This window comes from Planosporangium spinosum (genome assembly GCF_049999945.1).
In the GTDB taxonomy this organism is placed as follows: domain Bacteria; phylum Actinomycetota; class Actinomycetes; order Mycobacteriales; family Micromonosporaceae; genus Planosporangium; species Planosporangium spinosum.
This window is the reverse complement of record NZ_JBLYUB010000010.1, coordinates 53,769-169,111: the sequence shown is the minus strand read 5'-3', so window position 1 is coordinate 169,111 and position 115,343 is coordinate 53,769. Positions and strand designations below refer to the sequence as shown.

The 115,343-nt window shown below is 71.8% G+C and carries 105 protein-coding genes and 1 tRNA gene (2 of these 106 cut by a window edge); 39 read left to right on the top strand and 67 right to left on the bottom strand.

Annotation, left to right across the window (positions count from 1 at the left end; translation table 11 throughout):
• Positions 1 to 110, bottom strand: the 5' portion of a protein-coding gene (locus ACNTMW_RS16035; protein WP_426634390.1) for a hypothetical protein. 64 nt of this gene lie to the left of the window's left edge; the window shows 110 of its 174 coding nt (coding positions 1–110); it begins with the start codon at positions 108 to 110; the stop codon falls past the left edge of the window.
• A gap of 174 nt (positions 111 to 284) precedes the next feature.
• On the opposite strand from ACNTMW_RS16035, the gene ACNTMW_RS16030 reads away from it, so the two are divergent.
• From ACNTMW_RS16030 to ACNTMW_RS16020, 3 genes are all read left to right on the top strand, one after another.
• Positions 285 to 515 (top strand): GntR family transcriptional regulator, encoded by a 231-nt coding sequence (locus ACNTMW_RS16030; RefSeq protein WP_426634388.1) that lies wholly within the window; start codon positions 285 to 287, stop codon positions 513 to 515.
• A 136-nt stretch (positions 516 to 651) separates the two neighbouring features.
• Positions 652 to 1,998: a uracil-xanthine permease family protein gene (locus ACNTMW_RS16025; protein ID WP_426634386.1), complete on the top strand. Its 1,347-nt coding sequence runs from the start codon at positions 652 to 654 to the stop codon at positions 1,996 to 1,998.
• An 85-nt stretch (positions 1,999 to 2,083) separates the two neighbouring features.
• Positions 2,084 to 2,707, top strand: coding sequence for a Maf family protein (locus ACNTMW_RS16020; protein WP_426634385.1), 624 nt, complete (start codon positions 2,084 to 2,086; stop codon positions 2,705 to 2,707).
• A 97-nt stretch (positions 2,708 to 2,804) separates the two neighbouring features.
• Here ACNTMW_RS16020 and ACNTMW_RS16015 read toward each other — a convergent pair whose 3' ends face one another.
• The 9 genes from ACNTMW_RS16015 to ACNTMW_RS15975 form a co-directional block, all read right to left on the bottom strand.
• The gene (locus ACNTMW_RS16015; protein ID WP_426634383.1) at positions 2,805 to 3,809 is read right to left on the bottom strand and encodes a hypothetical protein; all 1,005 of its coding nucleotides are present in this window, start codon (positions 3,807 to 3,809) and stop codon (positions 2,805 to 2,807) included.
• Positions 3,810 to 3,948: 139 nt separating this feature from the next.
• Positions 3,949 to 4,188, bottom strand: coding sequence for a hypothetical protein (locus ACNTMW_RS16010; RefSeq protein ID WP_426634382.1), 240 nt, complete (start codon positions 4,186 to 4,188; stop codon positions 3,949 to 3,951).
• 142 nt (positions 4,189 to 4,330) lie between these two features.
• Positions 4,331 to 5,350: a hypothetical protein gene (locus ACNTMW_RS16005; RefSeq protein ID WP_426634380.1), complete on the bottom strand. Its 1,020-nt coding sequence runs from the start codon at positions 5,348 to 5,350 to the stop codon at positions 4,331 to 4,333.
• A gap of 139 nt (positions 5,351 to 5,489) precedes the next feature.
• Entirely contained in the window at positions 5,490 to 6,410 is a 921-nt protein-coding gene (locus ACNTMW_RS16000; protein WP_426634379.1) for a C39 family peptidase, read from the bottom strand.
• Between the two features lie 139 nt (positions 6,411 to 6,549).
• Complete coding sequence (locus tag ACNTMW_RS15995) at positions 6,550 to 7,152, bottom strand: hypothetical protein (RefSeq protein WP_426634377.1); 603 nt, start codon at positions 7,150 to 7,152, stop codon at positions 6,550 to 6,552.
• A gap of 159 nt (positions 7,153 to 7,311) precedes the next feature.
• On the bottom strand, positions 7,312 to 8,493 hold the full coding sequence (locus ACNTMW_RS15990; protein ID WP_426634376.1) for an MFS transporter: 1,182 nt from the start codon (positions 8,491 to 8,493) through the stop codon (positions 7,312 to 7,314).
• A gap of 138 nt (positions 8,494 to 8,631) precedes the next feature.
• Positions 8,632 to 9,384, bottom strand: coding sequence for an ABC transporter permease (locus tag ACNTMW_RS15985; RefSeq protein ID WP_426634374.1), 753 nt, complete (start codon positions 9,382 to 9,384; stop codon positions 8,632 to 8,634).
• 5 nt (positions 9,385 to 9,389) lie between these two features.
• Entirely contained in the window at positions 9,390 to 10,343 is a 954-nt protein-coding gene (locus ACNTMW_RS15980) for an ATP-binding cassette domain-containing protein (protein ID WP_426634456.1), read from the bottom strand.
• Positions 10,344 to 10,509: 166 nt separating this feature from the next.
• Positions 10,510 to 11,154 (bottom strand): PadR family transcriptional regulator, encoded by a 645-nt coding sequence (locus ACNTMW_RS15975; protein ID WP_426634372.1) that lies wholly within the window; start codon positions 11,152 to 11,154, stop codon positions 10,510 to 10,512.
• Positions 11,155 to 11,373: 219 nt separating this feature from the next.
• Between ACNTMW_RS15975 and ACNTMW_RS15970 the strand changes: the two genes are divergently transcribed.
• The gene (locus tag ACNTMW_RS15970; protein ID WP_426634370.1) at positions 11,374 to 13,128 is read left to right on the top strand and encodes an acetyl/propionyl/methylcrotonyl-CoA carboxylase subunit alpha; all 1,755 of its coding nucleotides are present in this window, start codon (positions 11,374 to 11,376) and stop codon (positions 13,126 to 13,128) included.
• Between the two features lie 259 nt (positions 13,129 to 13,387).
• On the opposite strand, the gene ACNTMW_RS15965 is transcribed toward ACNTMW_RS15970, so the two are convergent.
• From ACNTMW_RS15965 to thrS, 5 genes are all read right to left on the bottom strand, one after another.
• Complete coding sequence (locus ACNTMW_RS15965; RefSeq protein WP_426634369.1) at positions 13,388 to 13,744, bottom strand: YbjQ family protein; 357 nt, start codon at positions 13,742 to 13,744, stop codon at positions 13,388 to 13,390.
• 275 nt (positions 13,745 to 14,019) lie between these two features.
• Positions 14,020 to 14,808, bottom strand: a complete 789-nt coding sequence (locus ACNTMW_RS15960) for a DUF3618 domain-containing protein (protein WP_426634368.1) — start codon at positions 14,806 to 14,808, stop codon at positions 14,020 to 14,022.
• Positions 14,784 to 15,299: a phage holin family protein gene (locus ACNTMW_RS15955; RefSeq protein ID WP_426634366.1), complete on the bottom strand. Its 516-nt coding sequence runs from the start codon at positions 15,297 to 15,299 to the stop codon at positions 14,784 to 14,786. The genes ACNTMW_RS15960 and ACNTMW_RS15955 overlap by 25 nt, the downstream gene beginning before the upstream one ends.
• A complete protein-coding gene (locus tag ACNTMW_RS15950; protein ID WP_426634364.1) occupies positions 15,296 to 16,153 on the bottom strand; it encodes a hypothetical protein in 858 nt (285 codons plus the stop codon). Before ACNTMW_RS15950 ends, ACNTMW_RS15955 begins: the two co-directional genes overlap by 4 nt.
• 94 nt (positions 16,154 to 16,247) lie before the next feature.
• Positions 16,248 to 17,471: a threonine--tRNA ligase gene (gene thrS, locus ACNTMW_RS15945; RefSeq protein WP_426634361.1), complete on the bottom strand. Its 1,224-nt coding sequence runs from the start codon at positions 17,469 to 17,471 to the stop codon at positions 16,248 to 16,250.
• Between the two features lie 420 nt (positions 17,472 to 17,891).
• Here thrS and ACNTMW_RS15940 point away from each other — a divergent pair, with 420 nt between their 5' ends.
• Genes ACNTMW_RS15940 through ACNTMW_RS15930 form a run of 3 tightly spaced genes read left to right on the top strand, consistent with a single transcriptional unit; the run spans position 17,892 to position 19,876 of the window.
• Positions 17,892 to 18,524, top strand: a complete 633-nt coding sequence (locus ACNTMW_RS15940; RefSeq protein ID WP_426634359.1) for a pyridoxamine 5'-phosphate oxidase family protein — start codon at positions 17,892 to 17,894, stop codon at positions 18,522 to 18,524.
• 30 nt (positions 18,525 to 18,554) lie between these two features.
• Complete coding sequence (locus ACNTMW_RS15935) at positions 18,555 to 19,367, top strand: Fpg/Nei family DNA glycosylase (protein ID WP_426634358.1); 813 nt, start codon at positions 18,555 to 18,557, stop codon at positions 19,365 to 19,367.
• Positions 19,364 to 19,876, top strand: a complete 513-nt coding sequence (locus tag ACNTMW_RS15930; protein WP_426634356.1) for a 2'-5' RNA ligase family protein — start codon at positions 19,364 to 19,366, stop codon at positions 19,874 to 19,876. The genes ACNTMW_RS15935 and ACNTMW_RS15930 overlap by 4 nt, the downstream gene beginning before the upstream one ends.
• Positions 19,877 to 19,974: 98 nt before the next feature.
• On the opposite strand, the gene ACNTMW_RS15925 is transcribed toward ACNTMW_RS15930, so the two are convergent.
• Complete coding sequence (locus ACNTMW_RS15925) at positions 19,975 to 21,378, bottom strand: NAD(P)H-quinone dehydrogenase (protein WP_426634355.1); 1,404 nt, start codon at positions 21,376 to 21,378, stop codon at positions 19,975 to 19,977.
• Between the two features lie 144 nt (positions 21,379 to 21,522).
• Here ACNTMW_RS15925 and ACNTMW_RS15920 point away from each other — a divergent pair, with 144 nt between their 5' ends.
• A complete protein-coding gene (locus tag ACNTMW_RS15920) occupies positions 21,523 to 21,981 on the top strand; it encodes a gamma-glutamylcyclotransferase family protein (protein WP_426634354.1) in 459 nt (152 codons plus the stop codon).
• A 57-nt stretch (positions 21,982 to 22,038) separates the two neighbouring features.
• Here ACNTMW_RS15920 and ACNTMW_RS15915 read toward each other — a convergent pair whose 3' ends face one another.
• From ACNTMW_RS15915 to ACNTMW_RS15905, 3 genes are all read right to left on the bottom strand, one after another.
• The gene (locus ACNTMW_RS15915; protein ID WP_426634353.1) at positions 22,039 to 22,860 is read right to left on the bottom strand and encodes an SCO6745 family protein; all 822 of its coding nucleotides are present in this window, start codon (positions 22,858 to 22,860) and stop codon (positions 22,039 to 22,041) included.
• 38 nt (positions 22,861 to 22,898) lie between these two features.
• Positions 22,899 to 23,987 carry a hypothetical protein gene (locus tag ACNTMW_RS15910; protein ID WP_426634352.1) on the bottom strand — a complete coding sequence of 363 codons (1,089 nt, stop codon included), beginning with the start codon at positions 23,985 to 23,987 and terminating at the stop codon, positions 22,899 to 22,901.
• A 172-nt stretch (positions 23,988 to 24,159) separates the two neighbouring features.
• On the bottom strand, positions 24,160 to 24,807 hold the full coding sequence (locus ACNTMW_RS15905) for an MBL fold metallo-hydrolase (RefSeq protein WP_426634351.1): 648 nt from the start codon (positions 24,805 to 24,807) through the stop codon (positions 24,160 to 24,162).
• A 107-nt stretch (positions 24,808 to 24,914) separates the two neighbouring features.
• Here ACNTMW_RS15905 and ACNTMW_RS15900 point away from each other — a divergent pair, with 107 nt between their 5' ends.
• A complete protein-coding gene (locus ACNTMW_RS15900) occupies positions 24,915 to 26,033 on the top strand; it encodes a DUF4349 domain-containing protein (RefSeq protein WP_426634349.1) in 1,119 nt (372 codons plus the stop codon).
• A 97-nt stretch (positions 26,034 to 26,130) separates the two neighbouring features.
• Here ACNTMW_RS15900 and ACNTMW_RS15895 read toward each other — a convergent pair whose 3' ends face one another.
• A complete protein-coding gene (locus ACNTMW_RS15895) occupies positions 26,131 to 27,582 on the bottom strand; it encodes an amidohydrolase (RefSeq protein ID WP_426634348.1) in 1,452 nt (483 codons plus the stop codon).
• An 854-nt stretch (positions 27,583 to 28,436) separates the two neighbouring features.
• Between ACNTMW_RS15895 and ACNTMW_RS15890 the strand changes: the two genes are divergently transcribed.
• Complete coding sequence (locus tag ACNTMW_RS15890) at positions 28,437 to 29,336, top strand: hypothetical protein (RefSeq protein WP_426634347.1); 900 nt, start codon at positions 28,437 to 28,439, stop codon at positions 29,334 to 29,336.
• A 162-nt stretch (positions 29,337 to 29,498) separates the two neighbouring features.
• Here the strand turns inward: ACNTMW_RS15890 and ACNTMW_RS15885 are convergent, their stop codons facing one another.
• Entirely contained in the window at positions 29,499 to 31,103 is a 1,605-nt protein-coding gene (locus ACNTMW_RS15885; protein ID WP_426634346.1) for an acyl-CoA mutase large subunit family protein, read from the bottom strand.
• Between the two features lie 265 nt (positions 31,104 to 31,368).
• Here ACNTMW_RS15885 and ACNTMW_RS15880 point away from each other — a divergent pair, with 265 nt between their 5' ends.
• From ACNTMW_RS15880 to ACNTMW_RS15865, 4 genes are all read left to right on the top strand, one after another.
• Entirely contained in the window at positions 31,369 to 33,618 is a 2,250-nt protein-coding gene (locus tag ACNTMW_RS15880; protein WP_426634345.1) for a serine/threonine-protein kinase, read from the top strand.
• Positions 33,619 to 33,670: 52 nt separating this feature from the next.
• On the top strand, positions 33,671 to 35,377 hold the full coding sequence (locus ACNTMW_RS15875; RefSeq protein WP_426634344.1) for a phospho-sugar mutase: 1,707 nt from the start codon (positions 33,671 to 33,673) through the stop codon (positions 35,375 to 35,377).
• A complete protein-coding gene (locus tag ACNTMW_RS15870) occupies positions 35,374 to 35,877 on the top strand; it encodes an NUDIX hydrolase (protein ID WP_426634342.1) in 504 nt (167 codons plus the stop codon). The genes ACNTMW_RS15875 and ACNTMW_RS15870 overlap by 4 nt, the downstream gene beginning before the upstream one ends.
• A 68-nt stretch (positions 35,878 to 35,945) precedes the next feature.
• A complete protein-coding gene (locus tag ACNTMW_RS15865; RefSeq protein WP_426634341.1) occupies positions 35,946 to 36,701 on the top strand; it encodes a methylenetetrahydrofolate reductase in 756 nt (251 codons plus the stop codon).
• 35 nt (positions 36,702 to 36,736) lie between these two features.
• Here ACNTMW_RS15865 and upp read toward each other — a convergent pair whose 3' ends face one another.
• Positions 36,737 to 37,369, bottom strand: a complete 633-nt coding sequence (gene upp / locus ACNTMW_RS15860; protein ID WP_426634340.1) for a uracil phosphoribosyltransferase — start codon at positions 37,367 to 37,369, stop codon at positions 36,737 to 36,739.
• Between the two features lie 85 nt (positions 37,370 to 37,454).
• On the opposite strand from upp, the gene deoC reads away from it, so the two are divergent.
• From deoC to ACNTMW_RS15835, 5 genes are all read left to right on the top strand, one after another.
• Positions 37,455 to 38,405 carry a deoxyribose-phosphate aldolase gene (gene deoC / locus ACNTMW_RS15855; protein WP_426634339.1) on the top strand — a complete coding sequence of 317 codons (951 nt, stop codon included), beginning with the start codon at positions 37,455 to 37,457 and terminating at the stop codon, positions 38,403 to 38,405.
• Positions 38,406 to 38,410: 5 nt separating this feature from the next.
• Positions 38,411 to 39,868, top strand: a complete 1,458-nt coding sequence (locus ACNTMW_RS15850; protein WP_426634338.1) for an aldehyde dehydrogenase family protein — start codon at positions 38,411 to 38,413, stop codon at positions 39,866 to 39,868.
• Positions 39,858 to 40,724, top strand: coding sequence for an aldehyde dehydrogenase family protein (locus tag ACNTMW_RS15845; RefSeq protein WP_426634337.1), 867 nt, complete (start codon positions 39,858 to 39,860; stop codon positions 40,722 to 40,724). Before ACNTMW_RS15850 ends, ACNTMW_RS15845 begins: the two co-directional genes overlap by 11 nt.
• 220 nt (positions 40,725 to 40,944) lie before the next feature.
• Complete coding sequence (locus tag ACNTMW_RS15840) at positions 40,945 to 41,874, top strand: DNA primase (protein ID WP_426634336.1); 930 nt, start codon at positions 40,945 to 40,947, stop codon at positions 41,872 to 41,874.
• 243 nt (positions 41,875 to 42,117) lie between these two features.
• On the top strand, positions 42,118 to 44,730 hold the full coding sequence (locus tag ACNTMW_RS15835) for a transposase (RefSeq protein ID WP_426634335.1): 2,613 nt from the start codon (positions 42,118 to 42,120) through the stop codon (positions 44,728 to 44,730).
• 380 nt (positions 44,731 to 45,110) lie between these two features.
• Here ACNTMW_RS15835 and ACNTMW_RS15830 read toward each other — a convergent pair whose 3' ends face one another.
• The 5 genes from ACNTMW_RS15830 to ACNTMW_RS15810 form a co-directional block, all read right to left on the bottom strand.
• A complete protein-coding gene (locus ACNTMW_RS15830) occupies positions 45,111 to 45,701 on the bottom strand; it encodes a GTP-binding protein (RefSeq protein WP_426634334.1) in 591 nt (196 codons plus the stop codon).
• A gap of 1 nt (position 45,702) precedes the next feature.
• The gene (locus tag ACNTMW_RS15825) at positions 45,703 to 46,077 is read right to left on the bottom strand and encodes a DUF742 domain-containing protein (protein WP_426634333.1); all 375 of its coding nucleotides are present in this window, start codon (positions 46,075 to 46,077) and stop codon (positions 45,703 to 45,705) included.
• 70 nt (positions 46,078 to 46,147) lie between these two features.
• Complete coding sequence (locus ACNTMW_RS15820; RefSeq protein WP_426634332.1) at positions 46,148 to 46,552, bottom strand: roadblock/LC7 domain-containing protein; 405 nt, start codon at positions 46,550 to 46,552, stop codon at positions 46,148 to 46,150.
• Positions 46,549 to 50,169: a sensor histidine kinase gene (locus ACNTMW_RS15815; protein WP_426634331.1), complete on the bottom strand. Its 3,621-nt coding sequence runs from the start codon at positions 50,167 to 50,169 to the stop codon at positions 46,549 to 46,551. The genes ACNTMW_RS15820 and ACNTMW_RS15815 overlap by 4 nt, the downstream gene beginning before the upstream one ends.
• A 413-nt stretch (positions 50,170 to 50,582) precedes the next feature.
• The gene (locus ACNTMW_RS15810; protein WP_426634330.1) at positions 50,583 to 51,656 is read right to left on the bottom strand and encodes an adenosine deaminase; all 1,074 of its coding nucleotides are present in this window, start codon (positions 51,654 to 51,656) and stop codon (positions 50,583 to 50,585) included.
• Between the two features lie 28 nt (positions 51,657 to 51,684).
• Between ACNTMW_RS15810 and ACNTMW_RS15805 the strand changes: the two genes are divergently transcribed.
• Positions 51,685 to 52,530 (top strand): putative RNA methyltransferase, encoded by an 846-nt coding sequence (locus ACNTMW_RS15805; protein ID WP_426634329.1) that lies wholly within the window; start codon positions 51,685 to 51,687, stop codon positions 52,528 to 52,530.
• Between the two features lie 10 nt (positions 52,531 to 52,540).
• Here the strand turns inward: ACNTMW_RS15805 and ACNTMW_RS15800 are convergent, their stop codons facing one another.
• From ACNTMW_RS15800 to ACNTMW_RS15745, 12 genes are all read right to left on the bottom strand, one after another.
• Positions 52,541 to 52,900 carry a cupin domain-containing protein gene (locus ACNTMW_RS15800; protein ID WP_426634328.1) on the bottom strand — a complete coding sequence of 120 codons (360 nt, stop codon included), beginning with the start codon at positions 52,898 to 52,900 and terminating at the stop codon, positions 52,541 to 52,543.
• The gene (locus tag ACNTMW_RS15795; protein WP_426634327.1) at positions 52,900 to 54,183 is read right to left on the bottom strand and encodes a thymidine phosphorylase; all 1,284 of its coding nucleotides are present in this window, start codon (positions 54,181 to 54,183) and stop codon (positions 52,900 to 52,902) included. The genes ACNTMW_RS15800 and ACNTMW_RS15795 overlap by 1 nt, the downstream gene beginning before the upstream one ends.
• Before the next feature lie 70 nt (positions 54,184 to 54,253).
• Positions 54,254 to 54,958, bottom strand: coding sequence for a cytidine deaminase (locus tag ACNTMW_RS15790; RefSeq protein ID WP_426634455.1), 705 nt, complete (start codon positions 54,956 to 54,958; stop codon positions 54,254 to 54,256).
• A gap of 18 nt (positions 54,959 to 54,976) precedes the next feature.
• Positions 54,977 to 56,239, bottom strand: a complete 1,263-nt coding sequence (locus tag ACNTMW_RS15785) for an ABC transporter permease (protein ID WP_426634326.1) — start codon at positions 56,237 to 56,239, stop codon at positions 54,977 to 54,979.
• Positions 56,236 to 57,411, bottom strand: coding sequence for an ABC transporter permease (locus ACNTMW_RS15780; RefSeq protein ID WP_426634325.1), 1,176 nt, complete (start codon positions 57,409 to 57,411; stop codon positions 56,236 to 56,238). The genes ACNTMW_RS15785 and ACNTMW_RS15780 overlap by 4 nt, the downstream gene beginning before the upstream one ends.
• On the bottom strand, positions 57,408 to 58,958 hold the full coding sequence (locus ACNTMW_RS15775; protein WP_426634324.1) for an ABC transporter ATP-binding protein: 1,551 nt from the start codon (positions 58,956 to 58,958) through the stop codon (positions 57,408 to 57,410). Before ACNTMW_RS15775 ends, ACNTMW_RS15780 begins: the two co-directional genes overlap by 4 nt.
• A gap of 104 nt (positions 58,959 to 59,062) precedes the next feature.
• A complete protein-coding gene (locus tag ACNTMW_RS15770) occupies positions 59,063 to 60,142 on the bottom strand; it encodes a BMP family lipoprotein (protein ID WP_426634323.1) in 1,080 nt (359 codons plus the stop codon).
• 321 nt (positions 60,143 to 60,463) lie between these two features.
• Positions 60,464 to 60,811, bottom strand: a complete 348-nt coding sequence (locus ACNTMW_RS15765; protein WP_426634322.1) for a hypothetical protein — start codon at positions 60,809 to 60,811, stop codon at positions 60,464 to 60,466.
• A gap of 10 nt (positions 60,812 to 60,821) precedes the next feature.
• Complete coding sequence (locus ACNTMW_RS15760; protein WP_426634320.1) at positions 60,822 to 61,052, bottom strand: SCO4848 family membrane protein; 231 nt, start codon at positions 61,050 to 61,052, stop codon at positions 60,822 to 60,824.
• 94 nt (positions 61,053 to 61,146) lie between these two features.
• Positions 61,147 to 62,067, bottom strand: coding sequence for a sugar ABC transporter permease (locus ACNTMW_RS15755; RefSeq protein WP_426634319.1), 921 nt, complete (start codon positions 62,065 to 62,067; stop codon positions 61,147 to 61,149).
• Positions 62,064 to 63,557 carry an ABC transporter permease subunit gene (locus tag ACNTMW_RS15750; protein WP_426634318.1) on the bottom strand — a complete coding sequence of 498 codons (1,494 nt, stop codon included), beginning with the start codon at positions 63,555 to 63,557 and terminating at the stop codon, positions 62,064 to 62,066. The genes ACNTMW_RS15755 and ACNTMW_RS15750 overlap by 4 nt, the downstream gene beginning before the upstream one ends.
• Before the next feature lie 99 nt (positions 63,558 to 63,656).
• The gene (locus ACNTMW_RS15745) at positions 63,657 to 64,901 is read right to left on the bottom strand and encodes a sugar ABC transporter substrate-binding protein (RefSeq protein WP_426634317.1); all 1,245 of its coding nucleotides are present in this window, start codon (positions 64,899 to 64,901) and stop codon (positions 63,657 to 63,659) included.
• Between the two features lie 118 nt (positions 64,902 to 65,019).
• Here ACNTMW_RS15745 and ACNTMW_RS15740 point away from each other — a divergent pair, with 118 nt between their 5' ends.
• On the top strand, positions 65,020 to 66,093 hold the full coding sequence (locus ACNTMW_RS15740; RefSeq protein WP_426634316.1) for a LacI family DNA-binding transcriptional regulator: 1,074 nt from the start codon (positions 65,020 to 65,022) through the stop codon (positions 66,091 to 66,093).
• Complete coding sequence (locus ACNTMW_RS15735; protein ID WP_426634315.1) at positions 66,090 to 67,622, top strand: glycoside hydrolase family 13 protein; 1,533 nt, start codon at positions 66,090 to 66,092, stop codon at positions 67,620 to 67,622. Before ACNTMW_RS15740 ends, ACNTMW_RS15735 begins: the two co-directional genes overlap by 4 nt.
• A gap of 59 nt (positions 67,623 to 67,681) precedes the next feature.
• Here ACNTMW_RS15735 and ACNTMW_RS15730 read toward each other — a convergent pair whose 3' ends face one another.
• The 5 genes from ACNTMW_RS15730 to ACNTMW_RS15710 all read right to left on the bottom strand — a co-directional run bounded on the left by ACNTMW_RS15730 (position 67,682) and on the right by ACNTMW_RS15710 (position 71,861).
• Positions 67,682 to 68,119: a hypothetical protein gene (locus ACNTMW_RS15730; protein ID WP_426634314.1), complete on the bottom strand. Its 438-nt coding sequence runs from the start codon at positions 68,117 to 68,119 to the stop codon at positions 67,682 to 67,684.
• 79 nt (positions 68,120 to 68,198) lie between these two features.
• Positions 68,199 to 69,176: a YihY/virulence factor BrkB family protein gene (locus ACNTMW_RS15725; protein ID WP_426634313.1), complete on the bottom strand. Its 978-nt coding sequence runs from the start codon at positions 69,174 to 69,176 to the stop codon at positions 68,199 to 68,201.
• Between the two features lie 31 nt (positions 69,177 to 69,207).
• A complete protein-coding gene (locus ACNTMW_RS15720) occupies positions 69,208 to 69,762 on the bottom strand; it encodes a 2'-5' RNA ligase family protein (protein ID WP_426634312.1) in 555 nt (184 codons plus the stop codon).
• 6 nt (positions 69,763 to 69,768) lie between these two features.
• Positions 69,769 to 70,806: a tryptophan--tRNA ligase gene (gene trpS, locus ACNTMW_RS15715; RefSeq protein WP_426634311.1), complete on the bottom strand. Its 1,038-nt coding sequence runs from the start codon at positions 70,804 to 70,806 to the stop codon at positions 69,769 to 69,771.
• Between the two features lie 68 nt (positions 70,807 to 70,874).
• Entirely contained in the window at positions 70,875 to 71,861 is a 987-nt protein-coding gene (locus tag ACNTMW_RS15710; protein WP_426634310.1) for a hemolysin family protein, read from the bottom strand.
• 81 nt (positions 71,862 to 71,942) lie between these two features.
• Between ACNTMW_RS15710 and galE the strand changes: the two genes are divergently transcribed.
• Positions 71,943 to 72,914, top strand: a complete 972-nt coding sequence (gene galE / locus ACNTMW_RS15705) for a UDP-glucose 4-epimerase GalE (RefSeq protein ID WP_426634309.1) — start codon at positions 71,943 to 71,945, stop codon at positions 72,912 to 72,914.
• Positions 72,915 to 73,127: 213 nt separating this feature from the next.
• Complete coding sequence (locus ACNTMW_RS15700) at positions 73,128 to 74,015, top strand: glycerophosphodiester phosphodiesterase (RefSeq protein ID WP_426634308.1); 888 nt, start codon at positions 73,128 to 73,130, stop codon at positions 74,013 to 74,015.
• 17 nt (positions 74,016 to 74,032) lie between these two features.
• Here the strand turns inward: ACNTMW_RS15700 and cysN are convergent, their stop codons facing one another.
• The 8 genes from cysN to ACNTMW_RS15660 all read right to left on the bottom strand — a co-directional run bounded on the left by cysN (position 74,033) and on the right by ACNTMW_RS15660 (position 81,912).
• The gene (gene cysN, locus ACNTMW_RS15695; protein WP_426634306.1) at positions 74,033 to 75,319 is read right to left on the bottom strand and encodes a sulfate adenylyltransferase subunit CysN; all 1,287 of its coding nucleotides are present in this window, start codon (positions 75,317 to 75,319) and stop codon (positions 74,033 to 74,035) included.
• On the bottom strand, positions 75,320 to 76,225 hold the full coding sequence (gene cysD, locus ACNTMW_RS15690; RefSeq protein WP_426634305.1) for a sulfate adenylyltransferase subunit CysD: 906 nt from the start codon (positions 76,223 to 76,225) through the stop codon (positions 75,320 to 75,322).
• A 29-nt stretch (positions 76,226 to 76,254) separates the two neighbouring features.
• Complete coding sequence (locus ACNTMW_RS15685) at positions 76,255 to 77,070, bottom strand: 3'(2'),5'-bisphosphate nucleotidase CysQ (RefSeq protein ID WP_426634454.1); 816 nt, start codon at positions 77,068 to 77,070, stop codon at positions 76,255 to 76,257.
• A gap of 101 nt (positions 77,071 to 77,171) precedes the next feature.
• Entirely contained in the window at positions 77,172 to 77,768 is a 597-nt protein-coding gene (pth, locus tag ACNTMW_RS15680; protein ID WP_426634303.1) for an aminoacyl-tRNA hydrolase, read from the bottom strand.
• Positions 77,769 to 77,862: 94 nt separating this feature from the next.
• Complete coding sequence (locus ACNTMW_RS15675) at positions 77,863 to 78,483, bottom strand: 50S ribosomal protein L25/general stress protein Ctc (RefSeq protein ID WP_426634302.1); 621 nt, start codon at positions 78,481 to 78,483, stop codon at positions 77,863 to 77,865.
• A gap of 367 nt (positions 78,484 to 78,850) precedes the next feature.
• Positions 78,851 to 79,831, bottom strand: a complete 981-nt coding sequence (locus ACNTMW_RS15670) for a ribose-phosphate diphosphokinase (RefSeq protein ID WP_426634301.1) — start codon at positions 79,829 to 79,831, stop codon at positions 78,851 to 78,853.
• A 132-nt stretch (positions 79,832 to 79,963) separates the two neighbouring features.
• On the bottom strand, positions 79,964 to 81,439 hold the full coding sequence (gene glmU, locus ACNTMW_RS15665; RefSeq protein WP_426634300.1) for a bifunctional UDP-N-acetylglucosamine diphosphorylase/glucosamine-1-phosphate N-acetyltransferase GlmU: 1,476 nt from the start codon (positions 81,437 to 81,439) through the stop codon (positions 79,964 to 79,966).
• Positions 81,440 to 81,840: 401 nt separating this feature from the next.
• Positions 81,841 to 81,912, bottom strand: a tRNA-Gln gene (locus tag ACNTMW_RS15660).
• 235 nt (positions 81,913 to 82,147) lie between these two features.
• Between ACNTMW_RS15660 and ACNTMW_RS15655 the strand changes: the two genes are divergently transcribed.
• Complete coding sequence (locus ACNTMW_RS15655) at positions 82,148 to 83,209, top strand: hypothetical protein (RefSeq protein WP_426634299.1); 1,062 nt, start codon at positions 82,148 to 82,150, stop codon at positions 83,207 to 83,209.
• 113 nt (positions 83,210 to 83,322) lie between these two features.
• On the opposite strand, the gene ACNTMW_RS15650 is transcribed toward ACNTMW_RS15655, so the two are convergent.
• Positions 83,323 to 83,811, bottom strand: coding sequence for a MarR family winged helix-turn-helix transcriptional regulator (locus ACNTMW_RS15650; protein ID WP_426634297.1), 489 nt, complete (start codon positions 83,809 to 83,811; stop codon positions 83,323 to 83,325).
• A gap of 111 nt (positions 83,812 to 83,922) precedes the next feature.
• Between ACNTMW_RS15650 and ACNTMW_RS15645 the strand changes: the two genes are divergently transcribed.
• The 5 genes from ACNTMW_RS15645 to ACNTMW_RS15625 all read left to right on the top strand — a co-directional run bounded on the left by ACNTMW_RS15645 (position 83,923) and on the right by ACNTMW_RS15625 (position 89,039).
• The gene (locus tag ACNTMW_RS15645; protein WP_426634296.1) at positions 83,923 to 84,483 is read left to right on the top strand and encodes a YceI family protein; all 561 of its coding nucleotides are present in this window, start codon (positions 83,923 to 83,925) and stop codon (positions 84,481 to 84,483) included.
• A gap of 150 nt (positions 84,484 to 84,633) precedes the next feature.
• Positions 84,634 to 86,427: a serine hydrolase domain-containing protein gene (locus ACNTMW_RS15640; protein WP_426634294.1), complete on the top strand. Its 1,794-nt coding sequence runs from the start codon at positions 84,634 to 84,636 to the stop codon at positions 86,425 to 86,427.
• 129 nt (positions 86,428 to 86,556) lie between these two features.
• Positions 86,557 to 87,153 (top strand): hypothetical protein, encoded by a 597-nt coding sequence (locus ACNTMW_RS15635; protein ID WP_426634293.1) that lies wholly within the window; start codon positions 86,557 to 86,559, stop codon positions 87,151 to 87,153.
• 192 nt (positions 87,154 to 87,345) lie between these two features.
• Positions 87,346 to 88,326 carry an acyl-CoA desaturase gene (locus ACNTMW_RS15630; RefSeq protein WP_426634292.1) on the top strand — a complete coding sequence of 327 codons (981 nt, stop codon included), beginning with the start codon at positions 87,346 to 87,348 and terminating at the stop codon, positions 88,324 to 88,326.
• A 107-nt stretch (positions 88,327 to 88,433) separates the two neighbouring features.
• Positions 88,434 to 89,039: a TetR family transcriptional regulator gene (locus ACNTMW_RS15625; protein WP_426634453.1), complete on the top strand. Its 606-nt coding sequence runs from the start codon at positions 88,434 to 88,436 to the stop codon at positions 89,037 to 89,039.
• Positions 89,040 to 89,091: 52 nt separating this feature from the next.
• Here the strand turns inward: ACNTMW_RS15625 and ACNTMW_RS15620 are convergent, their stop codons facing one another.
• The 6 genes from ACNTMW_RS15620 to ACNTMW_RS15595 all read right to left on the bottom strand — a co-directional run bounded on the left by ACNTMW_RS15620 (position 89,092) and on the right by ACNTMW_RS15595 (position 95,048).
• The gene (locus ACNTMW_RS15620; RefSeq protein ID WP_426634291.1) at positions 89,092 to 89,565 is read right to left on the bottom strand and encodes a DUF4383 domain-containing protein; all 474 of its coding nucleotides are present in this window, start codon (positions 89,563 to 89,565) and stop codon (positions 89,092 to 89,094) included.
• Positions 89,566 to 89,586: 21 nt separating this feature from the next.
• Positions 89,587 to 91,410 (bottom strand): ABC-F family ATP-binding cassette domain-containing protein, encoded by a 1,824-nt coding sequence (locus ACNTMW_RS15615; protein WP_426634290.1) that lies wholly within the window; start codon positions 91,408 to 91,410, stop codon positions 89,587 to 89,589.
• A complete protein-coding gene (locus ACNTMW_RS15610; RefSeq protein ID WP_426634289.1) occupies positions 91,410 to 92,363 on the bottom strand; it encodes a 4-(cytidine 5'-diphospho)-2-C-methyl-D-erythritol kinase in 954 nt (317 codons plus the stop codon). The genes ACNTMW_RS15615 and ACNTMW_RS15610 overlap by 1 nt, the downstream gene beginning before the upstream one ends.
• Positions 92,364 to 92,373: 10 nt before the next feature.
• Positions 92,374 to 93,258 carry a 16S rRNA (adenine(1518)-N(6)/adenine(1519)-N(6))-dimethyltransferase RsmA gene (gene rsmA / locus ACNTMW_RS15605; protein ID WP_426634288.1) on the bottom strand — a complete coding sequence of 295 codons (885 nt, stop codon included), beginning with the start codon at positions 93,256 to 93,258 and terminating at the stop codon, positions 92,374 to 92,376.
• Positions 93,259 to 93,361: 103 nt separating this feature from the next.
• A complete protein-coding gene (locus ACNTMW_RS15600) occupies positions 93,362 to 94,027 on the bottom strand; it encodes a DUF1707 SHOCT-like domain-containing protein (protein WP_426634286.1) in 666 nt (221 codons plus the stop codon).
• 118 nt (positions 94,028 to 94,145) lie between these two features.
• Entirely contained in the window at positions 94,146 to 95,048 is a 903-nt protein-coding gene (locus tag ACNTMW_RS15595) for a TatD family hydrolase (RefSeq protein WP_426634285.1), read from the bottom strand.
• Between the two features lie 115 nt (positions 95,049 to 95,163).
• Here ACNTMW_RS15595 and ACNTMW_RS15590 point away from each other — a divergent pair, with 115 nt between their 5' ends.
• Positions 95,164 to 96,393: a hypothetical protein gene (locus ACNTMW_RS15590; RefSeq protein WP_426634284.1), complete on the top strand. Its 1,230-nt coding sequence runs from the start codon at positions 95,164 to 95,166 to the stop codon at positions 96,391 to 96,393.
• A gap of 9 nt (positions 96,394 to 96,402) precedes the next feature.
• Here ACNTMW_RS15590 and metG read toward each other — a convergent pair whose 3' ends face one another.
• Positions 96,403 to 98,208, bottom strand: a complete 1,806-nt coding sequence (gene metG, locus ACNTMW_RS15585) for a methionine--tRNA ligase (protein ID WP_426634283.1) — start codon at positions 98,206 to 98,208, stop codon at positions 96,403 to 96,405.
• A 112-nt stretch (positions 98,209 to 98,320) separates the two neighbouring features.
• Here metG and ACNTMW_RS15580 point away from each other — a divergent pair, with 112 nt between their 5' ends.
• Positions 98,321 to 99,913, top strand: a complete 1,593-nt coding sequence (locus ACNTMW_RS15580; protein WP_426634282.1) for a hypothetical protein — start codon at positions 98,321 to 98,323, stop codon at positions 99,911 to 99,913.
• A 38-nt stretch (positions 99,914 to 99,951) separates the two neighbouring features.
• On the opposite strand, the gene rsmI is transcribed toward ACNTMW_RS15580, so the two are convergent.
• Complete coding sequence (gene rsmI / locus ACNTMW_RS15575; RefSeq protein ID WP_426634452.1) at positions 99,952 to 100,788, bottom strand: 16S rRNA (cytidine(1402)-2'-O)-methyltransferase; 837 nt, start codon at positions 100,786 to 100,788, stop codon at positions 99,952 to 99,954.
• A 131-nt stretch (positions 100,789 to 100,919) separates the two neighbouring features.
• Here rsmI and ACNTMW_RS15570 point away from each other — a divergent pair, with 131 nt between their 5' ends.
• Positions 100,920 to 102,524: a dolichyl-phosphate-mannose--protein mannosyltransferase gene (locus ACNTMW_RS15570; RefSeq protein WP_426634281.1), complete on the top strand. Its 1,605-nt coding sequence runs from the start codon at positions 100,920 to 100,922 to the stop codon at positions 102,522 to 102,524.
• A gap of 140 nt (positions 102,525 to 102,664) precedes the next feature.
• Here the strand turns inward: ACNTMW_RS15570 and ACNTMW_RS15565 are convergent, their stop codons facing one another.
• Together ACNTMW_RS15565 and ACNTMW_RS15560 are read right to left on the bottom strand one after the other, a co-directional pair.
• A complete protein-coding gene (locus ACNTMW_RS15565) occupies positions 102,665 to 103,099 on the bottom strand; it encodes an organic hydroperoxide resistance protein (RefSeq protein ID WP_426634280.1) in 435 nt (144 codons plus the stop codon).
• Positions 103,100 to 103,110: 11 nt separating this feature from the next.
• On the bottom strand, positions 103,111 to 104,061 hold the full coding sequence (locus tag ACNTMW_RS15560; protein WP_426634279.1) for a quinone oxidoreductase family protein: 951 nt from the start codon (positions 104,059 to 104,061) through the stop codon (positions 103,111 to 103,113).
• A gap of 53 nt (positions 104,062 to 104,114) precedes the next feature.
• Between ACNTMW_RS15560 and ACNTMW_RS15555 the strand changes: the two genes are divergently transcribed.
• Positions 104,115 to 104,966: a TetR/AcrR family transcriptional regulator gene (locus ACNTMW_RS15555; RefSeq protein WP_426634278.1), complete on the top strand. Its 852-nt coding sequence runs from the start codon at positions 104,115 to 104,117 to the stop codon at positions 104,964 to 104,966.
• Complete coding sequence (locus ACNTMW_RS15550; protein ID WP_426634276.1) at positions 104,963 to 105,724, top strand: SDR family NAD(P)-dependent oxidoreductase; 762 nt, start codon at positions 104,963 to 104,965, stop codon at positions 105,722 to 105,724. Before ACNTMW_RS15555 ends, ACNTMW_RS15550 begins: the two co-directional genes overlap by 4 nt.
• Before the next feature lie 401 nt (positions 105,725 to 106,125).
• Here the strand turns inward: ACNTMW_RS15550 and ACNTMW_RS15545 are convergent, their stop codons facing one another.
• On the bottom strand, positions 106,126 to 106,473 hold the full coding sequence (locus tag ACNTMW_RS15545; RefSeq protein ID WP_426634275.1) for an STAS domain-containing protein: 348 nt from the start codon (positions 106,471 to 106,473) through the stop codon (positions 106,126 to 106,128).
• A gap of 718 nt (positions 106,474 to 107,191) precedes the next feature.
• Between ACNTMW_RS15545 and ACNTMW_RS15540 the strand changes: the two genes are divergently transcribed.
• Positions 107,192 to 108,217 carry a pectate lyase family protein gene (locus tag ACNTMW_RS15540; protein ID WP_426634274.1) on the top strand — a complete coding sequence of 342 codons (1,026 nt, stop codon included), beginning with the start codon at positions 107,192 to 107,194 and terminating at the stop codon, positions 108,215 to 108,217.
• Positions 108,218 to 108,274: 57 nt separating this feature from the next.
• On the opposite strand, the gene ACNTMW_RS15535 is transcribed toward ACNTMW_RS15540, so the two are convergent.
• Positions 108,275 to 111,316, bottom strand: a complete 3,042-nt coding sequence (locus ACNTMW_RS15535) for a beta-galactosidase (protein WP_426634272.1) — start codon at positions 111,314 to 111,316, stop codon at positions 108,275 to 108,277.
• Between the two features lie 138 nt (positions 111,317 to 111,454).
• Here ACNTMW_RS15535 and ACNTMW_RS15530 point away from each other — a divergent pair, with 138 nt between their 5' ends.
• From ACNTMW_RS15530 to ACNTMW_RS15520, 3 genes are all read left to right on the top strand, one after another.
• The gene (locus tag ACNTMW_RS15530) at positions 111,455 to 112,117 is read left to right on the top strand and encodes a GOLPH3/VPS74 family protein (protein ID WP_426634271.1); all 663 of its coding nucleotides are present in this window, start codon (positions 111,455 to 111,457) and stop codon (positions 112,115 to 112,117) included.
• A 168-nt stretch (positions 112,118 to 112,285) separates the two neighbouring features.
• Complete coding sequence (locus ACNTMW_RS15525) at positions 112,286 to 112,648, top strand: YciI family protein (RefSeq protein WP_426634270.1); 363 nt, start codon at positions 112,286 to 112,288, stop codon at positions 112,646 to 112,648.
• On the top strand, positions 112,645 to 113,943 hold the full coding sequence (locus ACNTMW_RS15520; RefSeq protein ID WP_426634269.1) for an RNA polymerase sigma factor: 1,299 nt from the start codon (positions 112,645 to 112,647) through the stop codon (positions 113,941 to 113,943). The genes ACNTMW_RS15525 and ACNTMW_RS15520 overlap by 4 nt, the downstream gene beginning before the upstream one ends.
• Here the strand turns inward: ACNTMW_RS15520 and ACNTMW_RS15515 are convergent, their stop codons facing one another.
• Positions 113,944 to 114,594 carry a 2'-5' RNA ligase family protein gene (locus ACNTMW_RS15515; protein ID WP_426634268.1) on the bottom strand — a complete coding sequence of 217 codons (651 nt, stop codon included), beginning with the start codon at positions 114,592 to 114,594 and terminating at the stop codon, positions 113,944 to 113,946.
• Positions 114,595 to 114,607: 13 nt separating this feature from the next.
• On the bottom strand, positions 114,608 to 115,343 hold the 3' portion of the coding sequence (locus ACNTMW_RS15510) for a GntR family transcriptional regulator (RefSeq protein WP_426634267.1). 65 nt of this gene lie beyond the right edge of the window; the window shows 736 of its 801 coding nt (coding positions 66–801); its start codon lies beyond the right edge, outside the window; it ends in the stop codon at positions 114,608 to 114,610.

The following is a 115,343-nucleotide window of genomic DNA, read 5'->3' as shown; positions in this document are numbered from 1 at the left end:
AGAGCATCCCGCAGTGCCTCCTCCCGCTGCTCCGGATCGGTGTACGGACCGACAGGTTCGGTCTCCAGCGCAGTTATGGGCGCGTAGTGCCTCGCCCTCATACTGGTCACGGGTCGGACCTCCTACGTCCGATCAAGAGAGCCGATCGGCGGTCGAGTCGCCGATCGACTCTCGCCTATTTGAGCGATGACGCCATACTAGCGCCTCTCGTATGCCTACGTCAGCTCTCGTATGCTCTCGTACGGCAAGATACGCCCACGTTCGCGATCCTTAGCGTTGTGCGCGTGATCGACCCCGAGTCGCCGATACCGGTCTATCGACAGATCGCCGCGGTCCTGATCGAGCGGATTGAGGCAAGCACACTGCGGCCAAACAAGCCGATACCGTCCGAAACCGCCCTGCAACAAGAGTTCAATGTCAGCCGCGACACCGCCCGCCGCACCGTTGCCTGGCTGCGTGACGAGGGGTGGATCTACACCGTGCCCCAGCGGGGCAGTTACGTCGCCGAACGGTAGGCACACCACCGGTCCACCCGAAAGGCGATGACCATGGCGGAAGTGGATGTTCCCGCCCTTCTGGACGGCCCTACCCTGCGCAAAAGCCGCCGGTAGCAGCCGCTACGCTCCGCCCAGCACAGGGCGGAGGAAGCAAATGATCGACTTGAACTGGCGGCTCCACGGCGACGGGCGGCACACCCGTCCCGGTGAGGTGGTCGCTCCCGACGAGCGGCTGAGCTGGCCGCGCACCATCGGCATCGGCGCACAGCACGTACTCGCGATGTTCGGCGCGACCTTCCTGGTCCCGCTGATCACCCACTTCCCGCCGTCCACGACGCTGTTCTTCTCCGGTATCGGCACGATCCTCTTCCTGCTGATCACCGGAAACCGGCTGCCCAGCTACCTGGGGTCCAGCTTCGCGTTCATCGCCCCGGTCGCCGCGGCCTCGGCCTCGCACGGCATGCCGTCCGCCCTCGGCGGGATAATCGTGGCCGGCGCGCTCTTCGCGATCATCGGCTTCGTCGTACACAAGGCCGGCACCGGCTGGATCGAGTGGCTGATGCCGCCGGTGGTCACCGGCGCGATCGTGGCGCTGATCGGCCTCAACCTGGCCCCGGTCGCCAAGTCGAAGTTCGTCGAACAGCCCGGTACCGCGTTCGTCACGCTCGTCGTGATCCTGCTGGTGACGGTCGTGTTCGCAGGGCTGCTCGGACGGCTGTCGATCCTGGTCGGCGTGGTCGCCGGGTACGTGGCTGCCGCGTTCCAGGGCCAGCTCGACTTCACGGCCGTGCGGCAGGCGGCCTGGGTGGGCCTGCCCGACTTCACCGCGCCGACGTTCAACCTCGGGGTCGTGGCCCTGTTCGTCCCCGTCGTCCTGGTCCTGATCGCCGAGAACGTGGGCCACGTCAAGGCGGTGGCGGCGATGACCGGGCGTCCGCTGGACCACCTCATCGGCCGCGCGTTCGTCGGCGACGGCCTCGCGACCGTGCTGGCCGGCGCCGGCGGCGGATCGGGTACGACCACCTACGCGGAGAACATCGGCGTCATGGCGGCGACCCGGGTGTACTCGACCGCGGCGTACTGGGTCGCGGGCATCGTCGCCTTCCTGCTCGGCCTGTCCCCCAAGTTCGGCGCGCTGATCAACACGATCCCGCCGGGCGTACTGGGCGGCGCGACCGTCGTGCTGTACGGCCTGATCGGCGTGCTCGGCGCCCGGATCTGGGTACAGTCGCGGGTCGACTTCAACAACCCGGCCAACCTGATGACCGCCGCCGTCGCGCTGATCATCGGTATCGCCGACTTCACCTGGAAGATCGGCGACCTGGCCTTCAACGGGATCGCGCTCGGCTCGGTCGCGGCGATCGTCGTCTACCACGTGATGCGCCAGATCGGCATCCGGCGGGGCACCGTTTCGCCGGTCGGCACGCTGCCCGAGCCGGCACCGCAGCCGGTCGCGACCGCCGGCCAGCGCGGGCAGAACCGCCGCAAGCGCCGCCCGTAGACCCCACGCCTTCCGGATCTTGGTAAGTCTGACATCGTATTCAGTTGGCAGACTTACCAAGATCCAAGGGGAAAGCGGGTCCGGCGTGACGACCAGACTGGTACTGGCCTCGGCCAGCCCTGCCCGCCGGCAACTGCTCGCGGCCGCGGGCATCCCGGCCGAGGTCATCGTCAGCGGCGTCGACGAGTCGACGGTACCGGCCGAGCGGCCGGACACCCTGAGCGGCACGCTCGCCCGGCTCAAGGCGGAGGCCGTCGCCGCCCGGCTGCGTGACGACCCCTCCGGCGCCGACGACGCAACCGTCCTGGTGCTCGGCTGCGACTCCGTCCTGTCCTTCGACGGCCGGGTGTTCGGCAAGCCGACCGACCCCGACGACGCGGTCCGCCGGTGGCGGGCCATGCGCGGCCGGTCCGGGGTCCTGTACACCGGCCACTGCCTGATCGACACCCGTACCGGCGCCGACACCGCCGCCGTCGCCTCGACGACGGTCCACTTCGCCGACCTGAGCGACGCCGAGATCGCCGCGTACGTGGCGACCGGCGAGCCGCTGCGGGTCGCCGGCGCGTTCACCATCGACGGGTTCGGCGGCGCGTTCGTCGACCGCATCGAGGGCGATCCGGGTACCGTCATCGGCCTGTCGCTGCCGCTGCTGCGCCGCATGATGTCGGAACTGGGCACGGAGCTCGTCAGCCTCTGGCGGGTGGGCTGACCCGCCCGCCGGTCTAGAGGGAGATTGCACGCGAGCCCGGGGCGACTCTGGGCAGGCGACCTTTCCCCAATGGGGCCGCCCGCCCAGAGGTGACGCTCTACACGGTGGAACCGCTACATGTCGGCAGCGGGGGCAGCGTCTGGGTATAGACCACGATCTCATCGCCGGGACCATTTGCACTCGGGGCGAACCCGACAATCAGCGACGCGCCAGACACGCCGGTACTCCCGTATTGCGGGGTGATCTGGGTGTAGCTGTCGGTGCGCAGATCGCCGGCGAAATAGGCATCCGTGTTCGTCCAGGTCACGAAGTCGCCAATGACGTGCGGCCAGTCGAAGTTGAGGCCGACCCCTTGTTTGAGGGTGAGCAGGTGGCGCGGCTTCGGCCAGGACGTGTTCCACGCGTACAGGTCCTGCCGATCGGTGCTGGCCCATACCAGGGTGTCGTCGGAGGCGCTGATCGTGGCGGGGCCGGTGATGGCCGTCATCTGCGGTGGCAGGGTCACCGGCTGTCCGGTGTCGAGCCCGACGGCGCGTAGCGTGGTCAGCACCCCCGGCGCGTCGGACTCCGGTAACACCAGCCACGAGCCCATCCGAAACGGCGTGGTGAAGTGGCCCTGGTGGATCACCTTCTGCTGACCGCTCGCGGTGTCGTACTCACGGAGTTCCACCACACCGCCGGGGGTCGGCTGAGCCCACAACACCTTGCCCTGGTAACTGACCGGGTAGTTGAATGGCCCCGGCAGACCCTGGCTGTTGTCGGCGATCGCCTTCGGCTGCCCGCCGGCCACCGAGTCCCACACGTACAGTGTCCACGGATCGAAGCTTGTCCGGGAGCGCATCAGGGTGAAGGCGAGGTAGCGTCCGTCGAACGACGCGCCCAGCGCCTGCGACACCTTGTCCGACGCCGGGTAGGACTGGATCGTCGTCCGCCGCCGTCCGCCATCCGTGATCATCGCCAGTTCGTGCTGGCTGCCAGTGGTCTCAGTCTCCACGAAGATCGTCTTGCCGTCCTCGCTGGTCGCCATCACGGCGACGCGTTCGCCGGGTTTGTTGACCTTGTGTGAGCTGAACGCGGCCTGCCAGGCGCCGGGCAGCGGCACCGGGCAGAGGTCCCGGGCCGCCGCCGCGGACGGCGCTGTCGAGGGTTGCGCCGGGCTCGTGTGCGGCTGGGCAGGGTGCGGTACTGGTGAGCACCCGGAGGTGCCCACCAGCACACACGCTGCCAACGCGAGCAGCCGCCTACCAGACGTATCCACGGCCGTCCATGATAGTGACGACCTTGTCGGAGTCGATGCTGGAGTACGAGGGCACCTTGTTCGACCAGCCGATGCTGCTGGCGCCGGCCACTGAGTCCTCGTACCAGGTGGTGGCGCCGTAGCCCTCGTACCCTCGGATCTCGAACCAGTGGAAGATGTCCTTGTCCACGGGGTGCCCCACCAGGTGCGGGTAACCGTGGTACTCGTAGGCGTTCCCGGCCACCGCCCACCACACCGCCGCCGAAGACGGCCTCCACCAGCGCCGAAAAACCAACGGTGCTAGAGGGAGGTTGCACACGAGCCCAGGTGCGACGCTGGGCAGGCGACCCCTTCCCTACGGGGCCGCCCGCCCAGCGTCGGGCGCTCTACGTGGTGGTGGAGCCCCCGCAGGTCGGCAGCGGCGGCAACGTCCGGGTGTCGATCATGACCTGGTCGCCCTCGCCGTTGGCGCTCGGGGCGAACCCGACGTTGAGAGACGTGCCCCATACCTTGGTGTACCCGTATTGCGGGGTGATCTGGGTGTAGCTGCCGGTGCGCAGATCACCGGCGAACTGGGCCTGAATGTCGGTCCAGGTCACCAAGTCGCCGGCGACGTGCGGCCAGTCGAAGTTGAGCCCGGCCCCTGGTTTGAGGGTGAGCAGGTGGCGCGGCTGCGGCCAGGACGTGTTCCACGCGTACAGGTCCTGCCGGTCGGTGCTGGCCCACACCACGGTGTCGTCGGAGGCGCTGATCGTGCCGGGGCCGGTGATGGCCGTCATCTGCGGTGGCAGGGTCACCGGCTGTCCGGTGTCGAGCCCGATAGCGCGTAGCGTCGTCAGTGCCCCTGGCGCGTCGGACTCCGGCCACACCAGCCACGAGCCCATCCGAAACGGCGTGGCGCCGTGCCCCCGACGGACCACCTTCTGCTGGCCGCTCGCCGTGTCGTACTCGCGGATCTCCACCACGTCGCCCGGCACCGCCTGAACCCAGACGATCTTGCCCTGGTAGCCGACCGGGTAATTCAACGGACCCGGCAGACCCTGACCGCCGTCACCGCCGCTGTTGTCAGCGATGATCTTCGGCGACCCACCGGCCACCGAGTCCCACACATACAGCGTCCACGGATCGAAGCTTGCCCGGGAATGCATCAGGGTGAAGGCGAGATACCGTCCGTCGAACGACGCCCCCAACACCTGCGACTTAGCGTCCGACGCAGGGTAGGACTGGATCGTCCGCCGCCGGCCACCATCGGTGATCATCGCCAGTTCGTGCTGGCCGCCCGTCGCCCCGGTCTCCGCGAAGATCGTCTTGCCGTCCTCGCTGGTCGCCAGCACGTCGAAGCGTTCGCCGGGTTTGTTGACCTTGTGTGAGCTGAACGCGGCCTGCCACGCGCCGGGCAGCGGCACCGAACAGAGGTCCCGGGCCGCCGCCGCGGACGGCGCCGTCGAGGGTCCCGCCGGACTCGCGTGCGGCCGGGCAGGGTGCGGTGCTGGTGAGCACCCGAAGGCACCCACCAGCACACACGCTGCCAACGCGAGCAGCCGCCTACCAGACGTATCCACGGCCGCCCATGATAGTGACGATGGAGTCAGAGGGCAGGCTCGAGTACGCGGGCACCTTGTTCGACCAGCTGATGCTGCTGGCGCCGGCCACCGAGTCCTCGTACCAGGTGGTGGCGCCGTAGCCCTCGTACCCACGGATCTCGAACCAGTGGAAGATGTCCTTGTCTACGGGGTGCCCCACCAGGTGGGGGTAACCGTGGTACTCGTAGGCGTCCCCGGCCACTGCCCACCCGCGGTCGATGTTCGACATCAGGCGCGTCTTGTAGCTGCTCTTCTCGCTCGCGCTCGGGCTACCGGACAGATTGACCGCGGCGTAGTAGGCGCCCTGGCTGCCGAGGTAGTTGTTGAGCGAGTTCGCCATCGGGTAGCTACCGTTGTACCAGGCGGTGCCGTCGCTGTTGGTGCCGAGACTGGCTGCGGCGGTGTACTGCGAGATGCCGATACCACGCGCGCCGACGGCTTCCGACAGGGTCGCCGGCCCGCAGTAGTAGTTGTTCACCTGCGCCTGCTGGTTGGCGCTGATAGCCCACCAACTGCAGTCGCCATCCGGGCATGGGTGGTTGGCCATCACCCCGACCGCCATCGGGGTGGCCGGCCCTGCCTCGGCCATCACGTTGTTCTTGGCCCGAGCGGCCTTGTGCGCCATCTTCTTGGCGACGTACGCGTTCGCTTCCCGGTCCTTTTCGGCGATGATGGCCTTCAACTCCGGCGACACCACCGGCCTCGGCTCGGTGTCCCTCGCGGCGCGCGCCGCGGCCAGGTCCTCGCCCGGCAGTGCCCCCGCTGGCTGTGCCCCCGTCGACTGCGTTGCCGGGCCGGCGTACGCCGCGCCCGGCGCCACCAGGGCCGTGCCAACCATCCCCGCGGCCAGCGCAGTCACCAACAGCCTTGTTCCTACCTTCACAAACGCTCCTTTGATCGGCTGAGTTGAACCGCAGATGCCGTGAAACTGGCTGCGCCGCATCCGCGCCAACATCGATGATCATCACGTTAACCGTCGTCGCTCCGGGGAACGCTCAATTGTCGGTTATCTATCAGCAACATCATCGGGCCGGTCGAGCGAGGCCTCGGCGATGGCGAACAGCAGGTTCTCCTTGCCGGTGACCGCACTTGAACACGTTGACCAGCTCCTCGGTGACTTTCCGGTCGGCACGGGCGCCGATCCGGTGCACCGTGGAGATCAGCAGCTCCCCCAGGGTGTCGGTGATCTCCCTCAACCGGGTGTGCAGCAGCGCGGCCAGCAGGGTCAGCGTCAGCAAATCCGGGTGGTCGCGCAGGTGCGACGGGAACTCGACCATCGCGCGGGCCCGCCAGCTGGCGAGCACCCGCGGGGCGACGTGGGCGAACAACTCGCCGGGCAGGCCGATCGCCCGGGCCGCGCGTAGCTTGCGGCTCTCGGTGAGCATCGAATCCAGGCTGACGTTGCGCGGCACCGACTTGATCAGCGCCAGCACCGACTCCTCGCCGGTGTCGTCGTCCGGCGCCTCGACCGCGATCAGTGCCCGCAGCCGGCCGGCGACGTCAACGGGCAACCGGTCCACGATCCGGGCGGTCAGCGCCTGCTCGGCCTGGTGCAGCGCCGAGCGCACGATCCGGTCGATCCGCCCGGCCGCCGGCGGCTCGATCCGCTCGGTACGGAAGCGCACCAGCAGCTCGTCGCGGGCCAGCTCCGGGCGCCGCTCGGCCTCGTCGGCCCCCGCTTGCCCGCGATCAGCTTCCGCTCATCGTCCAGCAGCGTCCAGTGCCCGACCAGCTCACCCAGATCCAATGTCCGGGCCATAACGGGACATCATCACGGCGACCGGCTAGTCGAGGGCCGGTGCCGGCTCCGGCGGGGCCCCGGCCCGGCGGCGCAGCGCCACGATGGCCGTCGCCGATGCCACGAGGAACACCGGTACCAGCAGGAACGCCAGGTGCGGGCCGAGGTGGTCGGCGACCGCGCCGAGCGCGAACGGGGCCACCCCGAACGAGATCCCCACCGCGTACGAGCTGCGCGACGCGGCCAGGTCGGGCTGCCCGGCCGAGTGCTCCACCGCGAGCGCCATGCCCAACGGGTAGTGCAGGGCGTTCCCCAGCCCGGTGACGACGAGCCCGACCAGTGCCGGCCAGGGTGAGGTCGCCGTCCACAGCACGGCGAAGCCCACGCCGGACAGCGCCAGCGCCCCGAGCATCACGGCGGTACCGGACAGCCGCAGTACCAGTTGGCTGCCGACCAGCCGGCCCACGAACATGCCCCCGACCAGGGCCGATACCGCCGCCGTCGCGGCGCCCGGGCTGACGTGCGCGTGGCTGCGCAGCACGTCGGCGACCCACAGGTTCAGGCAGACCTCGACCGAGCCGGTGGCCAGGATGCTCGTCCACACCAGCCAGAACGGCCGGGGCAGCCGGCCCGCCGTGGCGGTCGCCGACGCGAGCGGGCGCGCGGGTATCCGTACCCGGAGGATCGCCGCCGCGGCGGCGATCAGCACGATCCCGGCGACCACGACGGCGAGCCCGGGCCGCCAGCCGTAACCGACCGTGACCGCGGTGCCCACGACGAGCGGGGCGACCAGGCCGGTGGCCGCGGCGAGCGCGTTGGCCTCGCTGATGGCGGCCGAACCACCCGCCCCGTGGTGGTCGGCGAGCGCGGCGGTAACGCCGTTGACGACCATCCCGCCGCTGGTCGACGCGAGGACGGCGCAGGCGAGGGTCGCCGCGAGCGCGTGCGACACCAGCAGCCCGGTCGCCGCCACGGCGACGCCGAGCAGGCCGGTCCAGATCACGGCGGCGCGGCCGAAGCGGCGTACCAGCGGGGGCAGCAGCGCGCCGCTGACCACCCCACCGACGGCGAACGCGACCCCGTGCAGGCTCGCGACGGCCCGGCTGGTGTGCTGCTCGTCGCGCAGCAACGGGACGACCGGGCTGAATCCGTACAGGAAGTACGCCCAGCTGGCGAGCTGGGCGTACGTCAACCAGGTCAGGCGGTCGCGGACCAGGAGTCGGGGCACGACCGGACACGCTAGCCGCATCCGGTCGCGCCCCAAGGTCGACATGGACGTGATCCGTGTCGCTCCCGGTCAGCGCCCCGTGTCGCTCCCGATCAGCGCCCCGTGTCGCTCCCGGTCAGCGACGCCGGTCGCTCCCGGTCAGCGGACGCTGCGGGCGAACGACCGGGCCGCCCAGGCCGCGGAGGCGATCGCCAGGACGGTCACGATGATCAGCGACTTCCACACACTGGCGTCGCCGGGGTGACCGTTGAACAGCGCCCGGGCCCCGTCGACCGCCCAGGAGAACGGGTTCCATTTCGCGATCGCCCGCAGCCAGCCCGGCGCGAACGTCAGCGGCAGCAGGATGCCCGACAGCAGCAGGACGGGCATGCTGACCGCGTTCATCAACGGGGCCAGCGCGTCCTCGCTGCGCAGCTTGAGCGCGAGCGCGTACGACACCGCCGACAGCATCAGCGCGATCAGGGCCAGCAGCGCGAAGGCCAGTACCGCGTCGCCGAAGCGGACCGTCAGGCCGAACGGCAGCGACAGTACGGTGAGCATCGCGGCCTGGACCAGCAGCGTCACGATGTCGCGCAGGGATCGGCCGAGCAGCAGCGACAACCGGCTGACCGGCGTGACCCGCATCCGCTCGATCACACCGGCCCGCAGTTCGGCGATGAGCCCGAAGCCCACGAACAGCGTCCCGAACATCGCCAACTGCACCAGCAGGCCGGGCACGAAGAACTGGTACGCCTTGCCGCTGGGCAGGTTCGGCACGCCCTTGAGCAGCGGGCCGAACAGCAGCAGGAAGTACAGCGGCTGCATCAGGCCGACGATCAGCCAGACCGGGTTGCGCAGCACGAGCGTCATCTGGCGGGTGAACACCATCCAGGTGTCACGGACGAGCTTCATCTTCTTCACGCTCCAGTGGTGGTGTCGCGCAGGGAGCGGCCGGTCTTGGCCAGGAACACGTCGTCGAGGCTCGGTCGGTGCAGCTCGATCGAGCTGAGCGCGATGCTTGCGCCGTCCAGGGTGCGCAGGATCTGCGGGATCGCGGTCGCGCCGGTGTCGACGTACAGGCGCAGGGCCTGGTCGAGGGTCTCCAGCCGGTTGACGTATGGCTCCCCCTCCAGCAGGGCCGCCGCCTTCTCCCCCGAGCCGTTGACGCCGATGGTGACCACGTCACCGGCGATCTCCCGCTTGAGGTCGGTCGACGTACCCTCGGCGACGATCTCACCGTGGTCCATGATCGCGATGCGGTCGCAGAGCGCGTCCGCCTCGTCCAGGTAGTGCGTGGTGATGAAGACGCTCATGCCCTCGTCGCGCAGCCGCCGCACCTCGTCCCACATGTGCGCGCGGCTCTGCGGGTCGAGGCCGGTCGTCGGCTCGTCGAGGAAGACCACGCGCGGCTGGTGGATCACACCGAGGGCGATGTCGACCCGGCGGCGCTGGCCACCGGAGTAGGTCTTGCACGGCCGGTCCGCGAACGCCTCCAACTGGAACGCCTTGATGGCGTGCTCGGCACGGCTGCGGGCCTCCGTCCGGTCGACGCCGTAGAGGCGCGCCTGGTAGACCAGTTCCTCCCGGGCGCTCACCTCGTCCCAGGTGCAGCCACCCTGGGCGACGTACCCGATGCGCCGCCGCACCTCGCCGGGCGCGCGCCGCAGGTCGACACCCGCGATGGTCGCCTCGCCCCCGTCGGGTTCTAGCAGGGTCGCGAGCATGCGCAGCGTGGTCGTCTTGCCGGCGCCGTTGGGGCCGAGGAAGCCGAAGATCTCCCCGTCCTCGACTACGAGGTCGACCCCACGGACCGCCTCCACCGTCGCTTTCCGGCTGCGGAACGACTTCCGCAGCCCTTTCGTCTCGATGATCACTTAGGCCTCCGCCTGTCTCAGGACGAACGCGCCGGCGGGTCCCCCGTGGCGCGACGCCGCGATGGTGTCATAATGACGCCACCATGCGACAGGAGGAAGCTACGTGACACGAATCCGCTAGTCAAGTTTGACTATTACGCACCGACGACGGGGCGGCCCCGCCCTAGGGCGTGCCGGTACCGTCCGCCGGGCCGAACTCCTCGACGATCGCCTCGCGCCAGCGGCGGCCCATCTCCTCGCGGTCGAACTCGCCGGTGTGGCCGCCCTCGCCCGCCTCGATGCGCCCGGCGACCCGGCGGCACCACTCCGCCTCGGCCCGGGCGCGCAGCACGTCCAGCTCCAGGCCCCACTTCACGTGTACCGGCTTTCCGGCGTCCCAGACCGTCTCGTCGCACATGAACGCCTCGAGCTCGTCCGCCCGCGCGTCGAGCACCCGGGCCCGGTTGCGCACCGCGGCGACCGCCTCCCGCCTGGGCAGCGCCGGCAGGAACGCGAAGGCCGCGCTGAACGGGTCGATCGCGTCGCGGTACTCCCACCAGTACTTGCGCAGCAGGTCCTCGAACTCGCGGTCACCGGCCGGGGTGGTCCGGTACGTGGTCCGGGCCGGCCGGGCGCCGACCTGCTCGGTGGCCACCTCGGCGAGCAACCCCTCCTCGGTCAGCTTGCGCAGCGCGTGGTAGATCGAGCCGGGCTGGAGGTTGGCCCACCGGTCCACCTGCCAGCTCATCAACTCCCGGCGGACGTCGTACCCGTGCACCGGCTCCAGCCATCGGACCAGTCCGAGGATCATCATTCGCGTAGTCGACACGTACCAAGCCTAATAGCCAAAGTTGACTAAAAAGTGATGTCACGCGTCCTCGGGTGGCGACGACCGTCACGGATACGGTCGCCACAACGTGACGACGGCCGCATTTCGCCGCCACCCAGCTTGGCTAAACTGCGCGACATAACGGTCGGTCAGGCGCACCCCGCGGTGGGGTTCGGTGCCGCCGTCGGCGTCCGGTCTTCACCATCGGGAGGAACCCAGGTGCGCAAGGTACTGATCGCCAACCGGGGCGAGATCGCGGTCCGCGTCATCCGGGCCTGCAAGGACGCCGGCCTGGCCAGCGTCGCCGTGTACGCCGACTCCGACCGCGACGCGCCGCACGCGCGCCTCGCCGACGAGGCGTACGCCCTGGGCGGTGACACCGCCGCCGACTCGTACCTGCGCATCGACAAGCTGCTCGACGTCGCGGCCAAGGCCGGCGCCGACGCCGTGCACCCCGGCTACGGCTTCCTGTCCGAGAACGCCGACTTCGCGAGCGCGGTCATCGACGCCGGACTGACCTGGATCGGCCCGACCCCGCAGGCGATCCGGGACCTCGGCGACAAGGTCACCGCCCGGCACATCGCGCAGCGCGCCGGGGCCCCACTGGTACCGGGCACCCCGGAGCCGGTCGCCGACGCCGACGAGATCGTCGCGTTCGCGCGGGAGCACGGCCTGCCGGTGGCCATCAAGGCGGCCTTCGGCGGCGGCGGGCGTGGCCTGAAGGTGGCCCGCACGATCGAGGAGATCCCGGAGCTGTTCGCGTCCGCCACCCGCGAGGCGGTCGCCGCGTTCGGCCGGGGCGAGTGCTTCGTCGAGCGCTACCTCGACCGTCCGCGCCACGTGGAGGCACAGGTCCTGGCCGACCAGCACGGCAACGTGATCGTCGTCGGCACCCGGGACTGCTCGTTGCAGCGCCGCCACCAGAAGCTGGTCGAGGAGGCGCCCGCGCCGTTCCTGACCGACGACCAGCGCGCCCGCATCCACAACAGCGCCAAGGCGATCTGCCGCGAGGCCGGCTACCACGGCGCCGGGACGGTCGAGTACCTGGTCGGAGTCGACGGCACCATCTCCTTCCTGGAGGTGAACACCCGGCTGCAGGTCGAGCACCCGGTCACCGAGGAGACCGCCGGCATCGACCTGGTCCGCGAGCAGTTCCGCATCGCCGACGGCGAGAAGCTGCGCTTCGACACGGACCCCACCCCGCGCGGTCACTCGATCGAGTTCCGCATCAACGGCGAGGACCCCGGCCGTAACTTCCTGCCGGCCCCCGGCACGGTCACCACGCTGCAACTGCCCCAGGGCCCCGGCGTCCGGGTGGATGCCGGCATCGAGTCCGGCAGCGTCATCGGCGGCAACTTCGACTCGCTGCTGGCCAAGGTCATCATCACCGGCGAGAACCGGGCCCAGGCCGTCGAGCGGGCCCGCCGGGCACTGGACGAGATGGTGGTCGAGGGCATGGCCACCGCGCTGCCGTTCCACCGGGCGATCGTGCGCGACGAGGCGTTCACCGACGAGCCGTTCCGGGTGCACACCCGCTGGATCGAGACCGAGTTCGACAACCGGATCCCGCCGTTCACCGGCGGCGCGGTCGCCGAGACCGACGCGGAGCCGCGCGAGACGGTCGTCGTCGAGGTGGGCGGCAAGCGACTGGAGGTCTCCCTGCCCGCCGGGTTCGGTGCGGGCGCGCCCGCGGCCGCCGGCACCGCACCGAAGGCCGCACGCAAGCGGGCCGCCGGCCGCAAGCAGGCCGGCGGGGCCAGCGGCGACTCGCTGACCAGCCCGATGCAGGGCACGATCGTCAAGATCGCGGTTGCCGACGGCGACGCCGTGGAAGAGGGCGACCTGATCGTCGTCCTGGAGGCGATGAAGATGGAGCAGCCACTCAACGCGCACAAGGCCGGTGTGGTCACCGGCCTGACCGCCGCGGTGGGCGAGGTCGTGCCGGCCGGCACGGTCATCTGCGAAATCAAGTGACCCGCAGCCGCTGACCGGCGCCCGCGATCGTCGGCGCCCGCGATCGTCGGCGCCCGTGATCGTCGGCGCCCGCGATCACCGGCGCCCCGCGATCACCGGCGTCCCCATGATCGTCACAACTTCCGGGATGTTGTGGTCTCCGCCCCCACCTGAGACCACAACATCCCGGAAGTTGTCGCAAGTGGCGGGCACGGCCCACCTGCGCATGCGCCGACCCGGCCGGTGGCGCCGACCCGGCCGGTGGCGCCGCCCCGGCCGGTCAGCCCGCCTCGGTACCCGTCACCTGCCGGCCGGGGGCACCGACGGTGACCGGCCGCGCGACCACAGCGGTGCCGTAGGCGCACAATTCCACCCAGTTGCCGGTGATGTCGCGGTTGTCGAAACGCATGCCGATGACCGCCGTGGCGCCCCGACTGCGCGCCGCGTTGATCATCTGTGCGATGGCCGAGGCGCGGCTCTGCACGAGCACCCGAGCCATCTCCGCGCCCACACCGCCGTCGAGCGCGGCGAAGCCGGCCACATAGGGATTGCGGGTGCACGCTGTCACGCCGAGCACCTCGCCGAGGACGGCCTGGATCTCGTAGCCGGGCAGGCTCTCCGTCGTAACGACCAACACAAATGGAGGGTAGGCCCGCCGGGTCGCGCCCACTGCCGTTTTGGACCGGCACCGCTTTGGGCGCTAAACGTCAGGTACCTGACTATCGCCTACTACGGTCCCGGCATGGACCACGTCCCCCGCTGACGGCTGACCGCTGACGGCTGACCGCTGACGGCTGACGGCTGACGGCTGACGGCTGACGGCTGACGGCTGACGGCTGACGGCTCCAAGATTTTGGACACGTGGCGGGCCTACCGCACCGCCACGTGTCCAAGATCGCGGAAGGGTATCGGCTACGTAGCGCTGCGCACCTGCTCGGCGGTGTCCTTGGCGGACAGCTTCGTCTGTTCGGCGGCGCCCTTGGCGGACGACTTCGCCTCGTCGACGGTCGTCTGCGCGGCGTTCACCGCCGTCTCCTTCACCTGGTCGACCGCCTCGCGTACCGGGTCGGCCATGTCCTGCTTGAGCTGCTGCGCGGACTCCGTGAGCGGCTCGCGTACCCGATCGACGAGGTCACCGGCGTTGTCGCGGAGCTGCTGTGCGGCCCTCCGCTCGACGTCGGTCTCCGGGATGAGGGAGGCGGCCAGCATCCCCACCCCGAAGGCGATCACACCGGCGGCGATCGGATTGCCCTGCGTACCGCTCGCCACGGCCCGTGGCGCCTGGCGGACCGTCTCCGCCACGCTACCCGCGGCGTCGCTCACCGTGTCGCCCGCCCGGTGCGCCAGGTCACCGACCCGGTCACCGGTGCGGTGCGCCAGGTCACCGACCCGGTCACCGGTGCGGTGCGCCAGGTCACCGGCCTGGTGCGCCGCGTCGGTGGCCTTCGCCCCGGCCCGGTACGCCAGGTGGCTGGCCGTGTCGGTCGCCTGTCCCGCCGTCGCCTGCACCGAGTGGGCCGCTTCGGTGGGCGTACCCATCACCTTGTCGCTCACGCCGCGCACCTTCTCCTTCACGGCGGCCCAGCGCCGCTGGGCCACCCGGCTCGGGCTGGTCCGTTCCGCCAGCCGGTCCACGTCCCGGGCGAGCGCGGCCCGGGTGTACTCGATGTCGTTCCTTATCCGGTCGGGTTCTTCAACCACCGTGCGTCCTCCTTGATCGTCTCGACGGTCTGCCGGGGCATCGGTGAGACGGTGCTCAGCCTGCGTCGGCCGTTCAGGTACAGCACCGCTCCGGCGGCCGCCCAGACGACAGCCACGATCAGTGCCGCCCAGCCGAGATCCATGACGTTGCCCAGCCCGAACATGACGGCCAGCGTGAGGAACAGGGCCACCATGTACCCGGCGACGCCGGCCCCGCCGAGCATCCCGGCGGCCTTGCCGGCCTTGACGGCCTCCTGACGCAGCTCAGCCTTTGCCAGCTCGACCTCCTGCCGGAACAGGCGGGACAGGTCGTCGCTGATGTCGGCGATGAGCTGGCCGATGGACGTTCCCTTGGGCTCGGTGTGCAGGTGCTCGGTGTGCAGGTGCTCGGTGCGCGGGTGCTCGGTGCGCGGGTGCTCGGTGTGTAGGTGCTCGGTGTGCAGCGGCTGGGTGTCCAGCGTCTCGCTCCGACGCGGGTACGGCGCGGTCATCGCAGCCCGTCCTGACTCGAACCGCCGTACCGCGACGCCGGGGCGCCGGTGGCGACCCCGCGCTCGTACTCCGGCGCCTCGACCGGATCCGACACGGGCACCGGGCTACCGGTACCGGCCGCGAGGTACTCGGTCGCGTTCGCGGGGGCCGGCGGTGTGTGGGGGTACCCCGTCATGGCCGCAATATCCGATGTAGACGGACGCTCGACCGCGGTCGGGTACGTGGCGGCGACCGGCGTGGCGGGCTCGGCGGCGCTTGACGGGTAGCCGGCCGTCGGGTACGACGGCTCGGGGCTCATCCGCGGGATGTCGGAGACGAAGGCGTCGCGGCGCGGCGCGCCAGCCGACGACCCGGCCGACGAGCCGGTCGTGCCGCCGAACACGCCCTTGCCGAGCCGGCCGACCAGGAAACCGGTGACCGCCGCCGTGGCAAGGAAGGCACCCGGGCGGCGCCGGGCGAAGTCCGTCACCTCGTCCAGCACGCCCTCCGGGCCACGTTCGGCCAGGTAGTCGGCCATCTGGCGGCTGCCCTGGGCGACCCGCGAGACCACCGCCCGCGCCGGCGAGTCGCCGCCGTCGGCCACCATGCCGTCCAGTTCGTCGGCCATCCGGCGCATCCCGTCGGTGAGCCGGTCGTGCTGGCCGCGAAGCTGCGAACCCATCTGGTCGCGGAGTTCGGCGGCCACGCCACGGGCCTGGGCGGAAACCTCGCCGACCACCTCGCGGGCCTGGTGCCCGGCGGTCTCCGCGACGTTTCCGGCCGCGCGGCCGGCGGCGTCGGTCGCCTCGCCGACCACCTGGCGGACGGCACCGGAGTTGTCGGGGGCACGCGCACCGGTCTGAGTCTCATCCATGCTGACCTCCGTGGATGTCCGGGAAGGGTTCCCCCACTGGCTACCCGTTTCCGCTGCCCGCCACACGGCCGACATCGAGAAATCGACCACCCCGCTACGGCAGCAGGGCGGTCGGCGACCGGACCGCCACCACCCGGGTGACCAGGGCGAGCGCCTCGTCGACGGGTAGCCGATCGCGGCGGGTACCGTCGCGCAGCCGCATCGACACCGAACCCTCGGCTGCCTCCCGGGCGCCGAGGACCGCCACGTACGGCACCTTCCGGCGCACCGACGCCGCGCGTACCCGCGCCGCGACCGTGCCGTCCCGGTCGACCTCGGCGCGCAGCCCCGCCGCGACGCAGCGGTCGACGAGTTCCTCGGCCGCCGCGCACTGCGCCTCCCCCACCGGTACGGCGACCAGGTGCACGGGCGCATACCAGACCGGGAACGCGCCGCCGTGCACCTCGACGAGGTGCGCGAAGAGCCGTTCCAGGCTGCCGACTACGCTGCGGTGCACCAGTACCGGCCGGACCCGCGCGCCACCCGCATCCACATAGGACAGATCGAACCGCGCCGGTTGGTGGAAGTCCACCTGGACGGTCGACAGGGTCACCTCCCGGCCACCCGCGCCCGCGACCTGTACGTCGATCTTCGGTCCGTAGAACGCGGCCTCCCCCGGAGCGTCCTCGTACCGCACGCCCGCCCGCCGCAGCGCCTCGCGCAGCATCGCCTCCGCGCGGGCCCAGCCCGCCGGGTCGTCGACGTACTTTCCCTTGCCACCACCGGCGAGCGAGAGCCGGTACCGCGCGGACGGGATGCCGAGAGCGCCGTACGCCCGCCGGACCATCGCCAGTACCGCGGCCACCTCGTCGACCACCTGTTCCGGGGCGCAGAAGAGGTGCGCGTCGTTGAGCGAGATGGCCCGCACCCGCGACAGTCCACTCAAGACACCGGAGCGCTCGGCCCGGTACATCGGGCCGATCTCGGCCACGCGCAGCGGCAGGTCCCGGTAGGACCGCCCGCGCGCGGCGAACACCATCGCGTGGTGCGGGCACAGGCTCGGTCGCAGGTACAGCTCGTCGGTGCCGTCCGGGATACCGGCGAACATGTCGTCGGCGAAGTTCGCCAGATGCCCGGACCGTTCGTACATCTCCCGCCGGGCCAGCGGCGGCGAGTAAACGTGCCGGTAGCCGGCCCGCCGCTCCTCCTCCCGCAGGTAGGACTCGACGGCGTACCGCGCCGCGGCGCCGTCCGGCAGCCAGATGGGCAGCCCGGCGCCGACCAGCGGCGCCGAGTGGAACAGTTCGAGGTCGCGGCCGAGCCTGCGGTGGTCGTTCACGGTGTCTCCTCTCCCGCCGGGACGCCGGGGGCCGAGGAGCATCCACGACGGCCCCGGGGCTGGCGTCCCGGGGCCGTCGTGGATGGCTTACGTGTCAGCGCATCGGTCGGCTACGCCGGGGAGTGCCCGGCGTGGTCGTGTCGATGGCGCGTCGCATGTCGGCGACCTTAGCCGGGACCGCGGTCGAGCGCAGCGATTAACGAGCCCTGATCGTCGTCGGCATCCGGTGACCAGGCGCCCGGTCGCGGTACACCGTGCACCCCTCGGCGGCCAGTGGCCGCCGCCGACAGGCGGAATCGGAAGCGCCGTCGACAGGCCCGAATGGGGAGCGCCGTCAATCGGCCGGAATCGGGAGCGACGCCGACGTGCCCCAGCAACTACGCTCAGAGCCCGGGCACTATCCGCAACGGGGAGGATGCGATGGTGGACACGGCCGCGTTCGTAGAGATCACGTCGGAGGCCGAGCTGCGGGACCTGCTCGGCGAGCCGATGCCGCGGGCGGTGGCCAAGGAGCGGGTACGGCTGCACGAGCGCGACCGGGAGTGGCTCGCGGCGTCGCCGTTCTGCCTGGTGGCCACCGCCGCCGCCGACGGCACCTGTGACGTCTCCCCCAAGGGCGACCCGCCGGGCTTCACGTACGTCATCGACGACACCACGATCGCCGTCCCCGAGCGCCCCGGCAACCGGCGCGCCGACGGCTTCCTGAACATCCTGTCCAACCCGCACGTCGGCCTGATCTACCTGATCCCCGGCCGTCGCGAGACGCTGCGCATCAACGGCCGCGCCCGGCTGGTGCGCGAGGCGCCGTTCTTCGACGAGATGGTCGTCAAGGGACACCGGCCGCAGCTCGCGATCGTCGTCGAGATCGAGCAGATCTTCTTCCACTGCCAGAAGGCGTTCATGCGCTCGTCGCTGTGGAAGCCCGAGACCTGGAACCCGGACGTCCTGCCGCCGCACGCCCAGCTCGTCAAGAGCGTCCACGACATCCCAGAGACGCTGGAGGAGCTGGAGCGCTACTACGGGGAGCAGTACGCCGAGCGCCTCTACCGCTGACGCCCCGACCGGTCCGGGTACGGTCGACCGATGCCCGAGGGACACACCATCCGCCGCCTCACCGACCGGCACCGGGAGCTGTTCGGCGGGCGGCGCGTCACCGCGTCCAGCCCGCAGGGGCGCTTCGCCGCCGGCGCGGCCCTGATCTCCGGGTCGGTACTGGACGACACCGAGGCGTACGGCAAGCACCTACTGCACCGGTACGCCGGGGACCGGACCCTGCACATCCACCTCGGCCTGTACGGGAAGTTCTCCGACGGACCGGGGACGGCGCCGGCGCCGGTCGGCGAGGTCAGGCTGCGGCTGGCCACCGAGGAGCACTGGCTCGACCTGCGCGGCCCGGCCGCCTGCGAACTACTCACCCCGCCCGAGGTCAAGGCCCTGATCGGGCGGCTGGGCGCGGATCCGCTGCGCGACGACGCCGACCCGGCCGCGGCGTACTCCCGGATCAGGCGCAGCACCAAACCGATCGGCGCGCTGCTGCTCGACCAGTCGATCGTCGCGGGTACCGGCCTGATCTTCGTGACCGAGGCGCTGTTCCGGGCGGGGTTGCCTCCGACCGCGCCGGGACGGTCGGTGTCGCCGGCGGCCTGGGCGGAGATCTGGGCCGACCTGCGGGCGCTGATGCGGGCCGCGGTCGAGGTGGGCAGAATCGACACGGTGCACCCGGTGCACACCCCGGAGGCGATGGGCCGCCCGCCGCGGGTGGACCGGCACGGCGGTGAGGTGTACGTCTACCGACGCACCGGCCAGCCGTGCCTGGTGTGCGGCACGCCGGTACGGACGGCGCCGCTGGCCGGGCGTAACTCGTACTGGTGCCAGACCTGTCAGGGACCGGCGTGACCGCTGCGCTGGAGCTCTACTTCGATGCGACCGCCGAGCGCCGCATCCACGTCCTGTGGAACGCCCTCGCGGCCGCCGAGGTGCCGACGCTGCGCCAGATCAGCGGGCGGCACCGGCCGCACCTGTCCCTGGTCGGTGCCGAACTACTCGACGCCGAGACCGTCGTGCGGGCGCTGCGCGGCCTGCCGGTGGCGCCGCCGTTGCCGCTGTCGTTCCAGTACACCGGGCAGTTCGTCGGCCGGGTGCTGTTCCTCGGCCCGGCGCCGAACGCCGACCTGCTGGCCCACCAGGCGGAGGTGTGGCGGCGGCTGAGCGAGGCGGGCGTCGCACTGTCGGAGCTGTACGCCCCGGGCGTGTGGGTACCGCACGCCACGATGTCGATGCGGGTCCCCCGCCCCGCGCTCGCCGAGGCGATCCGCCGTTGCCTGGAGTTCCTGCCGATCGAGGCGACGATCTCGGCGGCCGCCGTGGTCGACCACAAGCGCGACATCCGCGTCCCGCTCCGCTGACGCCATGATCGTCACAACTTCCGGGAAACTGTGGCCATGGCAGCGGCTGGAGACCACGACTTCCGGGAAGTTGTGACGATCATGGGGACCGGCCGGGGTTACTCGAACTCGTGCTGCATCAACTGGCGGGCCGCCTCGGCGATCGAGCCGGACAGCGACGGGTAGATCGTGATCGTGTGGGCCAACTGGTCGACGGTCAGGTGGTTCTCGACCGCCATCGCGATCGGCAGGATCAGCTCGCTGGCCTTCGGCGCCACCACGACCCCGCCGACCACCAGGCCGGAGGCGGGCCGGCAGAAGACCTTCACGAACCCGTCCTCCAGGCCCATCATCTTGGCCCGGGCGTTGCCGGTCAGCGGCAGCATGACGGTACGGGCCGGCACCTTGCCGCTGTCGATGTCCGCCTGGCTGACCCCGACCGAGGCCAGCTCGGGGTCGGTGAACACGTTGGCGGCGACGGTCTGCAGCTTCAGCGGGGAAACCGCCTCGCCGAGCGCGTGCCACATCGCGATCCGGCCCTGCATGGCGGCGACGCTGGCCAGCGGCAGCACGCCGGTGCAGTCGCCGGCGGCGTAGATGCCGGGCACGTTGGTACGCGACACCCGGTCGACGGCGACGTACCCGCCCGGGCCGATCTCCACTCCGTACTCCGAAAGGCCCAGCCCGGACGTGTTCGGGATCGCGCCGACCGCGATCAGTACGTGGGAGCCCTCCACGGTCCGGCCGTCCTGCATCTCGACGACCACGCCGTCGCCCGCGCGCCGGGCGGCGGACGCGCGGGCCCGGCCCATGATCTTCATGCCCCGGGAGCGGAACACATTCTCGATGACGACGGCGGCGTCCGGGTCCTCGGTCGGCATCACGCGGTCGCGGCTGGACACCAGGGTGACCTCCACGCCAAGCGCGAGGTACGCCGACGCGAACTCGGCGCCGGTCACACCGGAGCCGACGACGACGAGGTGCCGGGGCAGCTCGGTCAGGTCGTACACCTGCCGCCAGTCCAGGATGCGCTCGCCGTCGGGGCGGGCGTCCGGCAGCTCGCGCGGGGTGGCCCCGGTCGCGATCAGGACCGTCGTGGCGTCGACGGTGTACTCCGGGTCACCATTCGCCGGGGTCACGACCACGCGGTGCAGGTGGCCGAGGGTGTCCGCGCCGAGCCGGGCGCTGCCCTGCACGAACCGTACGCCCGCCTTGGTCAGCTTGGCGCAGATGTCGGCCGACTGCGCGGCGGCCAGCCGCTTCACCCGGCCGTTGACCACGGCCGCGTCCACGCTGACGCTGGCGAGACTGGCACCCCGGATACCGAACTCCTCGGTGTCGCGGTAGGCGGTCACGACGTCCGAGCTGGCGATGAACGTCTTCGACGGCACGCAGTCGTGCAACACACAGGCGCCGCCGGCGCCCTCGCGCTCGACGACGGTCACCTCCGCCCCGAGCTGAGCCGCGACCAACGCCGCCTCGTAACCCGCGGGCCCTCCACCGATGATCACAACCCGATTCACAGGCACAAGCCTAGAGCGGCCGCGCCGGAACGGGCGTCGCGGGTCATATCGGCTCCGACACGCTCCGCAGTATGCGGGTCATATCGGCTCCGACACGCTCCGCAGTATTCTGCCAGCGGCCCGCCGGGAGATATGGTCAGCGCCGTGCGTCATTACGCCGCGTACGGCTCAAACCTGGACCCCGCACGGATGCGGGCATACTGCCCCCGTTCACCGATGGTGGGCGTCGGCTGGATCGAAGGCTGGCGACTCACCTTCGCCGGGGACGACGTCCTCGGCTGGGAGGGCGCGGTCACCACGATCGTCGAGTCCCCCGGTGACCGGGTCTTCGTCGCGTTGTACGACGTACACCCCGAGGACGCCCGGCAGCTCGACGAGGTCGAGGGGGTGGCCGCCGGCACGTACCGCAAGATTCACGTCCGGGTGGCCACCCTCGACGGCGACGTGACCGCATGGATCTACGTGTTCACCGGGTACGAGGGCGGCATTCCGACCGCGTGGTACCTGAGTGAGCTGGTGCAGGCGGCGGAGAAGGCCGGCGCACCGGCGGACTACGTCGAACAACTGCGGGCCCGCCCCACCCGCCCCGATCCCCAGCCGTAACGCACCGGAGCCGCACCGCACCCGAGCCGTGGCGCGCTGGGCCCGGCCGTGCCTCGGTCAGCGGAACTCCGGCCCGCGGTTCGCGGCCCAGTCGTACGTGCGGCCGGACCGGATCGGCAGGTGCGGGTGGCGGTCGTTCTGGCGGTCCTTGTGCAGCTGCCTCGCCGCATCCAGCAGGTCGACCAGTTCCTGGCGCTGATCGGGTTCGAGGGCCCGGTACGCCTCGCCGGCGATCCGGTCGGTCAACGCCTCCGCCCAGGCGCGCTTGCGCAGCAGGGGCGCGCACGGAGGGTACGGCGGCAGCCAGCCCAGTGCCGTGGCACCGGACTCGCCGTCCGGCCCGGCCACGATCGCCTCCAGCGGGGTGAGCGCACTCGCCCGGACCGCCTGGATGTGCGCCGCGCCACGGTGTTCATGCAGCAGGTGCAGCAGAACCGCGGCGCGGGCCGCCGGTGCGGTGTCCGGTACCGGCATCGCCCGCCAGGCTGCGAACAGCGGCATACCGGTCGGGTCGGCGTGCACCGCCACCCGCTCGGTCAACTCCACCAGCCGGGACAGCCCGTAGAACGACTCCAGGTTCTCCCGGCCCCACCGGCAGCACTCCGCGATGTGGTAGCCGGCGATCTTCCGCGGCGGCGCGACCCTGCCGGCCGTCTCCCAGCCGTCGCGGACCGCGTCGGCCGCGACGAAGGCCATGGCCGCCGCGGCGGTGTCCGCCCCTACGTCGCCCATCGCCCCCGCGCGCCCGGCCACGTAGAACGCCCAGCCGGTCAGGCCCAACTGGCGGGCCCTGCGCATGGTCCGGGGATCATGGTTGAAGGCGCTGCCGAGTGCGAGTACGGCGTTCTTCGCAGCCGCCGCGGTCTGCTCGGGTGTCACCCGCTCATTGTGCCGGCGTCGTCGCGTTCCGTCAGGCTCTACTCCTCGGTTGCCAGCCTGTCCACCATCGCGCTGGCCTTCTCGACCCGCCGCCGCGCCGCCGTGACGGCCCGGTCGGCCAGCGCCCGCGCCGCTTCGGCCTCCGCCAGTGCGGTACGCGCCGCCAGCAGTTCCCGGTGTGCCGCGGCACGGGCCCGGCGGCGCTCGGCCGCCGCGGCGGCTTCCGCGGCCCGGCGCTCGGCCGCGGCCTCGGCAGCCCGGCGCTCGGCGGCCGCGGCAGCGGCGGCAGCAGCCTCGGCGGCCCGCCGCTCAGTCTCGGCGGCCTTGGCGGCATCCGCGGCCAGGCGTTCAACCGCGGCGACCTCGGCGGCCTTGGCGGCGTCCGCGGCCCGGCGCTCGACGGCGCGGGATCCGGGTGCCCCCATCGGCACCCTGCGGTCGCCCGCGGTGCCGCGATCGCCCGTCGTGCCGCGGCCGCCCGCAGTGCCACGGTCGCCCGCAGTGCCACGGTCGCCCGTCGTGCCGCGGCCGCCCGCGGTGCCACGGGTACCTTTCCCGGCTCCAGTGGTGGAGTCGGACACATCGGGCATCTCGGGCGTGTCGTCCTGGTCGGCGCCCCCGCGTACCAGGCGCAGCCGCGGCCGAGGTGTCTCACCGAACCCGGCGTACGCCACCGTCTTCGTGAGCTGACCCGCCCGTACCTGTTCAGCGACGTCCGGGTCGGCCAACGCAGCCGTCAGCGTGGCCTCGATCTCGGCGGCCGGCAGATTGGCCCGGCGGTACTCGTGGTGGGCGAGTCGGAGCGTCTCCCGAGACAGCCCCGAGACCACCGCCCGCCGCCGGGCGGACAGTTCTCTCAGCTCGTCACCGCGCAGGTCACGCTGCGCGGCGCGCAGGGCCTCCCCCAGTTCGAGCAGTTCCTCGACCAGCTCGGGACGGTGCCGGGCGAGGAGGTTGACCGCCCACGCCCCGACCGTCGGCCGGCGCAGTTCGGCGATCCGGGCGGCAAGGCCACGGTCACCGGCCGCCCGGGCACGCTTCACCGCGTCGTTGCGCGCGGCCACGAAGTCTTCGGGCGGCAGCGCGTACAGGTCGGCCGCGACGACGGCGAGCGGATCGGCATCCACCCACCTATCTTGGCCCAGGGTGGGCCGTTGGCTCCCGCACCGACCCGGTTCGTCCGACCCTCAGACACCGACCCGGTTCGTCCGACCCTCAGACACCGACCCGGTTCGTCCGGCCCTCAGACACCGACCCGGTTCGTCCGACCCTCAGACACCGACCCGGTTCGTCCGGCTCTCAGACGTCGACCCGCTGCCCCGGTTCGAGCCGCCCGTAGTCCGTCTTCGCCAAATTCTTCATGGTCTGCGTGACGATCTTGTGGCCGATGTCGTTGACGATCCCATCGTGCAGCGCGTACGCGCGGCGCGGCGCCACCTCGCGGACGAACTCCACTGCCTCGGACAGCTTCATCCACGGCCCCGCCACCGGCACCAGGACGGTGTCGACCCGGGCATCGGTCGGCACGTCGAACGAGTCGCCCGGGTGGTACACACCGCCGTCACCGCTCGGCGACTCGACGAAGAACCCGACGTTGGCGACCCGGGGCAGTTCCGGGTGGATGATCGCGTGCAGCCCCCCGTACACGCGTACCCGCAGCCCGGCGGCGGTGAACTCGTCCCCGGCGACCACCCCGGTGGCCACCCCGGACAGGTCACCGAGCTTCGCCACGACGTCCGGGTGCGTGTACACCTCGATGCTCGGCCGCTTGCCGAGCGCGTCGGCCAGCATCTCCACGTCCAGGTGGTCGAAGTGCTCATGAGTGATCAGCACCGCGTCGGCGCCGTCGAGGGCCTCCCGCTCCGACAGCGACCCCGGATCGATCACCACGACGGCGCCGTCGTGCTCCAGCCGTACGCAGGAATGGGAGAACTTCGTCAGCCGCATCGTGACCTCCTCGCATCGAAACCGATACCTGTCGCCGGAACCGCTGCGGCGGCCGGACGCGTCGGACGGTCGGCTTCACCGAAGGTGACCCTACCCGGGGAGGAGACATGTCAGTCACACGTCCGTCGAGGCGGCTGGCCGCAGCCACGCTGTCATCGGCATTGGTCCTCGTCGTTGTCGCAGGTTGCGCGGCCGGCGAGAGCAGGAGCACCAGCAACTCGGGGGCCGGCGTCGCCCAGCCCGCCGCGCCGCAGGGAAAGGACGCGGCCGGACAGCAACCGGCCCAGGGCGCGGCCGACCAGGGCGGGCCGGCCGCCCAGCAACCGGCCCAGGGTGGTCCGGCCGGGAAACCGGAGGCCGGCACCCCGGCTCAGGTGACCGTCGACTCCCGGGCACTGATCTTCACCGGTACCGTCACCGTTCAGGTCTCCGACGTCTCCCAGGCGGCCTCCGAGGTGAGCACGCTGGCCACGTCGGCGGGCGGCTTCGTCGGAGGCGACGACCGTAGCAGCGACTCCGACCGCGCCCAGGCGCGGCTGACCCTGCGGGTACCGTCGGCGCGCTTCGCCGGCGTGGTGGACGGTATCAGCAGGCTCGGCCGCAACGGCCGCGACGAGAGCCGGCAACTGTCCACGCAGGACGTCACCGATCAGGTGACGGACCTCGACGCCCGGATCGCGACCGGGCAGGCCAGCGTCAACCGGGTCCGCGACCTGCTCGCCCGGGCCCAGAACATCAGCGAGATCGTGTCCCTGGAGTCCGAGCTGTCGCGCCGGGAGGCCGACCTGGAGTCGTTGAAGTCGCGCAAGCGCAAGCTCGACGACCAGACGACCCTGTCGACCATCACCGCCGTCATCCTCGGACCGCAGACCGGCCGGACGAGCGGGTCGGACGACTCCGGGACCGGGTTCCTGGCCGGCCTGAAGGTCGGCTGGAAGGCATTCACCGGCTCGCTGACGGTGGTGCTCACCGTACTCGGGGCGTTGCTGCCCTGGCTGCTGGGACTGGGACTGCCGGTACTCGCGATCTGGTGGGCAGCACGACGGCTGCGCGGACCACGGACGCCGGCCGAAGCCGCGGCACGCCCGGGCGGCGTCGGGACGGCGCCCCCGGTCCAGCCGGGTACCGCGGCCACCTCGGCGGCCCCGGTGTCGCCAGCGGCACCGCCGGTCGTGGCGTCCAGACCGCGCAGCGGCACCTCCGAGCAGGTCACCGGGTCCGAGTGACGCCGTGGGGGCCGGGCGCACGACGCCCGGCCCCCACGGAACGGCCGGTTCCTGGCCGGCCCACTGTTTGTCGGTTCCTAGAACGCGTTGTCGGTTCCTAGAACGCGCCGGCGGACAGTGCGGCCAGGGCGGTGTGCACCATGATGCGTACGCCGTAGCCGATCGCCCGCTCGTCGACGTCGAACGCCGATTGGTGGATGTCGAACTTGACGTCGGAGCCGGGGATGCCGCATCCGAGGCGGATCATCGCTCCCGGTACCTGTTCGAGGTAGAATGCGAAGTCCTCGCCACCCATGCTGATCTCCGCCTCGACCACGCGGTCCGGGCCGAGTGCGGCGCCGGCGGCACCGGCGACGATGGCGGTGGCGAGCCGGTCGTTGACCACCGGCGGCACCCCGCGGGTGTACGTCACCTCGGCCTCGGCACCGGTACCCGCCACGACGTCGTGGATCAGCTTCGTGATCAGATCCGGCACCTCGCGCCACGCGTCGCGGTTGAGGACCCGGACGGTGGCCCGCGCGTACCCCTCGATGGGGATGGCGTTGGCGGCCTCACCGGCACGCACCGCACCGAAGACCATGGAGACGCCGGCACGCGGGTCGACGCGGCGGTCCAGCAGCGAGGGTACGTCGACGACGACCCGGCCCAGGGCGTGCACCAGATCGGCGGTCAGGTGCGGGCGGGCGGTGTGCCCGCCACGACCGGCGAGCTTCACCTCGACCTTGTCGGCCGCGGCCGTGAACGGGCCGGACCGGACACCGACCAGACCCACCGGTAGTTGCGGGTAGCAGTGCAGCGCGAAGATGCCGGCGACGTCCTTGAGCCCGCCGGCCGCGATCACCTCCGGCGCACCGGACGGCATCTGCTCCTCGGCCGGCTGGAACAGTAGCCGTACCCGGCCGGGCAGCTCGTTGCGCTCCGCGAGCTGCGCAAGGGCCAGGCCGACACCCAGCAGGACGGTCGTGTGGACGTCGTGACCACAGGCGTGGCAGGCGTTGTCGACCGTGGAGCGGTAGGGCACGTCCTTGGTGTCCGGCAGCGGCAGCGCGTCGAGGTCGGCGCGCAGAGCGATCACCCGGTCACCGGAGCCGATGTCACAGATGACCCCGTTGCCCTTGGGCAGCATGCGCGGCGCGAGGCCGGCGGCTTTGAGTTCCCGCGCAACCAGAGCGGCGGTCTCGAACTCCTGACCGGAAAGCTCTGGATGTGCGTGAATGTGCCGTCGTACGGCTACCAGCTCGGCGCCCCGTGAAGCGAGCCAGCGGTCGAGCTGACCGGGCAGCGGGTCGGCGCCGGGAGGCATCTCGGGCCAGGACGACGTCAGCGGGCTACTCGAAGGTAGCGACAACGCACTCGTCACGGTGAGTTCTCGATCTCGGTCTAAAGGATCAGCACGCCCCGTGCGCGCTGTCGACAGCCTAGCCCCGCCATGGTGACGGAGCGCAACATCATTCTCGTAGCGGCCGCGTAGCGCTACGTCACGAAAGCCCTGGTAGGGGCGGTTTGAGGACGCCGGACCCGCGGCATATGCGCTATCGGCCACTGACACGAACCCCACTCCTCCTACAACGTGTGACGGCCAAGCCGGTCACGTTTGAATTCGAAAATTACTCTTCGAGTCGGCACCCCGGCGGCTCATTTACCCAGCCAAGGCGGCGGCCACTTACGGAGCGTAACGACGACGAACGCCAGGCTGGCACGGATTCGGACAGGCCAGTCACACATACGGTCCGCCCCCGCCTCTTCCCTCGACCCGCTCATCGGCGGGTTCGTGGGCCCTGGAGCAAAGCCCCGATCTCTTTGCCCCGGTGTACGGATGCAAACACAGGACAGTTCGGCCTTTCGTCACGGTTTCCCGATATCGAGCCCCTTGGGCGCCTGGTACACGTAGATTACCCCTTTCATCACTCCAAACGCTTACTGCGAGTTCTGCCACTGTGCCGTTGGTCGCTCGATGCAACCCATACGGAGCGTCAATCGGTATATCGCTCGCTGTGATGACACCGGACCGCCAGCGGACCGCGGAACCGGACCGACCACCGCGCCCCCGGGACGCCGCAACGGACCAGCCACCCCCGGGCACCACCCGGCGCGGGTCCTGGCTCTCCGAGACCGGGCTCTGACTCCTCCAAGACCGGGCTCTGACTCCTCCAAGACCGGACTCTGGCTCCTCCAAGACACAGCCCGGCGCCGCCTCGCTCCCCTGGATCGCCGCCTCGCTCCCCTGGATCGCCGCCTCGCTCCCCTGGATCGCCGCCTCGCGCACCGCTGCGCGTCGCGCACCGCTGACGGAGTCATCCGCGCCATCCGTTGCCCACAGGCCGACCCGTCATCCAACGGTGTTATCCACAGCCAATGATCAGGGGTGGCGGTGGCTCTCGCGCTACCCGCACGCTCGACACCGTGCCCCGCGCCCCACGACGTTCCCCCGCCCTCGCCGGCATGATCTTCCTCGGTTCCCAGGCGGTGGCCGACGGCCTGCTCACGCCCGCAGACCTGCGAAGCCGAGCCTGGCAACAGATCCTGCACGGGGTCTACACCGACGCGGCCATCACGGTCACCCACCGGCACCGATGCCTCGCGGTGGCGCGGTTCGCGCTACCGCCCGGTGGCGTGATCGCCGGCCGCTCCGCCGCGTACCTGTACGGCGTGGACCTGGTCGCGGCCCGGGACCCGGTCGACGTGCTCGTCCCGCGCGGATCCGACCTCCGACTGGCCGGCGTGCGCAGCCACGTCGCCTACCTGGATCCCGGCGACGTGCGGCAGCTGGAAACGGTGCCGGTGACCAGCCCAGTGCGAACCTGCTGGGACCTGGCGCAGTGGTGCGGGGACCCCGTCGAACGGGTCGTCTGGATCGACGCGCTGGCCGCCGGTCGCGTCGTCACGCTGCCGGCCCTGGAGGAGTATGCCCGCAACCGTGCCGGCCACCGGGGCTGGCGCCGGCTCCTCGACGTGGTACAGCTGGCCGACCCGGGAGCTGGATCACCTCAGGAGTCGCGGTTGCGGGTCCGACTGGTACGCGCCGGCCTGCCCCGCCCGCGTACCCAGTTCACGATCGTGCACGAGGGGCGTTTCGTCGCCCGCTGCGACCTGGCCTGGCCGGAGTACCGGGTGGCGGTTGAGTACGACGGGATGTGGCACGCCGAGTCGGCGACCCAGATCCATGCCGACCGCCGGCGCCTCAACCGGATGGTCGCGGCAGACTGGGTCGTCCTGCACGTCACCGCCGCACGACTACGGGACGACTTCGCCAGTTTTGTCCGCGAACTGCGGGCAGTGCTCCGTTCGCGTGGCGCCCGATGACGCCCGATGACACCCGGACAGTGCCCCAAGATCCACACAATGTCGGAAACATTGCGGCATCGGCGCGATCCGTAGCAGCAAAGTTCGCGACATTGTGCGGATCTTGGGGCACGCGGACCGGGCACGCGGACGGGGTACGCGGGCGGCGGGCGGGAGACGGGGTCAGAAGCGGTCGCTCGGGCGGTACACGCCCCACACCTCACGCAGGGTGTCGCACACCTCGCCGACCGTGGCCTTCGCCCGCAGTGCCTCCTTCATCGGGTACAGGACGTTGTCCGTGCCCTCGGCGGCCTTGCGTAGTTCGGCAAGCGCACGGTCGACGGCGGCGTTGTCCCGCGACGCCCGCAGCGACGCGAGGCGCGAGGCCTGCGCCTCCCCGATCGTCGGGTCGACCCGCAGCGGCTCGTACGGCTCCTCTTCGTCGACGGTGAACCGGTTGACCCCGACGACGACCCGCGAGCCCGAGTCGATCTCCTGGGCCACCCGGTACGCCGACGACTCGATCTCGCGCTTCTGGAAGCCGGCCTCGATCGCCTCGACGGCCGACCCGAACTCCGCGACCCGCTCCATGAGCGCGACCGCGGCCTCCTCGATCTCCGACGTCATCGCCTCCACGACGTACGAGCCGGCGAACGGGTCGACGGTCGCGGTCAGGTCCGACTCGTACGCGATGACCTGCTGGGTACGCAGCGCCAGGCGGGCGGCCTTCTCGGTGGGCAGCGCGATGGCCTCGTCGTAGGAGTTGGTGTGCAGCGACTGGGTGCCGCCCATGACCGCGCCGAGCGCCTGCACCGCGACCCGGATCAGGTTGACCTCGGGCTGCTGGGCGGTGAGCTGCACACCGGCGGTCTGGGTGTGGAAGCGCAGCATCCACGACTTCGGGTTCTTGGCGCCGAACTCGTCACGCATGATCCTCGCCCAGATCCGCCGGGCGGCGCGGAACTTCGCGACCTCCTCCAGCAGGGTGGTGCGCGCGACGAAGAAGAACGACAGGCGCGGGGCGAAGTCGTCGACGTTGAGCCCCGCCTCGAGTGCGGCCCGCACGTACGCCACCCCGTCGGCCAGGGTGAAGGCGATCTCCTGCACCGGCGACGCACCGGCCTCGGCCATGTGGTAGCCCGAGATGGAGATCGTGTTCCACTTGGGGATCTCGCTGCGGCAGTACGCGAAAGTGTCCGACACCAGCCGCAGCGACGGCTTGGGCGGGAAGATGTACGTGCCGCGGGCGATGTACTCCTTGAGGATGTCGTTCTGGATCGTGCCGTTCAGCGCCGCCCCGGCGACCCCCTGCTCCTCGGCGACCAGCTGGTAGAGCAGCAGCAGTACCGAGGCCGGCGCGTTGATCGTCATCGACGTGGAGACCTTGTCCAGCGGGATGCCGCCGAAGAGCACCCGCATGTCCTCGATCGAGTCGATGGCCACGCCGACCTTGCCGACCTCGCCGTGCGCGATCGACGCGTCGGAGTCGTACCCCATCTGCGTGGGCAGGTCGAACGCGACCGACAGGCCGGTGGTGCCGTGGGAGAGCAACTGGCGGTACCGGGCGTTGGACTCCGCGGCGGTGCCGAAGCCGGCGTACTGGCGCATGGTCCACGGGCGGGAGGTGTACATCGTCGGGTACACGCCGCGGGTGAACGGGTACTCACCGGGCTCGCCGAGCCGCTCGGGCAGGTCGGCAGGGACGTCGCCGGCGCGGTACACCGGCTTGACGGGGAAGCCGGACTCGCTGCGACGACCCTCGGTGGCCGGTGTGTCGGCGCTGCTCATGCCGTCACCTCGCTACGCTCGCTCATACCCGCAGATGGTAAGCGCGCGTTAAGGAACGTGCCGCCTCCCGGGCGGTGAGGGATACCGCACAGTACCGGCCGGCGGGCGTGGCGGGCGGACGGTATCGTCGGCGATCGTGGATCCGGCTTCCCCTGCCGCCGTACCACCCGGCAAGATAGTGGAGTTGGCCGAACGATCTCATCCTCGCCAACGCTCATCGCACGGCCCCGATCTGACACCGACCCGGAACTACGGTTAGAAGCCAGTGACGACTCAGCTCCCGACGTGGCACGGCGACCCCCTGCCGCCATCCGGCTCCACGGCGTCCAGCAGCTCCCGGCACAGTCAAGACGCGGGCAGCGACAAGACGACCATCGACCTGCCAGCCAGTCGCGCCTCCGGCGACCGCCCGGCCAACCATGCGGCCCGCGCCTCCGGCGACCGCCCGGCCAACCATGCGGCCCGCGCGTCCGACGACCGCCCGGCCAACCACGCGTCCGAGCGCGCCTCCGACGACCGCCTCCACGGCCGCACCGAGCTGCGGCCGGAGCTCAGCCCCGACCGGCGCGCCGCAGCCGAGTTGTCCGGCGAGCTGCGGGGCGCGGCCGGCATCATGATCGGATCGAGGTACGCGCTGCGCACCGCGATCGGTCACGGCGGCATGGGTACCGTCTGGCGCGCCACCGACACCCTGCTGCGCCGCGACGTCGCGGTGAAGGAGGTCCTGCTGCCGGCCGGGATGGCCGCCAGCGACCGGGACGCGATGTACCAGCGCACCCTGCGCGAGGCGCGCGCCGCCGCCGCCCTGTCCCACCCGGCCGTGGTGCAGGTCTACGACGTGGTGACCGACGGCGGCCGGCCGTGGATCGTCATGGAGCTGCTGCAGGCCCGCAGCCTCGCCGAGATCATCGTCGAGGACGGTCCGCTGGCGCCGCGGGCCGTGGCGAAGATCGGCATCGCGCTGCTCGGCGCGCTCGAGATGGCGCACGCCGCGGGCGTCCTGCACCGTGACGTCAAGCCGGCCAACGTGCTCATCTGCAACGACGGCCGGTGCGTGCTCACCGACTTCGGCGTCGCGCGGATGCCGTCGGACAGTCAGCTCACCACGCCCGGCATGGTGCTGGGCTCGCCGCACTTCATCTCGCCGGAACGGGCGATCGGCGCGCCGTTCGGCCCGCCCAGCGACCTGTTCTCGCTCGGTGTCACGCTCTACACGGCGGTGGAGGGACGTCCACCGTTCGACAAGCCGGACCCGATCGAGACCATGCGCGCCGTCGTCGAGGAGCAGCCGGTGCCGTCGCTGCGCGCCGGTGCGCTGGACGGTGTGCTGACCGGACTGCTGGAGAAGGACCCGGCCCGCCGCTGGGACGTGCCCCGGGCCCGGGCGGTCCTGCGTGAGCTGCTGGCCGGCGCGCTGGCCAGCAACGCACCGTCGCACCACACCGACCCGTACGCGGTGGTGCGGCCGGCTCCGTACACGCCTCCGGTCGCTCCCGCGAGCACCAGCGGCCAGATCGGCGGGCGGGCCATGCTGGCGCCCGGCGAGAGCGTGAGCGGCGCGATCCGCCGGCGACAGGCGGTCACTCCCCGACCGCCGGCGCAGCGCTCGCCGGTCGAGCCGGAGGCCACGAACCCGGGCCTGCCGCTGGCCGAAACCGGCGCGTTCACGCCGCCGGACGCACCGGCGGCCACCCCGTCACGCCCCGACCCGGCGACGACGACCGCGTTCGCGCCGCGAACCGATCCGACGGAGTCGACCACCGCGTTCGTGCCACCGGCACCGGTCGGGAACGTCTACGGCGGGCGGGCCGGGTCCCGCCCGGCTGCCGGCGCCGGTTCGCCGGCCGCGCGAGGGACCGCGCTGCTCGCCGGCGCGTCGGCCGGGCTCCGGCAGGTCTCGGGCAAGGCCGCGGAGAAGTACCGGGAACTGCCGCCGAAGGGCCGGATGGCCGTGGTCGCCGGCGCGGTCGTCGGTGTCCTCGTGCTCGGCATCGTCGTCGGCACGACACTGTTCGGCGGGTCGCCGGAGTCCCGGCAGACCACCGAGGCCACCGTCGACCCCAACAAGCCGCTCTTCGCCGACGTGCAGACCTACACCGAGAAGGGCATCACCGTGAACGTGCCCAAGTCCTGGACGCCGTCCAGGACGGGCAGCTACATCGACTACACCGACCCGGCGGACAACGGCCGCAGGGCGCGCGTCAACGTGGAGAACGCCGGCACCCAGGATGCCCACCAGGTGGCCGTGACGGCGGGGCGCGGCCTGGAGAAGAACCCGAGCCGCTGCAAGGCGTACCAGGAGGTCGGCCTCAGGGACGTCCAGGCGGGCGGTCACCCGGCCGCGGAGCTGGAGTACACCTGCGGTGAAGGCACCGACATGCGCCACGGCATCTGGCGCTTCGTCGTCGCTGGTGGCAAGAGCTACAACTTCTTCGTCAGCGTCCCGGAGAGCAGGTTCGCCGCCAGTAAGATCATCTACGACGAGATGGTGCGCTCCTTCCGCCTCAGCGCGTGAACGGGCCGTGCTATCAACGGTGGATGACCCGGCTGGCGGAGGTTGAGGCGCGATGACCACCACGTGGGACACCGCCGGACTGGACACGGTGCGCCGTCAGGCGCTGGCGTGGCTGGCCGACGACCCCGACGAGGGCGACCGGGCCGAGCTGCGGGCCGTGCTCGACGCGCTGCCGGGCAGCGCCGCCGACCTGGCCGACCGGTTCGCCGGGCCGCTGCTGTTCGGCACGGCCGGGCTGCGCGGGCCGTTGCGGGCCGGCCCCAACGGCATGAACCTCGCCGTCGTCGTCACGGCCGCCGCGGGTCTGGTCCGCTGGCTCGACGCCCAGGGCGTGGCCGGACCGGTGGTCATCGGGTACGACGCCCGGCACCGCTCCGCCGAGTTCGCGCAGGCGACGGCCCGGGTCGTCACCGGCACCGGCCGGCGGGCGCTGGTCCTGCCCCGCCCCCTGCCCACCCCGGTGCTGGCCCACGCGGTGCGGGCGCTCGGCGCGGCCGCCGGCGTGATGGTGACCGCGAGCCACAACCCGCCCCAGGACAACGGGTACAAGGTGTACCTGGGCGCGGCGGCCGGCGGGCCGGGCGGTGACGGGGCACAGCTCGTACCACCCGCCGACGCCGGGATCGAGGCGGCCATCCGGGAGGTCGGGCCGGCCAACCGGGTGCCGTTCGGTGCCGCGGGCGAGACGCTGGGCGAGGAGATCGTCACCTCGTACCTGGACGGCGCGACCGCCGTCGTCCGCCACGACGTCCCGCGCGACCTCGTCGTCGCGTACACGCCGATGCACGGCGTCGGTGGACGGGTGCTCGCCGACGCGATGGTCGCGGCCGGCTTCGCCGCGCCGCTGGTCGTCGCCGAGCAGGCCGAGCCGGACCCGGACTTCCCGACCGTCGCGTTCCCCAACCCGGAGGAGCCCGGGGCGATGGACCGGGTCATCGCGCTGGCGCAGGCGCACGGTGCCGACCTCGCGATCGCCAACGACCCGGACGCCGACCGGTGCGCGGTCGCCGTCCCCGACCCGGCGGCGCCCGGCGGCTGGCGGATGCTGCGCGGCGACGAGGTCGGGGTGCTGCTCGCCGACCATCTGATGCGCCGCGGCGTCCGGGGCCGGTACGCCACCACGATCGTCTCGTCGACGCTGCTGGAGAAGCTGTGCGCGGCCCACGGCGCCCCGTACGGGGAGACGCTGACCGGGTTCAAGTGGATCGTGCGGGCCGGTGTGCCGGGCGTCCCCGGCCGCGCCACCGACGGCGAGGCGCCGCTGGTGTACGGCTACGAGGAGGCGCTCGGCTACTGCGTGGCGCCCGACCACGTCCGGGACAAGGACGGCATCAGTGCCGCGCTGACAGTGTGCGAACTGGCCGCCGGCCTCAAGGCCGAGGGGACGGGCCTGCGGGAGCGCCTCGACGAGCTGGCCGCCGCGTTCGGCGTGCACGCCACCGACCAGGTGTCGGTACGCGTCGCCGACCTGTCCGAGATCGCCGAGATGATGCGGGCCGTCCGGACCGACCCTCCGGCGTGGCTGCTCGGCCAGCCGGTGACCGGCGTGGACGACCTGCTGCCCGAGACGGACGCGCTGGTGCTGCGCACCGGGGCGGCCCGGGTCGTGGTGCGCCCGTCCGGCACCGAACCGAAACTCAAGGCGTACCTGGAAGTGGTGGAACCGACCACGGGCGGCGACGTGCCGGCGGCGCGCGAGCGCGCGTCGGCCGGGCTGGCGGCGCTGCGCGACGAGGTCCGCGCGGCGCTGGGCCGATGAAGGCGGTCGTCGCGACGCTCGGGTACGTGCTGTCGCCCGACGGTGCCCGGGTACTCATGATCCGGCGCGACGCGCGCCCGGACGACCTGCACTTAGGCAAGTACATCGGGCTGGGCGGCAAGCTGGAGCCCGACGAGGACCTGTACACCGGGATGCGCCGCGAGATCCGCGAGGAGGCCGGCATCGAGTGCGCCGCCCTGGATCTCGCCGGCACGGTGTCGTTCCCCGGATTCGGCCGCGACGGTGAACACTGGTTCGTCACGGTCTTCCGGATCACCGACTGGTCCGGCGAGCCGTCGACCCGCAACCCGGAGGGCACCCTGGTCTGGGTCGACGTGGCCGACCTGCTGGCCGGGGCGGTACCGCTGTGGGAGGGTGACCGGTGGTTCCTGCCGCTGGTCTTTCCCGACGCGTCGGCCGGCGCGCCGGTGCGGATGTTCCACGGCGTGATGCCGTACGCCGACGGCCGGCCGACCGGCTGGAGCTACAGCACGGCCTGACTTTCGGGGCGGGCCCCGGCGGAACGTTGTTCCCCCACCGCGCGCCGGCGGCGTGATCTCATCACGCCATGGGTTTCGAACTGGTCTGCGAAGTGGAGCCACCCACCCGGCCGGATCTGATGCACGTGCGCCATCAGATCCGCGTGCTGTCGAAGGTCGCGCACTCGTTCCTGATCCCCGACAACCACCTGGGCCGGGCCACCGTGTCCAGCATCGCCGTGGCCCACGAGGTCGCCGCGATGGGCGGACGCAGCATCGCCTGCCTCAACTCCCGCGACCGCAACCTGCTGGGGTTCCAGCGGGACATGCTGACCGCGGCGGCGTACGGGGTCGACCAGTTCCTGTTCGTGTACGGCGACAAGCCGGCCTCGGGCGACCGCACCGGCGAACTGACCGTGCGCACGATGATCGAGCAGGCGCGGGCCATGCCCCTGGGGCGTCCGGTACGGATCGGCGTGGCGGCCGGGCCGCGCCGACCGCCGGCCTGGAAACGGTCCGCCGACTTCGTCTTCGCGCAGGTCAGCTTCTCGGTCGAGGCGCTGCTGCGGTGGCGGGAGTCGGTGTCCCTGGACACGCCGGTCTACGCGGGCGTGATGGTGCTCGCCAGCCCCGCCATGGCGCAGCGGCTGTCGGCCACCATCCCGGACATCGACTTCCCGCCCGACCTGGTCGACGCGGTCGCCCGCGACCGCCAGGCCGGGGTCGACGCGGCATGCGAGCAGATCATCGCGCTGCGTGACAGCGGTGCCTTCGACGGCGTACACCTCGTGCCGGTCGCCCGCTACCGCGAGGTGGCCCTGCGGCTGGAGGGCGAACTGGGCTGACCGTGACCGTCGCGGCCCTGGCGATCGTGAAAAGGTCAGAACCTCGGCATGCCGCCGAACTGGCGGTCACCGGCGTCGCCGAGGCCCGGCACGATGAACTTCTTGTCGTTGAGCCCCTCGTCGATCGAGGCGGTGACCACCCGCAGCGGCAGGCCCGAGCGCTCCAGCCGCGCCAGCCCGACCGGGGCGGCCAGCACGCACAGCACGATGATCTCGGTGCAGCCGCGGTCGGCGAGCAGCCGGCAGCAGTGTTCCAGCGAGCCACCGGTGGCGAGCATCGGGTCCAGGACCATGACCGGGATGCCGGTCAGATCGGCCGGCAGCGACTCCATGTACGCCCGCGGCTCGAACGTCTCCTCGTCGCGGGCCAGGCCCACGAAGCCCATCGACGACTCCGGCAGCAGCGACAGGGCGGCGTCGGCCATGCCCAGGCCGGCGCGCAGGACCGGCACCAGCAGCGGCGGGTTGGCCAGCCGGGTCCCGTCGGTCGTCGTCACCGGCGTCTGGACGGAGTACGTCTCGACCGGGTGGTCACGGGTCGCCTCGTACACGAGCATCGTGGTCAGCTCGTGCAGCGCGGCGCGGAAGGCGCCCGGCTCGGTGCGCGCGTCGCGCATCGCGGTCAGGCGCGACTTGGCCAGCGGATGGTCAACCACTAGTACGTCCACGGCGAGCAACCTAGCGCGACCCGGTGGGTGACCTGCGCGCGCCCGTCCATGATCGATTGACCGGTCGGTGCGTACACTGGCCGCCATGACGGCAACGCCTGTGTCGGGCCTCGAAGAGGTGGCCCGGTCGAACGCGGCTCTGCGCGCGTTCCTGCACGGCCTCCCCGGCGTCGATCAGGTGGGTGCCGACCAGCGTGCGGCGATGCTCGGCACCCGCTCGATCAAGACGACCTCGAAGGCGTGGGCGCTCGACCTCGCCATCCGCATGGTGGACCTGACCACACTGGAGGGCGCGGACACCCCGGGCAAGGTGCGGGCACTGTGCGCCAAGGCGCGCCGCCCCGACCCGGCGGACCCGTCCTGCCCGTCGGCGGCCGCCATCTGCGTGTACCCGGCGATGGTCGGAGTCGCCGCGTCCGCCCTCGACGGCTCCGGGGTGCATCTGGCCAGCGTGGCGACGGCCTTCCCGTCCGGCCAGGCGCCGCTTCAGGTCAAGCTCGCCGACACCGGGGCCGCCGTGGCCGCGGGCGCCGACGAGATCGACATGGTGATCAACCGGGGCGCGTTCCTGTCCGGCCGGTACCTGGAGGTCTTCGAGGAGATCGTCGCGGTCAAGCAGGCCTGCGGCAGCGCACATCTCAAGGTCATCCTGGAGACCGGTGAGCTGGCGACCTACGACAACGTCCGCCGGGCGTCCTGGCTGGCGATGATCGCGGGCGCCGACTTCATCAAGACCTCCACCGGCAAGGTCTCGCCGGCCGCGACGCCACCGGTCACGCTGGTGATGCTGGAGGCGGTCCGCGACTTCCGGGCGGCCACCGGCCGCCAGGTCGGGGTCAAGCCGGCCGGCGGCATCCGGACCGCCAAGGACGCGATCAAGTACCTCGTGCTGGTCAACGAAACGGCGGGCGCGGACTGGCTGGACCCGGACTGGTTCCGCTTCGGCGCCTCCAGCCTGCTCAACGACCTGCTGATGCAGCGCACCAAGATGAGCTCCGGCCGCTACTCCGGCCCCAACTACGTCACGCTGGACTGAGGCCCATGGTTTTCGAGTACGCGCCGGCACCGGAGTCCCGCACGGTCGTGGACATCCGCGAGTCGTACGGGCTGTTCATCGACGGCGAGTTCGTCGACGGCTCGGGCGGCCGGATCAAGACGGTCAACCCGGCGACCGAAGAAGTGCTCTCGGAGGTCGTCGAGGCCGACGCGGCGGACGTCGACCGGGCGGTGCGCGCCGCCCGGTCGGCGTTCGAGCGGGTCTGGGGCCCGATGCCGGGCCGGGAGCGGGCCAAGTACCTGTACCGCATCGCCCGCATCGTCCAGGAGCGCGCCCGCGAGTTGGCCGTCCTGGAATCGATCGACAACGGCAAGCCGATCCGGGAGTCGCGCGACGTCGACGTGCCGCTGGTCGCCGCGCACTTCTTCTACTACGCGGGCTGGGCCGACAAGCTGGAGTACGCGGTCGTCGGCCGGAGGCCGAGCGGCGAGCCCGGCGGGCCGAACCCGAAGCCGCTCGGCGTCGCCGGTCAGGTCATCCCCTGGAACTTCCCGCTGCTCATGCTCGCCTGGAAGATCGCACCGGCGCTCGCCTGCGGCAACACGGTCGTCCTCAAGCCGGCCGAGACCACGCCGCTGACCGCCCTGGCCTTCGCCGAGATCTGCCAGCAGGCCGAGCTGCCGCCCGGCGTGGTCAACATCGTGACCGGCGCCGGCGAGACGGGCCGGGCGCTGGTCGAGCACCCGGGCGTGGACAAGGTCGCCTTCACCGGCTCGACCGAGGTGGGCAAGCAGATCGCCCGATCGGTCGCCGGCACGGCGAAGCGGGTGACGTTGGAGCTCGGCGGCAAGGCCGCCAACATCGTCTTCGACGACGCACCCGTCGACCAGGCGGTCGAGGGCATCGTCAACGGCATCTTCTTCAACCAGGGGCACGTCTGCTGCGCCGGCTCCCGCCTGCTGGTCCAGGAGTCGATCGCCGACGAGCTGCTGTCGGCGCTGCGGCGCCGGATGGCCCGGCTGCGGGTGGGCGACCCGCTGGACAAGAACACCGACGTCGGCGCGATCAACTCCGCCGCCCAGCTGGCGCGCATCCGGCAACTGTCGCAGGCCGGCGAGGACGAGGGCGCCGAGCGCTGGTCCGCACCGTGCGACCTGCCCGAGCGTGGCTTCTGGTTCGCCCCGACCATCTTCACCGGTGTCTCGCAGGCCCACCGCATCGCCCGGGAGGAGATCTTTGGCCCGGTGCTGTCGGTGCTGACCTTCCGCACCCCGGCGGAGGCGGTCGAGAAGGCCAACAACACGCCGTACGGGCTGTCGGCCGGGATCTGGACCGAGAAGGGTTCGCGGATCCTGTCGATCGCCGACAAGCTGCGCGCCGGCGTGGTCTGGGCCAACACGTTCAACAAGTTCGACCCCACCTCGCCGTTCGGCGGTTACAAGGAGTCCGGGTACGGCCGGGAGGGCGGCCGCCACGGTCTGGAGGCCTACCTTGAGCACTGACCGACTGGCGGTCCGCAAGACGTACAAGCTGTTCATCGGCGGGGCGTTCCCCCGCAGCGAATCCGGGCGCTCGTACCCGGTGCGGTCGGCATCCGGAGACTTCATGGCCAACGCGGCGCTCGCCTCCCGTAAGGATGCCCGGGACGCCGTCGTGGCCGCCCGCGCGGCGTTCGGTAGGTGGTCGGCGGCCACGGCGTACAACCGGGGCCAGATCCTCTACCGGGTCGCCGAGATGCTGGAGGGCCGGCGGGCGCAGTTCGTCGCCGAGGTCGCGGCCGCCTCCGGTGCCTCCGGCGCGGAGGCGGAGGTGGACGCCGCGATCGACCGGTGGGTCTGGTACGCGGGCTGGGCTGACAAGATCGCCCAGGTGCACGGCTCGGCCAACCCGGTCGCCGGCCCCTACTTCAACCTCTCCACGCCGGAGCCGACCGGCGTGGTGGCGATCGTCGCACCGGCCGCCCCGGCGCTGGTGGGCCTGGTGAGCGTGGTCGCGCCCGCCATCGTGACGGGCAACACCGTGGTCGTCGTGGCCAGTGAGGACCGGCCACTGCCGGCCGTCACGCTCGCCGAGGTGCTCGCGACCTCCGATCTGCCCGGCGGCGTGGTCAACGTGCTCACCGGGCGGGTCGCCGAGATCGCCCCGTGGCTGGCCAGCCACATGGACGTCGATGCCATCGACCTGGCCGGACTGTCCGGTTCCCCGCTGGCGACCGAGCTGGAGATCGCCGCGGCGGACAACCTCAAACGGGTCCTCCGACCTGCGCGAACGGCTCCGGACTGGACGGCGGACCCGGGCGTCGACCGGATGCTCGCATTTATGGAGACGAAAACGGTCTGGCACCCCAAGGGGTTGTAGACCGCGGTTCAATCTCCCCACGGGGGGTAACCGCACAGACAGTGCGGTACGACTAGGGTGTCTGTGCGCGAGACTGACCGTCGCGATGGTCGCGTCGGTCGGCGCACCGGACTGCGATACGGAGGTCGCCGTGGCCCGCCAGCCGTCGGGAACAGGAAGCGCCGAAGACTCGTCGGAGGAGCTGGACTCCGGCACCGACGCTTTCACCGAGGATGACCCGATGGACGACGAAACCGAGCACGTCGAACCGTCGTCCGCCAGCCGTTCAGCGGCGACGGACGCGCTGTGGACCGATGTCCGGGTACAGCCGGTCGAGATCGCCCTGCCGGCCGGCGTCGGCTACACGCTGCGCGCCTACCGGCTGTCGACCGAGGTCCATGAACCGGAGATCGGCGACCGCGACGAGGACTTCCCCGAGACCCGGCCGGCGACCGCCCGGCTGGACGACGAGGACGACGAGCTTCCCGCGATCGACGAGCACGAGCTGACCGCGCAGGCTCTTGCCGCCGGTCGGCACCGGGAGGACGGCGACACCGGCGACGACGGGGAGACCGACCGCACCGCCGGCGCGCGCGACGACGCCGACGCCACCGACGGCGAGGAGGCCGAGGCCGAGGAGACCGACGCCGAGGCGGCGGAGGCGGCGGAGGCCGAGGAGCCCGAGGACGTTCCGGTCTTCCTGGCCGAGAACGGCAAGCTGCTGCTGTTCCGCAGCGCGGAGGGGCTCGTGGAGTACGTCCGCGGCGCCACCGACCACGAACTGACGCAGCTCGACACCTGGGACGAGGTCCGCGACCGGATCGAGCCGGAGGACATCGTCCCGCTCGACGAGGACCGCTACGAGCTCGACCTGGTGGTGGAGAACCTGCGTGGCGGCCACGACGCGTGGGACCCGGCGCTGATCATCCAGGCCGGCGAGCTGGCCCGGGACGTCGCGTACGCACTCCGGCTACACCCGGTGATGACGGCGCTCGCCCCGGGGTCGCCGCTCGACGACCTGGACGAAGGGCTCCGTACGGTCGAAGCGGGTGGCTTCGGTGCGTTCTTCGCACGTCGCCGACTTCGCAAGATTGACCCACAAACTACCGCGGCTTTGAGCTGGCGAACCGTGATCGGCAAGATCTCTGCCGTCGTGGACTGGCGCAACTGACCACTGACCAGGGAGCATCATCCCGATGAGCGGCGCGGGAACGTGTGGCGTGATGGACTGGTCCGACCGGCCATACCGTCGCGACGTACGGCCCGGAGATGGTCTATCGCCGTCATCGGACGGGTATCTGAATAGTTAAGCCGTCGAGGCCGGCCTCGGCGGCGGTACCGGGTGGGATCCAGGGACAGGTCCCCCCGTGCGTTCCATGCTCCTTCAGCACTGTCCCGAGAGGAGGACGACGCGGTGGCGCTCGTACGGGTGTACTGCGGTCTGGCATCGGCCGACCTGAACGCCGTACCACCGGGTAGCGAGACCTGGCTCACCGTCGCCGTTGTCGACGACTCCGGTCGCCTCCTGGACATCTGCGACATCAGCGACGACGCGTCCGGCTTCGCGGAACTGGGCGCCCTGCTCGCGGAGCGCTCCAACGGCCTCGAGTCGGTCGCGGTCGCCACGGACAGCGACGAGCACATCGTCGCCCGGCTGCTCATCGCCGCCGGCCGGTACCTCGCCTACACCGACGAGGACTCGGCCGAGGACTACGCCGAGCGCTTCAGCGACGCCGAGTCCGCCGACGAGATGCAGTCCAGCCCCGCCGAGCGGCGCGCGATCGGCCTGGCGCGGGCGCTCCAGGCGGGCGTCCTGTCCGCCGTCGCCCAGCCGACCCCGCGCGACCTGATCGGGCTGAAGCCCGTCCTGGCCGCACACGCCGCCGTCACCACCGGACGGCAGGGCGCCGCCGCGACGCTGCGCGAGGTGCTCCGCGAGCTGTACCCGGCCGCGCTCCGGGCGTTCCCGGATCCCGCCGAGCCGATCCCGCTGGCCATCCTCGACGCCCTGCCCGAGCCGGGCCCGCTGGGCACCGGCACGAACGGGCGCGGGCGTGACGCCCAGGCGATCGCCGAACTCACCGACGCGGGCGTCTCCGACTCCGCCACCCTGACCGAAGCCGTCACCTCGCTGCGCGTGGCCATCGCCGAGACGCCCCGCCGCACCGGCATGAACCGCTCGGTCACCAGCGCCGTCGCCGAGACCGTGCGCCAGTCGGTGGCCGCCGTCCGCGCCTGCGACGCGGCGGCCGACGCGCTGGTGTCGGTGCTGTCCGCCCGGATGCCCGGCGCCGGCGCGACGACGACGCCGGCCATCCGGCCCCGCACCAGCGTCGCGACCGTACCGGGAACGGAGACGTACCCGGGCCCCGCCGCCGCGGAGGAGTCGGCGCGCCCGGCGGCCCGCCGCACCCGGTCGGCGTCGGTGCGCCCGCGCTCCGCGCCGCCCGCGGGGATCCAGCCGCGCTCCGGCCCACCGGCGGTCCAGCCGCAGTCCGCTCCGCCGGCCACCCCGGCCGCCGCCACGACGGCGACCACGTCCCCGGCCGCGCCCGCCGGTAGCCACCGTGCCGGCACCGGCGACGTGCCCGCGGAGAGCCAGGCGGCGCCGCGTACCCGCGCCGCGCGCCGCGCTGCCGAGAAGCAGGCAGCCGAGCAGCAGGCCACGCACCAGCCGACGCCGGTATCGGGCCCGGCCCCCACGCCGGTCCCGGTCAGCACCCCGGCCCCCGCGCCGACCCCGGTACAGGCGCCCCCGGCGTCGCTTCCGGTGCCGCCGCCGGCTTCGATCCCGACCCCGATCAACCCGGCCGCCCACACCCAGCCCGAGCCGGCCGCTGCACGGCCGCAGCAGGTCGCGCCGGTCCCGCCGGGCCTGAAGCCGGCCTACACCACCGGCCCGGTGTCCGCGCCGTTCGGTGACCAGCGCGGTGCGGGCGGTGCCGAGTCGCCGACGACCAGCTTCACGCTGGCGCCCGGAACCGTCCCGACCGGTCCGGCCGCCGACGTGCCACCGTCCGGTCCCCCCGCGAGCTGGCCGTTGCGCGGTGACGCGCCCGCGGAGCCCGCCCACAGCGCGGAGCGGTACCGGCAGCCCGTGGAGCCGCGGGTGGAGAGCCGGCGGACGACGGAGGGCCGTCAGGACCTCGCTCCCGGCGAGATGCCTCGCCTGGACTTCTCCCGGTCGCTGGACCTTCCGCCGGCCGCCGAGGCGCCGCGGGTCGACCTACCGCTCCAGCCCGAACGGCGGGTCGTACCGCCCTGGCAGTCCGATGACCTGCCGGCCGAGCCGCCGGCCCTGCGCCTGGTCGAGCCGGCACCGATGACCGACCCGGCGCTCACCAGCGAGCCGCCGCAGTACCGCGAACCGTTCGCGGCCGACCTCCGCCTGGAGCCGCCCGCCCTCCGGCTCGTGGAGCCCAGCAACGGCGCGAACGGCGGCCTCGGCAACGGCGGCGGCCTGAACGGCAGCGGCCCCACGAACGACACCACGCCCAACCGCGGCGGCCTGTCCGGTGCCGGCAGCGACGCCGAGCAGTCCGGCCGCCGGTCCGCCGCGCGCAAGCCGAGCGCCGAGCCGGCCCAGCCCCCCACCAAGGACGAAGCCGACGGCGACCTGCTGATTTTCGCGGAAGCGCGGTCGGCGTGGTTCACCGACCACTTCGGGGAGGACGAGATCAAGCTCGACTTCGCCAGCCCCTCCGACGAGGGCTGGCGCGCCGCATCACACGCCGCGGAACCGGCCGTGGGCACCGAGACCGAGTCCGGACTGCCCCGCCGGGTGCCGCAGCAGAACCTCGTACCGGGCTCCCCCGTCGCGGCGCCGGAGCGTCCGCTGCGGGTCGTCCGCGACCCGGCCGCCATCGCCGCCCACACCTCCGGGTACTTCCGGGGTTGGCGGCGCGGCCAGGAGGTCGGCGGCTACCGGGTCGGTGGCCGGCCCGGACGGGAGTCCTCGGGCGGCTGGGACTTCAGCCGCGACCAGGGCGACGACCGCGACTACGAGTACCGCTCTGCCCGCCGCTGACCCCGACTGTCCGGCGCCCATCGTCCACGATCGTGACGGTGGGCGCCGTTTCCACCATGGACGGTGGGTTGACGTCGACACGATGGACGGTGGGTACCGTCGGGCGGGTGACGTCGGGTCGCGGTAGATGTGCACCCGTCGCCGTCCGACTGGCCGTACCCGAGACGGTACCGCCGCCGCGTGACGGCCATCTTCAACGGCACGGGACGGCCCGGTTGCCCCTTCCCCTGGTTTCCCCTAGCGCACGGCGCCTGGCCGGCGTCACGGGGCCGTAGGGGGCACGGAAACACGCGGTACGGCGTGCGGCGCCGGACACAAGTGATCCGGCCCCGTTCACCGAAGCGGACGGGACCGGATTCCTCCGAGGAGACGGGCGCGGATCAGGCCGGGGTGGGCGTGCGGGAGCGCCGCATGGTCAGGACGTACTCGACCAGCGAGATCAGTACCTGCTTGGTCGACTCACGAGTCCGGGCGTCACACGACACCACCGGCACGTCCGACGAGATCGCCAGCGCCTCGCGCACGTCGTCGGCGTTGTGGTACTGCACGCCGTCGAAGCAGTTGATGGCGATCAGGTACGGCAGCCGCCGGTGCTCGAAGAAGTCGATGGCGGCGAAGCAGTCGGCGAGCCGACGGGTGTCGACCAGCACGACCGCACCGATCGCTCCACGCACCAGTTCGTCCCACATGAACCAGAACCGCGTCTGGCCCGGCGTGCCGAACAGGTACAGGATCAGATCCCGGTCGATGGTGATCCGACCGAAGTCCATCGCCACCGTGGTCGTCGTCTTACCAGGCACCTGCCGGGTGTCGTCGACGCCCACGCCGGCCGACGTCATGATCGCCTCGGTGGTCAGTGGCGTGATCTCCGAGACCGAGCCCACCAGCGTGGTCTTGCCCACGCCGAAGCCACCGGCGATGACAATCTTCGCTGACGTGACCCGCCCGGACGACGAGCGGTGCGGCGTCATGTCAGAGCCTCCGAAGTCCACTCAGCACCCTTTCCAGCAGTTCTGTGCCCACCGCGTCGTTGTCGTCGAACGAGGTCGGCTCGTACACGGCGACTAACCCATCCGCCGCCATGTCCGCGATGAGAACCCGCGCCACGCCGAGCGGTAACTGCATCCGCGCGGCGATCTCCGCGAGCGACTGCAGCCGACCATCGCACAAGGTGGCAATGTACTGCTGCTCCTGCCCGTGTGCGCTACCCCGGCCCCCGGCGGAACGGCCCCGCACGGTGGTCTCGATCAGCGCCTCGATCGCAATCTCCAGCCTCGGCCGGGTGCGCCCACGGGTGACGGCGTAGGGCCTCACCAGGGCACCGCTCGGCTCGTCACGTTCGGCCATTGTCGCCGTTCACCTCCTCACTCCTCGGCCAGGTATCACAACACGTGCGACTGATCGCGGCAACAGCCGATCAGCCCAGCAGGCCCGCGGCGGCCCGTGGTGCCGGGGTGAGCGCGTCACCGACCCGGTCGACCAGCAGCGCCATCTCGTAGCCCACCTGGCCCACGTCACAGGCGCGGGCGGCGAGTACCGCGAAGGACGAGCCGTCGGAGATCGACATGAGGAAGAGGAACCCGTTGTCCATCTCCACCACGGTCTGCAGCACGGCACCGCCCTCGAAGCAGCGGGCCGCCCCCAGCGTCAGGCTCACCAGACCGGAGGCGATCGCGGCGAGCTGGTCGGCGCGGTCCCTCGGTAGGTCGCGGGACCCGGCCAGAAGCAATCCGTCGGCGGAAACGGCGACCGCGTGTGCCACACCGGGTACACGGTCGGCGAAGTTGGCGAGCAGCCAACTGAGATCCTGCGTTGTCGTCATGCCTCTTGCTCCTTGCCACCTTGCGAACTTTGTGGTCCGGCCGTGGTGTGCTCCGGGGTCTTCGCTTCGCCGGAATTGGTGCCCCGGCCGCGCTGGACGCCACGGTGGTACGCCGACAGCAGACCACGCACCGCCTCCGGCGTGCGCTTGTGCGCGCTGACAGTACCCTTTTCGACCCCACCGGGTACAAGTTGGGACATGGGTACCCGCTTGGGCAGCCCGGTCGCGGTGGTCGTGAACTCCTGCGGCTCCTCCAGCGCCTTCGCCGCCTGCCATCCATCGTCCGCCGCGCTGCGCCAGGTCTCCTCGACCACGGGCATCGGCCGCTGCGCCGCCTCGGCGGCCGGTGTGACAGGCACCACGGCGGCCGGCGGTTCGGCCACGGCCTCCGGTCCGCCGGGCGCGGCCGGAGCCGCCTCGGGGGCCGGGTTGATGACGTGATCCGGGGCAGCCACCGGCGCGGGCATCGACTCGCGGGGCTGCGGCGGGTTCGCCGAAGCGCCGTTGGTCGGTGCCGCGGGGGCCGGCTTGCGGAACCAGGCCGACTCCAACTCGCGGAAGATCGGCAGTTCCATCGTCTCGTCCGCGAAGCGCTGGTCGACGCCGCCACCAGCGGTGGACGAAGCGTGGTCGGTGGTCTGCCCCCAGTCGACGCGGACCCGCGGCATCTCCGCCGTCATGTCGAGCGCGGCGGCGAACGCTGACGGCACCGCCGGTGGTTCCGCCGTGACCTCGGGCTCGACCGGATGGGGCACCGGCGGCCACGCGGGCGGCGCGGCCGGCGCGGCAACCGGCCTGGGAATGACCGGCTCGTCGACCGGATGTGGGACCCGGACGGCGAGGGGCTCGTCGGGCGTGACCGGGGTGTCGGCGGACGGTACGGCGTCGTCGACGCCCTCCGGGCCGGGCTGCACCGGCCGCTGCCGCGGGATGGCCGGACCGTCAGCGGTGTCCTCCGCCGGCGCGGGCGAATCGGTCGGCCGCCGCTGTGGCAAGGGCTCGCCGTCCTGTGGCCGGACCGGTGGCGGGAACTCGCTGCCGTTGGTGCCGGTGACGTCCGGAACGGTGCCGTTGGCCCCGGTGGTGCCGATGAGGTCGCTCCACGCGGGCGGCTGTCCACGTCCGGGCACCGCCGGAGGTGTACCGGGTTCACCGCCGACGGGGGCGCCGCTGGTCGGGTGGGAGTTGCCGAACAGGCCGGCTCCACCCTCACCGCCCACGGGGGCGCCGCTGGTCGGGCGGGAACCGCCGAACAGGCCGGCTCCACCCTCACTGAACAGACGCGACGTGGTCGGCCCGGACTGACCGGCGGTCGGGCCGCCGGCGGAACCGTTGAGCGTCGGCGCGGGCTCGACCGGCTCCGCGCCGAAGCCCGATCCGGTGCCACCCCAGGAGGGGCCCGCACCGAAGCCCGGGAACCCGGAGCCACCGGTGACCGGCTCCCGCGACGCGTCGCCCGGGGTCGGGACACCGGCACCCGCGCTCGGGACACCGGCACCCGCGGTCGGGGCGCTCTCGAGCGCCAGCGGGGATCCGAACGGCGACCGCTCGGCAACGCCGGTGGTGGCCGCGTCGCGGATACCGGCGATCGGCGATCCGACGACCGGCGCGCCACGGCCGGCGAGGGCCCGCGGTACGAGGACGCTGGCCGGCAGCGTGAGGTCGGCGACGGTGCCGCGCTCACGCGCCGGGCGTAGCTCGATCTTGACGCCGTGCCGCGCGGCCAGCCGGGCGACCACGACGAGACCCATCATCCGGGAGACGGCCACGTCCACCATCGGCGGGTTGGCAAGGCGATCGTTGAGCTCCCGAAGCTGGTCCGGGGAGATACCGATCCCGCGGTCCTCGACCAGGAGGACAGCCCGGTCGCCGACCCGGCGCGCCTCGACCATCACCGCCGAGTCCGGCGGAGAGAAGGCGGTCGCGTTGTCGAGCAGCTCGGCGATGAGGTGGACCATGTCGTTGACCGACTGGGCCGCGATCTCGATGTCCCGGTCGATCATCCCGAACTCGATCCGGGTGTAGTGCTCCACCTCGGACTGGGCCGCGCGCAGCACGTCCATCAGCGGCGCGGGCTCGCGCTGGATGCGGGTGGAGTCGGCGCCGGCGAGCACCAGCAGGTTCTCGTCGTTACGGCGCATCCGGGTCGCCAGGTGGTCGAGCTGGAACAGCTCGGCGAGCCGGTCGGGGTCCTCCTCGCCGCGCTCCAGCCGGTCGAGGTGGCCGATCAACCGGTCGACCAGGATCTGGCTGCGGCGGGCGAGGTTGACGAACATCGTCGCGACGCTGGCGCGCAGAGCGGCCTGCTCGGCGGCGGTCCGGACCGCCTCCAGGTGCACCGCGTTGAACGCCTCGGCGACCTGGCCGAACTCGTCGTTGCTGCGCACCGGCAGCGGCTCGGCGATCTGGGCGGCGAGCTGCTGCGGGGACGCCTGGCTGGCCAGCTGCGGGTCACGCAGCCGGGCGACCGCCTGAGGCAGGCCGTACTGGGCGACGGTGAGCGCGCCGTGGCGCAGCTCGCGCAGCGAGCGGGCCATGGACCGGGCGACACCCCACGCGAACATGATGGACAGCATCAGCAGGCCGAGCAGCATGGCGACCTGGAGGACCATCCGCCGCTGCAACTGGTCGCGCAGGTTCGACGCGTCGCGGATCGCCTGGTCGTCGAGCGTGGTCTCCACCTTGCGGACCTGGTCGGCCCGGCCGACCATCGCCCGGTCCCACTGCTGCGGCGTGAAGATGTCCGATGGCAGGTCGTCGCCGGCGAGGCTGGAGATGGTGCTCTGGAAGTTCTCCGCCTCGCGCCGGTCGGCGCCGGTCACTGTCTTGTCGTAGAGCGTGCGCTGGGGCTGCTCGGCGACCGCCTGGAACTGGCGCAGCGCGAGGTCCTGCCCCTTGAGGGTGCCGATGAACTGCGTCTTCATCTGCGTCGGCATCGAGCGCTGGAGCAGCGCCTGGAGCACGACCACGCGCTCCTCGGCGAGGTACTCCTTGGTCTGCGACAGCGCGGCCGAGGCGCGCATCTCGGCGCCGAGGTGCTGGTCGTTGGTGAGCTGGGCGGCCGAGCCGCGGACCGCCACCAGGTCACCGATGAGGGTCTGGTACCGGAAGATGGCGTTGGTCAGCGTCGTCGGCTCGGTGCCGCTCGGCTGACCGCTGGAGCGGATCTGCTCCCGCTGCTTGGGCAGGTCGGACAGCTGGGTGTCGATGCGGTTGAGCTGGCCGCGGAAGTCGGCGGGGACGGTGCCGAGCGCGGAGCGGCGCAGCCGGTACTTCTTGTACGCCTCATCGGTGAGCCCCGCCTGACGGTCGAACGCCGCCCGGGTCTCGTTGTTCGGGCTGCCCAGCAGGAGCGTGGAGGCCGCCCGCTCGTTCTGCAGTTCGTGAACCAGCGCGCCGCTCTCGGCCGTCAGGCCGGCCAGCAGGCGGGCCTGGTCGGCGTCGTTGGCCTGCCGGTAGTTGTCCACCAGGCCCAGCACACCGACCACGACGGTGGCGATGGTGGGCACGATCATGATGAGTCCGAGCTTGGACCAGATCGGCGCGTTACGCAGCCAGCCCACGGGCAGGTGCAGACGCGAGAACCTCGAGGTTCCCGTCGTTGGCCGTTTGCTCACCTCACCGCCCTCCGAACCGGTGCCTGACGAACAGTAGGCACCCGTGACCGGCCGACCCGAATTCGGGCCAGACCCCCGAGATTCCACCATGTCCGCTGGCAAAGAGAAAGCCCAGCGTGGGCCCGGACACCGTGGGGGGTTGCCGGCACGAGGCCCCTGTGCAGCGAAATCACTTCTCAGGACCCCTTATAGAAGGACAGAAAGTCGTAAATGTCGGTATCGTACTTGCGGGTTTTTTGGGTGGTCTTGCGCGTCTATGCCGAAGCCGAACAGTGTGAATAACCTGGACGGACGCCGGGCCACGGCCGATCGCCGCCCATCGGCGGGTCACACGGTACGCCGCCGGATGTGCCCGCCGGCGCGGCCGTTCGGGCCGCCCCCGGCGCCGCTCGGCCGAGCCGTACCGGGGACGATCAGCCGAGCAGCTTGGCGTACGCCGGCTTGATCACCTCGTTGATCAGGACGAGCCGTTCGTCGAACGGAACGAAGGCGCTCTTCATCGCGTTGACGGTGAACCACTGTAGCTCCGCCCAGCCGTAGCCGAACGCCTCCACCAGCAGCGCCATCTCCCGGGTCATGCCGGTCCGGCTCATCAGCCGGTTGTCGGTGTTGACCGTGACCCGGAACCGCAGGTCCCGCAGCAGGCCGATGGGGTGCTCGGCGATCGACGCCGCGGCCCCCGTCTGCACGTTCGACGACGGGCACAGCTCCAGCGGGATCCGCTTGTCCCGCACGTACGCGGCCAGCCGGCCCAGCTTGCCGGACTCGCGGTCGATGTCGTCGACGATACGCACGCCGTGGCCCAGCCGGTCGGCGCCGCACCACTGGATGGCCTGCCAGATGGACGGCAGCCCGAACGCCTCACCGGCGTGGATGGTGAAGTGGAAGTTCTCGCGCTGCAGGTACTCGAACGCGTCCAGGTGCCGGGTGGGCGGGTACCCCGCCTCGGCGCCGGCGATGTCGAACCCGACCACGCCGCTGTCGCGGTACCGCACCGCCAGCTCGGCGATCTCCATCGACCGGGCCGCGTGGCGCATCGCGGTGAGCAGGGTGCCCACCCGGATGGGCGTACCCGCCACGGCCGCCTGCCGGGCCCCGTCGGCGAACCCGGCGAGGACCGCCTCCACCACCTCCGGCAGCGTGAGGTCCCGCTCCAGGTGCTGCTCCGGCGCGAACCGTACCTCCGCGTACACGACGCCGTCCGCGGCCAGGTCGAGCGCGCACTCGGCGGCGACCCGGTGCAGCGCCTCGGCGGTCTGGGTGACCGCGACGGTGTGGGCGAACGTCTCCAGGTAACGCTCCAGCGACCCGGAGTCGGCCGCGCGGGCGAACCAGTCCCCCAGCTCCCCGGCGTCGGTGCTGGGCAGCGGGTGTCCGACCGCGTCGGCCAGTTCGACGATCGTGGCCGGACGCAGGCCGCCGTCAAGGTGGTCGTGGAGCAGCACCTTCGGCGCCCGCCGGATCTCTTCATAGGTTGGTGCAGGCATCCCTCGACCCTACGGCCATGATGGTCGGGTGCGCGCCGACATCGTGGATCACCTGCGCTGCCCCGTCTGCTCCGCCGCGCTGGTGCCCGCGCCGGGTGCCCTGCGCTGCGCCGACGGGCACACCTTCGACCTCGCCCGACAGGGGTACGTCGACCTGAGCGCGGGGCGGCTGACCCACCCGGGCGACACCGCCGAGATGGTCGCCGCGCGGCAGGAGTTGCTGGGCGCCGGGCACTTCCGGGTACTGACCGACGCGCTCGTGGTGGCGCTGGGCGACCGGCCGCCGGGCCTGGTCGTCGACGTCGGCGCCGGCACCGGCCAGCACCTGGCGGCGCTGCTGGAGGCCCGACCGGGCGACCTGGGCGTGGCGGTGGACGTCTCCAAGCCGGCGCTGCGCCGCGCGGCCCGCGCCCACCCACGGCTGGCGGCGGTCCGCGCGGACGCCTGGCGCGGTCTGCCCCTGGCCGACGGGGCGGCCGACGCCGTCCTCGACGTGTTCGCGCCCCGCTCCGGACCCGAGTTCCACCGGATCCTGACCCCCGGCGGCGTGCTGGTCGTGGTCACACCCGCACCGGCGCACCTGGGCGCCCTGGTCGACACGCTGGATCTGGTACGGGTCGACCCGGCCAAGTCGCAGCGGCTGGCCGCCTCCCTGGAGCCGTGGTTCGTCAAGGACGACGAACGGCGCTACGAGTGGCCGCTGGAACTGTCCCGGGCGCAGGCGCGGACGGCGGTCGCGATGGGGCCCAGCGCCTGGCACACCGACGCCGACCGGCTCACCGCGGCGCTGGGTGGGCTGCCGGAGCCGGTGACGGTCACGGCGGCGGTCGACGTGACCCGCTGGACCCCGCGCCGGCAGCCGCGGCCGGCGTAGCCGACAGCGGCTACTCCGGGTCCCGGCGGGCCAGGTCCGGACCGAACGCCGGCAGGCAGACCGCGACGTACTCGGCGCCGGAGTCGGCCGGGGTCGCGTACCGGATGCGCTCCCCCGCCCGGGTCACCACGGCCTGCCCGGCGCCGACCGCCAGGACCCCGTCCGGGGTCTCCACCGTGACCCGGCCGCGCAGCACCAGCGTGTACTCGTCGAACTCCGGTGTCTGGAACGGCTCGGTCCACCCGGCCGGCGCGACCATGTGCGCGATCGACACCGCCTCGTCGCCGGTGTTGACCCGGCCGACGTACTCGTCAATGATCTTTCCCCCGGGCACCGGCACCCGGGTCGCCTTCCCGACCAGTTCCGCCATTACGCGATCCTCTCCAGAACCAGGGGCCGGGCGGCGGGCGGGGCGTCGGCGACGCCGACGGCGCCGTCGGCGGCCGCGAGCGCCGCGGGGATGCGGCCCGCGTCGTCGGTACGCAGCTCGTACAGGACGTCCCCGCGCCGCACCGGGTCACCGGGCCTGGCGTGCAGCAGGATCCCGGCGGCGGCGCTCACCGGGTCCTCCTTGCGGGCCCGGCCGGCGCCGAGCCGCCAGGCGGCCACCCCGAGCGCGAACGCGTCCATCCCGGTCACGTACCCGTCCCGGTCGGCCCGGACGTACTCGCTCTCGGCCGCCTTCGGCAGCGCCGCGTCCGGGTCGCCGCCCTGCGCGCGCACCAGCGCCCGCCAGGAGTCCATCGCCCGCCCGTCGGCGAGCGCGGCGGCCGGGTCGGCGTCGGGCAGGCCGGCGGCGCCGAGCATCTCCCGGGCCAGCGCGAGGGTCAACTCGACCACGTCGGCCGGCCCTCCGCCGGCCAGGACGTCGACCGACTCGGCGACCTCGATGCCGTTGCCGATCGCGTACCCGAGCGGCGTGTCCATGTCGGTGAGCAGCGCGACGGTGGTCACGTCGTGGGCCTTGCCCAGCTCGACCATGGTCCGGGCCAGCTCGCGGGCGTCGTCGGCGCGCTTCATGAACGCACCGGTGCCGACCTTCACGTCGAGGACGAGCGCGGAGGTACCCTCGGCGATCTTCTTGCTCATGATGGAGCTGGCGATCAGCGGGATCGCCTCGACGGTGCCGGTCACGTCGCGCAGCGCGTACAGCTTGCGGTCGGCGGGGGCGAGCCCCTCCCCGGCGGCGCAGATGGCCGCGCCGACGGTCCGCAACTGCCCGACGAACTCCTCATTGGACAGCCTGGTCCGGAAGCCCGGGATGGCCTCCAGCTTGTCCAGCGTGCCGCCGGTGTGGCCGAGCCCCCGCCCGGACAGCTGCGGCACGGCCGCGCCGCACGCCGCCACCAGCGGGGTGAGCGGCAGTGTGATCTTGTCGCCGACGCCGCCGGTGGAGTGCTTGTCCACCGTGGGGCGACCGACGCCCGCCAGGTCGAGCCGCTCCCCGCTGGCGATCATCGCGGCGGTCCACCGCGCGATCTCGGCCGGCGTCATGCCGCGCAGCAGGATCGCCATGGCCAGCGCCGACATCTGCTCGTCGGCGACCGTACCCCGGGTGTACGCGTCGACCACCCAGTCGATCTGCGCGTCGGACAGCACGCCGCCGTCGCGCTTGGCCCTGATCACGTCGACGGCCGCGAACGCTTCACTCATGCACATCTCCTCATGATCACGGAGACTTCTCCGTGTCCCGGCACGGAAAAGTCTCCGTGATCACGCAGATTTACGGGCGCCACTCGCGGGAAACCTCGGCGGGGGGTACACCCACACCGGCCCAGCTGAGCGTGCCGTCCGCCTCGACCACGACCACGCGGGAGGTGCGGGTCCTCCCCCAGGCCACCGCCGAGGCCGCGTCCGGCCAGGTCGGTGCCTCCTGGAGGATCCCGGACGCCTCGTCGGCGTGCGCCGCGCGCTCCCAGTACGCCGTCCACACCGGCTGTCCACCGGCGACGTCACGGTGCACGAACACCGCCCCGTGGCCCACGTACTCCAGCAGCGCGTTCGGCACGGCCTCCGGCGCCGGCTCCGCGCGCTCCGGCGAGCGGCCCAGGTCGCCGGCGTCGAACGCGTACGGCAGCAGCTCCGTCATCGGTACCGGGCCGGTGGCCGTCTCCACCAGGCAGCGCGGGCCGCCGTGCTCCCACAGCAGTTGCCGGCAGCGCCCGCAGGGCATCAGCGGGGTGCCCTGCGCGTCCACACAGGAGATCGCCATCAGCCGGCCGCCACCGGTCGCGTGCAGAGCCGAGACCAGGCCGCACTCGGCGCACAGGCCCACGCCGTACGAGGCGTTCTCCACGTTGCAGCCGGTGATCACCCGGCCGTCGTCGACCAGGCCGGCTACACCGACCGGAAACCGGGAGTACGGCGCGTACGCCCGGTGCATCGCCCCGACCGCCGCCTCGCGCAGCGCAGCCCAGTCCACGTCCACGTTGGTGTCCTCCACTCGTCAGCCGCCTCGGCGGTACCGCTGCCCGTCGGCGGCCGGCATCCGCAGCCGCTGCGAGGCCAGCGCCAGTACGACCAGTGTGGTGATGTGCGGGGCGGCCTGCACGAACTCGCCCGGGATGCTATCGGTCGTGGCGTACCACAGGCCGGTCAGCAGGCCTGCGGCGACCGCGACGCCGCCCATCACGACCTGCCGGCGTACCAGCCGCCACACGCCGAACGCCAGCAGCATCAGCGCCAGGAACAGCAGCAGCGCGTGCACCGACGTGCTGCCCCCGCGCAGTTGCAGCGCGTCGGTGTACCCGAACAGCAGCGCGCCGCCGGCCAGTCCGCCGGGCCGCCAGTTACCGAAGATCATCGCGGCCAGGCCGATGAAGCCACGGCCGCCGGTCTGCCCCTGGCGGTAGATGCTGGAGGCGACCATCGACAGGAACGCGCCGCCCAGGCCGGCCAGCGCACCGGAGACCACGACACCGTAGTACTTGTACCGGTAGACGTTGACGCCCAGCGACTCCGCCGCCTTGGGGTTCTCGCCGACCGACCGCAGCCGCAGGCCGAACGGCGTGCGCCACAGCACCCAGAACGAGACCGGCACCAGCAGCACGGCGAGGATGGTCAGCGCCGACACCTCGGTCAGGGCGCCGCGCAGGATCCCGGCGACGTCGCTGACCAGGAACCAGTGCCTGCGCTCGAGACCGTCGAGCGCAGGCACGCCCGGCACGCTCCAGCGCGGCAGCTCGGGTACGGTCGGCGACTGGGTCACGCCGCCGCCGGGCAGACCCTTGAAGGCCAGCTGCGACAGGAACCGGGCGACGCCTTCGGCGAGGATCGTGATGGCCACACCGGAGATGATGTGGTCGACGCCGAAGGTGACCGTGGCCAGCGCGTGCAGCAGGCCGCCGAGGGCGCCGCCGGCGATCGCGGCCAGCACGCCGACCCACGGTCCCCAGTGGTACCCGGCCCACGCGCCGAACCAGGTACCGAAGATCAGCTGGCCCTCCAGGCCGATGTTCACCACACCGGCCCGCTCGGCCCACAGGCCGCCCAGGCCGGCGAGGCCGATCGGTACGGCCGACTGCAGCGCCGCGCGGATCGCGCCGCTGGAGGTGAGGTCGTTGGCGCCGGTGACGGTCCGGACCGCGGCGAGCGCGACGAGGCCGCCGGCGATCACCAGCAGCAGGACCGGCAGGCTGAACCGGCTGCCGCGCGGCGACGGCGCCGCCGGGGCGGCCGGGGTCGAGGTCAGGACGGCATCCGTGGTCATGCGGACACCTCGCTCTTGTTCGCCGACGGCGTCGGGCCGGGCTCGGCGACCACGGCGCCGACCCGGCGCTGCTGCGCCCGCTGGCTGAGCCGGTTGGCCAGCTCGTAGGCCACGACGACCGCCAGTACGGTCGTGCCCTGCATGATCGTCACGATCTCCTTCGGGATCTCCTCGATGTCGAGGATCTGCGACGAGGTGTTGAGGAAGGCCCACAACAGGGAGGCGAGCGCGATCCCGACCGGCGAGTTGCGGCCGAGCAGCGCGATCCCGATGGCGGTGAAGCCGAGCCCGCCGACCGAGGTGGTGTGCGCATGGCGCTCACCCAGCAGTTGCGACATGCCGACGAGGCCGGCGACCGCGCCGGACAGCAGCATCGCGTACAGCACCATGCGCCGGGCGTTCACGCCGCTGGCCACGGCCGCGGTCGGGCTCTGGCCGCTGGCGCGCAGGTCGAAACCGAAGCGGGTGCGGCCGAGCACGAACCAGTACCCGAGCCCGACCAGAACGGCCACCACGATGAAGCCGTTGACCTTGCTGTCGGCGCCGGGAACCAGCGGGATCCCGGACACCCAGGAGTCCGACGGCAACGTCGGGGTGGCGACGTCGTTGCTGCCCTTGGCCTGCACGCCCAGCCGGTTGGTGGTCAACAGGTACGCGACGATCTGGCCGCCGATGAAGTTCAGCATGATCGTCGAGATGACCTCGCTGACGCCCCGGGTGACCTTCAGCAGCGCGGCGACCCCGGCCCAGAAGGCACCGACGGCCATCGCGACCACGATGATCAGCAGGATCCGCAGGATGCCGGGCGCCCAGTCCAGGAACGGCGCCGCGCCGAGCGAGGCCGCGAGCAGGCTCGCCAGCCGGTACTGGCCGTCGACGCCGATGTTGAACAGGTTCATCCGGAAGCCGATGGCGACCGCGATGGCGGCGATGTAGAAGTCGACGGACTTGTTGAGAATGTCGACGATCGAGTCCGGCCGGGAGCCGTACTCGAACATGGCGCTGAACGCCGTCCCCGGGTCCTGGTTGCTGACCGCCAGCGCGATCGACGAGATCAGGGCGGCGAGCAGCAGCGCACCCACGGGCGCGAGCACCTTGGGCAGCAGTTGCCGCCGGTCCAGCCGGGCGGCCCAGGCCCGCCCCGGCGTCACCGCTTGCGATGTACCACTCATGAGGTCTCCTCGCCCGCGCCGGTCATGGCCAGGCCGAGCTGTTCCGGGGTGACGGTGGCCGGGTCGGCCTCGGCCACGAAGCGGCCCCGGAAGATCACCTTGAGCGAGTCGGACAGGCCGATCAGCTCGTCGAGGTCGGCCGAGATGAGCAGCACGCCCATCCCCTCCCGGCGGGCCCGCTTGATGTGCTCCCAGATCGCCGCCTGCGCGCCCACGTCCACCCCGCGGGTGGGGTGCGCGGCGAGCAGCACCTTGGGCGTGTGGCTCATCTCCCGGCCGACGATGAGCTTCTGCTGGTTGCCGCCGGACAGCGCCCCGACGGGCACGTCGATGCCGGGCGTACGCACGTCGTAGTCGGCCACGATCCGCGCGGTGTCCCGGCGGGCGCCGCGGATGTCGAGCAGCGGACCGCGCGCGTTCGGCTGTTCGGTCTGGTGGCCGAGGATCCGGTTCTCCCACAGCGGCGCCTCCAGCAGCAGCCCCTGCCGGTGCCGGTCCTCCGGGACGTGGCCCAGGCCGGCCTCGCGGCGGGCCCGGGTGCTCCAGTCGCTGATGTCGGCGCCGTCGAGCCGGACCTGGCCGGTGGCCGGCCGCATGCCCATGATCGCCTCGATCAGCTCCGCCTGGCCGTTGCCCTCGACCCCGGCGATGCCGACGACCTCGCCCCGGTGGATCGTGAAGCTGACGCCGTCCACCAGCGGACGCCCGTCCGGAGTGTGCACCGACAGATCGATGACCGACAGCGCCTGGTCGGAGGTCACGGTGGACTCGCGCGCCTCCGGGCTGGGCAGCTCGCTGCCGACCATCAGCGTCGCGAGCTGCCGGGAGGTGACCTCGCGCGGGTCGACCGAGGCGACCGTCGTGCCGCGGCGGATCACCGTGATCGCGTCGGCGACGGCGAGCACCTCGTGCAGCTTGTGCGAGATGAAGATGATGGTGAGGCCCTCGCGGGTGAGCTGGCGCAGGTTGTCGAAGAGCGCGTCGACCTCCTGCGGCACGAGGACCGCGGTGGGCTCGTCCAGGATGAGCACCCGCGCGCCCCGGTAGAGCACCTTGAGGATCTCGACGCGCTGCCGGTCGCCGACGCCGAGGTTCTCCACCAGCGCTTCCGGGTCGACGCCGAGGCCGTACTGGCCGGAGATCTCGCGGATCCGGCGCGCGGCGGCGTCGCCGATGCCGTGCAGCTTCTCGGCGCCGAGGACGATGTTCTCCAGCACGGTGAAGTTGTCGGCGAGCATGAAGTGCTGGTGCACCATGCCGATGCCGGCCTTGATGGCCTGCTGGGGAGATCCGAAGACGACCCGCTCGCCGTCGATGAGGATCTCGCCGGAGTCCGGACGGTGCATCCCGTAGAGCGTCTTCATCAGGGTCGACTTGCCGGCGCCGTTCTCACCCACGATGGCGTGGATGCTGCCACGGCGTACGGACAGGTCGATGTCGTGGTTGGCCACGACACCGGGGAACCGTTTGGTGATCCCCCGCAGTTGCACCGCGGGCGGCTCGCCCGCCCCCGCGGGGGGCGCCGCGGGTGCCACGTCGGTGCTCATCGAATCCCTTCCTCCCAGGGTCTGGCGCGGATGCGCGGCGTCGTGCGCCATGACGGTGGCGGGGCCCGGTCCGGACCCCGCCACGGTCAGTCGTTACCGATGGATCAGCCGTTGGTCGGCTTCGACGGTACGGTGATCTTGCCGTCGATGATCTGCTGCTTGTACTCGTCGAGCTTGGTCTTGATGTCGTCGATCTTGCCGCCGCTGACCGAGTACCCGACGCCGTCGGCCTTGAGGTCGAAGACCGTCTCACCGGCGGTGAACTTGCCGGCGCCCTCGTCCTTGACGAACTGGTACACCGCCGTGTCGACCCGCTTGAGCATGGAGGTCAGGATGACGTCCTTGAGGTCCGGGGTGACGGTCTCGTACTGGTCGGAGTCGACACCGATCGCGAGCTTGCCCTTGCCCTTGGCGGCCTTGAACACGCCCGTACCCGAGCCACCGGCGGCCTGGTAGACCACGTCGGCACCGTTGTCGTACATGCCCTCGGCGGCGGTCTGCCCCTTGGCCGGGTCGTTGAAGCCCGAGCACTTGTCGCCGACGGTCGACAGGTACTTGGCCGTGACCTGGATGTCGGACTTGACAGCCTTGGCGCCCGCCACGTAGCCGGCCTCGAACTTCTTGATCAGGTCGACCTCGCAGCCACCGATGAAGCCGATCTGACCGGTCTTGGTCTTGAGCGCGGCGGCCGCGCCGACGAGGAAGGAGCCCTGCTCCTCGGCGAAGGTCAGGTTGGCCAGGTTCGGCGCCTTGACGCTCGCGTCGTCGATGATCGCGAACTTGGTGTCCTTGCAGTCCTTCGCGGCGCGCGCGATCGGACCGCTGGTCGGGTCACCGGCGTAGGCGAAACCGACCGCGATGACCGGGTTGTAGCCGCTCTCGCACAGCAGCTTCAGCCGCGAGTACTTGTCGTTCTCGGTCTCGTCCTTGTTGGCCTCGAGTTCCCGGGTCTGGATGTCGAGGTCCTTCTTGGCCTTCTCCAGACCGGCCGCGGCCGCGTCGTTGAAGGACTTGTCGCCACGCCCACCGATGTCGTATGCCAGGCCGACCTTGACGGTCTTCTTGGCACCGCCGTCGCCGTTGCCAGTGTCGTTGTTGCTCTTACCACCGCAGGCAGCCATGCCGAGCGCGACAAGCGTCACCCCGGCGGTCGCGAGCAGCTTCATCCCACGCGCTCGGCGCAAGACGATCTCCTTCCGATTGCACCGCCACGTCGCGGTGTACTCAACGGACGGGAGCGTACGCCGAAACACCACGTGAACCCTGGTCACGTTATAGGCCTGTGACATGACCTCGATGGCAACGTGCCCTAACCGTCACAGGTCGAGTGGGTACCGCTCACGAACCGCAGAATTTACGGTCACCGAGCGCATTCACTCGCAAGGTTCACGCAGGTTCCGGGGAGTCGAGACACCCCTATCGGTGGAGGTCACGATTCCCCGGAAGATGTGCGGGTGACGCCGGTCGGTGCCCGGAACTGTCCGGTCAGCGCCGGAACTATCCGGTTAGTGCCAGAATGTGGCAACGGCGGCGTTGGCCAGGGTCAGACCGACGATGGCCAGGAAGTGACCCTTGTTGACCTCGGGCCGCTTCCGGGAGAAGAACACCATCACGAAGATCAGCAGCGCGACGACGCCCTTGACCGCCAGCTTGACCGGGTCGGGCTCCTTGTCGCCGCCGCCACGCAGCGGCGCCGCCAGCGCCAGACCGGTGACGACCTGGATCGCGGCGCCCCACAGTATGGGCGCGTTGATGCGGACCCGCCCCGAGACGTACTGCGCGATCGCGCCGCCCAGCAGCACCGCGAACCCGATCAGGTGCGCGTACCGCAGCACCAGCCGGAGAGCCTCCATGCCTGCTCCTTTACCGGTTACGGGCGGCGCGCCACCCGCGCAGCCCCAGAACGCCGACCGCGGTGCCGATCGCCAGCGACACCACGATGAGCACCGCGTGCACCCACAGGAACGAGGTCGGCGTACCACCGTGCCAGGAGCGTGGATCAGCCCAGATCGCGACCGCGAAGCGCGGCCAGATCACCCAGCTCCACACGCCCACGGCCACCAGGAACACCGACCACCACCGCGACAGCACCACGGCAGCCGAGTATGCCGTACGCGGCCGGGGGCGTTCCGACGACCGCCCCCGATGGCGCCCACCTCACGCGCCGACGGCCCCCGGCCGGGCACACTCAGCCCTTCACCGCGCCCGAGGTCAACCCGGAGACGATGTAGCGCTGGAGGAACTGGAACACCACGACCGTCGGGATCGCGGTCAGCAGCGAACCGGCGCAGAACATGCCGAAGTTGGCGTCCCGGTTGCCCTCCGCGATCATCCCGTACAGGCCCACCGCCAGGGTCTTGGACTCCGGGTCGTACAGGAACACGTTGGCGAGCAGGAACTCGTTGATGGTCGTGATGAAGACCAGCAGGCCGGTGATGGCCAGGATCGGCGTCACCAGCGGCAGCATGATCCGGAAGAACACCTGCACGTGCGAGGCGCCGTCGACGGTGGCCGACTCGTCCAGCTCCCTGGGCACGGTGTCCAGGAAGCCCTTCATCAGCCAGGTGTTCACACCCAGCGCGCCGCCGAGGTAGAGCAGGATCAGGCCCCACGGCGAGCTGAAGCCCAGGCCCGGCCAGTACCCGCCGATCCCGGCGAACATGAGATAGATCGCGACCACCGCGAGGAACTGCGGGAACATCTGGATCAGCAGCAGCGACAGCAGCCCGACCCGCCGCCCCACGAAGCGCATCCGGCTGAACGCGTACGCGGCGAGCATCGACAGGAACACCGCGGCCGCCGAGGCGGCCCCGGAGATCAGGATCGAGTTGGCGTACCAGTGCGCGAAGACGGTGCGGCCGAACAGACGGGCGAAGTTGTCGACGGTGAAGCCGGTGGGCAGGGCCTGCGTCGACGACAGCGTGCCGAGCGGGTTGAGCGCGGCCGAGACCACGAACACGATCGGGAACAGGGAGAACAGCACGGCGAGCACACCGACGAGGTGGCGCCAGCCGACCCGGGCGAACCATCCGCCCCGCGTGGTTCGCCGCCGAGTGTCCTGATTCGGCCGCGGGTCCGTGCGTGGCGTCGGCGAATGACGCGTGGTCACGAGTACACCTCCTCCTGACGGCGGGTCCGCCGGAAGCTGACCGCGGAGATCACGGCGACGATGGTGAAGATGTAGACGGAGATCGCGGCCGCGAACCCGTACCGGGCTCCGGCGCCGCCGAACGCCAGCCGGTACGTGTACGTGATGAGCAGGTCGGTCGCGCCCGCCGTCGGGTCGTCGGCCGGGAACGGACCGCCCTCCGTGGTCAGGTAGATCGCATTGAAGTTGTTGAAGTTGTACGCGAACGACGAGATCAGCAGCGGCGACAGCGCGACCAGCAGCAGCGGCAGGGTGACCCGGCGGAACGCCTGCCAGGGTGACGCGCCGTCCATCGACGCCGCCTCGGTCATCTCCCGCGGGATCGCCTGCAGGGCGCCGGTGGCGACCAGGAACATGTACGGGTACCCGAGCCACAACTGCACTCCGATGACGGCGAAGCGGGCGGTCCACGGCGTGCCCAGCCAGTCCACCGACAGGCCGGACAACCGGTTGATCAGCCCGAAGTCGGCGTTGAACATGTCCCGCCAGACCAGCAGCATGGCGAACGACGGCATCGCGTACGGCAGGACGAGCAGGGCCCGGTAGATCGTGCGCCCGCGTACCCGGTCGGAGTGCAGCGCGAGCGCGCACAGCATCCCGAGCGCGAACGTGGTCAGCACCGACGCGACCGCGAACACGAGGTTCCAGGCGAGGGTGCCGAAGAACGGCCGGGCGATCCGGGAGTCGGTGACGACCTGGGTGAAGTTGCGCAGGCCCACGGTGATCCGCCAGCCCTGCGGCAGCCGCTGCCCGTCGGAGTCCACGAAGGACCCGTCGCGGGCGGTCCAGCGGTGGCCGGTGGCGGCGTCCACGATGCAGTCGCAGTCGGCGTGGTAGGAGCGCTGCGCCCGCCCCTCGTACGCCCGGGAGATGCCCGACGAGCGGATCGCGCCGCCACTGGTCGGCACCACGAGGTCGGTGATCTCCCTGCTGCGGGCACCGGCCTCGCCCAGGCTCAGCGGCGTGTACCCGTCCGGGATGCCGTCGACCGGCTTCAGTCCGTGCGCGTCACCGAGGAACTGTTTCCCGGCCGGGTCGGTGAGCAGGAAGGCGATCGCGCCGTCGGCGCCGTCGAGGACCTTGAGCGCGTACTCCGGCGCGCCGGGCACCTCGACGACGGACGCGGTCTGGATGGCGGTGATCGCGTCCTGCTTGGTGCCCCGGTGGCCGTCACCGAAGTTGGAGAAGGCCGTGCCCATCGTGTTGAGCACCGGCACGATCTGGAACGCGACGAGGAACAGGGTGCCGGGCAGCAGGTACTTCAGCGGCAGCCGGCGCGGGGTCAGGTACGCGTAGAAGATCAGCGCGACGACGGCGACCTCGACGGCGAGACCGGCCCACGCGCGGGCCTGGACCAGCGGGAACGCCGCCCATACGGCGAGCGCCGCGACCAGGCCGAGAAGCAGGATCTTGGCGACCAGGCCGGTGGCCGTGGTGCGGGATGTCAGCACGGTAGCTCCCTCGACCATGATCGAAACAACGTCCGGCTAGTTGCGGCCTCACGGGCACCCGGAGGCCGCAACTTCCGGGAAGTTGCGTCGATCAAGCGGCTACTTGATCTGGTCCGCGATGGTCTTCGCGGCCGCCTGTACCGTGCTCGGCACGTCGGCGCCGCCGACCACCGCCGCCTCGGCCTTGCCGAACGGGTCCCAGATCGTCGCCATCTCCGGGATCGCCGGCAGGATCGCGCCGTTCCGGCCGGCGTCCAGGAACTTCTGCACGTCCGGGTCGTCGCCCTTGACCGCGTCCAGCGCCGCGGTCAGCGCCGGCGGCCGGGGCTCGGCCTGGTAGAGCGCCTTGGCCAGGTCGGTCCTGGTCAGGTAGTTGGCGACGAACTCCTGCGCCACCGCCTTGTTCTTGCCCTTGCTCGCGACGTAGAACGCCTGCACGCCCACGAAGGGCTGGGCCGGCTTACCGCCGGCGAAGCCCGGGATCGGTGACACGTCGTAGGACAGGCCGGCCTTCTTGATGTCGGTGATCGCCCACGGCCCGGAGACCAGGTACGCGGCCTTGCCACTGGTGAAGGTCGAGATCGCGTTGTCGGAGCCGATCGAGCGCTTGAGCGCGCCCTCGCCCTTCTCGCCCAGCGCCGCGATCTTGGCGAAGGCCGCCTGCGCTTCCGGCTTGCCCACGCCGAGGTCCTTCGGGTCGTAGTCGCCGCCCGCCTTGGTGCCGAACAGGTAGCCGCCGGCCGACGTGTAGAGCGGGTAGACGTGGTACGCGTCGCCGTTCTGCCCGACCTGCAACGACATGATCTCGCTGACCTTGCCGTCGGTCTTCAGCTTCTTGCCGGTCGCCACCAGGTCCTCGATGGTCGCCGGCGCGGCGGGTGCGAGCGCGGTGTTGCGGATGAGCGCGAGGTTCTCGATCGCGTACGGCACGCCGTAGAGCTGGCCGCCCGCGGTCACGGCCGTGATGGACTGCTCGGAGAACGCGGACTTCTGCGACGCCGACAACTGGACCGGGTCGATGGCGCCGTTGGCGACCAGGTTGCCGATCCAGTCGTGCGCGCCGACCACGATGTCGGGCGCCTTGCCCGACTGTGAGGCGGTCAGGAAGTTGGTCTGTAACTCCTTGGAGACGGCCTGCACCTTCACCGTTAGGCCGTTCTCCGCGCCGAACCGGTCGGCGAACGGCGTGAGCGCCGCCGCCCGCTTGTCGTCGGCCCAGATGACCAGGGTGCCGCCGGTCTTGGCGGCGGGCTTGTCGCCGCCGGACTTCTTCGAGCCGCAGGCGGCTCCGCCGAACAGCATCAGGGCGGCCGCTGCGACCACACCCGCGGTACGGATGCGCATCGGTGTCTCCTCGCTCGGGGGGTGCGTTGTTGCGGGCACGTTAGCAAGCGATTTCCATACTTGAAAGAGCTTGCATTCATCTTTCGCAAGGGCTTGCGGGGTGGGTTAGAGTGCCGCCATGACCTCCAGCGAATCCGGCGCCCGCGCCGACCCGACCCCGGAGCGGCCCGCCCCGGGTTCCTCGGGCCGGGCCCGGCTGGCCGACATCGCCCGGCAGGCGGGCGTCAGCGAGGCGACGGTCTCCCGCGTCTTCAACGACAAGCCCGGCGTGAGCGCCGAGACCCGGCAGGCCGTGCTGACCGCCCTCGACGTGCTCGGCTACCAGCGGCCCGAGCGGCTGCGCAAGCGCAGCGCCGGCCTCGTCGGCCTGGTGGTACCGGAGCTGGACAACCCGATCTTCCCGGCGTTCGCCCAGGTCATCGAGTCCACGCTGGCGCAGGCCGGGTACACGGCGGTGCTGTGTACCCAGACCCCCGGCGGCGTGACCGAGGACGAGTACGTGGAGATGCTGCTCGACCGGCAGGTCTCCGGCATCATGTTCGTCTCCGGCCTCAACGCCGACACCAACGCCGACCCCGACCGGTACCGGAAGCTGATCTCCCGCCCGCTGCCGGTCGCGTTCATCAACGGGTACGTCGAGGGTGTCGACGCGCCGTTCATCTCCTGCGACGACCACGCCGCCGGTGAGATGGCCGTACGCCACCTCGCCTCCCTCGGGCACCGGCGGATCGGGCTGATCACCGGGCCGAGCCGGTACCTACCGGTCCAGCGCAAGGTCGCCGGGTACCGGGAGGCCATGCGCGACCTGTTCGGCGAGGTCGACCCCGACCTCATCGAGCTGACCCTGTTCGGCGTGGAGGGCGGTGACGCGGCCGCCGCGCGCCTGATCGAGCGGGGCGTCACCGCCATCGCCTGCGGTTCCGACCCGATGGCGCTCGGCGCGATCCGGGCCGCCCGCTCCCGTGGCCTGCGGGTGCCCAGCGACCTCTCGGTGGTCGGTTACGACGACTCGCCACTGATGGCGTTCACCGAACCGCCGCTGACCACGATGCGCCAGCCGGTACGCCAGATGGCGGTCGCCGCGGTGCGCGCGCTCGTCGACGAGATCAACGGCGATCCCGCGCCCAACTCCGAGTACATCTTCCGCCCCGAGCTCGTCGTCCGGGGCTCGACAGGACCGGTGAGACAGTGAGCGACGAATGGTGGCGCGACGCCGTCATCTACCAGGTGTACCCGAAGAGCTTCGCCGACTCCGACGGCGACGGCGTCGGCGACCTGCCCGGGATCACCGCCCACCTGGACCACCTCGCCGACCTGCGCGTCGACGCGGTGTGGCTGTCGCCGTTCTACCGGTCGCCGCAGGTCGACGGCGGGTACGACGTGGCGGACTACCGCGACGTCGACCCGATGTTCGGCACCCTCGCCGACTTCGACGCACTGCTGGCGCGGGCCCACGAACTCGGCCTGCGGGTGATCGTCGACCTGGTACCCAACCACTCCTCCGACCAGCACCCGTGGTTCGTCGAGGCCCTCGCGACCGGCCCCGGCTCGGCCGCCCGCGACCGGTACGTCTTCCGGACCGGCCGCGGCGCCGGCGGTGAGCTGCCGCCCAACGACTGGGAGTCGGTCTTCGGTGGCCCGGCCTGGACGCGCACCCCCGACGGCCAGTGGTACCTGCACCTGTTCGACCCCGCCCAGCCCGACTTCAACTGGCGCAACGCCGACGTCCACGCCGAGTTCGAGTCGATCCTGCGGTTCTGGCTCGACCGCGGCGTGGACGGGTTCCGGGTCGATGTCGCGCACGGCATGGCCAAGGCCGACGGCCTGCCCGACGTCGGCTACCCCGGCCAGATCAGCCTGCTCGGCAAGGCCGTCCTGCCCTACTTCGACCAGGACGAGGTACACGAGATCTACCGCTCCTGGCGCAAGATCCTGGACAGCTACCCCGGCGAGCGGATGGCGGTCGCCGAGGCGTGGGCCACCTCGCCCGAGCGGCTCGCCCGCTACGTCGCCGCCGACGAGCTGCACCAGGTGTTCAACTTCGACTACCTGGCCGCCGACTGGTCGGCGCCGGCGCTGCGGTCGGTCATCGACGACTCCCTCGCCGCGATGGCACCGGTGGACGCCCCGGCGACCTGGGTACTGTCCAACCACGACAAGCCGCGCCACGTCACCCGCTTCGGCGGCGTCGGGCGGGCCCGGGCCGCGATCCTGCTGATGCTCGCGCTGCCCGGCTCGGCGTACGTGTACCAGGGCGAGGAGCTGGGCCTGCCGGAGGTCATCGACCTGCCCGACGAGGTACTCCAGGACCCGATGTGGCGGCGCTCCGGGTACACCGACCGCGGCCGGGACGGCTGCCGGGTACCGCTGCCCTGGTCGGGCGACGAACCGCCGTACGGCTTCGGCCCGGCCGGCTGCTGGCTGCCCCAGCCCCAGGTCTGGCGGGAGCTGAGCGTGCGGGCCCAGCGCGACGACCCGGACTCGATGCTCACCCTGTACCGCACCGCGATCGCGCTGCGGCGCGAGCTCAGCGGCGGGCTGGAGTGGCTCGACAGCCCGCCCGACACGCTGGTCCTCCGACGCGGGTCGGGACTGGTGTGCGCGGTCAACCTCGGCGCCGCGCCGGTCGCGCTGCCGAGCGGCCACTCGCGTGTGATCTGTGCCAGCGGCCCGCTCGACGGCGGCCTGCTGCCGCCCGACACGGCCGCCTGGCTGGCCTGACGGCTCGCCCGGCGGCGGCGGTCGGCCGGTCAGGCACTCAGCCGGCGCCGGTGGGCCGGTCAGCCGGCCTCGGTCAGGCGGGTCGCGATCCGGGCGAAGCCGGCGCGGACCTGCTCCGGGCTGGGCGGCGGGGTCGGCACGGCAGGCATCTCGCCGTGCCCGTCCGCGGACAGGTCCGGCCCGGAGAAGTCCGCCTCGGTGTAGTCCGCCCCGTCGGGGAAAGCCGACCCGTCGTCGACGGCGGCCAGCCGTGCGGCGGCGATGTCGCCGCGGATCTGGTCGAGGGACACATGCGGCTGGACCGGCTCGACCACCGCCATCAGCTCCTCGTCGGCGACGACCGACTCGGCGAGCGCCATCGCGTGCGCCCGCTCGTACGGCCCGCAGACCACCGGTTCCCATTCGTCGTCGTCGTTCAGCGGCCCGAACGTGATGATCCACGGCAGCTCGACGAGCGGCGAGTCCGGCGCGAGTTCCAGCGTCACAAGTGCACCCACCCGCCCATCATCACCCGGATGACCTTGAACTCACCGTGGTTCGCGCCGAAACCAACCTGTCGGCTGACACCGCGGACGGTCAGCCGCCTCGACTGACCTCTCTGGGGTCCGTCGACGGCAACCCCGGCCCGGCCGGCCCCGGCGCGGGGTGGGCCCGGCCGTCGTCCGGTTGCACCGGTCCCGCCGCGAGGTCGCGTACCGTGCCGTGCCGGCTGGTGGCGGCCAGCGCCGCGGCGAACAGGACGAGCTGGCTGAACAGGTACATGAACACCAGCAGCCCGATGGCCCCGGCGAACACCTGGTACGCCGGGTTGTGCTGGGTGCGCCCGATGTACCACCGGCCGAGCGTCTTGAGTACCAGCAGCCCGAACGCGAAGAACAACGCCGCGGGGACCAGGCGGCGCAGCGGCATGCGCAGCCGGGGCACGATGGCCAGCAACGCGGCGCCGAGGATGAAGTCGACCATGCCGGCGAACACCGCGGCGGAGTTGTTCAGCAGGGCCCGTAGCGCGGACTGCCGCGGCTCCCCGGCCAGGCCGAGTACCAGGTCCTGGACCCCACCGGCGATCGACACCGAGACGGTCAGCAGCACGCCGAGCACGACCAGCACGGCGACGTCCACCAGCCAGCGGATCAACCAGGGGCCGGGGTGCTCCTCGAGCCGCCAGACCGCCCGCTGGGTCGAGCGCAGCGTCTCCACCCAGCCGATACCGGCCAGCGCCAGGCCGGCCGCGGCCAACTGTCCCAGGCTCTGCGCGGTGCCGATCAGGTCCTCGATCCGTACCCGCGGCAGGTTTCCCTGCAGGTACGTGCGGACCGCCCCCACCACGAGCGGGTTGTCCCGCAGGATGTAGCCGATGACGCCGAACAGCAGCATGGCGAGCGCGAACACGGCGAAGAAGCCGTAGTAGGCGTCCGCGGCGGCCAGCCGCCAGCCGTTGACGTCGTCGAAGCGCTCGTACGCCCGGGCGACGTGGTCGAGCCGGGCCGACCGGCGGCGCACCGCACCGACCAGGGCCGTGCAGCCGTCCTCCACGCGCTCGACGAACCGCAGCACGTCAGCCCTCCCCGCTCACCGGCCCAGGGATCTACCCTCCATTGTCGGCGAGGGCGTCGGGACCGTTCGCCGCACCGAAGACGTAGTCCCGGCACGGGCGCCACCGCCCAGCCGAGCCATGTTCGAAGAGCGTAAATCCCTTAACCGGAAATTGCGCCTCGAACCCGGCCAAATCCCGGAACACGGCGTCGAGCTGCTCCGACGACACGTCCTGGGCCACCGTCACATGCGGGTGGTACGGGAAGCGGGTGACCCGGTCGATCACCGGGATGTCCTGGATCACGGCGTTGAGCCGCTCGCACTCGCTGATCCCGGCCGCGACCGCGACGAACACCACCTCGGTGATCGGCCGGAACGTGCCCGTACCGCGCAGGTGCAGGACGAACTCCGGGTGCGCGGCGGCGATCACGCCCAGCTCCCGCTCGATCACCCCGAGGTCGGCGGCGTCGATCTCGGTGGGGCCGAGCAGGGTGACGTGCGCCGGCACGTGCGCCGCCTGCGGGTCCCCCGCCTCGGCCCGCCGGCGGGTCAGCTGCTCCCCCCAGGGATCCGGTATATCGATCGCGATGCCGATTGTGGTACGCACGGCGGCTCAGCTGCTGGCGGCGGGGGCGAGGAAGCCGATGCGGTCGTACACACGGCGCAGCGTCTCCGACGACACCGCCCGCGCCTTCTCCGCGCCGACCGCGAGCAGCTTGTCGAGCTGCGCCGGGTCGTCCAGGTAGGTCCTGGTGCGCTCCTGGATCGGCCGGATGAACCCGACCACCACCTCGGCCAGGTCCTTCTTGAAGTCGCCGTAGCCCTTGCCCGCGTAGGCGAGCACGAGGTCGTCGATCGAGCGGCCGGTCAGCGCCGAGTAGATCGTGAGCAGGTTGGACACGCCCGGCTTGTTCTCGGGGTCGAAGATGATCTCCCGCCCGGTGTCGGTCACCGCGGACTTGATCTTCTTCGCCACCCGCGCCGGCTCCTCCAACAGCTCGACCAGGCCGTTGGGCGAGGACGCCGACTTGGACATCTTCGTGGTCGGCTCCTGCAGGTCGGTGATCTTCGCCGTGTCCTTGATGATGTACGGCTCCGGAATGACGAACGTCTTGCCGAACGTGGTGTTGAACCGCTGGGCGAGGTCGCGGGTCAGCTCCAGGTGCTGGCGCTGGTCCTCACCCACCGGTACCGCGTCGGTCCGGTAGAGCAGGATGTCCGCGGCCATCAGCATCGGGTACGTGAACAGCCCGACGCTGGACCGCTCGGCGCCCTGCTTGGCCGACTTGTCCTTGAACTGGGTCATCCGGCTGGCCTCGCCGAAGCCGGTGATGCAGTTGAGCACCCAGGCGAGTTGGGCGTGCTCGGGCACGTGGCTCTGCACGAACAACGTGCTCTTGTCGGGGTCGATCCCGACCGCGAGCAACTGCGCGGCGCTCACCCGGGTCCGCTGGCGCAACAGCTTCGGATCATGCCCCGCGGTGATCGCGTGCAGGTCGACCACGCAGTAGAACGCGTCGTGAGTCTCCTGGAACCCCACCCAGTTGCGCAGCGCGCCCAGATAGTTGCCGAGGTGGAACGAGTCGGCGGTGGGCTGGATGCCGGAGAACACCCGCGGTCGGTCGTGTCGAGCCTGGGACATGTCGGCCATTCTGTCAGCTCACCACGGGTGGCGGCGCCCGTGGGTCCCCCCGCGAACGTCGATCTCAACCGGCCTGCTCACGCCCCCGAGGCCGTGGCCGGGTCGCGCTCGCCGCCCGCCACCGGCGTACCCCCACCGGACGCGAGCGCCACCCGGGCCACCCGGCGCCCGTCCAGCGCGCTGACCACCAGGCGCCACCCCGCCAGCCGTACCTCGTCACCGACCGCCGGCAGCCGGCCCAGGCGGCACATGAGGAACCCGCCGAGCGTCTCGTACGGGCCGGGCGGCAGGGCGAAGCCGGCCACCTCGGCGAAGTCGGTCAGGTTGAGCCGGCCGTCGACCTCGGCGGGCGCCGTGCCGCCGGCGGGCACCGGCTCGGGCGCGGCGTCGTACTCGTCGTGGATCTCGCCGACCAGCTCCTCGATCAGGTCCTCGAGGGTCACGATGCCGGCCGTCCCGCCGTACTCGTCGACCACCACCGCGAGGTGGTGGCGCTCGCGGCGCATCTCCGACAGCGCCGTGAGCACCTGCTTGCTGGCCGGCAGCCGCTTGACCTCGCGGGCGAGCTGGCCGACCGCCGCCACGTCGTCGTCATCGGGCCGGATCGTGAGATCACGCAGGTGGACGAAGCCCACCACGTCGTCGGAGCTGCCGTCGATCACCGGGAACCGGGAGTGCCGGGCGTCGCGGACCAACCGCAGCGCCTCGGCGACCGGCAGCCGGGCGTCGAGGAACACCACGTCGGTACGGGGCACCATCAGCTCCCGGACGTGACGCGCCCCCGCCGCCAGCACCTCGGCGATGAGCTGCCGCTCCTCCCCGCGCAGCACGGTGTTCACCGCGACCAGGTCGCGCAGCTCCGCCTCGCTGATGCGCTCCCGGCCGGCGGCCGGGCCGGCGCCGAGCAGCCGGGTCAGCCACCGCGTCCCTGCGTCGGTGCCGCGGACGAGAACCCGGACGAGAGCGCGCCGGACCGGTCCCGGTACGCGCGGACGGGCCCTGCCCGCGGTGGTATCCGGCCCGGTGTCCCCGGTCTCCGGCCCGGTGTCCCCGGCCTGGCGCATGCCGGAATTGTAGGCGGGGCCGCCAGAGCCATCGGCACGCTGCGTTAGATTCTGGTGTACCGAAGCGTGAGGAGGTACCCGGTGAGACTGCTCGTGACCGGTGGCGCGGGGTACATCGGCAGCGTGGTGACGGCCCTGCTGCTCGACGCCGGGCACGAGGTGGTCGTGCTGGACGATCTTTCGACCGGTCATGAGGGTGCGGTACCCACCGGCGCGCGGTTCGTGCGGGGCCGGGTCCACGAGGTGATCGGCGACGTGGTCACCCCCGACTTCGACGCCGTGCTGCACTTCGCGGCGTTCATCGCGGCCGGCGAGAGCGTGGAGAAGCCCGAGAAGTACTGGGACAACAACCTGATCGGGTCGCTGCGGCTGCTCGACGCGATGCGGGCGGCGGGAGTACGCCGCCTGGTCTTCTCGTCGACCGCCAACGTGTACGGCGACCCGGACATCGTGCCGATCCCGGAGACCGCGCCGACCCGCCCGCCGAACCCGTACGCCGCGTCGAAGCTCGCGGTCGACCACGCCCTCGCAGGCGAGGCGACCGCGCACGGGCTGGCCGCGGCGAGCCTGCGCTACTTCAACGTCGCCGGCGCGCACCGGTGCCCCGACGGCCGCGTCATCGGCGAGCGGCACGACCCGGAGACGCACCTGATCCCGATCGCACTCCAGGTGGCGGCCGGCAAGCGGGACAAGCTGGTGCTGTACGGCGACGACTACCCCACCGCCGACGGCACCTGCGTACGCGACTACATCCACGTCTCCGACCTGGCGGCGGCGCACCTGCTGGCGCTGTCGACCATGGAGCCGGGCAGCCACCGGGTCTTCAACCTCGGCAACGGCAACGGCTTCTCCAACCGGCAGGTCGTCGAGGTGGTCCGGGAGGTCACCGGGCATCCGGTGCCGACCGAGGTCGGCCCCCGGCGGGCCGGTGACCCGGCTGCCCTGGTCGCCTCGTCCGAGAAGGCCAAGCGGGAGCTGGGCTGGCAGCCGGCCAGGCCGGCCCTGGCCCAGATGGTCTCCGACGCCTGGGACTTCCTGCGCCGCCAGGTGTGATATCCGGACACCGGCCCTCCCCCATCGATCTCCGCTGGCTGGACAACCACCCGTACGCTCACCACACCTGACCGATCGGACGGCTCGGACGGCTGGCACGGCTCCCACCGATCTTGGACACTTGGACCGCCACCGCCGGCCCCGCCGTCCACGGCGGTGGTCGCGGGACGTGGCGGTGGGTCCAACCGGGTAAGCCGGGCACCAGAGGAGACGATGAAGCGCTCAGCAGTCGCCGCCCTGTGTATCGCGATGTTGGTCGCGATCGTCACCGTCGCGGTGCTCTCCGGCCCTGCCTGGCTCGCACGTACCGCGCCGGGCACCGCGATGTTCCACCCGGCCCGCACCACCCTCCCGGCCCGGCACAGCACCCCGGCCGTGCCGCCCCGCGCCCGCCCACTGGTGTTCGGTCACCGCGGCGGAGTCGAGCGGGCCCACGAGAACACGATGGCCGCCTTCAACGACGCCATCTCGATCGGCGTCGACTACATCGAAACCGACGTCCGGCACAGCTCCGACGGGGTGGCCTTCCTCATCCACGACCCGGCGTTACCCCGGGCCTGCACGCCGTACCAGGGAAGGGAGATACGGTCGCTGACCGCCGCGCAGTTGGCGCAGGTGACCTGCGCCGGCCAGCCGATCCCGCGACTGAGCGACCTGGTGACCCGCCTGCGGCAGCCCGACGCCGCCCAGATCTCGGTGTTCCCCGAGGTCAAGGATGTCGACCCGCTCGGCGTCCGGGACATCCTGGCGCCGCTGAGCTGGTCGCGGGTGATCGTGCAGAGCTCCGACTACGCCGCCCTGGAGCAGATCAAGCAGGCCAGCCCGCAGGTACGGACCTGCCCGCTGATCTGGGCCGCGAACGGGCTCGACCCGGCCCTCGCCGTCACCGGAGACTGTGTGGCACCGGAGTACCACCTGGTCACGGCGGACCTCGTCGCACGGGCGCACGCCGCGGGCGCGATCGTCATCCCGTTCACGGTCGACGACCCGGCGGCGATGCGCCGCCTGGTCGCCCTCGGCGCCGACGGCGTCATCACCGACCGGCCGCGGGTGGCCCGGCAGACCCTCCGCCTACCGGGCCAGCTGCTCCAGCACCGCTGAGCCGCGTCGGTAGGGGCTCAGTCAGCCTCGATGATCATGCCGGCGCCGACCGTACGGTTGGTCGTCTCGTCGATGACGATGAACCCGCCCGTGGTGCGGTTGCGCCGGTACTCGTCGGCCAGCAGCGGCACCGTGGTGCGCAGTTTCACCCGGCCGATCTCGTTGAGCGCCAGCCCGTCGGCGCACTCGTCGCGGTGCAGCGTGTTGACGTCCAGGCGGTACTGGATGCCGCGCACGATCGCCCGCGCCGACCGGGTGGTGTGCTTGATGGCGTACTTGCCGCCGACGGTCAGCGGGCGGGACTCGTCCATCCAGCAGACCATCGCCTCGATGTCCTGCGCGACGGCCGGCTGGTTGTGCGGCCGGCAGATCATGTCGCCGCGGGCGATGTCGATCTCGTCGGCCAGCCGGATGGTCACCGACATCGGCGGGAACGCCTCGGTGACCGGGCCGTCGGCGGTCTCGATCGACGTGATCGTGCTGGTGAAGCCGCTGGGCAGCACCATCACCTCGTCACCGGGCTTGAGCACGCCGCTGGCGACCTGGCCGGCGTACCCCCGGTAGTCCGCCACCACGGTCGACTGCGGGCGGATCACGTACTGCACCGGGAACCGGACGTCGACCAGGTTGCGGTCGCTGGCGATGTGTACGTGCTCAAGGTGGTGCAGCAGCGACGGGCCCTCGTACCAGGGCATGTTCTCCGAGCGGCTGACGATGTTGTCGCCGCGCAGCGCGGAGATCGGCACGACCGTGAGGTCGGGCGCCTCCAGTTTGGCCGCGAACGCCGTGAACTCGTCGGCTATTTCCTCGAAGACCTCCTGCGAGTAGTCGACGAGGTCCATCTTGTTGACGCACAGCACCAGGTGCGGCACGCGCAGCAGAGAGCACAGGAAGGCGTGCCGGCGCGACTGCTCCAGCAGCCCCTTGCGCGCGTCGACCAGGATCAGCGCCAGGTCGGCGGTGGAGGCGCCGGTGACCATGTTCCGGGTGTACTGGATGTGCCCGGGGGTGTCGGCGATGATGAACTTGCGCCGCGGGGTGGCGAAGTACCGGTACGCCACGTCGATCGTGATGCCCTGCTCACGCTCGGCGCGCAGGCCGTCGGTGAGCAGCGCCAGGTTGGTGTACTCGTCGCCGCGCGAACGCGACGTCGCCTCGACCGCCTCCAACTGGTCTTCGAAGATCGCCTTCGAGTCGTACAGCAGCCGCCCGATCAGGGTGGACTTGCCGTCGTCGACGCTGCCGGCGGTGGCGAAGCGCAGGAGGTCCATGGCCCGCGACGGGGCCTCCGGGGAGATGGTCATCTAGAAGTACCCCTCACGCTTGCGGTCTTCCATGGCCGCCTCACTGACCTTGTCGTCGCCGCGGGTGGCGCCCCGCTCGGTGATCCGGGTGGCGGCGACCTCGTCGATCACCTTGTCGATGGTGTCGGCGTCGGACTTGACCGCCGCGGTGCAGGAGGCGTCGCCGACGGTGCGGTAGCGCACCCGCGCGACGAACGGTTCCTCCCCGTCCTTCAACGGCAGGAACTCGTTGATCGCGTACAGCATGCCGCCGCGGTCGACGACCTCCCGGTCGTGCGCGAAGTAGATCTCCGGCAGCCCGATCCGCTCCCGCGCGATGTAGTGCCAGATGTCCAGCTCGGTCCAGTTGGACAGCGGGAACACCCGGATCGACTCGCCGGGGTGGATGCGCGCGTTGTACAGCGACCACAGCTCCGGCCGCTGGTTGCGCGGGTCCCACTGGCCGAACTCGTCGCGGAAGCTGAACACCCGCTCCTTGGCGCGCGCCTTCTCCTCGTCGCGGCGGGCGCCGCCGAACAGCGCGTCGAAGCGGTACTTCTCCACCGCGTCGAGCAGCACCGGGGTCTGGATCCGGTTGCGCATCCCGTCACCCGGCTCGCGCACCAGCCCGGACGCGATCGCCTCCGGCACGCTGGCGACGATCAACTGGACGCCCAGCTCCGCCACCCGGGCGTCCCGGAAGGCGAGCACCTCCGGGAAGTTGTGCCCGGTGTCGACGTGCATGACCGGGAACGGGATCCGCGCCGGCGCGAACGCCTTCTCGGCCAGCCGCAGCATGACGATCGAGTCCTTGCCCCCGGAGAACAGGAGGACCGGGCGCTCGAACTCGGCGACGACCTCGCGCATGACGAAGATACTCTCGGCCTCGAGCGCATCCAGGTGCGAGACCCGGTAAGCAGCCGTCATCGCATTGAGACCCTTCATTGGGTATGGCCTCAGCCGGTGCGCCGCTCCAGTGCGGCGAGCAGCCGTGGCGCCAGATCCTTGCGACACACCACAAGATCAGGCAGCAGGGGGTTCCGACGATTGTATTCCAATCCCGACCCATCCAGTCGAGATGCGTGCAGCCCGGTGGCCAGCGCCACAGCGACCGGGGCGGCCGAGTCCCACTCGTACTGGCCACCGGCGTGCACGTACCCGTCGACCTCCCCGTCGATCACCGCTGCGATCTTCGCCCCGGCCGACCCCATCGGTACCAGCTCGGCGCCCAACTCCTCGGCGAGCCCGGCGAGGAACTCCGGTGGCCGGCTGCGGCTGGCCGCCAGGCGCAGCCGGCCACCGGAGGCGGCCTGGTGCGACAGCGGCGGGTACGGCGGCGCCGCCCCGGTCGCGAGGACCCGGTGCTGGGCCGGCAGGGCGACCGCACCGGCGGCGAGCCTGCCCGTGTCCGGCCCGGTGCGCTGCCACAGGCCGATGTGCACGGCCCAGTCGGTACGCCCCTCCTCACCGAACTCGCGGGTGCCGTCGAGCGGATCGACGATCCACACCCGGTCGGCGTCGAGCCGGGCCGGGTCGTCCTTCCCCTCTTCCGACAGCACGGCGTCGGCGGGCCGGCAGCGCGCCAGTTCGGCCACGATCAACTCGTGCGAGCGCGCGTCACCGGCGGCGCGCAGCGCGGCCGGATCGCCGTACCCCAACTCGGCGCGCAGGTCGAGCAGCAGCTCACCGGCCAGAACCGCCAGTGACCGGGCGAACGTGGCGTCAGCCGCCGGCGCGCAGTCACGCAGGGCGCGGGTACTGAGGCTCTGCATCATGGCGTCCTCTCGGTAGGTCCAGCGGGCAGGTGGCCGCACCACAGGACAACCATCCTCGTCACCGGCCGGCCGTGGCGCACCCCGAACGGTCGTGCGCGTCAGCCGGCGTGGTAGGTGTTCTGCGCGGCCTCCAGGCCCCGCACCGTGACCGCCTCGACGGCGTCCGCCGCGCGGTCGACGAAGTAGTCCAGCTCCTTGCGCTCGACCGAGGAGAAGTCCGACAGTACGTAGTCGGCCGGATCCTGCCGGCCGGGCGGGCGCCCGATGCCGAACCGCACCCGGATGTACTCCTTGCTGCCGAGCGAACGCGACATCGAGCGCAGTCCGTTGTGGCCGCCCTCACCTCCGCCGATCTTCAGGCGCAGCTGGCCGTACGGGATGTCGAGCTCGTCGTGGACGGCCACGATCCGGTCGACCGGCACCTTGTAGAACTGGGCGAGCCCGGCGACCGGCCCCCCGGACAGGTTCATGTAGGTCAACGGCTTGACCAGGACGAGCCGGGGCGCGTCCACCCCGACCCCCAGCCGCCCCTCGGCGGTCTCGGCGACGACCCGGCGGTTGCGGGAGAACCGCGCGCCGATGCGCTCGGCCAGCAGGTCGGCGACGAAGAACCCGGCGTTGTGCCGGTTGCCGGCGTACTGCGGCCCGGGGTTGCCCAGCCCGACCACCAGCCACGGGGAAGCAGACTCAGCCATCACGCTCCAAACGGTTACGCCGATCCCGGATCGGCACACGGGTACAGCCGTGTACTGATCCGGGATCGGCGCGCAGACGTAGGTCGGCCGACCGTCAGGCCTCGGCGGTCTCCTCGGCCGGAGCCTCGGCGGGGGCAGCCTCGCCGGCCTCGGCGCCGAGCTGCTCGGCGGTCGGCGCGGCGGTCACGACGACCACGATCAGCTCCGGGTCGGCGGCCAGCTCGGCGCCCGCGGGCAGGGCCACGTCGGCGGCGGTGACGTGGCTGCCGGCCTCCAGGCCGGCGATCGAGACCTCGAGGTGATCGGGCAGCCGGGTCGCGTCGGCGAGGATGCTCAGCGTGTCGTTCTCGTGCACGATCAGGGTGCTGGCGGCCGCCTCACCGGTCAGCTGGACCGGGACGTCGACCGTGACCTTCTCGCCACGCCGCACGATCAGCAGGTCCACGTGCTCGTACGTGTCCTTGATCGGGTCGCGCTGGATCGACTTCGGCAGGGCCAGGGTGCTGCCACCGTCGGCGATCTCGATGTGGAAGAGCTGGTTGGCGCCGCCGTGGCGGATCGCCGCGGCGAACTCACGCGCGGGCAGCGCGATGTGACGGGGCTTCTCGCCGTGGCCGTACAGCACGGCGGGCACCTTGCCGGCCCGACGGGTCCGACGGGCACCACCCTTGCCGAACTCGGTGCGGGGCTCTGCGCTGATCTTGACCTCGGACACGGAAGTACTCCTGTAGTGATCTGTACTGCGGGCGGCTGCGGTGCTCGGGCAAGGGTGCGCGGGGCACGGGGACCCGGAGCACCGCGTCGATCACGGTGCCCGCTCGGTCATCGCGCGCGGTCAACGCGCACGGCCCGCAGGGCACCCTCGCCGTGGCAACCGCAACAGCTTACCCGAGTCACAACGACGATCTCGCCGGGGGCGCCCGGCCGGAGAACCCCGAGCGCCCGGTCAGGGACCGGCCAGGGAAAGGCGCCCGGCCCACAGGTCAGGACCGGCAGGCCGGGCGACGGACCGGCGCGCGCCGCTCAAGGTTCAGGACCGGCGCGCGCCGCTCAAGGTTCAGGACCGGCGCGCTACCGGCGGCTCAGGAGAGGCCGCCGAAGAGGGTGGTCACGGAGCCGTCGTCGAAGACCTCGCGGATGGCGCGTGCGATCAGCGGTGCGATCGACAACTGCGTGATCTTGTCGAGCTGCTTGTCCTCGGCCAGTGGCAGGGTGTTCGTGACCACCAGCTCACTGATCTTGCTGTTGCCCAGTCGCTCGACCGCCGGGTCGGACAGGATCGGGTGGGTCGCCGCCACGATGACGTCCGCCGCCCCCTCGTCGACCAGGATCTCGGCGGCCTTCGTGATGGTGCCGCCGGTGTCGATCATATCGTCGACGATCAGGCAGATCCGGCCCTCGACCTCGCCCACCACGCGGTTGGCGACCACCTGGTTGGGCTTGAGCGGGTCGCGCGTCTTGTGAATGAAGGCCAGCGGGCAGCCGCCCAGGCGGTCGGTCCAGCGCTCGGCCACCCGGACCCGACCCGAGTCCGGGGCGACCACGGTCATCGGCCGCCCGGCGTACTTGTTCTCCACGTAGTCGGCCAGGATGTCCATCGCGAACAGGTGGTCGACCGGACCGTCGAAGAAGCCCTGGATCTGCGCGGTGTGCAGGTCGACCGTCAGGATCCGGTCCGCCCCGGCCGTCTTGAACATGTCGGCGACCAACCGGGCCGAGATCGGCTCCCGGCCGCGGTGCTTCTTGTCCTGCCGTGCGTACGGGTAGAACGGCAGCACCACGGTGATGCGCTTGGCGGAGCCCCGCTTCAGCGCATCCACCATGATCAACGATTCCACGAGCCACTTGTTGACCGGCTGCACGATCGACTGGACGACGAACGCGTCGCTGCCGCGCACCGACTCCCGGTACCGGACGAAGATCTCTCCGTTGGCGAAGTCATAGGCATCCATCGGCGTCGGTGCCACCCCGAGCACCGATCCGACCTCCTCGGCCAGTGCCGGGTAGCCGCGGCCGGAGAAGAGCATGAGAGATTTACGGTTATCAGCGACAATGCTGCCCATCAGCTGTCTGCTTCCGTCTCGTCGGGCGGGTCGGTGTCGCGGCCATTGTTCGTCAGACCGCGGGCCGACCACGGAGGACGTGGTAACCGGATGACTTACCTCACTGTCAACGGTCCCACTCCCGGCGCCCAGCTACGAATCCGCTGGTCCAGCCCCGTCTCCGGCACCCTCCTGCGCCGCCTCGGCCGCCTGCGCCGCCGCGGTGCCGGGACGCTTGCGCGGCACCCAGCCCTCGACGTTGCGCTGCGGCGCCCGGCCCACACCGAGCGCGCCCGGCGGGACGTCCTGGGTGATGATGCTGCCCGCGGCCGTGTAGGCACCATCACCCACAGTAACGGGTGCGACGAACATGTTGTCCGCGCCGGTACGGGCGTGGCTGCCGATCGTCGTGCGGTGCTTGTTGACGCCGTCGTAGTTGACGAAGACCGTCGCCGCACCGATGTTGGTGTGCTCACCGATGGTGGCGTCACCCACGTACGACAGGTGCGGGACCTTGGCGCCCTCGCCGATCTCGGCCTTCTTCGTCTCCACGAACGTGCCGACCTTGGCCTTCGTCGCCAGCTTCGAGCCCGGCCGCAGGTACGCGTACGGGCCGACCTGGGCCCGTGGCCCGATCTCGGCCTCCAGGACGTGCGCCCGCACGACGACCGCGCCCTCGGCGACCACGCTGTCGACGACCGTCGTGTCCGGCCCCACGACCGCGCCCTCGCCCACGGTGGTCGTACCGCGCAGGTGCGTGTTCGGCTCGACGACCGCGTCGCGGCCCAGCGTCACGGTCACGTCGATCCAGGTCGTCGCCGGGTCGATGATGCTGACCCCGGCCCGCATCCAGCCGAGGTTGACCCGGTCGCGCAGGATGGCCCGGAGCACCGCCAGCTCCGCCCGGTCGTTGCAGCCGAACACCTCGGTCGCGTCCTCGGCCTGGTGGGCCAGCACCGGGTAGCCGGCAGCGACCAGCAGCCCGACCACGTCGGTCAGGTACTCCTCACCCTGGTCGTTGTCGGTGTCCAGCTTGGCCAGCATCTGGCGCAGCACCGCCGCGTCGAACACGTACGCCCCGGCGTTGATCTCCCGGATCGCGCGCTGCTCGGCGCTGGCGTCCCGCTCCTCCACGATCCGCTCGACCGTGCCGACCGGGCTGCGCAGGATGCGGCCCATGCCGGCCGGGTCGGGCACCTGCGCGGTCAGGATCGTGGCCGCGGCACCCGCGGTCTCGTGCACCTCGACCAGACCGCCGAGTGTCACCGGCCGCACCAGCGGGAAGTCGCCGTTGACGACCACGACGCTGCCGGTGAGGTCGCCGACCGCCTCCATGACCATGCGGACCGCGTGACCGGTCCCCCGCTGCTCGGCCTGCAGCACCGTGCCGGCCTGCGGGGCGATCTCCGCCAGGTGGCCGCGCACCTGGTCGGCACCGTGGCCGACGACCACGAGTACCCGGCTGTCGCCGAGCCCCTCCCGCGCCGCCTCCAGCACGTGGCCGAGCACCGTGCGCCCGAGCAGCGGGTGCAGGACCTTGGGCAGCGCGGACTTCATCCGCTTACCCTCACCGGCGGCAAGAACGATCAAGGTCCGAGACGGGGCTGATTCTGCCTGCTCAGGGTGCACGTGCTGCTCCCTCGATGGGGGTCGGTGGTCGGACAACCGTCATCGTAGTCAGCTACCCTCCGGCCCCTCGCGGGGTCATCGGCCGACCACACCACCCGGCTCACGTGACCGCACCGCACCGCACCGCCCGACGGCGTGGCCGCCACCTTGACCGCTCCGCCTAGCGTGCGCGGAGTGGCGGTGACCAGGCGTGGACTGCTGATCGGCGGTGGGCTCGCCGGGCTCGGGCTGGCCGGCCTCGGCGGTGCGGTACTCGTCGACCGCGGCGTCCTGCCCGACCCGTCCGTGGTGCACCTGTCGAACGGTTGTCACGACGGCCGGTTCTGGGGGCACGTCGCGCCGGCGCAGATGCGGTTCGTGGCGGAGGCGCTCACGCCCGCAAAAACGAACTTAAAGTCCAGCTCGGCCGCCAGGGTTCGAACCTGGACAATCACATCCAAAGTGTGAGGTGCTGCCAATTACACTACGGCCGATCGTGTTTCCCCTACGGCTCTGAAGACTACCGAACCGGCGATCGAGAACGCACGCGACAACCGGTCGACGGAGGATCTCGTCGGACCGCCGCGACACCGAACGAACGCCGCGACGCATTCCGGAGAGCCGCACCCGACCGGCTCCCGTGACACGAATCCGACCCGACAGCACCGGCCTGGAATCCCGTCACCAGGGGGAATCGCCATCCGACGATGTGTACGGCATTATCACCCGGTGCGTACTCATCGCCTGCTGGTAGCCGGCCCGGCCCTCCTGATGGCCAGCCTGGCCGTCGCGGCCGGCATCGGTATCGACGCCCGGCCGGTCTACGCGGCCGGGGCACAGTTGACGGTCAACCCGACCAAGGGCGCCCCGGACGCCCCGTTCACCGCGGTGTACCGGTTCCCCCGGCAGAACAACCAGCCGTGCGGGCCGGCCGTCGTCTTCCATTGGGACGGGGCCGAACTCGACCGGGCGACACCGGTGCCGGCCGGCGACGCGTGCGTCGCGACGCTGCACCGGGCACCGCCGCCCGGCGCGTACCCGAAGGCCAGCACCCACGTCATCAGCGCGGGCGCGCGCAACGGTACCGGCGGCAACCAGGTGGCGTTGGCGGCGTACACGGTCACCCCGGTCCCCGCCGCGACACCCACCGCCGCGGGTACGGCGGCGCCCGGCGCCCGCCCGCCGTCGGCCGCCGCCGTACCCGCACCGAGCGGTACGGCGACGCCCGGCCGGTCACCCAGCGCCACAGCCGAGGCGGCCGTACCGCAGGACAGCGACGAGGCCGGGGCTCTGCCGGAGGCCGACGCGGTCGGCCCTCCGGCGGTCGCGACCGGTGACCGGGCGGCGGGCGACGGCGGGTCGTCCGCGACGGGTTGGCTGGTGGCCGCCGGTACGGTGCTGTTCCTGGCCGGCGCGGCGACGTTCGGCGCGATCGCCTGGCGGGCCCGGCGAGCGAAGGCGGCGGAGGCGGCGGACGGTGCGGTCCTGGACGACGGGACCGACTCCCGCGGCACGATCGAGCCGTTGACGGGGATTGTCCTGTCGCCTCCACCGGACGCGGCGACCCACCGGTTCCCCGCCGCGGTCTACACCAGCCCCCAACCCGGACAGCCCACAGCCGAGGAACCGCGCCCGAAGCCTCAGGAACCACCGGTGACCGCCGCGCAGCCGGAGACCGCGCCGACCCGGGAGCAGGAGCCGCCGGTGTCCCTGCCGGAGCAGCGCGCGCCACAGCCCCCGCCGCTGACCCGGCGCCGGCCCGGCACCGCTGACCCGCTACCTGGGCAGTAGCCGCGAGGTCGGCCGGCGCGACACCATCGCGCCGGTTGCCGGTTCGCTCCGGCCACCGACCCACGCAATCCTGGAGGGCCGGGCGCCAGCACGGGTGCCCGGCACTCCGGGAGCTACGAAGGACCCTGGGAGCAGGTGACGCCGCCGTCCTCGTCGAGCGCACCGAGCACGGCGTCGGAGATCTCGGCGAGGGCACGGACCTGGTCGCGGGTGAGCCGGTCGAGGAAAAGCCTGCGTACGGTCTCGACGTGCCGCGGCGCGGCCTGCTCGATGGCGCGCCGCCCGGCCGGGGTGAGCACGATGAACGCGCCCCGGCGATCGTCGGGGCAGCCTTCCCGCTCCACCAGCCCGCGCTTGTGCATCCGGGCGAGGTGGTGGGACAGCCGACTCTGCTCCCACTCCATCGTCCGGGCCAGTTCCGCGACCCGCAGCCGCCCGTCGGGCACGTCGGTGAGATGGACCAGCACCTCGAAGTCGGCCAGGGACAGCTCCGAGTCGGTCTGGAGCTGCCGGTTGAGCCGGGCGTTGAGCCGGCCCTGCATGCGCACGTAGCCGCGCCAGGCGCGCTGCTCCTGCTCGTCGAGCCAGCGGGGACTTGTCATGTCACCCACTCTAGCGGAATACATGACGCATCATGTACGTTGTAACCAAGCGCATGACGCATCATGCACTTGCCGAGCCCCTAGCTCACCAAGCTTCACGAGGAGAACCTGATGACCACCACCGCTCCCGACCTCACCGCCCTGACCGGCCAGTACACCCTCGACGCCACGCACACCCGTATCGGCTTCGTCGCCCGCCACGCGATGGTGACCAAGGTCCGGGGCGCGTTCAACGAGTTCGAGGGCACCGCCAACGTCGACGGTGCGGACCCGAGCAAGTCGAGCGCCTCGGTGACCATCAAGGCCGCGAGCATCGACACCCGCAACGAGCAGCGCGACGGCCACCTGCGCACCAACGACTTCCTCGACCCGGAGACGTACCCGGAGATCACCTTCGTCTCCACCGCCGTCCAGCAGCTCGACGAGACCACCTTCCGGGTGACCGGCGACCTCACCATCAAGGGCGTCACCAAGTCGGTCACCATCGACTTCTCCTACGAGGGCGCCGCGAAGGACCCGTTCGGCAACCTGCGGATCGGCTTCGAGGGCTCGACCGTGATCAACCGCAAGGACTTCGGTATCACCTGGAACGCCGCGCTGGAGACCGGCGGCGTGCTGGTCAGCGAGAAGATCACCCTGGAGTTCGAGGTCTCGGCGATCAAGGTCGCCTGACCCGACCTCCGCATGCTCCGCGCGGCGCCCCGCCGCGCCGCGCGGTCAGCCACCCGACGGGCTGGGAGAACGTCGCCGGTACGCCGGCGCGCTCCCGGCCCGTCGGCGTATCCGCCGGGTAGGTTCGTCCTGAACCACGGAGGTAGGTAAATGGCTGTCGACCCGTACCCGCCGCTCCCCGGCGACCTCTCCGCGGCGGTCGGTGCCGCCGCCGCCCTCGCCGAGACGTTCCAGCACGCGGGTGGGCAGCCCGGCATCGCGTACGGCATCGTCGCGGGCGGCGAACTGGTCCACGCCGACGGCATCGGCGAGCGGCGACTCGGCGGTCCCGCGCCCGACGCCGACACCGTGTTCCGGATCGCGTCGATGACCAAGAGCTTCACCTCCTCGGCCGTCCTGCTGCTGCGCGACCGGGGCGCGCTGCGCCTGGACGACCTCGTGGAGACCTACGTCCCGGAACTGGCGGGGCTGAAGGGGCCGACCGCCGACTCGCCGGCGCTGACCGTGCGGCATCTGCTGACGATGGCCGGTGGCCTGCCCACCGACGACCCGTGGGGCGACCGGCAGCAGGGCCTCCCGCTGCCGGCCTTCGCCGACCTGCTGCGGGGCGGCCTGAGCTTCGCCTGGGCACCCGGCACCCGGTTCGAGTACTCCAACCTCGGTTACGCACTGCTCGGCCTGGTCGCGTCGGCCGCGGCCGGGATGCCGTACCGGGACTTCGTGACCGACCACCTGCTCACTCCGCTCGGGCTGGCCCGTACCGCGTTCGACCCGGCGGGCCTACCGGAGCACGAGGTGGCACGCGGGTACCGCCGCGTCGACGACCACTGGGCGGAGGTGCCGTTCGACCCGTACGGGGCGTTCGCGCCGATGGGCGGCCTCTTCAGTACCGTCCGCGACCTCGCCCGCTGGGTCGCCGGCATGATCGACGCCTTCCCGGCCCGGGACGACAACGACGACGCGCACCCGCTGCGCCGCGCCAGCCGGCGCGAGCTGCAGCAGCCGCACCACGGCATCTCGTCCGCGGCGCTGTCGGACCGGTGGCCGTTCGACGACGTGACGAGGCTGTCCTCGCGCGCCTACGGGTACGGGCTGTTCGTCGACGACGACGCCCGGCACGGCCGGGTGGTCTTCCACAGCGGCGGCTACCCGGGCTTCGGCAGCCACATGCGCTGGCACCCGCAGCGGGGCGTCGGGGTCGTGGTCCTGGCCAACAGCACGTACGCCGCCGCCCGTACCCTCGCCACCGACATGCTCGCCGCCCTCCTCGACGCGGCACCGGACCGCACGGCCGCCCGTGGCCCCGCGCCCCACGGCCGGCCGGCATGGTCGGCGACGCTGGCGGCGCGCGCCGACGTGACGAGCCTGTTGACGACCGGCTGGGACGACACGGCCGCCGCCCGCTGGTTCGCCGGCAACGTCGACCTCGACGAACCGCTCCCCCGGCGCCGCGCCGAGATCGAACGCATCCGCGAGCAGCTCGGGCCGCTCCAGCCGGAGGCGGACCGCGAACCGGTGCACGACTCGCCGGCCCACTGCGCGTGGTGGTTGCGCGGGCCGCACGGGCGGGTACGGGTCGGGATCCGGCTGACACCGGAGAAGCCGCCTCGGGTACAGACCCTCGACCTGACCGTCGCCCGGCGCCCCGGCGAACGGCTGCGCGCGATCGTGGACGAGGTGATCGCCGCGCTCGGCGACCCCGCGCCGGCCTTCCCGGCGTCCGTGACGACCGCGCCGTCGCTCGACCGGGAGCGGCTCACCCGGATGATGCGGCTGGCGGCGGCCTGGGCGGGCGGGTGCCGGCGGGCGGAGGTGGCGGCCGGTGACGGCGTCACGGCCACCACGGTCAGGATCACCGGACGTACCGGCGACCTGACGGTGAGCCTGCAGACCGACGGGGAGACCGCGACCGTCTCGGCGTTCAGCGTCGACATGGCCCTCTGACGGCCGGTTCACCGACGAGCGCCACCCCGCACCGACCCGCGACCCGCTGACGGGCTCCCGGGCGTCGACGCGGCCCGTTTACGGCCGGCGAACCGTTTCCCGGCAGCAGCGCTGGGCAGTCACACGCTCGTGCCTACCGAGGAAGAGCAGCCGGTAGCCGAGTTCGTACTCGACCAGGAACTGGTCGACGCCTTCACCGACGGCCGGGTGGACGCCATCGGCGAGGTCCAGCTGGCCGACCAGGTCGCCCAGCTCCTACCGCTGCACTGGACCGCCCCGAACGAGATCATGGCCGCGATGCAGCGGATCATCCAGCACCTCGGGGGCGAGCGGGAGCTGCTGGCGTGGCTGGAGCGCCAGCCCGGCCCGCCCCGGCTGGTGGCACGGCTGTACGTCCTGATCGGCCTGCTCGACCAGGTCACCGACGAGGCGGCCGTGGTCAGCGCGCTGGGCGAGTTGCGGCGGAGGGTGCCGTACCCGCCGGGCCTCGGTGGTTACCTGCTACCCGACACCAGCGCCGAGACGCTCGCCGACCTGTCGGAGAAGATCGAGGGCCTGCTCGCGGACGACCGTACGGAGGACGCCTTCCGCCTGGCCGTCGCCGCCGCCGCGATGCTCCAGGAGATCGCCCCGCGCACCGCCCACCTCGATCCCGGGTTCGGCGCCCTGGGCGACGTGCTGGAGCAGATCCGGAGCGACCTGGTCGCCGCCGCGGCGGGCCGGTGACGCCGTCACCCCGACGAAAGTGTCACCCCATTGATGGAACTGTCCCGCACAACGCCCGTGTGACCAGCGGAAACGTCGACCAGCGTCGAGATGGCACAAGACTTCCACCGTCCCACCCGCTGCATTCTACGCAACCGTAGGTTACGGTGACGTAAGCGTAGGACTCCACCGTCCCCGACCCTGCGAGGTGCCATGTCCGCCCCGGTACTCGACAAATCCCCCAGCACGTCCCCGACCTCCGACGGCCCCAAGCCCCTGACCGAGGGCAAGCAGAGCGTCGGCATTCTGATCGCGCTCTGGGCCTTCGTGGTCCTACCGTTCGCCGCGGTCGTCGCCGCGGCGCCCGTCGCCTGGGGCTGGGGTCTGTCGTGGCTGGACGTCACGATGTTCGTGGTGCTGTACGTGATCAGTGGCATGGGGATCGGCACCGGCTTCCATCGGTACCTGACGCACGGCTCGTTCAAGGCCAACCGCCCGCTGCGCATCGCGCTGACGATCGCCGGCTCTCTCGCCATCGAGGGCAACCCCACCCAGTGGGTCGCCGACCACCGGCGCCACCACGCGTTCTCCGACCGGGAGGGCGACCCGCACTCGCCGTGGCGCTACGGCGAGAGCGTCTGGGGCCTGACCAAGGGCCTGCTGTACGCGCACGTCGGCTGGCTGTTCCACCGCGAGCTCTCCAACCGGGAGCGCTTCGCCCCGGACCTGCTCGCCGACCGCGACGTCCGGCGCATCGACCGTGCCTTCCCGGCGCTGGTGGCCACCTCGGTCCTGCTGCCCGGCGTGATCGGCGGCCTGGTCACCTGGTCGTGGCAGGGCGCGCTGTCCGGCATCTTCTGGGCCGGCCTGGTCCGCATCGCGCTCCTGCACCACGTCACCTGGTCGATCAACTCGATCTGCCACGTGTACGGCGAGCGCCCCTTCGAGACCCGCGACGGCGACAAGGCCAGCAACTTCTGGCCGCTGGCGATCCTGTCGTTCGGCGAGAGCTGGCACAACCTCCACCACGCCGACCCGACCTGCGCGCGGCACGGCGTCGACCGGGGCCAGATCGACATGAACGCCCGCCTGATCTGGATTTTCGAGAAGCTCGGCTGGGCCACGAACGTGCGCTGGCCCCGTCCTGACCGGTTGGACGCCAAAAGGCTGGACCGCGCTGGCACGATGAGCTAGTGACAGACAAAGCGAATAACGACGAACCACGCGCGACCGCCGCGCGGCCCGCGACGCCGCGCGGCGGTGACGCTGTTACCCCGCCGAAGTCCACGTCACGGGTACGGATGTCGTCCGCGCAGCGCCGGGAGCAGTTGATCGTGATCGGTCGGAAACTGTTCGCCGAGCGCGGTTTCGACGCGACCTCCATCGAGGAGGTGGCGGCCCGGGCCAAGGTCTCCAAGCCCGTCGTGTACGAGCACTTCGGCGGCAAGGAGGGTCTGTACGCGGTCGTCGTCGACCGGGAGGTCCGGGCACTGCTGGAGCGCATCACCACCGCACTGACCGCCGGCCACCCACGTGAGCTGCTCGAACAGGCGGCGCTCGCACTGCTGGACTACATCGAGAACGACACCGACGGCTTCCAGGTCCTGGCGCGGGAGTCTCCGGTGATGTCGACCACGGGCAACTTCGTCAGCGTCCTCAACGACGTCGCACACCAGGTCGAGCACATCCTCGGCGCCGAGTTCAAGGCCCGGGGGTACGACCCGAAGCTGGCGGAACTGTACTCGCAGGCCCTCGTCGGCATGGTGGCCCTCACCGGGCGCTGGTGGCTCGACGTACGCAAGCCACGCAAGGACACGGTCGCGGCGCACCTGGTCAACCTCGCCTGGAACGGGCTGTCCCACCTCGAGGCCAAGCCGTCGCTGATCACCAACGCCAGGCGTCGCTAGCCACCCCGTACGGTGTGGTTGCGGCGCCCGGCGTCGGTGAACCGCGCGTCGGTCAGTGCGCGGGCTGACCGGTCCGGAAGCTGTGCTCGGCGTCCGCGGCCTCGGTCGGACCCACCTTGCCGTAGAGGCCGGCGGCGAAGAACACCATGCCGAAGATGAACGACATGACGCAGTTGACCATGGAGAAGGAGAGGAAGTTCGCGTCGGTCCGCAGCAGCGCCATCATCGCCATGCCGGCGATCAGGAAGATCGCGCCGCCGGCCAGGTTGAGAGCGACGAACACATTGCGCCCGATCACCGCACCGGCCAGCACGATCGCACCGGTGATGATCGACAGCACCGAGAACGCCGGGTTGGTCAGCAACCCCAGCACCCACTCGCCGTGACGGGCGAAGAAGTCCAGGTTGTGGGTGCTGATGAAACCGATGATGCCGAAGAGCAGCACGTACAGCCCGATAAGGCCGGACAGCGCCCGGTAGAGCGGCCGCAGCGGGTGGTTGATCGGAATATGCGCCATGGGGTGCATTCTTCCCCACGGGACGGCGGTCTATACCTCGGGTACCCGCTCCGCCAGCTCCAGCCAGGCCTCCTCGGTGGCCGAGCGCTCCTCGCGTACCGACCGCAGTTCCGCGTCGAGCGCGGCGACCTTCTCGTAGTCGGTGGCGTGGACGGCCAGCTGCTCGTGCAGGGTCGCCTCACGCTGCTCCAGCCGGCTCATCAGCCGTTCCAGCCGGGTCAGCTCCTTCTTGGCGGCGCGCAGCTCCCCCGCGCTCATGCCGGCCGCAGCCGGCGCGCCGGCATGAGCCCCGGCCGGCTGTCGCGACGCCGCAGCAGCCGGCCGGCCGCCCGCGGCACCGGCCGGCGTGCCCAGCGTCGCCAGGTACTCGTCGATGCCGCCCGGCAGGTCACGGACCTTGCCGTCGCCGTACATCGCGACCACCGTGTCGCAGACCCGCTCCACCAGGTACCGGTCGTGGCTGGCCACGATGACCGTGCCCGGCCAGCTGTCGAGCAGATCCTCCAGCGCGGTGAGCGTATCGATGTCGAGGTCGTTGGTCGGCTCGTCGAGCAGCAGCAGGTTCGGCTCGGCGGCGAGCAGGCGCAGCAGCTGCAGCCGCCGCTTCTCGCCGCCGGACAGGTCACCCACCGGCGTCCACAGCCGGGCGCCGGAGAAGCCGAACTCCTCGGCGAGCTGGGCGGCCGACACCTCACGATCGCCCAGCACGACCCGCCGGGCGACCTCCTCGACGGCTTCCAGGACCCGCAGGTGCAGCGGCAGCTCGCGCAACTCCTGCGACAGGAAGGCCGGCCGTACCGTCTGACCGCGCCGCATCCGGCCGGAGTCGGGCTCCAGGCTGCCGGTGAGGACCCGTAGCAGGGTCGACTTGCCCGCGCCGTTGGCGCCGACGATGCCGATGCGGTCGCCGGGGCCGATGTTCCAGGTGACGTGGTCGAGCAGTGACTTGCCGCCGAGCGTCACGGAGACGTCGTCCAGCTCGTACACCTGCTTGCCGAGCCGGGCGGTGGCCAGGCGCTGCAACGACACCGTGTCGCGTACCGGCGGCACGTCGGCGATCAGCGCGTTGGCCGCGTCGATGCGGAACCGGGGCTTGCTGGTCCGCGCCGGCGGGCCCCGGCGCAGCCAGGCGATCTCCTTGCGGAGCAGGTTCTGCCGCTTCGCCTCGGCCGCGGCCTCGACCCGGGCCCGCTCCGCGCGGGCGAGCGTCCAGGCCGCGTACCCGCCCTCGTAGGAACGGACGGTGCCGTCGCCGACCTCCCAGGTCGCGGTCGCGACGGCATCGAGGAACCAGCGGTCGTGGGTGACGACGATCAGCGCGCCGCGCCGGCGCAGCAGGTGCGCGGCGAGCCAACTGATGCCGGGGATGTCCAGGTGGTTGGTCGGCTCGTCCAGGATGAGCAGGTCGGAGGAGCGGATGAGCAGCGCCGCGAGCGCGACCCGCCGCCGCTCCCCGCCGGACATCGGCTCCACCGGCGCGTCCAGGCCGAGATCGGGCATGCCGAGGCCGGTGAGCACGGTGCGGACGCCGGCGTCGCCGGCCCACTCGTGCTCGGCGGCGAAGCCCTCGGGCAGCCACGTGGTGCCGAGGACGACGTCGCGGACGGTGGCGCCGGGCGGCAGGTCGAGCGTCTGCGGCAGCGACAGTACGCGCAGGTCGCGCCGCTGGGTGACCCGGCCGGAGTCAGGCTCGACCGCCTTGGTGATCAGCTTGAGCAGGGTCGACTTGCCGGCGCCGTTGAGCCCGACCACCCCGACCCGGTCGTTGTCGTCCAGGCCGAGGGAGACCTCGTCGAGCAGCTGACCCGCCGCGTACCCCTTGCTGACCCGGTCCAGGTTGACGATGTTGGCCACTACACCACCCTCGCACCGGCGACCGGGCCGTGGGCCGGCTGCGCGGACCGGCACACGCCGCTGGCGACCAGCTCCTTGGCCAGCGACTCGGCGTGGCGGGCGTCCGCGGCGAGGAACACGCAGGTCGGCCCGGAGCCCGAGACGAGGCCGGCGAGCGCGCCCGCCTCGTACCCGGTGTCGAGCGTGCCGCGCAGCTCCGGCCACAGCGACAGCGCCGCGGCCTGGAGGTCGTTGCCGAGCGCGTCGGCGAGCACCGACGGATCCCGCTGCCGCAGCGCCGCCAGCAGGCGGTCGGGGGCACCGACCGAGGGCGGCGCGGCGCCGTAGCCGCGCAGGTGGTCCAGTTCCCGGTAGACGGCGGGGGTGGACAGGCCGCCGTCGGCGACCGCCACGACCCAGTGCCAGCTGTGGCCGCTGGCCAGGACCGGGCTGACCCGCTCGCCGCGCCCGGTGCCCAGCGCCGTCCCGCCGAGGACCAGGAACGGTACGTCCGAGCCGACCTCGGCGGCCACCGCGGCCAGCTCGTCGCGGCCCAGGTTGGTGCCCCACAGCGCGTCGCAGGCCACCAGCGCCGCGGCGGCGTCGGCGCTGCCGCCCGCCAGGCCGGCCGCGACCGGGATCTGCTTGCGCAGGTGCAGCCGGGCGTACGGGCGGCGCTGGGTGTGGTGGGCCAGCGCGCGGGCGGCGCGCAGGACGAGGTTGTCGTCGTCGAGGGGAAGCTCGCCGGCGCCCTCGCCCTCCATGGTCAGGGTGAGGGTGTCGCCGCGGCGGGCGGTCAGCTCGTCGTAGAGCGAGATCGCGTGGTAGACGGTGACCAGCTCGTGGTAGCCGTCGCCGCGGACCGGCCCGACGTGCAGGTGGAGGTTGACCTTCGCGGGCACGCGGACGCGCACCGGCCCGGACGCGCCCAGCCGGGGCCGCTCGTACTCCTCCTCGTCGAGGGGTTCTGTCACGCCGCAAACCTTACCCGCGGCCGCGACCTTGTCCGGCCCGGCCGCCCGCCGGCCGCCCTCCGGCCGCCGCCGCGATGGCGACGAACCGCTCGACCGGCAGGGCCTCGCCCCGGGTCTGCGGGTCGACGCCGGCCGCGCGCAGCAGCCGTTCGGCCTCGTCCGGGCCCCCGGCCCAGCCGGCGAGCGCCCCGCGCAGGGTCTTGCGCCGCTGCGCGAACGCGGCGTCGACGACGTCGAAGACCGCATCGCGGCCGATGTCGGCGGGCGGGTCCCGGCGGGTGAACGCCACCAGGCCGGAGTCGACGTTGGGCACCGGCCAGAAGACCCCCGGCGGTACCCGGCCGGCCTGCCGGGCGACGGCGTACCAGGCCAGCTTCACGCTCGGTATCCCGTAGATCTTCGAACCCGGCCCGGCGGTGAGCCGGTCGGCGACCTCCTTCTGCACCATGACCAGGCCGTGGCGCAGGCTCGGCAGCGTCGCGAGCAGGTGCAGCACGACCGGTACGGCCACGTTGTAGGGCAGGTTGGCCACCAGAGCGGTCGGCGCGGTGTCGAAGTCCTCCCGCTGTACCTTCAGCGCGTCCCGGTTGATCACCCGCAGCCGGTCGGCGTGCTCGGGGTCGTGCGCGGCGACGGTCGCCGGCAGCGCGGCCGCGAGGGTCGGGTCGATCTCCACCGCGTACACCCGGTCGACCTGCGGCAGCAGGGCGAGCGTGAGGGAGCCGAGGCCGGGGCCGACCTCGACCACGACGTCGGCCGGGTCGAGCTCGGCGGCACGGACGATGCGCCGGACCGTGTTGGGGTCGTGCACGAAGTTCTGCCCGAGCGTCTTGGTCGGGCGTACCCCCAGCCGCGTCGCCAGCTCACGTACCTCGGCCGGCCCCAGTAACGTCACCCCGACAGCTTGCCACCACCATGATCCGCCGCGCTCGGGCTCCCCCCGTCACGCCGGTGGGCGGCCTCCCCGCCGGCGTGACGGGGGCCTCCCCGCCGGCGCGTCAGTCGGCGGCTTTCCCGCGCTCCAGCTTCCGGCGCTTGCGCTCCTCCCGCCGCCGGCGCAGCTCCTCGTCGCCTGCGCGGCGGCGCACCGACACGCCGCCCCAGAACGCGAGGCCGCTGACGGTGACCCGAGGCCCGCCCGGCACGCCGGGACCGTCCGCCGCGTGCTCGAAGCCGCCCATGATGCCGACGCCGGTGACGTGCACCTCAGCCTCCTCCGGCACGACGATCTCGATGCCGCCCATGACGGCGAAGGCCCGGATCCGCACCGCACCCTCGAGGAACCGCGCCTCCCGCAGGTCGATCTTGCCGCCGCCCCAGAACGCCAGGCTGGTGAACCGGCGCGGTACGGGCCACCGTCCGGCACGGTGGAACCCGCTCATGATCGCCACCGCGGTACCCGGCACCCGCTCACCGTCGACCGGGCGGACGTCGTGCGCGGGGCCCGGGCCGGCCAGCGGCGCCGCCGGCAGGTCGCTGGTGACCGGTTCCAACTCGGCGTAGCTCTTCGCCGCGTAGACCACGGCCAGCCGCTCACCCAGCTCGTCGAGGGTCAGCCGGCCCTCGGCCGCGGCCCTGCGCAGGACGTCGGCCACCCGTTCGCGATCCGCGTCCGACGCGCGCAACTGTCGGGGGTCGGCGCGCTCGGGAAGGTTCTCCGCCACGCCCGGATCGTATGCGCAGCCGGGCGCGGGTGGGTATCCCCGGACCGCCGGGTCCGCTCAGGACGGTGCCGCGCGCTTGCGCGCCAGGACGGCTGTGCCCCGTCGCCCGGTGGCCGGTTCACCAGGGGCCGAAGACCCGGTCCCCGGTCGCCGAGATCGCCGCGGCCAGCTCGTCCAGGTCGGCGCCCTTGACCTCCGCGAGGGCCCGCACCGTCAGCGGGATCAGGTACGAGGCGTTCGGCCGCCCCCGGTACGGGGTGGGCGTCAGGTACGGCGCGTCGGTCTCCACCAGCAACTGGTCGGCCGGGGTCACGGCGGCCGCCTCGCGCAGGTTGCCGGCGCTGCCGAACGTGACGGTACCGGCGAAGCTCAGCACGTACCCGCGCCGCACGCACTCAGCCGCGAACTCCGCGTCACCGGAGAAGCAGTGCAGCACCACCGTGTCCGGCGCACCCTCGTCGTCGAGTACCCGCAGGACGTCGGCGTGCGCGTCGCGGTCGTGGATGACCAGGGGCTTGCCGTACCGCTTGGCGAAGCCGATGTGCGCCCGGAAGCTCGCCTCCTGCGCGGCGCGGCCCTCGTCACCGGTGCGGAACGTGTCCAGGCCGGTCTCGCCGATGCCGCGTACCCGCGGGTCGGCGGCCAGGCTCTCGATCTCGCGCAGCGCCGCGTCCAGGTCGGGCACGCGCGGGGCGTCGTTGGGGTGCAGCGCCACGGTCGCCACGACCGCGGGGTACGTGCGGGCCACCTCGACCCCCCAGCGGGAGGAGTCGACGTCCACCCCGACCTGCACCAGCCGGTCCACGCCGGCGGCACGGGCCAGCGCGATCGCCGCCTCGACGCTGTCCGGACCGTCGGTACCGCCCTCGTTGAGGGTGATGTCGAGGTGGGTGTGGCTGTCGATCACGGGTACGCGCAGCGGCTCGGGCGGCGGCGGGAACTCGCCGGCCCGGCGGGCCGCACGCGCCTTGCGGCTCTCACCCGGCGTGGGGGCGCCGGCACCGGAGGTCTGGGTACTCACGCCGCCAGCATCACACACGCCGAACTCGTACTTTCAGATAAGGCACATCGTCTGTTCACCCGATCGTGAGTTCACATCACGTTCATCGACCTCTCCTAGTGTCGGCCGGGTGACAGTGAGTGGGCGCACAAGCGAGCCGTCGACATCGGCGGACACGTCACTGCGGGTGCTCCACGAGGGCACGTGGTTCCCCGCCGAAGAGGTAGCCAAGGGCGCCGCCTACGAGCTGTTCGCCGACCGCGACCTGCCCGGCTTCCTGCCCAACCCACGCCCCGGCGCCCGCCACCGGTACCGGCGGTTCGCGCACGCCACCGACGTGCTCGGCACCAGCGGCTCCGGAAGCTCCGACGAGCCGCTGGACCAGCCGCTGCGGATGCCGGTCAGCCGCGCACTGGACTGGGCCGGCCTGCACCGGCTCAGCCAGCAGCCGGCCGCCGCCGGCTCGGCCGTGGCCGCGATCCGGCTCAGCGCCACGGTCCGGCGCGGCACCCGGATGATGAAGGTGCTGTCGGCCCGCCAGGTCCTCGGCTACCTGCACGGCTGGCTGCCGAGCGGCTTCTGCTACCGCGAGTACGACGTGGCCCACCTGCGTACCCCGGCGGAGCTGGGCGTGCTGCTCGGCGACGGCACCGAACCCGGCGACGCGGTCTTCGCCCTGCGCTGGCGCGCGGTCGATCCCCGCGACTACGCGGTCCCGCTGGTCGACTCCCACCCGGGACTGGTCACGATGCCGCCCCGGGACCGGCTGGGCCCGCCCGTCATCGGCAGCGGATTCGCCTCCGCCGACCGACACCTCGTCCCCGAGTTCGTCACCACCGACCTGACCGACCTGCCGCTGACCGCGAACGCGTCCCTGCTGGCGTTCACCGCCGACGGCACCGAGGTGACGCTGTACACGTACCTCGCCGAGCAGCAGTGCTGGACCCGCATGTGGGGCCCACAATGGCGCCACCTGCTGTCCGACGTCCCCGACGGCTTCCCCGGCGACCAGGAGTACTTCCCGGTGCCGCCCGCGCCGACCCGGTTCGTGGGCCGCTACAAGGGCGAGCTGTACGACGCGATCGCCGATCCGCCCGGCGAGTTCCGACTCGCGGCGAAGGTGCGCGCGGCCCGGTACCCGGTGGACGCGATCGCCCGGCGCACCGTGTACGCCCGCTGGCGCGACTCGCTCTGCACGGTTGTGCGCAGCGAGGGCGGGTGGCTGCGGGTACGGCCGTGCCGGCCGGACGCGGAGACGGTCGACCGGTTCGGCGCGCACTGCGTCGAGCGGGGCGTCTACGAGACGTGGGCGCCGGCCGCCGAGGTGGTCGAGGCGCGCGAGGTCGACCTCGCCTATCCCCTGTAACCTCCGGAGTTACGACTCCAGCCGCGCCAGCTCCTCGTCGACGATCGACGGGTCGAGCTTGCGGAACACCGGCGTCGGGGCCGTGAGCTGCCGGCCGGCCGGCAACGGTACCGACTCCCACCGGGCGCCGACGGAGTAGTCGCCGGTCAGGATCGGGTAGTCCGGGCCGCCGTCGAGGTCGGACACCTCGACGATGGACGGCATCGGCGCGTGCACCCCGGTGCCGCCGAGCAGCTCGTGGATGCGCTGCGCGGCGTGCGGCAGGAACGGCGTCAACATCGTGTTGAGATCGCTGACCGCCTGGAGCGTCACGTAGAGGATCGTCCCCATCCGGTCCTTGTCGTCCTTGAGCTTCCAGGGCGCCGACTCCGACATGTACTTGTTGACCTCGGCGACCAGGCGCATCGCCTCACCGATCGCGGCCTTCTGCCGGTGCTTGGAGATCAGCCCGCCGACCGACTCGAAGCCAGCCCGGACGGTCGCCAGTAGCGCCTCGTCGGCCTCGGTCAGCGGACCGGGCGTCGGGACGGCTCCGAAGTTCTTGGCCGCCATGGAGATCGACCGGTTGACCAGGTTGCCCCAGCCGGCGACCAGCTCGTCGTTGTTGCGCCGCAGGAACTCCGCCCAGGTGAAGTCCGTGTCGTTCGACTCCGGACCGGCCACGGCGATGAAGTACCGCAGCGCGTCGGCGTCGTAGCGCTCCAGGAAGTCACGCACGTAGATCACCACGCGGCGCGAGGAGGAGAACTTGCGACCCTCCATCGTCAGGTACTCACTGGAGACGACCTCGGTCGGCAGTTCCAGCCGGCCGAGGTTGCCGGGCTTACCGTCCCGGGAGCCCTCGCCGTCGTATCCGAGCAGGATCGCCGGCCAGATCACCGAGTGGAAGACGATGTTGTCCTTGCCCATGAAGTAGTACTGGCGGGCCGCTTCGCCACCCGAGGAACGTGCGCCGGCGTCGAGCTGCCACCACCGGCGCCAGGCCTCCGGGTCCCCGGAACGGCGGGCCCACTCGATCGACGCCGACAGGTAACCGATCACCGCGTCGAACCACACGTAGATCCGCTTGTCGGAGCGGTCACGCCAGCCCTCCAGCGGCACCGGTACGCCCCACTCCAGGTCGCGGGTGATCGCGCGCGGCTGGAGGTCCTCAACGAGGTTCTTGGAGAAGCGCAGGACGTTCGGCCGCCACCCCTCCCGACCGTCCAGCCACTTGTTCAGCGCCTGGGCCAGCGCGGGCAGGTCGAGGAAGAAGTGCTCGGTCTCCACGAACTTCGGCGTCTCGCCGTTGATCTTGCTTCGTGGGTTGACGAGCTGCTCGGGATCGAGCTGGTTGCCGCAGTTGTCGCACTGGTCACCGCGGGCGTTGTCGTACCCGCAGATCGGACAGGTGCCCTCGATGTAGCGGTCGGGCAGGGTACGGCCGGTCGACGGCGAGATCGCGCCGAGCGTGGTCTTCGCGACGATGTACCCGTTGCGGTACAGGGTCTCGAACATCTCCTGCACCACCGTGTAGTGGTTGCCGGTCGTGGTGCGGGTGAACAGGTCGTAGGACAGGCCCAGCCCGTGCAGGTCCTCCACGATCACCCGGTTGTACCGGTCGACCAGCTCCCGCGGGGTGACCCCCTCGGCGTCGGCCTGGACCTGGATCGGCGTGCCGTGTTCGTCGGTGCCCGACACCATGAGCACGTCGTGACCGGCCATCCGCATGTACCGGCTGAAAACGTCGGAAGGGACTCCGAAGCCGGAGACGTGGCCGATGTGGCGCGGGCCGTTGGCGTAGGGCCAGGCGACCGCGGCGAGAACGTGACTCATGGCGTTCAAGCGTAGTGACTCCTGCCCCGACCGCATGAACCGGCACTTTCCTACGCCGACACGCGGCGCCGGATGCATGGTCATATCCGCCGGTAGGTGTGCAATGAAGACCGTGACCGATCCCGTGCCCAACGTGACACCACGGCCGCTGCCTGTCCCGGATGACGCCACCGCCCCGGCGACGACCGCCGGCTCGGCCGTTCCCGCCGGAGCCCGCCCGTGGCCCGCTCCCAGCCCCAACAGCGACTGGTGGCGCGGCATGAACGACCCCGGGGCGCAGCGGTCCTCCGCCCGGACCGGCGCCACCACCTACACCGGCGGCACCGCGGCCCAGACCCACCGCGAGGCGACCTCCCGTACCGGTGGCGACGCCGCGGCCGGGCGGCTGTCGATCTGGGACGGCGACACCGATCCCATCTCGCCCGAAGCCGGCGCTGCGTCCGCCGGGGCGGGCGCGGCTGCCAGGAGCGGCCGGCACGCCCGGCCCAGCGGGCCCGAGGTCTCCTACACCCGGCAGGCTCCACGGGCCGCCGGTACCGACCGGCCGGTGGCCGAGCCCGCCGGCACTCCGCCCGGACGGGCCGCGGCCGAGTCCGGAAACGCCCCGGCCAGGCCCGCCGCGGCCGAGTCCGGAAACGCCCCGGCCAGGCCCGCCGCGGCCGAGCCCGGAAACGCCCCGGCCAGGCCCGCCGCGGCCGAGCCCGGAAACGCCCCGGCCAGGCCCGCCGCGGCCGAGCCCGGGAAGACGCCGCCACCCCGCCCCGCCGCGGCCGAGCCAACCCGGGCGCCGTCCCCGACCGACGCCACGGTCACCAGGGCACCGGCCCGGCGCGCCACCACCCGAGCGGCGACCCTGGCCGCCGCCGGGACACCGGCCCGCCCGGCCACGGCCGAAGCGCCAGCCAGTACCCGGACCGCCGTCCCGGTGGTGGCGGAGGCACCGCCGGCGGCCCAGGACAGCGGCTTCCCGCTGTGGTCGGACGACGAGGCGACCGGTGCACCGGCGGACGACGAGGCAACCGGCGCGCGGGCGGACGACGAGGCGACCGGCACACCGGCGGACGACGAGGCAACCGGCGCGCGGGCGGCGGAGAAGGCCCGGTCCAGGTCGGGCAAGGACGGCGCCTGGGAAGCACCCGAGATCCAGATGATGCGGGGCGGCCGGAAGACGACGACCAAGCGGCCGGCGCAGCGGCCGCCGCGCCGGCGCTCCAGAAAGTCCCGGCCGCCGGCGGTCGGCCTGGCCGCGCTGCTGCTGCTCGGGCTACTGGCGGGCTTCTTCGGCTGGGTCAGCGCCGACCCGTTCTGGCTGGCCGTCGGCCACGCCCAGACCGGTACGGCGACCGTGACGAAGTGCGCCGGCGGGGGCCTTCAGGCACGCTGCGTCGGCACGTTCACGTCGGCCGGCTTCACCCGGGACCGGGTGGCGGTGAGCGCGCTGGCCCGCGACGCCCACCACGCGGGCGCGCAGGTACCGGCGCGGATGGTGTCGGCCAAGGGACGCATCGCGTACGCCGGCCCGTCCTCCTCGCTGCACCTGCGGTGGATCGTGGGCATCGCGCTGGTCGTGCTGTGCGGGCTGACCATCGGCTGGGTGACCGGGGCCGGGCGGTTGGAGACCCGGCGGGCCCGGGTCACCGGGTACCTGATGAGCGTCGGCGGCCCGCTGCTGCTGGCCGTCGGGGTCCTCGCCGCCGCCTGGTAGCCACGGTCGCCGCTGATCCGGTTAACCGGCAGCCGCGGTCACCGCTGCTCACCGGGCGCGTGGACGGCGTTGTACACCTCCCGACGGGGTACTCCCCGCTCTGCCGCGACGGCGGCGATGGCGGCCTTCCGGGGCGTACCCTCCGCCTCCCGCGCGGCCACGTCGGCGGCCAGCTCCGCGGTGGTCGGCGGAGCGGCCGGTACGGCGGGTGCCCCCGCGACCACCAGCGTGATCTCGCCGCGCGGCGGGTCCTCGACCGCCGACGCGGCCAGCTCACCGAGCGGCGCCCGGCGGATCTCCTCGTACACCTTCGTCAGCTCCCGGCACAGGGCCGCCGGGCGGTCCGGGCCGAACGCCGCGGCGAGGTCGGCCAGGGTGTCGGCGACCCGGTGTGGAGCCTCGAAGAAGACCAGCGTGCGGGGCTCGCCGGCCAGCCGGGCGAGGTATCCGCGCCGCTCCCCGGGCTTGCGGGGCGGGAAGCCCTCGAAGCAGAACCGGTCCGACGGCAGGCCGGACAGCGCGAGAGCGGTGGTCACCGCGCTCGGTCCGGGCGCCGAGGTGACCGGTACGCCGGCGTCGAGCGCCGCGCGTACCAGTCGGAAGCCGGGGTCGGACACGCTCGGCATGCCGCCGTCGGTGATCAGCGCGACGGTCGCGCCGCCGGTGAGCGCGTCGACCAGCTCGGGCGTACGCCGCTGCTCGTTGCCTTCGAAGTAGGACACGATCCGGCCGGTCACCGTGACGTCCAGTTCGCGGGCCAGCCGGGCCAGCCGGCGGGTGTCCTCGGCGGCCACGACGTCGGCGGTGGCCAGCACGTCCCGGAGTCGGGCTGAGGCGTCGCCGACGTTTCCGAGCGGCGCGCCGAGCAGGATCAGGGCCACTCGGCGTCTCCTTTATCGCGGTTCGGGGTAGGCGCACTTCGTGGTCGGGGTGCGCACGTTTCGCAAGGGCAGCCTACGATCGCCACGTGGGCTCGGGTGTAGTGACCGACGATGGATCGACCGGCATGATAGTGACCGCCGGTAACCCAACTGTGGATCCGGACGTGCCAGCAGACCCGTCCCGCGACGGTGCCGGCTCGGCCGTGCCGGAGTCGGTGCGGCGGCGGCTGCTGCCCCGCGTCGGCCGGGACCCGTGGTCGTGGCTGGCCACCGCGGTGGTCGTGCTGATCGCGGGGGCGCTACGCCTGATCGGCCTGACCCACCCGCGCGGCAAGATCTTCGACGAGACGTACTACGCGACCGAGGGTCAGGAACTGTTCGACCACGGCGTCGAGTGGCGCCCGGAGAACAACGCCGGCGACTTCGTGGTCCACCCGCCGCTCGGCAAGTGGATCATCGGTACCGGCGAGTGGCTGTTCGGCCGGAACGGGCACGGCGGCTGGCTCACCCACGGCGAGTTCGGCTGGCGGATCGGGGCGGCGGTCTTCGGCACGCTGTCGGTGCTGATCCTGGTCCGGCTGGCGCGGCGGCTGTTCGGCTCCACCGTGCTCGGCTGCGCCGCCGGCCTGCTGCTGGCCCTCGACGGGATGCACTTCGTGTTGTCCCGGTCCGCGCTGCTCGACATCTTCCTGATGACGTTCGTCCTGGCCGGGTTCGCCTGCCTGATCCTCGACCGCGACCAGCGGCGGGCCAGGTGGCTGGCGGCGATGGAGTCGGGGCTCGACCCGACCCGGCCGGGCCGGGCGGGCCGGCCGCGCACCGGCGTGCCGTGGTGGCGCCTGGCGGCCGCCGTGATGATCGGCTGTGCCGCTGCGGTCAAGTGGAGCGCGCTGTGGCACTTCGCGCTGTTCCTCGTACTGATCATCCTGTGGGAGATCGGCACCCGGCGCGCCGCCGGGGTCCGCCGGCCCTGGCGGGACACGATCCTGGACGAGGCGGGGTGGGTCGCGGCGTTCGTGGGAGTCGCCGTCGGCGTCTACCTCGCGTCCTGGACCGGGTGGTTCCTGTCCGACGACGGCTGGGCCCGCCACTACCTCGCCAACAACCTCCACCAGCGGGAACTGCCGGTCATCGGGGCGCTGCAGAACCTGTGGGAGTACCACGCGCAGGCGTTTCGGTTCCACACCGGCCTGCACGACCCGCACCGGTACCAGTCGTGGCCGTGGCAGTGGCTGCTGCTGGGGCGTCCCGTGGCGTTCGACTACAAGGCGGACGTTTCGTGCGGGGCGCCGAGCTGCTCGGCGGAGGTGCTGCTGCTCGGCACGCCGGTGCTGTGGTGGTCGTTCCTGCCGGCGCTGGTCGGGCTGGCCTGGATCGGCATCGCCCGGCGCGACTGGCGGGCCCTGGCGATCGGGCTCGGCGCGGCCGCCGGCATCGTGCCCTGGTTCTGGTACGAGATCAAAGACCGCACGATGTTCTACTTCTACGCCCTGCCGGCGACGCCGTTCCTCGTCCTCGCGGTGGTGTACGTGCTCGGCGCGATCATCGGCCCGCCCCAGGCACCCGGCCGGCAACTGTCCGACCGGCGCCTGTTCGGCACCAGCTTCGCGGCGCTGTACGTGGTCCTCGTGGCGCTGTGCTTCGCGTACTTCTACCCGATCTACACCGGGAAGGCCATCACGTACGCGGAGTGGTCGGCCCGGATGTGGCTCGGCGGCCGCTGGATCTGACCCCGCCCAGGAACGGCGTGGTCGTGGCCCGGCCATGATCGACGCAACTTCCGGGAAGTTGTGGTATCAGCCCCACCCGGAGACCACAACTTCCCGGAAGTTGCGCCGCGTAGACCGGTGCCGGCCTACGCGGCTCCGGCCTACGCGGTACCGGTCACCTCGTGCGTGACGGTGATGTTGTCACGGGTGGCGTTGGAGTACGGGCAGACCGCGTCGGCCCGCGCGACCAGTTCCCGGGCCGTGTCGCGGGCGACCCCCGGCAGCTCCACGACCAGGTTGACGCTCAGGCCGTACCCTCCGTCGCCGGCGAGCTTGCCGAGACCCACCCGGGCGGTGACCGACGAGCCGGTCACGTCCTGCTTCGCCTGCCGGGCCACGAGCATGAGCGCGCTGTGGAAGCAGGCGGCGAACCCGGCGGCGAACAACTGCTCCGGGTTGGTGGCCCCGCCGGGTCCGCCCAGTTCCCTCGGCGGCGCCACGCGCAGGTCGAGCTGGCCGTCGTCGCTGGTGACGCGGCCGTCCCGGCCACCGCGCGCGGTGGCGGCGGCGGTGTACAGCACGGATTCGACCGACATCGGCCCTCCCTCTACGGTCGCAGGATCAGCTTGCCGGTGGTCCGGCGCGCCAACAGGTCCTCGTGAGCCCGGCGGGTCTCGGCCAGCGGGTACTCGCCGCCGACGACCGGGCGCAGCCGACCGGCGGCGACCAGCTCGAACAGCTCGGCCAGCGGCGGGGCGAACATGCCCGGTACGGCGAGCGCGGGGCTGAGCCAGTACCCGATCACCGACAGGTTGCGCTTCATCAGGCGGGCCGGCTCGACCGGCTGGGCGACCTGCCGGGACGCGGCGCCGAACGTGACGAGCCGGCCGAACTGCCCGAGCGTGCCGAGGGCGGCGTCGAACACCGGACCGCTGACCGGGTCGAGGACCACGTCGACGCGCTTGCCGCCGTTGGCCTCGATGACGCGCTCGGCGTACCCGTCGGGGTCGCCGGAGACGGCGACGTCCGCGCCCAGGTCCAGCGCGAGCTTCTGCTTGTCGGGCGTGGAGGCGGTGGCGATGACCCGGCCGGCGCCGAACGCCTTGGCCAACTGGACGGCCAGGGACCCGACGCCGCCCGCACCGGCGTTGACCACGACGGTCTCGCCGGCCGCCAGCCGGGCGCTGACCCGCAGCATGTGCCAGGCGGACAGGCCCTGGACGAGCAGGGCGAGCGCCTCGCCGTCGGCGATCGACTCCGGCACGTCGACGGCGAGCGCGGCCGGTACGACCGCCTTCTCGGCGTACCCGCCGCCACCGCCCAGCAGGGCCATGACGCGGCGGCCGTCGGCCGTGCGACCGATCACCTCCGAGCCCGGCACGAAGGGCAGCTCGGGGCTGCTGAGGTACGACCCGTCGGCGAGGTGGGTGTCGGCGTAGTTGACGCCGGCCGCGACCACGTCGACCAGGATCTGGCCCGGCCCGGGTACGGGCTCCGGCAGCTCGACGGACTCGAGCACTTCCGGGCCGCCGTAACGAGAGATCTGAATGGCGCGCATGCCGGTCACAGTAACGTACTAAGTACGTTAGCTTGACTGTGAGGACGACCACCATGACGCAACGCAGGGCCCGCGCACCGCGGCACACGCTCGACCGGAGCACGATCGCCGCCGCCGCGTTGGAGTTGATGGACCGCGACGGGGTGGCGGCTCTGACGATCCGATCCCTCGCCGCCCGGCTCGGCGTCGCTCCGATGGCGCTCTACACCCATGTCAGCACCAAGGAGGACATTCTCGACGCTGCCCGCGAGCACGGGCTGGCCCGGCTGCCCGGCGTCGAGCCCGGCACGCCGACGCAGGGCGAGGCCGGCATGCCGGCGCAGGGCGAGGCCAGCATCCCGGCGCAGGGCGAGGCCAGCATCCCGGCGCAGGGCGAGGCCGGCACGCCGGCGCAGGGCGAGGCCGGCACGCCGGCGCAGGACGAGGCCAGCATCCCGGCGCAGAGTGAGGCCGGCGGGCATGACCCCGACCGGGCCGCGGAGAACCGGCCGTGGTGGGAGCACATCCGGGAGATCAACCTGACCTTCCACCGGGCGCTGCGCGAGCACCCGAGCCTGGTCGCCCTGCTCGTCGCCCGACCGTTGGGTGGTCACGCACCGACCGGCGCCGCCGAAGCGCAGCTCCGGGTACTGGTCGAGGCCGGCTTCTCCCCCGACGACGCCGCCCGGGCCCACCTCACCCTCCTGCACTACGCGATCGGTGCGGCAGCGTGGACCTCACCACGGGTGGAGCCGGCGGCCGTCGGCCGCGCCGCGCTCGAACGGCTGCCGGCCGACCGGTACCCCACCATGGCCGCCCTCGCCGCGCCCCTTGCCCGGGCCAGTTACCACGATGACCAGTACGCGTACGGTCTTGACCTTCTGCTCACGGCCCTGCGGGCGACCAGCGAAAGGCAGGAACGATGACGGGCTACCTCGACAGTCTCTTCTCGCTCGACGGTCGGGTGGCCGTGGTGACCGGCGGCAACTCAGGCATCGGACGGGCCATCGCGGAAGCGCTCGGCCTCGCCGGCGCGAGCGTCGTCCTGCTGGCCCGGGACGAGTCCCGGCTGCGGGAGACCGCAGAGACACTGCCCCGTGCCGGGTACGTGGCGGTGGACCTCAGCGACCGTACGGCGCTCGCCGCCGCCGCCGACGAGGCGGCGGGCCTGTTCGGCGAGCCCGACATCCTGGTCAACTCCGCCGGGGTGAACCCGCGCCCACCGCTGGCGGAGCTCACGGTGGCGGACTGGGACCGTATCTTCGCGGTCAACCTCGACGCGCCGTTCCTGCTCGGGCAGCGCTTCGGCCCCGGTATGGCCGCGCGCGGCTGGGGTCGCATCATCAACCTCGCGTCACAGCAGGCCGTCCGCGCCTTCGGCAACAGCGGCGGGTACGGCGCCTCGAAAGCCGGCCTCACCGGGCTGACCCGCTCGCAGGCCGAGGCGTGGTCGCGGTACGGCGTGTGCTGCAACGCGATCGCGCCCGGGGTCGTCGAGACGCCGATGAACGAGGCGCTCTTCGCCGACCCGGCACGGGTGGCCACGGCCTCGGCCCGCACGATGGTCGGCCGCAACGGGCTGATCGGGGACTTCGCCGGCCTGGCGGTGTTTCTGGCGAGCCCGGCGTGCGGGTATGTCACCGGCCAGACCATCTTCGTCGACGGTGGCTTCTCGGTAGCGTGACGACGACCGGCCACGTGACCGCGGCCGGTCCCGTGGCCGAGCCGGTCGCGTGGCCGCGGCCGGTCGCGTGGCCGAGCCGGTCCCGTGGCCGAGCCGGTCGCGTGGCAGCCGGTCGCGTGGCCGAGCCGGTCCCGTGGCCGAGCCGGTCGCGTGGCAGCCGGTCGCGACCGCAGCCGGCCGGCGCGGTCGCCTCCACCATGGACGATCCGGTCACTCCACACCGCCGGCCCACGCGGGCGACGGCCGGAGTCCGCCTGTTCGATCATCGACACCAGCGGAAGGCAATGACGGGCGTGCCCGGTCGCGATTACCTTCCAATCTTGGAAAGTTGGGCACCAATATTGGTGCCAGAGTTTCCAAGATCTACGAGAAACCGGCCCGACCGACCGCGCAGACAGCACCTACTCCGCGCCTGCCACCGCCTGCGCGACGGTGCCGTACAGCGGCAGCATGCGGGTGAGATGAGTGGCGTCGAGCACCTGCCGGACGATCGGCTGCACCCCGGCGAGTCGGAGCCAGCCGCCCTGGCTGGTCGCCACGAGGTGGGTCTGGGCCATCATGTTGAGGCCGCTCGAGTCGCACAGGTCGACCTCGCTGAGGTCGAGAACGATGTGCGGCTTCTCCTCCGCGGCGAGCGCGAGCAGCGTCTCCTTCAACGCCTCGTGGGTGTCGAAATAGATGCTGCCGCTCGCGGCGACGACCGTATGATCGGCGCTGCGGTGGACGACGACGTCGACCCTGTCTGTCACGGCATGGCCCGTTTCCCGATGGCCCGTTTCCCGCCTGCGGCGCGTGACCACTCCACCCTCAGCAGCCTAGTCGTCCGCTGCGGTTCCGCAGGTCCAGCCGATCGCCACCGCTCGATCACCACCGCCGGGATGGCACCTACAGGCCGACTTAACGGTACAAAGCGCCCATAACGCCACAGTCGAACCCCGCGCGACCGACCCACGCGCGACCGACCCACGCGCGACCGACCCACGCGCGACCGACCCACGCGCGACCGGTGCTCCCTACAGCGCAGCCCGCACACCCCGTGACCGACGACCAGGTACCGGCGCCCTGCGACCGGCGGTCAACGCCCGGCAACCGGCACCGGCACCGGCAACCGGCGCCCGGCGCCCGGCGCCCGGCGCCCGGACGGTGCTACCCGGGCGGGCTGCGGTGACCGGCCCAGCATCGCGCAATTGCAGCATTCGGAAAACGTTTCCAGTCGGCCTATACATCAATCTAAGTCAATGTATATTGCTCTGACCGAGAGGAAAGCGCTTTCCAAGCCATCGACAAGCGGCGGACCGGCCCACGCCAAGCCGGGGCGACCCCAAACCGACCGGCGCAGCCAGCGCCGACCGGCGACGCACCCACACCGACCGGCGACGCACCCACACCGACCGGCGACGCACCCACACCGACCGGCGGCCGACGACCGGCCACGCCGCCACACCTCACGATCGGAGCGCACGAACGATGAAGCACCCACGCGGATCCCTGCTCATCACGGCGGCCGTCGCCGCCGTCACCGGTGGCGCCCTCGCCACCGCCCCGGCCGCGTCCGCCGCCACCCCGGCACCCGCCCTCGCACCGGCACCCGCCCTCGCACCGGCACCCGCCCTCGCGGCGGCGTCGGCCGACGGGTACGCCTCGCTGTCCGGCGGCACCACCGGCGGCGCCGGTGGCAGCACGGTGACCGTCAGCTCGCTGTCGGCGCTGCAGACCGCCGCGAAGGCGTCCGGCAAGTCCACCATCCAGATCTCCGGCACCATCTCGCTGTCCGGCCAGGTGGACATCACCTCGGACAAGACCGTGGTCGGCGTCGGCGCGAACTCCGGCCTGACCGGCGGCGGCCTGCGGGTCAAGAACGCCAACAACGTGATCATCCGGAACCTGAAGATCTCGAAGGCCAAGGGCACCGACGCGATCACGATCCAGCAGAGCACCCACGTCTGGGTCGACCACAACGACCTGTCCAGCGACATGAACAACGGCAAGGACTACTACGACGGTCTGGTCGACATCACCCACGCCGCCGACTACGTGACGGTTTCCTGGAACCGTTTGCACGACCACTACAAGGTCTCGCTGGTCGGCCACAGCGACAGCAACGCCAGCGAGGACACCGGCCACCTGCGGGTGACCTACCACCACAACTACTTCTACAACTTCAACACCCGCGGTCCGAGCCTGCGCTTCGGCACCGGGCACTTCTACAACAACTACTACTCGAACGGCAGCGGCGCGATCCACACCCGGATGAACGCGCAGGGCCTGGCCCAGAACAACGTCTTCCGCAGCGTCTCGACGCCGATCGAGACGACCGGGGACAGCCCGACCGACGGGTACATCAACCAGTCCGGCAACGACTTCGGCGGCGGTACGAACGACATCACCCGTACCGGGAGCTTCACGAACCCGCCGTACTCCTTCTCCCTGGACGCGACCTCGTCCGTGATCAGCAACGTGCAGAGCAACTCGGGCACCGGAAAGGTGAGCTGACCTGGCAGCGCCGGGGCGCCGGTACCGGTCATCGGTACCGGCGCCCCGTCACGTGGACTACCGCCCGGAGTACCCCGGCGCCGGGACCGGGCGTACCGGCACCCCGCCCCGTACCGTGCCGAGGTCGGTCAGGCGTACCGACTCCAGCGCGTCGGCCGGACCACCGTCGCTGGTCACCGCGAGCGCCAGGGTGTTGCGGCCGTCCGGCCGGAGTACCCCGGTCGGCAGGACGAACGTGTGCTGCGGGCCGACGTCGGCGACGTACTGGCCGAGGTTCCAGCCGTTGAGGAAGATGAGCACCCGGTAGTGGCCGCCGGACCGTGGCGTCGACGGGTCACCGATCGCCAGCCCGAGCGAGGCGTCCACACCGGACGGTACGCGCAGGTCGAACCCGGTGCGGTACCACGATGTGCCCGCAGGAGCGGCGGTGTCGGGCACCGAGCGGGTCGCCCAGGACCGGTCCGGGAAGCCGGGCAGGTACCAGCCGCTGCGCTCGCCGTACAGGCCGCCGTTGTTGACCACGCCCCGGACCGGGTCGGCGATGTCCTCGCCACCGGCGTTGCCCTGCACCTTCCAGGTGACCGCGGGCCGCGTGGCACCGTCGAACGCGTACGAGATGAGTCCCCGGCCCTCCTTGTGGGCGTCGTTGACGCCGCCGTCCTCGTTGTGCGAGTCGTTGCGCACCATGACCGACAGGACGTGGTCGCCGGACGTACGCAGCGCCGGCGGGACGGTGAACGAGGCGGTACCGGTGGTCGGCGGCGACGCCACACCGGTGGGCAGGACGTGCTGGCCGAGGTACGTGCCGTCGAGCCAGGCCTGGAGCAGGCCCGCTCCCCCGCCGCCGTACCGCAGGCTCACGCTCGCCGGCGCGTCGCCGGTGAACCGGCCCCGGTACCAGACGTCGCCGTGGTGGAACCCGTAGTCGTCGGCGGTCAGCACGACCTGGCCGGCCGGCGGCCTGGTGGTGCTGTTGGTGGTGGTCCGGTCGGCGACGGCCCAGGACGAGTCGTCGAAGGGGGGCGCCGCCTCCGGCGACTCCGCCGACCAGCGCCAGGTGGCCGTGGACAGGTCGGGCAGGGTCACCGGCTTCGGGCCGGGCAGGGGTCGCCGGGACACGAGGCTGTCGGAGCCGTCGCGGCCGACCGGGATCTCCGCGCCGTTCCAGGTGACCTCGTCGATCCGGCGGGGCGCCCAGACCTCCAGGTCGGAGGCGGTGCTGGTGTCGCCGGTCAGGTCCAGCCTCTCCCCGCGTACCCGCGCGGTGCGGACCAGTTCCGGCCCGCGTACCAGTACCGGGCCTCCCGCCGTGTCCTGCCGCCAGAACGTGTCCGCGGTGGTCTGGTCGGCCAGCAGCAGGGTCAGCGGCGACCGGCCGCCGCCGGTGATCCGTACCCGGGCCAGGCCGGTGTGCGGGTAGGTCAGCCGGAGGTCCCCGGTCGCCGGGTCGAACCGGCTGGTGACGTTGCCGGCAAGCACTCGTACCGTCGGCGCGGAGGGGTAGCGCAGCACGGTCTCGCCGGCCTCACCGTCGCGGCCGTACAACAGCAGCAGGCCGTTCAGGTGCGTCATGATCTCGGAGGTCGAGTAGACCAGGCGGTTGCCTTCGACGTCGTACCCGGCGACCAGCGTCTTGGCGTCCTGGCCGCGCAGTCGCAGCGGCACGGTGTACGTACCGTCCACAGTGGCGATCGGGAACGTGAAGGTGTCGTCGGTGGTGGCGCTGGACGGGTTGTGCACCGCGAAGTAGACGTGCGTACCGGTGTCGGGGTTGACGTTGTGGTAGACCTGCACGGCGGTCGATGACGGGGTCACCGGGTCGCCCCGGTCGACCTTCGTGATCGGCGTGACGCTCTGCAGGAAGTACCCGAGCTCCTTCATCGTCGCGGCCTTGGGCCGCAGCTGCCGCGCCTCGTCGATGGCGGCGCCGTAGTCGTAGGACGAGTACACGACCGGGGCGGGCAGCCAGCCCCAGGACGTGCCGCCGAACGTCATGTAGAAGTTCTGGATGGACAGCCGGTTGGCGATGTTGGTGCCGTAGAAGACCCGCTCGTACCCGGGCCCCTCGCGGACCGCCGTACACGGGTACGTGCCGTTGCTGCCCCAGTAGTCGAACCAGCCGCCGCCGAACTCGGCGACGAAGCCGGGCGTCTCCGGTGAGGCCGTCGCGCCGCCCTTGCCGCCGCCGGGGCCGTGGATGCCCCAGTCGGGTGCGGCGTTCGGGCTGCCGGGTGTGCCGTCGGTACGGCAACTGCCGCCCGGGTAGCCGTCGAAGGCGTACAGGTCGACCGGGCCGGGAACGGTGCCCGGCACGGTCGAACTGCTGGGTACCCAGAAGCCGTTGCGGCCCTTGTCATTGTGGAAGATCGGCACGGTGATGCCGTCGGCGCGCACCGTGTCGTACAGGTGCCGCAGATAGTTGTACTGCGAGGTGCCGGTGGCGGCCAGCTCGTTCTCGATCTGGTACAGGATGACCGAGCCGCCGCCGTCGGTGAGCTGGTGACGGGCGATGATCGCATCGATGTGGGTCTGCCACTCGTCGACCGCGGCCAGGTAGTCGGGGGCGTCGCTGCGCGCCCTGCCGGCCTGAGTGGTCAGCCAGCCGGGGAAGCCGCCCGCGTCGACCTCGGCGTTGATGTACGGGCCGGGCCGGGCGATGACGTAGAGGCCGGTCTCCTCGGCGATGGTGAGCAGCCGGTCCATGTCGCGCACGCCGGTGAAGTCGTAGACCCCCGGCTTCGGCGAGTGGTAGCCCCAGTCGAAGTAGAACGAGACGGCGTTGTACCCGCTGGCCTTCATCTTCTGCAGGACGTCGCGCCACAGGTCGGGGCTGGGCAGCCGGAACGGGTGGAACTCGCCCGACCAGACGTAGGTGCGCTCACCGTCGATCATCAGCGAGTACCGGTCGAAGGTGACCGTGTGGCGGGTCGGCTGCCGGGCGGCCGGGTGGCCGGCCGACCGCCGGGCGGCGTGGTCGGGCGCCGCCGCGGCGGGAGCCGGTGCCGGTGCCCCGCTGACCAGTACGGCGGCGGCCATCGCGGCGACCGCCGCCCTGCCCGCTGTCCGGGCTGCCGCACTCCGGCGGATCCGGATCCGCATGACTGCCTCCCGTCCCCGGCCCGGGGTCGACCGCGGGCCGCACCGCTCGGCTTCAATCAATCTTTGTAGATGTTAACGTTCGCCAATCGGTCGCGGCGTTCGCCGACCGGGTCTTGCCCGGCCGGATACCGTGGGGTCATGAAGATCAATCTGGCCGAGGAGCTGCTGCTGCTGGCGTACGACGACGCCGGCTCCGCGGCGATCAACACCCAGATGCTCGGGTACGGGCTGGCCGGCGCCCTGCTCATGGAGCTGGCCCTCGCCGGCCGCGTGGACGTGGCGGACAAACGGGTGACGGTCACCGACGCCGCACCGACCGGCGACCCGGTCGTCGACGAGGCGCTCGCCCGGATCGGCGCGGAGCACCGCAAGCCGCAGGACTGGGTCATCCGGCTGGCCAAGGGCCTGCCCGGCCGGCTGCTCGACGGCCTGGTCGAGGCCGGTGTGCTCCGCCGCGAACAGGACAGGGTGCTGTGGGTCTTCCCGCGTACCCGGTACCCGTCGGCCACCGGCGCGCAGCCCGAACCCGAGACCGAGACCCGGGATCGGCTACGGGCGGCGGTGACCGGCGACGGGCCGGTCGATCCGCGTACCGCCGCCCTGTGCGCGCTGGTCCGGGCGGTGCGCCTGGAGAAGACCGCCGTCCCCGGTGTGCCTGCCAAGCAGGTACGGGAGCGTCTCAAGGCCGTCGCGGACGCCAGCTGGCCGGCCGAGGCGGTACGCAAGGCCATCGAGGGCGTGGAGGCGGCCGTGATCGCCACGACGACCGCGGCCGCCGCGGCAGCCACCACGGCGGGCTGACCACCCGGCGACGCGCAGCGAGGGCCGCTCCCGGTCCCGGGAGGCGTGACCCCGGTCTCGGCGACCCGGCAAAAAATATGCCGGCGGGATGTCGAGGGCGGCGGCTCCGCTCCGACTACGCGATGACAGCACGCCGACGGGGCGCGCACACCGGAAGGGACACCTGAGATGAAGTACCTGATGCTTATCTACGGCAACCAGGAGAAGTGGGACTCGATCCCGGCCGAGAAGTTCGCGGAGGAGGTCGCCAAGCAGGACGCGTTCAACAGGAAGTACCGCGAAACCGGGGAACTGCTGGGCGCCTACGGCCTGGCCGACGCGGTCGCCGCCAAACTGGTACGCCGCAAGGACGGGGCACCGGCGGTCACCGACGGGCCGTACCTGGAGACCAAGGAGTACATCGCCAGCTTCTACCTGCTGGACTGCGAGAGCGAGGAGCGCGCGCAGCAGATCGCCGCGGACATGCCCTGGGCCGATGCGGATCCGGTCGAGTTGTGGCCGGTCCTGCACGAGGCCGCGCCGGACCAGTGACCGTCGATCCACACGTCGAGGACCTGCTGCGCGAACTGGCGCCGCAGGTCCTCGGCGCGCTGGTACGCCGGTACGGGCAGTTCGACGCGTGCGAGGACGCCACCCAGGAGGCCCTGCTGTCCGCCGCGACCCAGTGGGCCGGCGACGGGGTGCCGGACAACCCCCGCGGCTGGCTGGTCACGGTCGCCACGCGCCGGCTGGTCGACCAGGTACGCAGCGAGCAGTCGCGGCGGCGGCGCGAGTACCAGGTCGCGGTGGCGACCCCGCAGTCGGAACTGCTGAGCCGGGCCGCCGACGCCGCACCCGGCGCCGACCGGGACGACTCACTGGCGCTGCTGTTCATGTGCTGCCACCCGGCGCTGTCGGAGCCGAGCCAGATCGCGCTGACGCTGCGCGCCGTCGGCGGCCTGACCACCGCGCAGATCGCCGCGGCCTTCCTGGTCCCGGAGGCGACCATGGCGCAGCGCATCAGCCGGGCCAAACAGTCCATCAGGGCCAGCGGGGTGCCGTTCGCGATGCCGGACGGACCGGAACGCGCCGAGCGGCTGCGCGCGGTGCTGCACGTGCTGTACCTCGTCTTCAACGAGGGCTACACCGCCACCACCGGCCCGGAGCTGACCGCCCCCCAGCTGTCCGACGAGGCGATCCGGCTCACCCGCTGGCTGCGACGGCTGCTCCCGGACGACGCGGAGGTGACCGGGCTGCTCGCCCTGATGCTGCTCACCGACGCGCGCCGAACCGCCCGCACCCGGCCCGACGGGAGCCTGGTACCACTGTCCGAACAGGACCGTACCCGCTGGGACTCCGGGCGCATCGCCGAAGGGGTGACACTGGTCAGCGAGGCCCTGTCCCGGGGCGAGGTCGGCCCGTACCAGCTGCAGGCGGCCATCGCGGCCGTGCACGCCGAGGCCGGGCACGTGGACGACACCGACTGGCCGCAGATCCTCGCCCTGTACGACCTCCTGGCGCGGGTCGCGCCCAACCCGATGGTGACCCTCAACCGCGCGGTCGCCGTCGCCATGGTGCTCGGGCCGGCCGCTGGGCTGGAGTCGCTGGCCACCCTGGAAGCCGACAGCCGGATGGCGCGCCACCACCGCCTGCTCGCCACCCGCGCACACCTGCTGGAACTGTCCGGCGAACCCGCCGCGGCGGCGGCCGGCTACCGCGAGGCCGCCCGGCGCGCAACCAGTACGCCCGAGCAGCGGCACCTCGCCGCCCAGGCAGCGCGGCTGGCCGCCGAGGAATCGCGGCTGGCCACCCTCGCCGAACAGGCTCAAGCCGCCGGACAGGCATAGTTAGAAGGCAGCCCCGATCGTGAGCGGTTGGGCGCTGACCCATTCGTACATCCGGCGGTCGCGGTGGAACTCCAACAGGTCCACGTGCCGGAGAGTGATGGTCACCGGCTCCGGATCGACCTGACTGAGGGCGTCAAGGATCGGCGCGGCCGGCTGGTCGGCGTTCGAGTACGCGAGGCTGACGTGCGGTCGATAGCCGCTGACGGACTGGGTTCCCTCCAGGCCGCTCTCGCCGAGCACCTCGGAGATCGCCTCACGAACCGCGGACCGCACTGCGTGGACGCCGTCAGCCGGCTGCGCCGGCAGGTAGACGGCTTCTGATCTGATCACCGGCCGGTGGAAGGTCACGACCGGAGCGGGCACAGTCGCCAACTTCTCGGCTGCGGCCGCCGCGAGGGCCGCCACATGGTTGGCCTCGACCTCGTCGACGAAGCCGATGCCCTGCATCGTCAGGTGCAGCCACCGAGCGGGGATCAGGTCGAGCCCCCGGATTTCGCGTAGCGGGTCCTGGTACTCGGCGACCAGGCGTTGGAGGTCAGGCTGGTCGTCGAAGGTGAAGTGGCAGGCGTAGAAGTGGCGTTCGGCCCGCCAGCCGGGTCGCCACCACCAGTGGTCGCGCAACTGGTCGACGTACTCGAAGGTTGAGGTCATGCCGCGTCCTCCGCTAGATGTCAGACAGTCCCTGGACGTCTTCAGCTTCCTGCATGACGTCGTACTCGTCGATGAGTTCGATGCGATCCGCGGCCCACACGGACTCCGACACCTCCAGTAGGGAGTCATCTGCTGCCCGAGCGACGTGGACGAGGTGCACGACACCGCTATTTGAGGAGATCTGCAACGCGTCGACCTCGGTCGGGCTGGGCATCCTCCACTGCCAGCGGTCGTACGCCTTGGCGTAGCGCTTCCCGCTCAGCTCCTCGACGCAAAGGAAGAGCGCTTGCGGCACGACGGTCGGCTCCTCCAGGTACGTGCCACCGCCGATGCTGACGGGGATGTAACTGGCCCCCAACTCCTGCGGCTTGCCTGTCTCCTTGTCGTAGAGGGTGCGTCGGCGGATGACCATCTCGGTACCTGGTTCGATCCCGGCGGCCTCGGCGATGTGGCCGGGTGCCGGTCCCCTGCCGGCGAAGGGAATCTCGTGCCGTAGGTGGGAGGTCAGGAGCTTGCGGTCGGTGCGCGCCCGGCCGTAGCGGTGTCGGGACCGTCGTTGCAGTCGACGGGTCTCGGTGACGAACGTGCCGACACCATGCTTGGCCTCGATGAGCCCTTCAGCGCGCAGTAGCTTGAGGGCATCGCGCAGAGTCGGCAGCGCCAGCCGAGGGAATTGCACGCGGAAGCGGTCGAGTAGTGCCGTTTCGGCAGGTAGGCGCTCGCCTGGCTTGAAGATGCCGCTCTTGATC

Coding starts and splice junctions, on each gene's coding strand:
- ACNTMW_RS15535 (WP_426634272.1), bottom strand. CDS start 111,316: ATGCGGATCCGGATCCGCCGGAGTGCGGCAGCCCGGACAGCGGGCAGG.
- ACNTMW_RS15650 (WP_426634297.1), bottom strand. CDS start 83,811: ATGACAAGTCCCCGCTGGCTCGACGAGCAGGAGCAGCGCGCCTGGCGC.
- ACNTMW_RS15870 (WP_426634342.1), top strand. CDS start 35,374: ATGAAGGCGGTCGTCGCGACGCTCGGGTACGTGCTGTCGCCCGACGGT.
- ACNTMW_RS15740 (WP_426634316.1), top strand. CDS start 65,020: ATGACCTCCAGCGAATCCGGCGCCCGCGCCGACCCGACCCCGGAGCGG.
- ACNTMW_RS15765 (WP_426634322.1), bottom strand. CDS start 60,811: ATGGAGGCTCTCCGGCTGGTGCTGCGGTACGCGCACCTGATCGGGTTC.
- ACNTMW_RS15515 (WP_426634268.1), bottom strand. CDS start 114,594: ATGACCTCAACCTTCGAGTACGTCGACCAGTTGCGCGACCACTGGTGG.
- ACNTMW_RS15950 (WP_426634364.1), bottom strand. CDS start 16,153: ATGGATGAGACTCAGACCGGTGCGCGTGCCCCCGACAACTCCGGTGCC.
- ACNTMW_RS15630 (WP_426634292.1), top strand. CDS start 87,346: ATGTCCGCCCCGGTACTCGACAAATCCCCCAGCACGTCCCCGACCTCC.
- ACNTMW_RS15840 (WP_426634336.1), top strand. CDS start 40,945: ATGGACGACGAAACCGAGCACGTCGAACCGTCGTCCGCCAGCCGTTCA.
- ACNTMW_RS15780 (WP_426634325.1), bottom strand. CDS start 57,411: ATGAGTGGTACATCGCAAGCGGTGACGCCGGGGCGGGCCTGGGCCGCC.
- ACNTMW_RS15785 (WP_426634326.1), bottom strand. CDS start 56,239: ATGACCACGGATGCCGTCCTGACCTCGACCCCGGCCGCCCCGGCGGCG.
- ACNTMW_RS15830 (WP_426634334.1), bottom strand. CDS start 45,701: ATGACGCCGCACCGCTCGTCGTCCGGGCGGGTCACGTCAGCGAAGATT.
- ACNTMW_RS15865 (WP_426634341.1), top strand. CDS start 35,946: ATGGGTTTCGAACTGGTCTGCGAAGTGGAGCCACCCACCCGGCCGGAT.
- ACNTMW_RS15825 (WP_426634333.1), bottom strand. CDS start 46,077: ATGGCCGAACGTGACGAGCCGAGCGGTGCCCTGGTGAGGCCCTACGCC.
- ACNTMW_RS15620 (WP_426634291.1), bottom strand. CDS start 89,565: ATGCACCCCATGGCGCATATTCCGATCAACCACCCGCTGCGGCCGCTC.
- pth (WP_426634303.1), bottom strand. CDS start 77,768: ATGGCTGAGTCTGCTTCCCCGTGGCTGGTGGTCGGGCTGGGCAACCCC.
- cysD (WP_426634305.1), bottom strand. CDS start 76,225: ATGACGGCTGCTTACCGGGTCTCGCACCTGGATGCGCTCGAGGCCGAG.
- ACNTMW_RS15800 (WP_426634328.1), bottom strand. CDS start 52,900: ATGGCGGAACTGGTCGGGAAGGCGACCCGGGTGCCGGTGCCCGGGGGA.
- ACNTMW_RS15935 (WP_426634358.1), top strand. CDS start 18,555: ATGCCCGAGGGACACACCATCCGCCGCCTCACCGACCGGCACCGGGAG.
- ACNTMW_RS15640 (WP_426634294.1), top strand. CDS start 84,634: ATGGCTGTCGACCCGTACCCGCCGCTCCCCGGCGACCTCTCCGCGGCG.
- ACNTMW_RS15645 (WP_426634296.1), top strand. CDS start 83,923: ATGACCACCACCGCTCCCGACCTCACCGCCCTGACCGGCCAGTACACC.
- ACNTMW_RS15820 (WP_426634332.1), bottom strand. CDS start 46,552: ATGACGACAACGCAGGATCTCAGTTGGCTGCTCGCCAACTTCGCCGAC.
- ACNTMW_RS15565 (WP_426634280.1), bottom strand. CDS start 103,099: ATGTCGGTCGAATCCGTGCTGTACACCGCCGCCGCCACCGCGCGCGGT.
- ACNTMW_RS15985 (WP_426634374.1), bottom strand. CDS start 9,384: ATGAAGCTCGTCCGTGACACCTGGATGGTGTTCACCCGCCAGATGACG.
- ACNTMW_RS15570 (WP_426634281.1), top strand. CDS start 100,920: ATGATAGTGACCGCCGGTAACCCAACTGTGGATCCGGACGTGCCAGCA.
- ACNTMW_RS15555 (WP_426634278.1), top strand. CDS start 104,115: ATGACGCAACGCAGGGCCCGCGCACCGCGGCACACGCTCGACCGGAGC.
- metG (WP_426634283.1), bottom strand. CDS start 98,208: ATGAGTCACGTTCTCGCCGCGGTCGCCTGGCCCTACGCCAACGGCCCG.
- ACNTMW_RS15625 (WP_426634453.1), top strand. CDS start 88,434: ATGTCGTCCGCGCAGCGCCGGGAGCAGTTGATCGTGATCGGTCGGAAA.
- trpS (WP_426634311.1), bottom strand. CDS start 70,806: ATGGCCGACATGTCCCAGGCTCGACACGACCGACCGCGGGTGTTCTCC.
- ACNTMW_RS15940 (WP_426634359.1), top strand. CDS start 17,892: ATGGTGGACACGGCCGCGTTCGTAGAGATCACGTCGGAGGCCGAGCTG.
- ACNTMW_RS15810 (WP_426634330.1), bottom strand. CDS start 51,656: ATGCCTGCACCAACCTATGAAGAGATCCGGCGGGCGCCGAAGGTGCTG.
- ACNTMW_RS15745 (WP_426634317.1), bottom strand. CDS start 64,901: ATGCGCATCCGTACCGCGGGTGTGGTCGCAGCGGCCGCCCTGATGCTG.
- ACNTMW_RS15885 (WP_426634346.1), bottom strand. CDS start 31,103: ATGAGCAGCGCCGACACACCGGCCACCGAGGGTCGTCGCAGCGAGTCC.
- ACNTMW_RS15875 (WP_426634344.1), top strand. CDS start 33,671: ATGACCACCACGTGGGACACCGCCGGACTGGACACGGTGCGCCGTCAG.
- ACNTMW_RS15550 (WP_426634276.1), top strand. CDS start 104,963: ATGACGGGCTACCTCGACAGTCTCTTCTCGCTCGACGGTCGGGTGGCC.
- ACNTMW_RS15710 (WP_426634310.1), bottom strand. CDS start 71,861: ATGCGCCAGGCCGGGGACACCGGGCCGGAGACCGGGGACACCGGGCCG.
- deoC (WP_426634339.1), top strand. CDS start 37,455: ATGACGGCAACGCCTGTGTCGGGCCTCGAAGAGGTGGCCCGGTCGAAC.
- ACNTMW_RS15530 (WP_426634271.1), top strand. CDS start 111,455: ATGAAGATCAATCTGGCCGAGGAGCTGCTGCTGCTGGCGTACGACGAC.
- ACNTMW_RS15540 (WP_426634274.1), top strand. CDS start 107,192: ATGAAGCACCCACGCGGATCCCTGCTCATCACGGCGGCCGTCGCCGCC.
- ACNTMW_RS15525 (WP_426634270.1), top strand. CDS start 112,286: ATGAAGTACCTGATGCTTATCTACGGCAACCAGGAGAAGTGGGACTCG.
- ACNTMW_RS15775 (WP_426634324.1), bottom strand. CDS start 58,958: ATGAGCACCGACGTGGCACCCGCGGCGCCCCCCGCGGGGGCGGGCGAG.
- ACNTMW_RS15670 (WP_426634301.1), bottom strand. CDS start 79,831: ATGGGCAGCATTGTCGCTGATAACCGTAAATCTCTCATGCTCTTCTCC.
- ACNTMW_RS15905 (WP_426634351.1), bottom strand. CDS start 24,807: ATGCGGCTGACGAAGTTCTCCCATTCCTGCGTACGGCTGGAGCACGAC.
- ACNTMW_RS15685 (WP_426634454.1), bottom strand. CDS start 77,070: ATGCAGAGCCTCAGTACCCGCGCCCTGCGTGACTGCGCGCCGGCGGCT.
- ACNTMW_RS15955 (WP_426634366.1), bottom strand. CDS start 15,299: ATGACCGCGCCGTACCCGCGTCGGAGCGAGACGCTGGACACCCAGCCG.
- ACNTMW_RS15560 (WP_426634279.1), bottom strand. CDS start 104,061: ATGCGCGCCATTCAGATCTCTCGTTACGGCGGCCCGGAAGTGCTCGAG.
- ACNTMW_RS15700 (WP_426634308.1), top strand. CDS start 73,128: ATGAAGCGCTCAGCAGTCGCCGCCCTGTGTATCGCGATGTTGGTCGCG.
- ACNTMW_RS15900 (WP_426634349.1), top strand. CDS start 24,915: ATGTCAGTCACACGTCCGTCGAGGCGGCTGGCCGCAGCCACGCTGTCA.
- ACNTMW_RS16025 (WP_426634386.1), top strand. CDS start 652: ATGATCGACTTGAACTGGCGGCTCCACGGCGACGGGCGGCACACCCGT.
- ACNTMW_RS15850 (WP_426634338.1), top strand. CDS start 38,411: ATGGTTTTCGAGTACGCGCCGGCACCGGAGTCCCGCACGGTCGTGGAC.
- ACNTMW_RS15795 (WP_426634327.1), bottom strand. CDS start 54,183: ATGAGTGAAGCGTTCGCGGCCGTCGACGTGATCAGGGCCAAGCGCGAC.
- cysN (WP_426634306.1), bottom strand. CDS start 75,319: ATGACCATCTCCCCGGAGGCCCCGTCGCGGGCCATGGACCTCCTGCGC.